A 114,872-nucleotide genomic window follows, 5' to 3' on the forward strand; every position below is an offset into this window, starting at 1 on the left:
TCGGGAGCCCGCTGCGAGACCTTGGTACGAAAGCGCCCCTCCGGGGGCCGATCCGTACCAAGGTCTCGCAGCCCGGCCCCTATGCGACCTCGACGCGGTTGACGATCCGGTCCACCAGTTCCGGCACCCACTCGACGTACTCGATCTCGGCGCCGCCCGGGTGCCGGGCGTAGAGGTAGCGGCCGGTCGGGCTGGTCGCCTCCGGTGTGGTGACCTCGCCACCGGAGGCGACCAGCTCCGCGACGACGGCGTCCAGGTCGTCGACGATCACGGTGGCCGAGGCGTGCGCGTACTGGGCCCGCTGCTCGGCCGGACCGGCGATGACCAGGAAGTCACCGATCGCGGCCAGCTCGATCGCGTCGAACCCGAACCGTAGGTCCGGCTCCGCGCCGACCAGGGTCCGCAGCAACGGCAGTGCGGCGTCCAGGTCGTCCACCCAGAGTCGGGCGTACGTCTTTCTGATGGTCATCGTCGCTGCTCCAGCCTGTCGGGGTTGCCGACCAGGACGCTAGGACAACGGCTCTGAACACGTAAAGTACGCACTTTCTGGTAAGAGGCGAGGTGCGGCGAGTGGACGAGGCGATCCCGGGCACGCCGACGGCGGCCGATGTGGCGCGGGTGGAGGCGGTGGCCCGGGAGGTGTTCGACGTGGTCGGCACCAAGTGGGCGGTGCCGGTGATCGAGGCCGTCGGCGCGGACTCGCGTCGCTTCGGCGAGTTGCACCGGCAGGTCACCGGCATCAGCCACCGGTTGCTCACCGTGACGCTGCGGCAGTTGGAACGGCACGGCCTGGTTCACCGCACGGTCCATCCCACCCTGCCCCCGCGGACCGAGTACCGACTGACCACCGCCGGGCGGGAACTGCACGGCACGATCAACGGATTCTGCCGGTGGAGCCGCCAGCACCTTGACGAGGTGCTGGCGGCGCGCCGCCGGTTCGATCGGGAGGCCGGCTGACGCTGGGTTCTCCGAATCCGCGTCGCTCGGCGAATGCGGGACAGGCGGCCACCGCCTCGCGTCCCACGCCCGCCAACGCTGACCACGGGAAGCCCGGCCCGGCGGGAGGCGGTGTTACGCCACCTCCACGAAGTCGAGTTCCGCCCAGCGGCTCAGGTAGGTGAACCGCAGCTTGTTGAAGCCCGCGTTGAGCGTCACGTCGACGCCCACCTGCCGCCAGACCTCCCAGCCCGTGTGCGGGTAGGTGACGACCTTCGGGTTCGCCCCGTTGACGGTCAGCGTGTGCTGGGCGTCGCCGTAGCCGGCGGCGTAGGCGACGTGGGCGGTGTACGCGCCGGCCCGGGGCGCGAAGACGGTCACCTCGACCCAACTGTCCGCGTAGTCGATGTACGCCACGACCTGCCCCTGCGACGTGTTCGCCGCGCCGCGCGCCGCGCAGCGGTTGAGCGTGCCGCGCTCGGCCTCGTACCGCACCCGGCTGCCCCGCACCACGGGGTAGCCGTTGGCCCAGCCCAGCGCCGCCACGTGCATGCCCCGGGCGGAGTAGTTGTTGATCCAGCCGTGGAAGACGATCTGGTCGCCGCCCGCCTCGCGCACGATGTCCGCGCCGCCCGGCCCGCGCACGGTCGAGTCCAGCGACGCGGTGGTCAGCAGCGACCGGTACGCCTTCGTGTACGGCCCGGTGAGCGAGGTCGACGTGGCGTAGCTGGTCTGGTAGCCGTCGCCGCCGTAGCCGCCGAGGGAGTAGAACAGCACGTACTGCCCGCCGACCTTGGTCAGCACGGGGGCCTCGATGACGCCGGCCTCCTCGGCGCGGTCGCTGCGCAGCAGCTCGGCCCGGCCGCCGACGAGGGTGACGCCGTCGGCGGCCACCTGGTGCAGCCAGAGGCTCGTCGGCTGGCCGATGGCGTTGCCGTCGTCCTTGTAGAGCAGGTAACGCAGGCCCGTGCTGTCGGTGAAGCTCGCCGCGTCGATGTCGCCGCCCTCGCCCGGGTTGCAGACCAGCGGTTGGGTGCCCACGGCGCTGAACGGCCCGAGCGGCGACGTGGCGAGCGCTGCGCCGATGCACTGCCGGCCGGTGGCCCGGCTGTGGGCGGTGTAGTAGAGCACGTAGCGCCCGTCGGCCCGCTGGGTGACGTCGGGGGCCCAGGTCCGGCCCCCGTCCGCCCACGCGCCGAGGGTCGGCATCGCGTCGGGCCGCCGGGTCCACGGCCCGGTCAGCGAGCTCGCCGTGGCGACCGGGACGTTCCCGTGGCCGTTGTTCGTGGAGTAGGCGTAGTAGGTGCCGCCGAACTTGACCACGTCGGGGTCCGGGAAGTCGCTCGCGATGACCAGCGACGGCGCGACGGGGGCGGCCTGGGCCACTGCCGGGCTGACGAGCAGTGGTGCGGCGACCAGCGTCGCCGCCAACCAGACGAGAACTCTTCGCATGGCGAAATCCAACCACATCTATCGATATCCTAAAAGATTCCTGCGCGCCCTCGGCGGCTGATGCCGCACTGGTTGTGCGATGCGCTGCGGCGGGGGCTGCGGGGGCTAGGCTGACCTGAGCAGAATGTCCCGCTGAGGGGGTGAGCCCGATGGCCCAGGCAGCCTTCGCGCCCGAGCCGGCGCGGCAGCAAGCCGGGCTGGCGTCGCAGCCCACCGAGCCGTCGTTCGACGTGCTGCGGTGGCACGACGAGCCGTGGACCGCCCAGCTCGCCCTCGACCTGTTGCCGGAGACCAACGGCCCCAAGGTTGAGGTCCTGAGCGGAAGCGTGATCGTGACCCCACACGCCGGATACGACCACCAGGACGCGGAGTTGGATCTCGCGTACCTGCTCAAGCAGGCGGCCCGCCGCGCCAAGCTGTGGCTCTACCTGGAGTCGAACGTCGTCTCGGGCGACGATTTGTTCATCCCGGACATCGTCATTCTCGACGTTCCGGGAGGCGGACGAACGACGATGCACATCCGCCACGCCGTACTGCTCGGTGAGATCCTCTCGCCCGGCAACCGACGTAAGGACATCATCGACCGGCCCAGGGAGTACGCCGCCGTCGGTGTGCCGTTCTTCCTCCGCGTCGACCTGCGCCACCGCGTGCCCACGATCGCGCTGTTCGAGCTGGTGGAGGGGGAGTACCGGCCGGTGGCGGCTGCTGCCGCCGGCACCCGGTTCGTGATGAGGGAGCCGTTCGAGTTCTCCATCGACCCGGCCGACCTGCTCGGCGAGGAGGCGCCGCCGGAGGAGCCCGACGCCGAGGGGTGAGGCTCCCGGCGGGCGCTTGGTGACGCTGCGGAACAATGGGCGGGTGACAATTCCCCGCGATCTCGTCCTGCTCGGGTCGACCGGCTCGGTCGGCACCCAGGCCATCGACATCGTTCGGCGCAACCCCGACCGGTTCCGGGTGGTGGCGCTCGGCGCCGGGGGCGGCAACGTCGAGCTGCTCGCCGCCCAGGCCCTCGAACTGCGCGTCGAGGCGGTCGGGGTGGCGAAGGCGTCCGCCGCGCAGGACCTCCAGCTCGCCTTCTACGCCGAGGCGAGCCGGCGCGGCTGGTCCAGCGGCGACTTCGCGCTCCCGAAGATCATCGCCGGGCCGGCCGCGATGACCGAGCTGGCGCAGTGGCCCTGCGACGTCGTGCTCAACGCGGTGGTCGGCTCGCTCGGGCTCGCGCCGACCCTGGCCGCGCTGCGCGCCGGGCGTACCCTCGCCCTGGCCAACAAGGAGTCGCTCGTGGCCGGCGGCCCCCTCGTGAAGGCGGCGGTGACGCGGCCGGGGCAGATCGTGCCCGTCGACTCCGAGCACTCGGCGCTGGCCCAGTGCCTGCGCGGCGGAACCCGGGGCGAGGTGCGGCGGCTGGTCGTCACGGCCAGCGGCGGCCCGTTCCGGGGGCGGCGGCGCGACGAGCTGACGCAGGTCACGCCGGAGCAGGCCCTCGCCCACCCGACCTGGAACATGGGCCCCGTCGTGACGATCAACTCGGCGACGATGGTCAACAAGGCGCTGGAGGTGATCGAGGCGCACGAGCTGTTCGACGTGCCGTACGCGGACATCGCCGTCATGGTCCACCCGCAGTCGGTGATCCACTCGATGGTCGAGTTCGCCGACGGGTCGACCCTCGCGCAGGCCAGCCCGCCGGACATGCGGCTGCCCATCGCGCTCGGCCTCGGCTGGCCCGACCGGGTGCCCGACGCCGCCGCCGCCGTGGACTGGACGAAGGCCCACACCTGGGAGTTCGCCCCGCTCGACGACGAGGCGTTCCCGGCGGTGGCGCTGGCCAAGGCGGCCGGTGAGGCCGGGCGCTGCCGCCCGGCGGTCTACAACGCGGCCAACGAGGAGTGCGTGGCGGCGTTCGTCGCCGGCCGGCTGCCGTTCCTCGGCATCGTCGACACCCTGCGCCGCGTGCTGGAGGACACTCCCGATTTCGCCGAACCAGGTACCGTCGAGGACGTGCTCGCCGCCGAGTCGTGGGCACGCGCGCACGCGCAGGAGATCATCGTGGCGTCGGTGGAAGGAGCTTGATGGCGTACCTGCTCGGGGTGGTGCTCTTCGCCCTGGCCATCCTCGTCTCGGTGAGCCTGCACGAGGCGGGGCACATGCTCACCGCCAAGGCCTTCGGCATGAAGGTCACCCGCTACTTCGTCGGCTTCGGCCCCACCCTCTGGTCGTTCCGGCGGGGCGAGACCGAGTACGGCGTCAAGGGCATCCCGCTCGGCGGCTTCTGCAAGATCGTCGGCATGACGCCGCAGGACGACGACGTCGAGCCCGCCGACGAGCACCGGGCCATGTGGCGCTTCCCGGTCTGGAAGCGGACGATCGTGATGTCCGCCGGCTCCATCACCCACTTCGCCCTCGCCCTCGTGGCGACCTGGATCGTGGCGATGTCCGCCGGCCTGCCGAACCCGGACTTCCCGACCACCGACGCCCAGGCCCGGCAGGAGCCCGCCGTCATCGCGCTCACCGGGTGCGTGGTGCCGGAGAACCTCGCCCGCGCCTGCGCGGCCGGCGACCCGGCCAGCCCGGCGGCGCAGGCCAACCTGCGCGACGGCGACCGGATCACCGCGCTCAACGGCACCCCGGTCAACAACTACGGCGAGCTGCTGACCGCGCTGCGCGCCACGAAGCCGGGCGAGCAGGCCACCATCTCCTACGTCCGCGACGGCCAGCCGGGGACCACGAGCACGGTGCTCGCCCAGACCCAGCGCCCGCCGCTGGACGACCCGAAGGGCCAGGTCGGCCCGGTCTCCGCGCTCGGCATCGGCCTCCAGTTCAGCACCCCCACCCGGGTCCAGTACGGCCCGGTCGGCGCGCTCGGCGGCACCGCCCGGTTCACCGGGGACATGGCCGTCAACACGTACGAGGCGATGAAGCGCATCCCGCAGAAGGTGCCCGCCCTGTGGACGGCGATCACCGGCGGCGAGCGGGACATGGACACCCCGATCAGCGTGGTCGGCGCGAGCCGGCTCGGTGGCGAGGCCGTGGAGAACAACGCCTGGTTGGTGTTCTTCATGCTCTTCATCTCGCTGAACTTCTTCATCGGCGTGTTCAACCTGCTGCCGCTGCTGCCGCTCGACGGCGGGCACATCGCCATCGCCTGGTTCGAGCGGGCCCGCTCGTGGGTCTTCGCCCGCTTCGGCAAGCCGGACCCGGGCCGCGTCGACTATCTCAAGCTCATGCCCATCACGTACGCGGTGATCCTGATCGGTGGCGCGTTCACGCTGCTGACCATCACCGCGGACGTCGTCAACCCCATCACGCTCTTCTCAAGGTGAGTGCCTGAAGTGACCGCAGTCAGTCTCGGTATGCCCGTCGCGCCGCCCCCCGCGCTCGCCCCGCGCCGGGCCAGCCGCCAGATCATGGTCGGCTCGGTGCCGGTCGGCGGGGGCGCGCCGGTGTCGGTGCAGTCGATGACCACCACCCTCACCTCCGACGTCAACGCCACCCTCCAACAGATCGCCGAGCTGACGGCCTCCGGCTGCCAGATCGTCCGGGTCGCCGTGCCCTCGCAGGACGACGTGGAGGCCCTGCCGGCCATCGCGCGCAAGTCGCAGATCCCGGTCATCGCCGACATCCACTTCCAGCCGAAGTACGTCTTCGCCGCGATCGACGCCGGCTGCGCCGCCGTGCGCGTGAACCCGGGCAACATCCGGCAGTTCGACGACAAGGTCAAGGAGATCGCGAAGGCGGCCGGCGACGCCGGGGTGCCCATCCGCATCGGCGTCAACGCCGGCTCGCTGGACAAGCGGCTGCTCGCCAAGTACGGCAGGGCCACCGCCGAGGCGCTGGTCGAGTCGGCGCTGTGGGAGTGCTCCCTGTTCGAGGAGCACGGCTTCCGCGACATCAAGATCTCTGTCAAGCACAACGACCCGGTGGTGATGATCCGGGCGTACCGGCAGCTCGCCGAGCGCTGCGACTACCCGCTGCACCTCGGCGTGACCGAGGCGGGGCCGGCGTTCCAGGGCACCATCAAGTCGGCCGTCGCCTTCGGCGCGCTGCTCGCCGAGGGCATCGGCGACACGATCCGGGTCTCGCTCTCCGCCCCGCCGGTGGAGGAGATCAAGGTCGGCAACCAGATCCTGGAGTCGCTGGGGCTGCGCGAGCGCGGCCTGGAGATCGTCTCCTGCCCGTCCTGCGGCCGGGCCCAGGTGGACGTCTACAAGCTGGCCGAGGAGGTCACCGCCGGCCTGGAGGGGCTGCCGGTGCCGCTGCGGGTGGCCGTCATGGGCTGCGTCGTCAACGGTCCGGGGGAGGCCCGCGAGGCCGACCTCGGCGTCGCCTCCGGCAACGGCAAGGGCCAGATCTTCGTCAAGGGCAAGGTCGTCAAGACCGTTCCCGAGGCGCAGATCGTGGAGACCCTGATCGAGGAGGCGCTGCGGATCGCCGACGAGATGGGCGCGGAGATCCCGGAGGACCTCCGCGACCTGCTCCCGTCGGGCCCCACGGTCACGGTCCACTGACCCACCCGGGCTGCGGTCCCGACCCGGGCCGCCCCCGCCATGTCGGCGACATGGCGGGGTCCCCGGGGCCGGGATGCCCCCGTGTCGCCGACATGCCGCCAACGGACCCACCCGGGCGGCCGTCGGCGGCGGACCGCCGGGCGGAGTCGGAGCTCAGCCCGCGCGGCCCGGGGCGATCTGGCAGGCTGGTAGCCGTGCTGACGGTGCCGGTGCGGCAACTCGGGGAGTCGGAGCGGCGCGCGGTGGAGCGGCTGCTCGACCTCGACCCGTTCGCGGGGGCGCAGGTCGCCGAGCGGATCGCCGCGCGCGGGCTGGCCTGGTGGCGGGCCGAGGGGCGGGTCCTGGGGTACGGCACGCGCCGGAACCTCGAATCGATCTGCTGGCTGGGCGGCAACCTGACTCCCGTGCTCGCCTCCGAGGCGGCCGTCGCCGCGTACGCCGACCTGCTGGCCGGCGAGGAGCGGCTCTGCTCGTCGATCGTGGGGCGGGCGGACGCGGTGCTCGGGCTCTGGGAACGGCTGGCCGGGCACTGGGGCCCGGCCCGGGACGTGCGCCCCAACCAGCCGCTGCTGGCCGCCGACTCGCCGCCGCCGGTGGTCACCGACCCCGAGGTGCGCCTGGTGCGCGGCGACGAGGTCGACCGCCTCTTCCCGGCCGCCGTGGCGATGTACACGGAGGAGGTCGGCGTCTCGCCGCTGGCCGAGGACGGCGGGCGCGGCTACCGCCGCCGGGTCGCCGACCTGGTCCGCGCCGGCCGGGCGTACGCGCGGTTCGTCGACGGCGAGGTGGTGTTCAAGGCCGAGCTGGCCGTGGTGACCCGACGCACCGCGCAGGTCCAGGGCGTCTGGGTGGCGCCGCAGTGGCGCGGCCGGGGGATCGCCACGGCGGCGATGGCGGCGGTGACCCGGGACGCGCTGCTGCGGGTCGCGCCCACGGTCAGCCTGTACGTCAACGACTTCAACCTGCCGGCCCGGCGGGTCTACGAGCGCTGCGGCTTCCGCCCCGTCGGCACCCTCGCCACCGTCCTGTTCTGAGGCGAGCACCGGCGGGCTCGGCGTAAATGCGTTGAAGGCTCCCGCCGAATCGCGCAGGGTGGGGGTACCGCCACCCATGAGTCCGGAGGATCACCGTGCGCCTTTTCCGCGACCTGTGGGCCACCTCGGCACGCCGGATGACGCTCGTCGCCGTGCTGGTCGTCCTCGGCGCCGGTGGGCAGGCCGCCGCGGCGGCGCTCGCCGGCCCGGTGCTGGTGCACCGCTCGGGGACGCTCTTCGTCGTCCTCGCCCTGGCGCTCTGCGCCGCCGTCCTCACCGACCTGGCGCTCGGGCTGTTGATGGCCGGGCTGACCGCCGACTGGTCCGCCGACGTCCGGCGGCGGCTGTGCCGGGTGGCGTTCGGGCAGAACCTGCCGACCCTGGAGACCACCCCGGTCGGCGAGCTGCTGGACCGGATCGACGGCGACGTGTACCAGGTCGCCTCCGAGGTGCGCGGCCACGGCGTACGGATCGCCCAGCTCTCGGCCACCGGGCTCTTCTCCACGCTCGTCGCCCTGGTCATCTGGTGGCCCGCCGGGGTGTGCATGATCGCCCTGACCGTGCTGCTCGGGCTCGTCCTGCGCAAGCCGACCCGGCGGATCGCCCCGGCCCGGATGGCCGAGGAGGAGGCGTGGACGGACGTCGCCGCCGTCACCGAGGAGGCCGTCCACGGCCAGGACGACGTGCGCACCACCCTGGCCCAGCCGTACGTGCTGCGGCTCTACGCCCAACGGGCCGCCGAGGTGCTGACCCGGGGCCAGCGGGTGTGGAAGATGTCGGCGGAGGTCACCACGATCGGCACGGGCGTCATCCGGGTCGGCATCGTCGGCGTGGTGCTCGGCGGGGCGTGGGCGCTGGCCGCCGGGCGGATCGACGCCGCCCGGCTGACCGCCGTGTGGCTGCTGGTGCTGGCCTTCGGGGCGACCGTCGAGCACGTCAGCCGGATGCTGCCCGAGCTCCAGGTCGCGTTCGGCGCGTGGGGTCGGGTGCAGTTGTTGCAGGACGCCCCGCAGGAGCCGACCGGCGGCCGGGAGCCGGTCGAGGGTGACCTGGTCGTCCGCGACCTCACCTTCCGCTACCCGGCCGGCAGCGCGGAGGGCGACCGCGGGCCCGCGCTGCGGGGGGTGTCGCTGACCTTCCGCCGGGGCCGGTCGTACGCCCTGGTCGGGCGGACCGGCTCGGGCAAGTCCACGCTGGCGAAGGTGCTCACCCGGGCGGTGGACCTGCCCCGGGGCGCCGTCCTGCTGGGCGGGGTCGACCTGCTGGAGCTCGACGTCGAGCGGCTGCGCCGGTGGATCGCCGTGGTGCCGCAGCGCACCGAGATCCTGGCCGGCACCCTCGCCGAGAACGTCGCCCTGTTCGACCCGGCCCTGCTTTCTGACGCCGCCCGGGCGCTGGACGAGCTGGGGCTCGCCGGGTGGGTCGCCGAGCTGCCCGACGGGCTGGACACCCGGCTCGGCGAGGGCGGGTACGTGCTGTCGGCCGGGCAGGAGCAGCTCGTGGCCTTCGCCCGCATCCTGGTCCGCGACCCGCAGGTGGTGATCCTCGACGAGGCCACCGCCCGGCTGGACCCGGTCACCGAGACGCTCGTGCAGCGGGCCACCGACCGGATGCTCGCCGGCCGGATCGGCGTCGTCATCGCGCACCGGCTCTCCTCGGTGCGTCGCTGCGACGAGGTGGTGGTGCTGGCAGACGGGGCGGTGGTCGAGGCCGGCCCGCTGCGCTCCTCGCAGCGCTTCGCCGAGCTGCTGGCCGTCAGCCACGCGTCCGCGTACGCCGAGGCGGGCACGGCCGGGCGCGGCGGCGGCGTCGCGGTGCTGACGGACCCGGCCGGGCCGACCCCGGCGGCGGACGCTCCCGCCGATCTGCTCCCCGCCGGGCCTGGGTCGCCGCCCTCGGCGGGCGGTCCCGCCGGGCCGGGCGCGGTGAGCCGTCCGGCCGGGCCCGGCACGCCGGTCGGCGTCGCGCGGGCGAAGGCCGACCCGCCGCCGCTGCCGCCGGCACCGCCCGTGCGGACCATGCGGGAGATCTTCCGCCTGACCGTCAACGACCCGAGGTACGGCCTGACGGCGATCGTCCTGTTCACGCTCGGCGGCCTGCTCGGCCTGGACGGCGCGGTGCTGCCCTGGCTCTGGGCGGACCTGGTGGACGGGGTCGGCGGGGTGTGGTGGCCGGCGCTCGGGATCGTGACCGGGCTGCTGGTGACCACGCCCGTGACCTACCTGACCAGCCGCTGGTTCCCCGTCTGGTGGGTCCGGCAGATGCTGCGGATCGGCCTGCGGCTGGTGCACGGGCAGACCGGGCCGCGCCGGGTCAGCCGGCACACCCCGGCCGAGGTGGTCGCCCAGGGCGGCGACACCGAGCGGGTGGTGATGCTCGCCGACAACCTGCTCGACCAGGGCATCGCCCTGATCGCCGTGGTGACGATGACGGTGGTCTCCGGCACCCTGGTGCCGGCCGCGTTCTTCGTCGGGACCATGGTCGTCTCCGGGCTGGCGGCGACGCTGTTCGGGCCGGGCCTGGAGCGTTCCGCGCGGGCCACGGTCGCCGCCCGGGCGGCGTTCGCCACCGCGCTGGTCTCCTCGCTGTCGGCCGCCCGCACGGTGAAGCTCGCCGGCGCCACCCGGCCGGTGCTGGCCCACCTGGCCGGCCTGGACGTCACCCGCAGCGACCGGCAGCGCCGGGAGATCGTGGCACAGGTGTGGGCCCGGTCGACCCCCTCGCTGGTCAGCGGCCTGCTGCCGATCGGCGCGTGGGCGCTCTACCTCGCCGGGGAGCTCTCCGCCGGGGCCACCCTCGTGGCGGTCTCCACCCTCGGCGCGGCCCGTTGGTTCGCGTGGACCACGGCGTCGCTGGTCTCCCAGTACCCGTCCGCCCGGGTGTGGACGCGCCGGACGGTGGAGATGGCGGGGGTGGGGACGTACTCGGCGGCGGTGCCCGGGGTCGACCTGGTCGCCGGCACCGCGCCCACGCCGGAGGTCCCGGCCCGGCACCCGCTGCGCCGGCTGGAGCTGGTCGGCTTCGGCGCGCTGCACACCGACGGCACGCTCGCCGTCCACGACGTCGACCTGACCGTCGAGCGGGGGCAGTTGGTGCTCGTCGTCGGCCCGGTCGGCTCCGGCAAGTCGTCGCTGCTGCGCGCCCTCGCCGGCATCGTGCACCACACCGGCACGCTGCGCTGGAACGACGAGCCGGTCACCGCGCCGGAGCTGTTCCTGCGCCCCCAGCAGGTCGGGTACGTCGGCCAGCTCCCCCGGGTGCTCTCCGGCACGGTCGCCGACAACGTGGCCCTCGGCCACGACGTGGACGCGGCGGCGGCGGTCTCCACCGCCCAGCTCGAACACGACCTGGCGGCGGCGGGCGGCGGGCTCGGGCTGCTCATCGGGCACAAGGGGACGCGGCTGTCGGGCGGCCAGCTCCAGCGGCTGGCGCTGGCGCGGGCGCTCGCCCCGCGCACCGAGCTGCTGGTCGCCGACGACGTCTCCTCGGCGCTGGACGTCACCACGGAGCTGGAGCTGTGGGCGGCGCTGCGCGCGCACGGGGTGACGGTGGTCGGCTCGACGTCGAAGCGGGCCGCCCTGGTCCGCGCCGACCAGGTGGTGGTGCTGGTCGGCGGCGAGGTGGCGGCCCGGGGCCCCTGGCGCGACCTGGAGGACGACTGGGGCCACCTGGCGGGCTGACCGCCGGGTTGCCCGGTGTCAGAAGGCGTGGGCGTATCGGTCGGGCCAGGCCGGCCCTCTTGGTCCCGCCGCGCGGGTCAGAAGGCGTGGGCGTATCGGTCGGGCCAGGCCGGCCCTCTTGGTCCCGCCGCGCCGGTCAGAAGGCGCGGACGTACTGGTCGGGCCAGGCCGGCTCCGCGCCGAGCTTCGCCGCCGCCCGCCGGGGCCAGTACGGGTCGCGCAGCAGCTCGCGGCCGAGCAGGACCAGGTCCGCCTCCCCGCTCGCCACGATCTGCTCGGCCTGCTCCGGCTCGACGATCAGGCCGACCGCGCCGGTCGGCACGCCGGCCTCCCGGCGGATCCGGGCGGCGAGCGGCACCTGGTAACCCGGGCCGACCGGGATCGTCGCCGAGGCGGCGGCCCCGCCGGAGGAGGTGTCCAGCAGGTCGACCCCGGCCGCCGCCAGCTCCCCGGCGAGCACCACGCTGTCCTCCACGGTCCAGCCGCCCTCGGTCCAGTCGGTGGCGGAGACCCGGGCCAGCACCGGCACCCGCTCGCCGATCGTCGCCCGGACGGCCCGGGCCACCTCCAGCGTCAGCCGCATCCGGCCGGCCCGGTCGCCGCCCCAGGCGTCGTCGCGGTGGTTGGTCAACGGCGACAGGAACTCGTGCAGCAGGTAGCCGTGCGCGGCGTGGATCTCCACGGCGGCGAACCCGGCGTCCACGGCCCGGCCGGCGGCCGTGGCGAACGCCTCCACGACGCCCGCGATCCCGGCCTCGTCCAGCGCGGTGGGCACCCGGTAGTCGGGGACGAACGGCTCCGCGCCGGGGCCGACCGGCGTCCAGCCGCCCTCGGCGTCCGGCACCCCGCCGCGCCGGTCCGCCCACGGCCGGTACGTCGACGCCTTGAACCCGGCGTGCGCGAGCTGCACGGCCGGCACCGACCCGTGGTCGGCGACGAACGCGGTGATCGGCCGCCACGCGTCCACGTGCGCCCCGGACCACAGGCCGGTGTCCTGGGGGCTGATCCGACCCTCGGGCACCACGGCGGTCGCCTCGGTGATCACCAGGCCCGCGCCGCCGACCGCGCGGGAGCCGAGGTGCACCCGGTGCCAGTCGGTCGGCAGGCCGTCCGGGCCCGCGCTGTACTGGCACATCGGGGCCATGCCGACCCGGTTGGGCAGGGTGACCCCGCGCAGCGCCAACGGCTCGAAAAGGCTGCTCATGCGATCGATCCTCTCGTTCGCCCCACTCCCACCCGGCCCCGCCCCCCGCCCTCCCGCCCCGTCCGGCGTGCCCGCCGTCCGGCGGTGATCAAGAGGATTGCGTCGGGAACGATCTCCGTCGTGACGCGAACCTCTTGATCGACGCGGTGTCGGGGGCCGGGCTGCGGCGCGGTGGCAGGGGTCTGCGCGGTGTCAGGCGCCGGCGGGGACGGGGGTCGGCTTGTCGGCGCGGGGGGTGGTGGGGGTGGGGTGGGTGACCTCGTCGGGCTCGGTCAGGTCGCGGCGGCCCGCCGAGGCGTACGCGGCCCGGTCCAGGGTGCCCTCGCGGGCGGCGACGATCGTCGGGACGACGGCCTGGCCCGCCACGTTGGTGGCGGTGCGGATCATGTCGAGGATCGGGTCGATGGCCAGCAGCAGGCCGGCGCCGGCCAGCGGCAGGCCCAGCGTGCTCAGGGTCAGGGTCAGCATCACGATCGCGCCGGTCAGGCCGGCGGTCGCGGCCGAGCCGACCACGGAGACGAACGCGATCAGCAGGTAGTCGCCGACGCCGAGGTCCACCCCGAAGACCTGCGCGACGAAGATCGCCGCGAGCGCCGGGTAGATCGCGGCGCAGCCGTCCATCTTCGTGGTGGCCCCGAACGGCACCGCGAACGCGGCGTACTCGCGGGGCACGCCGAGGCGCTCGACGGAACGCTGGGTCACCGGCATGGTGCCGACGGAGGAGCGGGATACGAAGGCCAGCTCGATCGCCGGCCACGCCCCGGCGAAGAAGCGCAGCGGGTTGAGCCGGCCGGCGGCCACCAGCAGCAGCGGGTAGACGACGAACAGCACGATCGCGCAGCCGACGTACACGGCGGTGGTGAACTTCGCGAGCGGGGCCAGCAGGTCCCAGCCGTACGAGGCGACGGCGTGGCCGATCAGGCCGAGCGTGCCGATCGGGGCGAGCCGGATGACCCACCACAGCGCCTTCTGCACGATCTCCAGCAGCGACCGGTTGAGCGCCACGAACGGCTCGGCGGCCTCGCCGACCAGCAGCGCGGCGGCCCCCACCACCACGGCGAGGAAAACGATCTGGAGCACGTTGCCCTCGACGAACGCGCCGACCGGGTTGGTGGGCACGATGCCGGTGAGGAAGTCGGTCCAGGAGCCGGTCCGCTTCGGCGCGGTGGCGGCGCCCAGGTCGAGGGTGACGCCCCGGCCCGGGTCGGTAAGCAGGCCGAGGCCGATGCCGATGCCGACCGCGACGAGCGCGGTGACGGCGAACCAGAGCAGGGTCTTCAGCGCCAGCCGGGCCGCGTTCGCCACGCCGCGCAGGCTGACCACGCTGACCACGATGGCGGTGAAGACCAGCGGCGGTACGGCCAGCTTGAGGAGCTGGACGAAGAGGCCGCCGACGGTGTCGAGGGTGCTGGCCAGCCAGCTCAGGTCGTTGGCGCGGGCGAGGAAGCCCAGCGCCACGCCGAGCACGAGGCCCAGCAGGATCTGGAGGGAGAAGGGGAACTTGCGCAGGGCGGAAGCCATGGGACGTCCAAGGTCTGGAGAGGGGCGGTCGGTCGGGCGGGCGTCAGGAGACGGGCCGCGCCGGACAGACGCCGCTGGCCTGTCGTCGCAGATCGACGTACAGGCGCACGGTGAGGTGCCAGACATTGGTCATCGCCGTTCGACGATACGCCGACCCCGTCCGGGGCGGAAGAACCGCAGGCGGTGAGGCTTCTTACAGCCGTGGTGAGGAAGGGGCCCCTCCTCTACCGGAAGCGTTAAGAAGGTGCCCCTCCTTCCGCCCGGCCGGCGGCCCGCCCACCGCGCCGGGCCGGGCCGCGCGGATATCCTGACCCCGTCGCCGTGACCCGGCGTCCCCCTGCGTCTCGCCCTTCCCACCCCCACGAAGGACTACGTCGATGACCGTGGCATATCTCGTTGCCGGTGTCCGCACCCCCATCGGCCGGTACGGCGGCGCCCTGTCCGGCGTGCGCCCCGACGACCTGGCCGCGCACGTGATCCGCGAGCTGGTCGCCCGGCACCCGGCGGTGGACTGGGCCCGCGTCGACGACGTGGTGCTGGGCTGCGCCAACCAGGCCGGCGAGGACAACCGCAACGTCGCCCGGATGGCCGCGCTGCTGGCCGGGCTGCCCGGCGAGGTGCCCGGCAGCACCGTCAACCGGCTCTGCGGCTCGGGGCTGGACGCGCTGGCCACCGCCGCCCGGCAGGTCGTCGCCGGTGAGGCGGAGCTGGTCGTCGCCGGCGGGGTGGAGAGCATGAGCCGCGCGCCGTTCGTCATGCCGAAGGCCACCTCGGCGTTCTCCCGGGCCGCCGAGGTGTACGACACCACGATCGGCTGGCGGCTGGTCAACCCGCTGATGGAGAAGGGGTGGGGCATCGACTCGATGCCCGAGACCGCCGAGAACGTGGCCGCCGAGTACGCCGTGGACCGCGCCGCGCAGGACGCCTTCGCGTACCGGTCGCAGCAGCGGGCCGCGAAGGCGCAGGCCGACGGCCGGTTCGCCGAGGAGATCGTGCCGGTGACCGTGCCGGCGGGCCGGCGCGAGACGAAGCTGGTGGAGGTCGACGAGCACCCCCGCGAGACGTCGCTGGAGAAGCTCTCGGCGCTGCCCACCCCGTTCCGTTCCGGTGGCACGGTGACCGCCGGCAACTCCTCGGGCGTCAACGACGGGGCCGTGGCCCTGCTGGTGGCCGGCGAGTCGGCCGTGGCCCGGTACGGCCTGACCCCGCTGGCGCGGATCGTCGGGGCCGCCGCGGCCGGGGTGCCGCCCCGGGTCATGGGGATCGGGCCGGTGCCGGCCACCCGCAAGCTGCTCGACCGGCTCGGCGTCGACCTGGGCGCGGTCGACGTGATCGAGCTGAACGAGGCGTTCGCGGCCCAGTCGGTGGCGGTGCTGCGCGAGCTGGGGCTGCCGGAGGACGCCGAGCACGTCAACCCCAACGGCGGGGCCATCGCGCTCGGTCACCCGCTGGGGGCCAGCGGGGCACGCCTGGCGCTGACCGCCGCGCTGGAGCTGCGTCGCCGCGACGCCCGTCGCGCGGTCGCCACGATGTGCGTCGGCGTGGGGCAGGGCATCTCGCTGATGCTGGAGTCAGTTGCCTGACCTGCGCCCGGCGGACTTCCCAGGTCTCGCCTACGGTAAGGCCAGCGGCCTAGAGTGTTCCACACCACACACCCTGCGGGCTGCCGGCCTGGGCGGGCGGCTCCACGCGCTCCGGCGGTCGGCTCGACCCGTGGCGCGTCGACGACTGGCGGGAGCGACAACATGGCGGACGGGCTTTCCAGCGGGATCGATCTGAGCCGGCCGAGCGCGGCCCGGGTCTACGACTACTTCCTCGGCGGCGCGCACAACTTCGAGATCGACCGGCAACTGGCCGAGCAGATCGCCCGTACGACGCCGAACCTGGCGGCCACGATGCGCGCGGGCCGGCAGTTCCTGCGGCGCGCCGTGCGGACGCTGCTCGACGCCGGCATCGACCAGTTCCTCGACATCGGCTCGGGAATTCCCACCGTGGGCAATGTGCACGAGGTCGCCCGGGCCGCGAACCCGAAGGCCCGGGTGGTGTACGTGGACATCGACCCGGTCGCCGTGGCCCACAGCCGGGAGCTGCTGGCCGACGACGACCTGACCGGGGTGATCCACGCCGACCTGCGCGACCCGGAGCGCATCCTCGCCGAGTCCCGGGCGACGGGCCTGCTCGACCTCGGCCGGCCGGTCGGCATCCTGCTCGCCGGGGTGGTGCACTTCGTCCCCGACGCCGACCGCCCCGCCGAGATCCTCGCCACCCTGCGGGCCGCCGCCGCGCCCGGCAGCTTCCTGGTCGTCTCGCACTCCACGTTCGAGGACCAGCCGCAGGAGATGCTGGACGCGCAGCGGCTCTCGGCGCGTACCGACACCGAGATCACGCTGCGGTCCCGGGCCGAGATCACCGGCTACTTCGGCGACTGGACGATCCTGGAGCCCGGCGTGGTGCACATGCCGCTGTGGCGGCCCGACTCGCCGTCCGACGCGGACGACCACCCCGAGCGGTTCGGCGCGTTCGGCGGCGTCGCCCGGTACGACCAGCCGGCCGGCTAGGCCGAGGTGACCGCCGTGCCGGAATTCGGCGGCGAGCCGTTGCACCCCGACGGCGCCCGGGCGTTCGCCGCCGCCTGGGCCTGGGAGGCGCACCAGCTCGGGTTCGTGCCGCTGAGCATGGCCGAGACCGAGCGGCTCCTGCTCGTGCACACCGTACGGCTGGCCCGGGCGCTGCTCGCCGAGGACTTCACCGCCCAGCCCGCCGGGGACGTCGGCCGGGCGCTGGTCGAGGCGCACCTGACCGAGCCGGGTCTGCTCGACTGGATGGTCACCGCGCTCGGGGAGCGGTTCGTGGCCGAGGTGCTCCCCGTCCGGGCGGGCCTGCCCGGCACGGCCGAGCGGGTCGCCGCCCTCCAGGGTCGGCTGGCCGCCGGCTTCGCCCGCGCGCTGCGCGCCCGGACCTTCCACCAGCAGGAGAGCATCGCCCGCAGCGCCTGGCTTGCCCGGGACGCCGCCGAGCAGGCGCTGCGGGACAGCGAGGCGCGCTTCCGCGCCGTCTTCACCGGGGCGGCCATCGGCATCGGCATCGCCGGCGTCGACGGGCGGATCACCGACGTCAACCAGTCCTTCGCCGACATGCTCGGCTACTCCATCGAGGAACTGCGCGAGATCGACGTGGCGTCGCTGACCCACCCCGACGACGCCGCCGGGATGTGGGAACTCTACCGGGAGTTGATCGAGGGCAAGCACGACTCGGCCCGGGTCGAGAAGCGCTACTACCGCAAGGACGGCAGCGTGGTCTGGACCGACCTGGCCGTCTCGCTGATCCGGTACGACGACGGCCGGCCCCGCTTCACCGTGGCGATGATCGAGGACATCACCGAGCGGTACGAGCTCCAGCAGCGGCTCACCTTCCAGGCGCTGCACGACCCGCTCACCGACCTGCCCAACCGGACGCTGTTCTTCGAGACCCTGGGCCGGGTCCTCGACGACGCCGGCCCGGACCACCGGGTCGGGGTCTGCTTCCTCGACCTGGACGGCTTCAAGGCGGTCAACGACGGCTTCGGTCACGACCTCGGCGACCGGCTGCTGGTCACGATCGCCCGCCGGCTGGCCGAGTGCGTCGCCGGGCGCGGCCACCTGGTCGCCCGGATGGGCGGCGACGAGTTCGTCATCCTCGTCGACGGCGGCGACGGCCTCGACGAGGCGGTGGGCGTCGCCGAGATGGCACTGGCGGCGGTCTCCGCCCCGGTGCGCGTCGGCGGGCACCAGCTCAGCGTGTCGGCCAGCGTCGGCATCGTGGAGTGCCCGTGCGCCGAGACCAGCGCGTCGGAGCTGATGAAGGCCGCCGACACCACCCTCTACTGGGCCAAGGCCGACGGGCGCGGCCGGTGGGCCGTCTACGACCCCGAGCGCAGCGCCCGCGACCTCGCCCGCGCGGCGCTGGCCGCCGGCCTGCCAGCCGCGCTGGAGCGGGGCGAGTTCGTGGTCCACTACCAGCCGATCGTGTCGCTGCTCGACTCGTCCATGGTGGCCGTGGAGGCGCTGGTCCGCTGGCAGCACCCCGAGCTGGGGCTGGTCGGGCCGGACCGGTTCATCGGGCTGGCCGAGGAGACCGGGCTGATCGTCCAGCTCGGCGAGTGGGTGCTGCGGCAGGCGTGCCGCGACGCCGAGGCGTGGCACCGGGAGTTCCCGGAGGGGAAGCTGATGGTGAGCGTCAACCTGGCCGCCCGGCAGGCCGACGACCCGGCCATCGTGGAGACGGTGGCGGACGCGCTGCGCTCCACGCGGCTGCCCGCCGCCCTGCTCCAGCTCGAACTGACCGAGAGCGCCGTGATGGGCAGCGCGGCCGAGCCGCTGCGGTCGCTGCAACAGCTCGCCGACCTCGGCGTACGGCTGGCGATCGACGACTTCGGCACCGGCTACTCGAACCTGGCGTACCTGCGGCGGTTGCCCATCCACTGCCTGAAGCTCGCCGGGCCGTTCGTGGAGGGCATCCGGGCCGACGACCCCGGCGCAGCCGACCGCCGCGACGAGCGGATCGTGGACGCGCTGGTCCGGCTCGCCCACGCGCTGGAGCTGTGGGTGACCGCCGAGGCGGTGGAGACACCGGCGCAGGCCGAGCGGCTGCAGGCGCTGCGCTGCGACACGGGGCAGGGCCGCTGGTTCGGCGGCCCGGTGCCGGCCGCGGGCATCACGGCCCGGCTGCGCGGCGAGGGCACGCCGTGAGCCTCACCGACTCGCAGGCGCTGGTGACGCTGGTGGCCGCGCTGGCCATCGTCGCCGGCCTGGCCGGCGTGGTGGTGCCGGGGCTGCCCGCGCTGCCGCTGTGCTGGGGCGGGGTGCTGGTCTGGGCGCTGTTCGGCGAGGCCGGGCCGGGCCGCTGGGCGGTGCTGGCCGCCGCGACGGTGGTGGTCGTCGGCGGCACGGTCGTCAAGTACCTGTGGCCGGGGCGGAACCTGAAACGGACGGGCGTGCCGACGTCGTCGCTGCTGGCCGGCGGCCTGCTCGGGCTGGTCGGGTTCTTCGTCGTGCCCGTCGTCGGGCTGGTGCTCGGCTTCGTCGGCGGGGTGTGGGCGGCCGAGCGGCTGCGGTTGGGCAGCCACCAGCTCGCCTGGCCGTCAACGGTGCAGGCGCTCAAGGCCGCCGGGCTGTCGATGCTGGTGGAGTTCCTGGCCGGCGTGGTCGTGGCGGTGCTCTGGGTCGCGGGGCTGCTGTTCGCCTGAGCGCGGCGCGGCCGGGAGCGGCCACCTGAACCGATGCCTGCCAGGCCAGGGCTGCTTCCATTGCCGCCCTGAGGACTCAGGGGCGCTTCGACCCGGGCCAGCGGGGGATCAGGAAGCCGAGCACAAGCCCGAATACCGCGAGCCCGACGCCGATGAAAGCCCAGGCAGGGGCTTCCGCCTCTCGAAGCAGGAACATCAGGATGCCGACGAGAAGGGTGGAGAGGATCACGACGTGGAGAGCGGTGGCTGGATGTAGCGGATTCTTCGACATTTTGTCAGAACCTCTCTGGGTCACGCGCGGGGTGGCGGTGCTGCATGCCGGATCGGCCTGACGCGGATCCGCGTCAGGCCGATCCGGCGCGTCAGCTACCAGCAATCACCGTCGTTGTCGCAGTCGTCCATTCCTCCGTTAATGTAGGCCATACCCACGCCTGTGACGCCTGCGGCGCCTACCGCCGCGGCGCCGAAGGCAAAGGCGGTCATGGTCGCCGGTGCGAATGCTGCCGCAAAGACCAGCCCGAAGATCAAGCCGAGGCCGGTGAGGATGTTCTTCTCGCCCTCGGCCATCTGTCCGGTCGGGTCAAGGTAGTTGACTGGGTTGTCGCCCGCGTAGGCGTAACGGTTGCCGTGTTGCGGGTTGCCGATGAAGCTGAGGTTGTCCTGCTGGGTGAAGCGGCCCTGTTGGGGGTTGTACCAGCGCTGACCGAGCTTGGTGAAGCCGGTGGTCGGGTCGTAGGTGCCGCCGGTGTAGCGGATGAGGTTGGTGGTGCCGAGGCTGGTCTCGGTGGCGGTGGTGCCGTTGCCGTAGGGGTCGTACTTGTAGGTGGCGGCCTGGGTGCCGTCGGCCTTGACGATAGCGACGGGGGTGCCGAGCCCGTCGAGCACGTACGCGTGGTCGACGTTGTTGATGCGCAGGCCGAGCGGGGTGCCGATGCCGTCGCGTTCGACGTAGACGGTGGTGACGCCGGCGGTCCAGGACTGCAACCAGGGCATGCCGTGCTGGTCCTCGTAGCCGTACTGCATGGTGGTGGTGTTGGCGCGGGTGAGTTCGACCTGGTCGGTGCCGGCGTAGGCGTACGTTCCGAGGCCGTTGGAGCTGCCGGTGTCGGCGGCGGTCATCTGCTTGATCGCGTTGTAGGTGAGGGGGTTGACGGCCGGGTTGCTGGTGCGGGTCTGGTTGCCGCGGCCGTCGTAGGTGTTGTTGGTGGTGGTGACCTGGTTGGCGCTGTTGTAGGTCAGGGTCTGGGTGGTGGTGCCGTCGACCTTGACGGTCTTGCGGTTGCCGTTGCTGTCGTAGGTGTACTCGTAGGTCTTGCCGTTGTGGTTGGTGGCCTTGGTCAGCCGGTTCGCGTCGTCGTAGGTGAACTGGCTGACGGTGCCGCTGATCTCGTCCTTCTGCCATTGGCGAAGGCCGGTGTCGTCGGCCTCGTCCATGGAGCAGGGCTGGCCGGAGGTGTACTCCGCGTGGCAGTAGGTCACGTCGAAGACGGTCACCGGGGCGGCGGAGTTGCGGGTGGCGGTGATGCGGGTGGGGCGGTCGGAGTCGTCGTAGACGGTCTTGACGCGCAGCGCGTAGGCGCTGTTGCCCTCGTTGGTGGCGAACCAGGTGTTGAGGCGGTTGCCGTTCTTGTCGTACGCGTAGTTGTAGCGGGTGCCGCCGGCGGTGTCGGTGCGCACCAGCCAGTTGCGGGTGTTGTAGTAGTGCCGGGTGGTGCCGCGACCGTCGGTGATCTCGGTGAGGTTGCCGGCGAGGTCGTGCTCGTAGAGCAGGGGCGTCGCGCCGGGGTTGGTGCGCCTGTGCAGCCGGTTGAGCTGGTCGTAGGCCCAGGTGGTGGTGCCGGTGGGGTCGGTGCGGCTGATCGGGTTGCCGGCGCGGCCGTACTCGAAGGTGACCTCGGTGGTGGTGCCGCAGCCGGTGTAGGTGATCTTCTGGACGCGGTCGTCCTTGCTGTACTGGTAGGTGGTGGTGCAGCCGTCGTCGGCGGTGGCGAGGCGGCCGAGGCTGTCGTAGGTGAAGTTCTTGACGGCCAGGCCGTTGCCGGTCGGCGGGGTGACCTTGGTGAGCTGCTTGTCGCCGTCGTGGGTGTAGGTGGTGGGGTTGTCGTCGTTGGCCGGGTCGGTGGACGACTTGAGAGTGCCGTTGTCGTTGTAGTCGACCTTCGCCTCGGCGGCGAGGGCGTCGGCGGTGGAGGTCCGGTTGCCGGCGCCGTTGTAGGTGTAGGTGGAGCTGTTGCCCTGGGTGTCGATCGACGACGAGGGCTGGAAGTTCGCCGTCGGGTTCGTCGAGGTCGCGGCGTTGGCGTACGCCGCCTGCGCGCTCGCCCCGGTCGGTGAGGCGGACTTGGTCAGCGACTCGCCGGCGTTGGCGCCGAAGGTGTTGGTGACCGTGCCACCCTCGGGGCTGACGTCGGTGGCCACGTCGCTGAACGGGGTGTAGGTCTTGGAGCGCTCGTTGCCCGCCGGGTCGGTGGTCTTGGTGACCAACTCGTCGCCGTTGAGGTCGTAGGTGGTGTGCGGCACCGACGCGACCGGCTGGGACAGGTCCTGCCGGGGGTCGGCGACCTTGGTCTGCGACGAGGTGGGGTACGCGAACCGGGTGGTCGCGCCCTGGCCGGTGGCGTTGTTGGTGACCTGGGTGAACGAGGTGACCCGGTGCTGACCGTCGTAGGTGACGGTGCTCCAGGTGTCGTCCTTGGTCCAGATCTTCACCAGGTCACCGGCGGTGTCGTACTCGAACGCCCAGCGCCGGGACGACGCCGGGGTCTGGATGGCCTTGAGCCGGTTGTTCGCGTCGTACTCGTAGGTCACCTCGCGCAGCACGTCGTAGCCGTCGCTCTGGTGGTACCTCGTCAGCCGCCCGTTGGTGAACGTCACGATTGCCCGGCGGGCGTAGGTGCCGCCCCGGTCGGAGGTGACCTGGGTCAACTGCCCGCCGCTGTACGTGTAGTCGGTGACGTTGCCGTTGCGGTCCTCGGTCTTGTCCAGCAGGCCGTCCGAGGTGAAGAACAGCTCCTTGCCGCTGTCGTGCTCGGTCAGCTTCCAGCCGCTGCCGTTGTCGGCGAGGGTCGCCTTGAACTCCTTCGGAGCGGTGTAGCCGGAGCCGGAGGCGGTGAACTTGCCGACCACCCCGTCGGCCGCCGCGTAGGTCACCGAGTCGTCGTCGGCGGGATACACCTTCACGTCCTGCCCGGAGCGGGTCCGCCAGCCCGGCCCGTGCGCCCCGTTGGCCAGGTCGCTGCCCAGCAGCAGGCTGTTGAACGCCGCCCCGAGCGTCACGTTCTCCGCGATCCCCGGCAGCGTCAGGTCCGTGCTGCGCAGCATCAGGTTGCCCGACCCGACGTTGACCTTCGCCTCCAGCCGGTCCGTCAGCGAGAACGACACCTGCGTGCCGTTGCGCACCGGCCCGGTCCCCTTCGGCACAGACGGCGCAGCCCCCGCAGCCGACACCGGCAGCGCCGCACGCTGCGGCGTGTCGAACAACCACACCTTCGACGACGACTGCGGCGACACCAACGGCGCGGACGTCGTCTCCTTCGCCGCAGCAGGCGCGGCGGACCCGGCCGGCGGAACCGCCAGCACAGAGGCGGCCAGCAGCGCGGACGCCACCCCCACAGCCGCATGACGTTGACCCATAGACACTCCTCACCAACACGTTTCCGGCGGACGTGTTTCCGCCGGAAGATTGACAGAAGGGAACTGACCCTTCGATGGTCGGGTCGGCATATGTTCGAGCGATGTCGGAATATCTGGATGCGGCGAGCGGGATTTCGGGCGGATGAAAATGGGAAAGCGGCGGCCGAACTGTTGGCTCTCAGGCCGAGTGCGCCTTGCGTGAGCGCGGTCAGATCCCGTCGAAAATGGCGCGCCGTCCCGGTGGGCGCCGAGATGGTTCAGCCGGGGATGAGAAGCCGCGAAAGTGGTTTCTCCGGAGGCTCACCGGCGATGCCATCGGCATGGCCGACGTCTCGAATTCCCGTCCATCCTGTCCCCGTATCCCATCGTCAATGAACGATTAATCGATACGTTATCCACCGAACGGTCAACCGTCAATGACCACTACGCTCGGAAGGAGCAAAAGCCGCAAAGGTGGTTAAGTTCTTAACCTTTGTTACTTCATGTGATCGCGTGAACCCTCGGGGCGAGGCTGTCGATGTCTCGGTGTCCCGGCCGTCGCGGCAGGTCATGCTGAACGGTCCCGCCAGGCGAGGCCGCAGAGCGACTGCCGTTGGCCGTGTGACGAGTTCGCGACCCGTGCGGCCAGGTCTGCGGCAGCGGGGCGGGCTCAAGATCATGCTCAAGTCCCGAAAGCGGGCCGCCGGGGCCCGCGACGGGGTCATGTCCTCCCTGGCCGAGCGCCAGCTCGCACGGCGAGCCGCGAGGCATGGCCGTTCTCCTTGCGCTGCCGGGCTGCGGTCGGAGCGGTCGGGGCGGCGGCGTGGGGCGGATCGCCGTACGTGAGAGAGAGGTGAACGCCCCACGCCGCCGCGTGCCGGGCGTTGCCGAGCGCCCGGCGGGGCCCGTCGCGATCGGGCCTGGTCACGGGCTCAAGCATGGGGTCGGGGCGCGGCGGCGGCAAGGCATTTCGGGTACGCCCCCCGCCCCCGTCCCCGCCCCGCGCCCCGGCAGCCCTTGGTCGACTCCATGTCGGCGACATGGCGCCTTCATTCGCGTCTGACCGCCCCATGCCGGCGGCATGGAGTGGATCAACCGGATGTGATGACCGGAACGCCCCTTTGGTGGCTTCCTGTCGGGGCAGGAGTGCTGGCGGCGATGGCCGGGGCCGCGCCCCGCCCAGCGGGTGTTAGGAGGGGACCCTTCCTCTACGAAATGCGTTAACAAGGTGCCCCTCCTTATCATCGGTCGATGAGTAGAGCGCCGCTGTCCCTCGAACAGCTCCGGGCTGCCGTCGTCGCCGGCAAGCTCGACACCGTGGTGCTGGCCATGGTCGACATGCAGGGGCGGTTGCAGGGCAAGCGGCTGCACGCGCCGTTCTTCCTCGACCAGGTGGTGGAGAACGGCAGCGAGGGGTGCGACTACCTGCTCGCGGTCGACGTCGACATGAACACCGTCGACGGGTACGCGATGTCGAGCTGGCAGCGCGGCTACGGCGACCTGGCCATGCTGCCCGACCTGGACACCCTGCGGCGGGTGCCGTGGCAGCCGGGGACGGCGCTGCTCCTGGCGGACCTGGCGTGGCCGAACGGGGCCGGGCCGGTGGTCGCCTCGCCCCGGCAGATCCTGCGCCGCCAGCTCGACCGGCTCGCCGCGCACGGGCTGACCGCGTACGCGGGCACCGAGCTGGAGTTCGTGCTCTACCGCGACTCGTACGAGGACGCCTGGCGGCGTGGCTACCGCGACCTGACCCCGGCGAACCAGTACAACGTGGACTACTCGCTGCTCGGCACCGCCCGGGTCGAGCCGCTGCTGCGCCGCATCCGCACCGAGATGGCCGGCGCGGGGCTGACCCCGGAGAGCGCCAAGGGCGAGTGCAACCTCGGCCAGCACGAGATCGCCTTCCGCTACGACGAGGCGCTGGCCTGCGCCGACCACCACGTGATCTACAAGCACGGGGCGAAGGAGATCGCCGCCCAGGAGGGCATGTCGATCACGTTCATGGCCAAGCCGAACGCCCGGGAGGGCAACTCCTGCCACATCCACTTCTCGCTGCGCGACGCCGACGGCCGCTCCGCGATGCTCGGTGACGGCCCGGCGCACCTCAGCGTCACCGGGCAGCGGGTGCTCGCCGGGCTGCTCGACACGATGCGGGAGTTCAGCCTCCTGTTCGCCCCGAACATCAACTCCTACAAGCGCTACCAGCCCGGCTCGTTCGCCCCGACCGCCCTGCGCTGGGGCACCGACAACCGCACCTGCGCGCTGCGGCTGGCCGGGCACGGCGAGGGGATGCGGGTGGAGAACCGGGTGCCCGGCGCGGACGTGAACCCGTACCTGGCCATCGCCGCGCTGGTGGCCGGCGCGGTGCACGGCATCGAGCGGGAGCTGGAGCTGGGGCCCGAGTGCACCGGCAGCGCGTACGACGATCCGGCCGCCGAGCGGGTGCCCGCCACCCTGCGCGACGCCCTGGGCCTGTGGGAGTCCTCCACGATCGCCCGCGCGGTCTTCGGCGACGAGGTGCACGCCCACTACGCGAACATGGCGCGCGTCGAGCTGACGGCGTTCGACGCGGCGGTCACGGACTGGGAGCTGACGCGTGGCTTCGAACGGCTCTGACCCCGGCGTGACCCGGGTGGTGAACCCCACCAGCGCCGTGGTCGTCGCCGAGGTGCCGGTCACCTCCGTCGGGGAGGTCGACGCGGCGGTCGATCGGGCGGCGCGGGCCTTCGAGACGTGGCGGGCGGTGGCCCCCGGCGACCGGGCGCGGCTGCTGCGGCGCTTCGCCGCCGTCGTGGACGCCCACGTCGAGGAGCTGGCCGAGCTGGAGGTGCGCAACTGCGGGCACACCATCGGCAACGCCCGCTGGGAGGCCGGCAACGTGCGCGACGTGCTCGACTACTACGCGGGCGCGCCGGAGCGGCTGACCGGCCGGCAGATCCCCGTGCCGGGCGGGCTGGACGTCACCTTCCACGAGCCGCTGGGCGTGGTCGGGGTGATCGTGCCGTGGAACTTCCCCATGCCGATCGCCGCGTGGGGCCTCGCCCCCGCGCTCGCCGCCGGGAACACGGTGCTGCTCAAGCCGGCCGAGCTGACCCCGCTGACCGCGCTGCGCCTGGCCGAGCTGGGCCGGGAGGCCGGTTTGCCCGACGACGTGTTCACCGTGCTACCCGGGGCCGGGCCGGTGGTGGGGGAGCGGTTCGTCACCCACCCCGCCGTGCGGAAGGTCTGCTTCACCGGCTCCGGCGAGGTCGGCGCACGGATCATGGCCGGCTGCGCCGCGCAGGTGAAGCGGGTCACCCTGGAGCTGGGCGGCAAGAGCGCCAACCTGGTCTTCGCCGACGCGGACCTGGAGAAGGCGGCGGCCACCGCGCCGTACGCGGTCTTCGACAACGCCGGCCAGGACTGCTGCGCCCGGTCCCGCGTCCTGGTCCAGCGGTCGGTCCACGACCGGTTCCTGGAGCTGCTGGAACCGGCCGTCAAGGGCTTCCGGGTCGAGGACCCGGCGCTGGAGACCGCCGAGATGGGGCCGCTGATCTCCGCCGGCCAGCGGGAGCGGGTCGCCGGGTACGTCGACGGGGCGCGGGTCGCGTTCACCGGCTCCTGCCCGGAGGGCCCCGGCTACTGGTACGCCCCGACCGTGCTGCTCGCCGGGTCCACCGCCGAGCGGCACTGGCGGGAGGAGGTCTTCGGCCCGGTGGTGTCGGTGCTGCCGTTCGACGACGAGGCCGACGCGATCCGCCTCGCCAACGACACCGAGTACGGCCTGTCCGGCTCGATCTGGACCCGGGACGTGGGGCGCGCGCTGCGGGTGTCCCGCGCGGTGGAGGCCGGCAACCTCAGCGTCAACTCGCACTCGTCGGTGCGGTACTGGACCCCGTTCGGTGGGATGAAGCGCTCCGGGCTCGGCCGCGAGCTGGGCCCCGACGCGCTGCACGCCTTCACCGACGTCAAGAACGTCTTCATCGCCACGGAGGAGTAGCGGGTGCAGGGTCGCTTGGAGGGGCGCGTCACGGTGGTCACCGGGGCGGGCAGCGGGATCGGGCTGGCCACCGCCCGGCGGTTCGCCGCCGAGGGGGCGCGGGTGGTCTGCGTCGACGTCGACGCCGAGGCCGGTGGGAGGGCCGCCGAGGAGGTCGGCGGCGAGTTCGTCGCGTGCGACGTCTCCGCCGACGCGGCCGTGCGGGAGCTGTTCGACGGGGTGGCGCGGCGGCACGGCCGGGTGGACGTGGCGTTCAACAACGCCGGCATCTCCCCGCCCGAGGACGACTCGATCCTGACCACCGGCCTGGACGCCTGGGAGCGGGTGCTGCGGGTCAACACCACGAGCGTCTACCTCTGCTGCAAGCACGTCCTGCCGCACATGCGCCGGCAGGGCAAGGGGTCGATCATCAACACCGCGTCGTTCGTGGCGCTGATGGGGGCGGCCACCTCGCAGATCGCGTACACGGCGAGCAAGGGCGGGGTGCTGGCGATGACCCGGGAGCTGGGCGTGCAGTTCGCCCGCGAGGGCATCCGGGTGAACGCGCTCTGCCCCGGGCCGATCGCCACCCCGCTGCTGAACGAGCTGTTCGCCGCCGACCCGGAGCGGGCCGCCCGCCGCCTCGTCCACGTGCCGATGGGCCGGTTCGGCCGGCCGGAGGAGATCGCCGCCGCCGTGGCGTTCCTGGCCAGCGACGACTCGTCGTTCATGACCGCCGCGCAGTTCGTGGTCGACGGCGGGATCACCGGCGCGTACGTCACCCCGCTGTGACCCGGCCCGCACCGCACCGGCGGCGACGTGGGTGATCAGCGCCCGCCGGACCGTATGCGTTACGTTGCTGGTCCGGCTGGGTACATGGCGGGGCACGGCGGCAGCGATCATGCGGCTCGCCGGGGAGACGCCGGCGTGGGAGGACGCATGAGCTCGACCCACGGAGGCGAAGGCGGGCGGGAGCCGTCCGCCCGATCCGTCGACGCGGCGTTTCCGCCGCTGCTCGCCGCCGCGTTCGCCGCCGGCGGCGAGATGGGGCAGCGGCTGAGTGGCTTCGACTGGGCGTCCAGCCCGCTCGGTCACCCGGACGGCTGGTCGCCCGCGCTCAGCCACGCCGTCGCCACGATGCTCTCGTCCCGGTCGCAGATAGCCATGTTCTGGGGCCCGGACGACCGCGCCTTCTACAACGACGCCTACCTGCCGACGATCGGGGCCAAGCACCCCCACGCCATCGGCGCGCCCGCCGCCGAGCACTGGGTGGAGACCTGGGACGTGGTCGGGCCGCTGCTGGAGGCCGTCCGCAGGACCGGCGAGCCGTACCGGGGCGAGAACCACCCGTTCGTGCTCGACCGGCACGGCTTCCTGGAGGACGTCTACTTCGACGTCTCCTACGACCCGATCCGGCAGGCCGACGGCGGCATCAACGGGGTGTTCTGCATCGTCAACGAGACCACCGGTCGGGTGCTCGCCGAGCGCCGGCTGCGCGCCCTGGCGGAGCTGGGCGGCGAGTTGGCCGAGGCGGACGACGTCGCCGGGCTGGGCCGGGCCACCGCCCGGGTGCTCGACCGGCACCGGGGGGACGTCCCGTTCAGCCTGGTCTACCTCAACGACGACGCCGGCAGGCTCACCCTCGCCGGGCACGGTGGCGGGCCCGGGACCGAGCCGTTCGGCAACGGGGGCGGGGCCGAGCCCCTCGCGGGCGCTGGCGCGCCCGGTAACGCGCCGGTCGAGCGGGGTGCCCTGCCGCCGCTCGGCGAGGCCGCCTGGGCGGTGGTGCGCCGGGTCGCCGAGGGCGGCCCCGCCGCCACGGTCGACGTGGCCGACCTCCTGCCCGATCCCCCCGACGGGGTCGCCGGGCAGGCGCTGGTGCTGCCGGTCACCGCGACCCGCGAGCCGGCGGGGGCGCTCGTGGTGGGGGTCTCCGCCCGGCTGCTGCTCACCGACGAGTACCGCACCTTCTTCGACCTGGTCGCCGCCCAGCTCAGCCGCGCCGTGGGCCGGCGGCGCGCGTACGAGCAGGAACGCGCCCGGGCCGCCGAACTGGCCGCGCTGGACCGGGCCAAGACGAACTTCTTCGCCAACGTCAGCCACGAGTTCCGCACGCCGCTGACCCTGATCCTCGGCCCGGTCGAGGAACTGCTCGCCGATCCGGCGCTGACGCCGGCGCAGATCGACCAGCTGACCATGGCGCACCGCAACGCGCTGCGCCTGCTCAAGCTGGTCAACACGGTGCTCGACTTCTCGCGGCTGGAGTCCGGGCGGCTGGCCGCCCACTACCAGCCCACCGACCTCGCCGACTACACCTCGCGGCTGGCCAGCACCTTCCGCTCGGCCACCCAGCAGGCCGGGCTGCGCCTGGTCGTGGACTGCCCACCGCTGCCCGCGCCGGTCTTCGTGGACCGCGACATGTGGGAGAAGATCGTCCTGAACCTGATCGCGAACGCGCTGAAGTTCACGTTCGACGGCGAGGTCCGGGTCCGGATCCGCGCGGTGGACGGCGCGGCCCGGCTGGAGATCGCCGACACCGGCGTGGGGATCGCGCCGGAGGAGATGCCGCACGTCTTCGAACGGTTCCACCGGGTGCCGGGGGTACGCTCCCGGACCCACGAGGGCACCGGAATCGGGCTGGCGCTGGTCCGCGAGCTGGTGGAGATGCACGGCGGCCGGGCCGAGGTCGGCAGCCGCGTCGACGAGGGCACCACCTTCACCGTGACCGTTCCGTTCGGCTCCGCCCACCTGCCCGCCGACCGGGTCGCGTCCGGCGAGTCCGCCGCGCCGGCGGAGCCGGGGCAGGCGCGGCTGTTCGCCGCCGAGACGGCGCTGTGGACCGGCGCGCCGGCCGGCCCGGTGTCGGCCGCCCCCGCCAGGGTCGCCGCCGGGCGCATACTGCTCGCCGACGACAACGCCGACCTACGCGAGCACGTCGCTCGGCTGCTCTCCCCGACCTGGGAGGTGGTCGCGGCGCCGGACGGCGCCGAGGCGCTGCGCCTGGCCCTGGAGTCCCCGTTCGACCTGGTGCTCACCGACGTGATGATGCCCCGGCTGGACGGCTTCGGCCTGGTCAGGGCGCTGCGCGCGGACGCGCGCACCCGGCACGTGCCGATCGTGCTGCTCTCCGCCCGCGCCGGCTCGGCCGAGGCGGTCGCCGGCCTCACCGCCGGCGCGGACGACTACCTCACCAAGCCGTTCTCCAGCGAGGAGCTGATCGCCCGGGTCCGGGCGAACGTGGAGCTGAGCCAGCTCCGGGGGCAGATAATCCGCCGGCTGCGCGCGCTGGCCGACGCCGCCGTGGCGGTCAACACCGCCCGCACCACCGCCGAGGTGCTCCAGGTGGCCGCCCAGCACGCGCTCGGCCTCGCCGAGGCGGCCCGCGTGGTGGTCACCGCGACGGGGGCCCGCGCCGAGGCCGACGGCGGCGGGACGACCACCGTCGAACCGTCCGTCGTCCTCCCGCTGAACGGCAGCGCGGGCGAGCAGCTCGGCGAGCTGCGCCTGTGGGGCCGCGCCGAGGGCGCCGTCGACCCGGGTCACGCCGCGCTGACCCAGCTCGCCCGGCTGATCGGGGTGCGGCTGGAGAACGCCCAGCTCTACGAGACCGAGCACCGCATCGCCACCACCCTCCAGCACAGCTTCCTGCCCCGCAAGCTGCCCAAGCTCCCCGGCGCGGTGGTCGCCAGCCGGTACCTGCCGGGCAGCGCCGACGTCGAGGTCGGCGGCGACTGGTACGACGTCATCCGGCTCGACGAGGACGAACTGGTCCTGGTCATCGGCGACGTGGTCGGCAAGGGGGTCCGGGCCGCCGCCGCGATGGGCCAGCTCCGCAACGCGCTGCGGGCGTACGTGCTGGAGGGCTACGGGCCGGGCGCCTCGCTGACCCGGCTCAACCGGCTCGTCGGCTCCACCGAACAGGCTTCCTTCGCCACGGTCGTCTGTCTCTGGTTCTCCCCCCGCACCGGTAGGCTGCGCTACGCCAGCGCCGGCCATCCGTCCCCACTGCTGATCCGAGGAGACGACGTGGCCTTCCTGCACGACCGGGCGCTCGGGCCGCCGGTCGGCGCCATCCCGGCCGCCGCCTACCGGACGGTGGAGGACCAGTTGGCCCCCGGCACCCGGTTGCTGCTCTACACGGACGGCCTGATCGAGGACCGCGATCTCGACATCGACGCGGCCCTCGACCGGCTGCGCGCGGACGCCGCCGGGCGCGGCGAGCACGTCGCCGACCTGATCGACGCCGTGGTGGAGCGGGTGGCCTCCCGGCCGCGCCGCGACGACGTGGCGGTCCTCGCGCTGGAGGCGACCGAGCCGAACCGGTTCGCGCTGCGGCTGCCGGCCGACCCGACCCGGCTCAGCGTGCTGCGCAAGCGGCTGGAGGACTTCCTCACCGCCCACCGGGTCGGCGAGACGGACCTGTTCGACCTCACCGTGGCGATCTCTGAGGCCGCCGCGAACGCCATCGAGCACCCGGTCGACCCGGCCGAGCCGACCATCGGCGTCGAGGTGACCATCGCCGACCGCACGGTGGTGGCCACCGTCCGGGACAGCGGGCGGTGGCGGGAGTCCACCGGCGCGGGCTTCCGGGGGCGGGGGCTCTCCCTGATCCGGGCCCTCGGCGACCTGACGGTCAACCACACCGAGCAGGGCACGGAGCTGACGCTGCGCCGCCGGTTGCAGGACTGAGCCGCGCGGCGGCCCACGGGCCGCCGCGCGCCCGGCGTGCGGCGGGCTTTCCGTGTTCGGGCGGCCTCGGCGCTCGGGCGGAAGAGACCGCTCAGGCGGGGGAGACCCAGCCCTGGCCGGCCAGGCCGGAGATCTCCAGCACCCGGCGGACCTGCCGGGACGGCAGCACGGTCAGTGAGCCCGGATACCGCTGGGAGAGCCGGACCACGGCGTGGATCGCCGCCGAGTCGAAGAAGGTGACCGCCCGCAGGTCGAGGGTGACCTGCCCGCCCGGCTCGCGCAGGACCGTCTGGAGCATGGTGTCGGCGGTGGCCATGTCCACTTCGCCGGAGACCACCACGCGGACGTGGTCGCCGTCCGTCTCCGTCCGGGCGGAGAAGACGGGAGGTGCGCCCTCTTGATCCACCCAGACACGATGGCACAGCCGCGGTGACGCGGCAACAACCGGTCGGCCAGGCGTGCGATGCGGGGGCGTCGCCGCCGGCCCCCTCGGGCGCGCAGGCGCCCCGCGTGGGGCCGGGGATAGGCTTGCGGGATGACCGTCCGCGCCCCGCTGACCCCCGGCACCGTCACCCCGATCCGGCCGGTGCCGGGTCACATCGTCCGACCCGAGTACGTCGGCAAGAAGGGCCCGCAGGAGTGGCGGGGCTCGCACGTGCAGACCCCGGAGACCATCGAGCGGATGCGGGTGGCCTGCCGGCTCGCCGCCCAGGCCACGCAGCTCGCGGGCGAGCACTGCAAGCCCGGGGTGACCACCGACGAGATCGACCGGGTGGTGCACGAGTTCCTCTGCGACCACGGGGCGTACCCGTCGACGCTGGGCTACAAGGGCTTCCCGAAGTCCTGCTGCACCAGCCTCAACGAGGTGATCTGCCACGGCATCCCGGACTCCACGGTGCTCCAGGACGGCGACATCGTCAACGTCGACGTCACCGCGTACATCGGTGGGGTGCACGGCGACACCGACGCGACGTTCTGCGTCGGCGAGGTCAGCGAGGAGGCCCGGCTGCTGGTCGAGCGGACCCACACGGCGATGATGCGGGGGATCAAGGCGGTCGCCCCCGGTCGGCAGATCAACGTGATCGGCCGGGTCATCGAGTCGTACGCGAAGCGGTTCGGCTACGGCGTGGTCCGCGACTTCACCGGCCACGGCATCGGGGAGTCCTTCCACAGCGGGCTCTACGTGCCGCACTACGACAGCCCCCGGCCCACCGATGTGATGGAGCCCGGGATGACGTTCACCATCGAGCCGATGATCACCCTCGGCACCCACCAGTACGACATGTGGGACGACGGCTGGACGGTCGTCACCAAGGACCGCAGGTGGACGGCCCAGTTCGAGCACACGATCCTCGTCACCGAGGACGGCCACGAGATCCTCACCCTGCCGTGACCGACACCCCGGCAGCGCTGCGCGAGAACCACCACGCGGACGTCACCGGCGGTTGGCTGCGGCCGGCCGTCTTCGGCGCGATGGACGGCCTGGTCACCAACATCGCCCTGATCGCGGGCGTCGGCGGCGGCGGGGTGTCGCCGCGCAGCGTCGTGCTCACCGGCGTCGCCGGCCTGGTCGCCGGGGCGATCTCGATGGGGCTCGGCGAGTACACCAGCGTCCGGTCGGCCAACGAGCAGGTGGCCGCCGAGGTGGCCAAGGAGCGCCGGGAGCTGGAGCGGCACCCGGAGGCGGAGGCCCGCGAGCTGGCCGACGCGTGGGTCGCCCGGGGCCTGCCGCGCGACCTCGCCACGCAGGTCGCCGACGCGGTCCGGCGCAACCCGGACGAGGCGCTGCGGGTGCACGTCCGCGAGGAGCTGGGCGTCGACCCGGACGACCAGCCGAGCCCGTGGACGGCGGCGATCTCGTCGTTCCTGTTCTTCTCCGTCGGCGCGCTGATCCCCCTGCTGACGTACCTGTTCGGCGCGACGAGCCTGTGGCTGGCCCTGGCCGTCGGCGGGCTCGGGCTCTTCGCGGCCGGGGCGATCGTGGCGCGGTTCACCCAGCGGCCCTGGTGGTCCGGGGGCCTGCGCCAGCTCGTCCTCGGTGCGGCGGCAGCCGCCGCCACGTACCTGATCGGCGCCCTCGTCGGCGTGCAGGGCGGCCTGTAGGAACGCCCGGCCCGAGCGCCGTCAGTCCAGGCGGCGCTCGACCGCCAGCCGGGACCGGGTGAACAGGCCCACGCCGAGCATCGCGACCAGCGGCACCACCACCAGCACGCCCAGCGTCGACCAGGGCGCCACCATCGGGTACGGCTCCACGATCGGCCAGGTCGTGGCGTACCGGCGGTTCGTCGCCGCCAGGACCACCAGCGCGGTGCCCAGCCCGACCACGATGCCCAGCGCCGAGCCGAGCACGGCGATCACCCCGGCCCGGCACAGCGAGAGCAGCCGGCGCATCCGGGGGCTGGCGCCGACGGCGCCGAGGGTGGACAGGTCCGCCCGCCCCTCGGCGGCGGCGAGGCCGGTGGCGACGGCCGCCGCGCCGACGGTGATCAGGCCGGAGCCGAGGGCCAGCAGCACCAGGACGGGGGAGCGGCCGCCCCGGCCGGGCCCCCGCTCGACCTCCACGACGAACGGGCCGAGCCGCCGCAGCTCGGCGTCGAGCCGCTCCTGCTGGGCGACGGTCGGGGTCGCGGCGGTGGACAGCACGTAACCGGTCTGCTCCCCGGCGATCCCGACGCGGGCGGCGGCGGCGCGGGACAGCACCAGCCGCTCCCCGACGCCGCCGCGCAGCACGTGGCCGGGGACGGTGGCGGTCCTCGTCACCTCCTCGTCCGACATCATCGGGTTCCGGGTCGCCACGAGGGTGACCTGCCCGTCGAGGACGTACCGGGGATCGGTCACCACCACGCCGCCGCCGCGCAGCACCCGCCGGGCGGCGGCCACCTCCTCGGGCGCGGCGCCGGTGAGCGCGGCCACCGCGTCGCCGTCGTCGACCACGGCCCGCAGGGCGGTGCCGGAGGACTGCCACTCGCGGCCCAGCCCGGCGCAGCGCGGGTCGGCGCGGGCGCGCAGCCGGGTGGCCTCGTCGTGGGACGGCATCACCTTGTACGGGCAGGCCCGTCCGGGCGGCAGCTCGGCCCGGACCTCGCACCACTCCTCGGACCCGGCGGGCGGGGCGCAGACCGGGACGTCCACCCGCGCGGCGGTGCTCCCGGGCAGCGTGGCGGCTGCCGCTTCCGCGACCCGGGCCACCGGCGGCAGCTGCGCCGTGGAGCCGGCGACGACCATGACGTTGCCGTGCGGCAGGGCTGGCTGGTAGGCGGCGCGCTCCCGGGCGTCGTCGCTGGCCAGGTATCCGCCGAGGGCCACGCTGCCGGCCACCGCAGCCATCACCGCGGAGATCGCCGGGGCGGTGGAGGAGCGGTTGCGGCTGGCGTCGCGCAGCGCGATCCGGGGGGCCAGCGGCAGCCACCGGCCGGCCCGGGCGAGCGCGCCGACCAGCGCCGGCGCGACCAGGACCAGCCCGATCTCGCCGAGGACCAGGCCGGCGAGGACCGCCGTCTGCTCGCCCCCCGCCGCGCCGAGGACGGCCACCACCGCCCCGCAGGCGGCCACCGCCACCCCGGCGACCGGCCAACGCCGCCGGAGCGGGGGCGGGGTGCGCCGCCCCGCCAGCCCGGCCACCACGTCCTGTCGAGCGGCGGCCCAGGCCGGCGCCAGGGCCGCGAGCACCCCGGCCAGCATCGCCACCGCGGCGATCGCCGCCAGCGCGGCCGGGAACACGCGGTACGCCCCGAAGCGCGCCCCGAGGACGTACTCCTCCAGCAGGGGGCGGGCGGCGAACGCGGCGGCGACGCCCAGCGCCAGCCCGGCGACGGCCCCCGCGCCGCCCAGCACCACCCCGTCGGCCAGCACGACGCGGCGCAGGTGCGCGTCGTCGCCGCCGGCCGCCGCGACCAGGGCGAGGTCCCGGCGTCGGCGGCGCACCCCCACCGCGAACGCCGGCCCGACCAGGAGCACCACCTCGAGCAGCCCGAGGCCGCCGACCAGCACGGCGTTGCCGGCGTCCGCAGCGCTGACCGGGGCGTCCAGGGCGTCCTCCTCGACGCCGGGGCGGGGCGCCGGGGTGCGGGCGACCACCACGATCCCGTGCGCGTTGAGCCGCTCCGTCAGCCCCGGGTCGACCCCGTCCGGCAGGTCGACGAGCCAGCTCGCGTCCCGCGTCTCGGCGGGCGGGCGGCCCACCGGGGAGAGGGCCACCGCGGGGCGCAGGCTGTCGGCGAACTCCACCACCCCGACCACCCTCGGGTCGGCCGACCCGTCGGCCATGGGCACCCGGTCGCCGAGCCGCAGGTGCAGCAGGCGCAGCGCCGCGCGGTTCAGCGCGACCTCGGCGGGCCCGGACGGCGGCCGGCCGGCGAGCAGCCGCCCCTGCCCCCGCAGCACCGGGTCGGCGAGGTCGAGCACCCGCCCGTCGATCGTCTCGCGCCGGTTGCCGGCGCGGGCCTCGAACTCCACCCACCAGCGCACCTGGCCGAGCCGGGCCCCGGCCGGCAGCAGCGCGGTCAGTTCCCCGGCGGTGACCGGGCGGTTTCGCGGCACGACGCCGTCCCGGGAATGGACGCTGTCGCCCCAGGCGTCCTGCGCCAGCGGGCCCTCGGCCTGCCAGCGCAGCTCCGCGTCGGCGGTGCCCAGCCGCCGCTCCATCTGCTCGGCCCGGGTCAGGTCCGCCATGTCGTAGCTGACCGCGACGAACGTCAACCCGAGCACCGGCAGGGCGATCATGGCGAGCACCAGCGCGGTGCGTCCCCGGGCGCGCCGCGCCTCCCGCCGGGCGATGCGCAGCGCGGCCCGCCAGGAGCGCAGCGCGGCGACCAGCCGGCCGGGGCTCACCGCCCGCTGCCGGCCAGGAGCTGCTCGACGCCGCCCAGCGGCGCCGTCGAGTCCACCATGACGCCGTCGCGCAGGAACACCACCCGGTCCGCCCAGGCGGCGTGCCGCGACTCGTGGGTGACCAGGACCGCGGCGGCGCCCGCGTCGACCCGGCGGCGCAGCAGGCGCAGCACCGCCTCGCCGGTCTGCGAGTCCAGCGCGCCGGTCGGCTCGTCGGCGAGGACCAGCCGGCGCTGCCCGACCAGCGCCCGCGCGATGGCCACCCGCTGCTGCTGCCCGCCGGACATCTGGTCCGGGAAGCGCTCGCCCAGCTCGGCGAGGCCCACCTCCACCAGCGCCGCCTGCGCGGCCCGCCGGGCGTGGCGCACGCCGAGGCCGTCTAGTTCGAGCGGGAGCGCGACGTTCTCGGCGGCGGTGAGGCTGCCCAGCAGGTTGAGGTTCTGGAAGACGTAGCCGATCCGGCGGCGGCGCAGCCGGGCCAGCGCGCGGCGGTCCAGCGCGCCGAGCGGCTGCCCCTCGACGCGGACCTCGCCGGCGGTCGGGGCGTCCAGCCCGCCGGCCAGGGCGAGCAGGGTGGACTTGCCGGAGCCGGAGGGCCCCATCACCGCGACCAGCTCGCCGGGGCCGACAGTGAGGGTGACCCCGCGCAGGGCGTGCACGGCCGCCTCGCCCTGGCCGTGGGTGCGGTGGACGTCGCGCAGGTCGAGCACGGCGTCCCCGGGGTGGGTCTGCTCGGCCGCGCCGCCCGCTCCGGTCACCGTCGCGCCTCCTCGCCGTCCCACCGCGCCTCCGTCGGCTGCGCCGCCGCCCGGCCGCCCGGCTCCGGGGCGGGCCGGTACCGGACCAGGCTCGTCTCGCAGTGGTCCAGCCAGCGGATCTCCGCCTCCGCCTGGAACACCATCGCGTCGAGCACCAGCCGCCAGGGCAGGTCCTCGGGCCGGTCGCTGGCGTACTTCAACCGGGTCAACTCCTGCAACGTCCGCATGGTGGCGGTCCGCTGGTTCTGCACCACGGCACGCACGTCCACCCCGGGGGTGGTCAGGGCCAGGGCCAGCTTGATGGCCAGCTCGTCGCGGGGGCGGTCGGTGCGGCTGATCGGGGTGGCGAACCACAGTGCCAGGTCCGCCCGCCCGGCATCGGTGATCGTGTACGGCCGCTGCCCGGCCTCGCTCTCCGGCAGCGACCGGACCAGGCCGTCCCGCTCCAGCCGGGCCAGGGTGGTGTAGACCTGTCCGATGTTCAGCGGCCACGTCGAGCCGGTCGACTCCTCGAACGCCGCTCGGAGCTGGTAGCCGTACATCTGGCCGCGTTCGAGCAGCGCGAGCAGGCCGTGGCGGATGGACATGGCTCCGGAGTATGCATACCTGGTATACGTTCCGCAACCGGAGCGGAGCTGCGGGCGGGCGGCCGACCCGCTCAGCCCGGGCGGCCGGGGAAGGCGACGGTGATCGGGTTCACCCCGGCGGTGCGCCGCCAGCGGGTCGCCCGTACCGCGCAGTCCGTCAGCGCCGCGAGGGCCCGGTCGCGGTCCGCGCCGGTGGTGCGCGCCAGCGCCACCCGCCAGAAGGCCGCCGTGCGCTCCTCCACCTCGACCGCCAGCCGCAGGGCGCTCGCGGCGTCGGTGACCGGGAAGGGCAGCGCGTACCCGGCCTTGTCGGCGGGGACCGGGTCGCCGGCCGCGCTGAGCTGGAGCACCAGCGCGTCGCGCCGGGCCCGGTGGGCGGCCTCGGCGTCGCGGGCGGCGCTGCGGGCGGCGTCGGCGAGCCGCACCCCGATCCGCCCGTACGCGAAGACCGCGGCGTACTCGGCGGCCAGCGCGTCGGCCAGCGCCCCGGCCGGCCCGGGGGAGGGTGCCCGTCGGTGCCTCACTTCAGTGCCTCCACGTGCGTCGCGCGGGCGGCGGCGATCGAGCCGACCAGGGCCGCCCGCTCGGCCGGCGCCTCGGCGCAGAGCTTCGCGGCCGAGCGGCGTGCGCCCTGCTCGGCCTCGCGCAGCCCGGCCAGCGTCGAGGCCCGGCCCGCCCCGGTGGCGTCGGGCGACGGCGCGGCCGTGGGCGTCGCGCGCCCGAGCAGCCGGGCCAGCTCGGCGGCGTGCGCCTCGTGGGCCTCGGCGATCGGGGTGAGCAGCCCGGCCAGGCCCGGGTCGGCGGCCAGCGCGGCGCGGTGCCGGGCGGCCAGCTCGCGGGCCTCGGCCGCCAGCGGCTCCAGCGGGTCGGGGGCCGGGTCCGGGTCGTCGCCGCGGTCGAAAGGATCACAGCCGGTCAGCGGCGCGGCGACGCCGCCGAGCGCCAGCAGGACGCCCGCGCGCAGCAGGTTTCGCCGGGAATATCCGAATTCCCGGCCGTGCGGTGTCGTTCTGCCCCTCGCCACCGGACAAGTCAACACCATCGGAGCGGATACGTGGGCGACCGGCGTCGGTGCGCCGCTCGGCCCGTCGCCCCGCCGTCGCGTTACGCTCTGCGCAGCCACCGGCGCGTCCGCTCCGGTGGCGTGCCGGCATGGCGTCCGACCGGGCGCCGTCGATCAGGGAGGGTGCGCCAGATGACGCAGCGTGGCCGTGCCACCAGGTCGGCGGGGCCGACGGGGAGACCCCGCCGCGCCGACGGCCCCCGGGGCGCCGAGCGCGTCGGCGCACCCCGGGGCGACCTCGCGGCCCGGCGGGCCCGGTTGCGCGCCGTGATCGAGCCGGTGGTCGCCGCCGCCGGGTACGACCTGGAGGACGTCGCCGTCTCCCGGGCCGGCCGCCGGCACGTGGTGCGGGTGATCGTCGACGCCGACGGCGGGATCGGCCTGGACGCCGTCGCCGAGGTCTCCCGTGCCGTCTCCGCCGCGCTGGACGCGGCCGAGGAGTCCAGCGGCGACATCCTGGCCGGCGAGTACCAGTTGGAGGTCAGCTCCCCCGGGGTGGACCGCCCGCTCACCCTGCCCCGCCACTGGCGGCGCAACGTGGGCCGGCTGGTGAAGGTGACCGCCCGGGGCGACGGGCAGGCCGGGCAGCCCGCCGGCGACCGGCAGGTCACCGGCCGGGTGGTCGAGGCCGACGACGAGCGTGTGGTCCTGGAGGCCGAGTCCGGCCGCGCCGAGTTCCGCCACGCCGAGCTCGGGCCCGGCCGGGTGCAGGTCGAGTTCCACCGCCTCGACGAGATCGCCGACGACGAGTTCGGCGACACCGAAGACACTGACGACATCGACGACGAAGATGATGTGGAGGACGAGGAGAGGTGAACATCGACCTCGCGGCGCTGCGCGCACTGGAGCGCGAGCGGGAGATCCCGTTCGACACGATCCTCGCGGCGATCGAGACCGCGCTGTTGACCGCCTACCGGCACACCGACGGGGCCGAAACGCACGCCCGCGTCGAGATCGACCGCAAGTCCGGCGCGGCCCTGGTCTACGCCCAGGAGCTGGACGCCGACGGCACGGTGGTGCGGGAGTGGGACGACACCCCGCACGACTTCGGCCGGATCGCGGCCATGACCGCCAAGCAGGTGATCCTCCAGCGGCTGCGGGAGGCCACCGACGAGGTGCACTTCGGCGAGTACGTCGGGCGCGACGGCGACCTGGTCACCGGCGTGGTGCAGGCGCACGAGGCGCGGGACGTCAAGGGGATCCTCAGCGTCGACCTCGGCAAGCTGGAGGGCGTGCTGCCGCAGTCCGAGCAGGTCCCCGGCGAGCAGTTCAAGCACGGCGAGCGCATCCGCTGCGTCGTGGTGCACGTCGCCAAGGGGATGCGCGGCCCGCAGATCACCCTGTCGCGCTCCCACCCGGCGCTGGTGAAGAAGCTCTTCGCCCTGGAGGTGCCGGAGATCGCCGACGGCACGGTCGAGATCGGCGCGATCGCCCGTGAGGCGGGTCACCGCACCAAGATCGCGGTACGCTCGACCACGCCGGGCGTGAACGCCAAGGGCGCCTGCATCGGCCCGATGGGCCAGCGGGTCCGCGCGGTGATGAGCGAGCTGCACGGCGAGAAGATCGACATCATCGACTGGTCGGACGACCCGGCCACCTTCGTCGGCAACGCGCTCTCCCCGGCCAAGGCGCTGCGGGTCGAGGTGGTCGACCTGGCCACCCGGACCGCCCGGGTGACGGTGCCGGACTTCCAGCTCTCCCTCGCGATCGGCCGGGAGGGGCAGAACGCCCGGCTCGCCGCCCGACTGACCGGCTGGCGGATCGACATCCGCTCGGACGCCGAGCAGGCCGGGGCGACCGGGCGGGGTGCCGCTGATCGCGTCCGGGAACCGGGCGGAGCGATCTCGGGCAGCTAGGGGTAGACTTCTTCCAGTGGTACGACGCGCGCTGCCGGAACGCACCTGTGTGGAACGCACTTGTGTGGGTTGCCGGCGACGTGCGCCGGCCAGCGAATTGCTGCGGATGGTCGCGGTCGGCGACGGGGCTGGTTACAGGCTCCGGCCCGATCCGGCCCGCAGGCTGCCGGGTCGGGGGGCGAACATGCACCCGGATCCGGCCTGCTTCGCGCTAGCGGTGCGCCGCCGCGCCTTCGGGCGCGCGCTGCGCCTCACCGGGGTCGTCGACCACGGTGCGCTGGCCGAGCACGTCGATGCGCCAACCACTACGTCCGGTCATCCCGACCGGGCGAGGGTCGCTAGCAAGGTAGGACGACCGACATGAGCACACGATGAAGTCCCTGAAATGACCAGGCTTCAAGTGCAGGAGTGAGGTCGCTGCGGGTGCTGCCCGCACGACCTCGGAGTGAGGAGTGCAGTGGCAGGCAAGGCCCGCGTACACGAGCTTGCGAAGGAGCTCGGGGTCGAAAGCAAGACAGTTCTCGCCAAGTTGAAGGAAATGGGCGAGTTCGTGAAGTCCGCGTCCAGCACCGTCGAGGCGCCCGTCGCCCGGCGGCTGCGTAACGCGTTCGTCGCCTCCGCCGGTTCCCCGGCGCAGGCCGCCCCCCAGGCGGCCGCACCGAGTCCGGCCCCGACCCCGACGCCGACCCCGACCCCGGGTGCCCCCCGGGTCGCGGCGAAGCCGATGCCGCCCCGGCGGCCCGGCCCGCCGACCCCCGGCCCGAGGCCCAAGGCCCCGGTCCCCGGTCCGCCGCAGCCGGCGGTCCCGGTCGCCAAGCCGGCGAGCGCGCACGACATCGAGGTGGCCGCCGCCGAGGCGCGCGCCGCCGCGCTGAAGGCCGAGCAGGAGGCCGCGGTCAAGGCCGCCCAGGCCGCCCGCCAGCAGCAGCGCGACAACGTCCGCCGGGAGCCCCCGGCCGAGGGCGGCCCCCGCCCCGGCCCGCGTCCCGGTCCGGGCGCGATGCCGCCCCGCCCGGGTTCCCCGGCCGCCGGTCGCCCCGGCGGGCCCACCCCGGGCCCCGGCGCCCGTCCGGGCGCCCGTCCCCCGGCGCGCGGCGCCGGTAACAACCCGTTCGGCATCTCCGGTGGCCAGCAGCGGCCCCCGGCCGCCGGTGGCGGCGGTCCCCGCCCCAGCCCGGCGTCGATGCCGCCCCGGCCGAGCCCGGCCTCCATGCCGCCCCGGCCCAGCCCGGCCTCCATGCCGAGCCAGCGCCCGACCACCGGCCGTCCCGGCCCGGGTGGCGCGGGTCGCCCCGGCGGCGGCGCGGGTCGCCCCGGTGGTGGCGGCGGCGGTGGCTTCCGCGGCGGCCCCGGTGGCGGTGGCGGCGGCGGTGGCTTCCGCGGCGGTCCTGGTGGCGGTGGCGGCGGTTACCGTGGCGGTCCCGGTGGCGGTGGCGGTGCTCCCGGCGCCGGCGGCGGCTTCCGGCCGGGTGGCCCGGCCGGTGGCGGCGGTCGTCCCGGTGGCGGCGGTCGTGGCCGTGGCGGCGGCGCCGCGGGTGCCTTCGGGCGTCCGGGTGGCAAGCCGACCCGGGGCCGCAAGTCCAAGAAGCAGCGCAGACAGGAGTTCGACAACCTGTCGGCCCCGACCATGAGCTCGGGTGCCCCCCGGGGTCAGGGTCAGGTCGTCCGGCTCTCCCGTGGCGCCTCGCTGTCGGACTTCGCCGACAAGATCAACGCCAACCCGGGTTCGCTGGTCCAGGAGATGTTCAACCTGGGCGAGATGGTCACGGCGACCCAGTCCTGCTCCGACGAGACCCTGCTGCTCCTGGGTGAGCACCTCGGCTTCGACGTGCAGATCGTCAGCCCGGAGGACGAGGACCGCGAGCTGCTCGCGCAGTTCAACATCGACCTCGACGCCGAGGTCGCGGAGGACCGCCTGGTCAGCCGCGCGCCGGTGGTGACCGTCATGGGTCACGTCGACCACGGTAAGACCAAGCTGCTCGACGCGATCCGCAAGGCGAACGTCGTGGCCGGCGAGGCGGGTGGCATCACCCAGCACATCGGCGCGTACCAGGTCCACGTCCCGCACGAGGGCGAGGACCGGGCGGTGACCTTCATCGACACCCCGGGTCACGAGGCGTTCACCGCCATGCGTGCCCGTGGTGCCCAGGTCACCGACATCGTGGTGCTGGTGGTGGCGGCCGACGACGGCGTGATGCCGCAGACCATCGAGGCGCTGAACCACGCCAAGGCGGCGGACGTGCCGATCGTGGTCGCGGTCAACAAGGTCGACAAGCCGGAGGCCAACCCGGACAAGGTGCGCCAGCAGCTCACCGAGTACGGGCTGGTCGCCGAGGAGTACGGCGGCGACACGATGTTCGTCAACGTGGCCGCGAAGCCCGGCATCGGCATCGACGACCTCCTCGAGGCCGTCCTGCTGACCGCCGACGCCTCGCTGGAGCTGACCGCTCCGATCGACGGGCCGGCGCAGGGTGTGGCCATCGAGGCGCACCTGGACAAGGGCCGCGGCGCGGTGGCGACGGTGCTGGTGCAGAAGGGCACCCTGCGGGCGGGCGACTCCATCGTCGCCGGCGGGGCGCACGGCCGGGTCCGGGCGATGCTCGACGAGAACGGCAACCAGGTCGCCGAGGCGGGTCCGGCCCGTCCGGTGCTGGTGCTCGGTCTCACCGCGGTCCCCGGGGCGGGCGACACCTTCCTCGCCGCGGCCGACGACCGCACGGTGCGCCAGATCGCCGAGCAGCGGCAGGCACGGCGGCGGGCGGCGTCCTTCGCCAACTCGCGCGGCCGGGCCACCCTCGAGACGCTCATGGAGCAGCTCAAGGAGGGCGAGAAGACCTCGCTCAACCTGGTGCTCAAGGGCGACGTCTCCGGTTCCGTGGAGGCCCTCGAGGACGCCCTGTTCAACCTCGACATCCCCGAGGAGGTCCAGCTCAGGATCATTCACCGGGGCGTCGGTGCGATCACCGAGAGCGACGTCATGCTCGCGAGCGCCTCGTCCGAGGCGGTCACGATCATCGGCTTCAACGTGCGGGCCGCGAACAAGGTCCGCGAGATCGCCGACCGCGAGGGCGTGGAGATCCGGTACTACACCGTGATCTACCAGGCCATCGAGGAGATCGACGCCGCGCTCAAGGGCCTGCTCAAGCCGGAGTACGAGGAGGTCGAGCTGGGCAGCGCGGAGATCCGCGACGTCTTCCGCTCGTCCAAGGTCGGCAACATCTCCGGCTGCATCGTCCGGTCCGGCATCATCCGCCGCAACGCCAAGGCGCGGCTGCTGCGGGACGGCTCGGTCGTGGCGGACAACCTCACGATCAGCTCCCTCAAGCGGTTCAAGGACGACGCGACGGAGGTCCGCGAGGGCTTCGAGTGCGGCCTGACGCTGGGCGGTTACAACAACGTCCAGGTCGGCGACGTGATCGAGACCTTCGAAATGCGGGAGAAGCCGCGCGCCTGACGGTTCCGAAGCACTGATCAAGGGGTTTACGCCCGTAACGGCGTAAACCCCTTGATCATGCCGGGGGCGGTGCGGGTATCGTCCGGGGCGATGTTCACCGGAACCGCGGTCTTCGACCTGCTGCTGCCGGGCGACTCCCGGTCGCTCAAGGCCAAGAGATCATATGTACGGCCGATCGTGGCGGCGCTGCGCCGCTTCGAGGTCTCGGCCGCCGAGGTGGGAGCGCTCGACCTGCACGGTCGGGCGCAGATAGCCGTGGCCGTGGTGGCCGCGGAGGGCGCGCACGTGCGCGAGGTGCTCGACTCCTGCGAGCGCCTGGTCGCGGGCCGTCCCGAGGTGGAGCTGCTCTCGGTCCGCCGCCGCCTGCACGGCGACGACGACTGACCGCGACGCGGTGAGCCCGGCGGTCGACCCGACCGCGAAGGTACTGTCAGAGTTGTTGGCCGGTCGGGGCCGGCGGCGCCCCGCGCCGCCCGGCCCGACCGGGAGCGGGACGCCGTGGAGGTGGGCGAGATGTCGGATCCGGCCAAGGTACGCCGGCACGCGGAGCGCATTCGCGAACTGGTCGCGTCGGTGGTGCGGAGCCAGATCAAGGACCCCCGGCTCGGTATGATCACCATCACCGACGCCCGGATCACCGCCGATCTGCGCGACGCCACCGTCTTCTACACCGTCCTCGGCGACGCGGCGGCGCAGTCCAGCACGGCGGCGGCCCTGGAGAGCGCCAAGGGGATGCTGCGCAGCACGGTGGGCAAGGCCCTCGGGCTGCGTCACTCGCCCTCGCTGACCTTCGTCCTCGACGACGTGCAGGACCAGGTCAAGCAGATCGACGACCTGCTCGCGGCGGCCCGCCACGCCGACGCCGAGGTGCAGCGCCTCGCCGCCCAGGCCAAGTACGCGGGCGACGCCCAGCCGTACCGGCTGGAGTCCGACGAGGCCGACGAGGACACCGACGGGGTCGACACCCCGGCCGGCGAGGCGGCCCCGCGCGACGCGGACCGGTCGTGACGCCACCGGGGCCCGGGGCCGCCGACGCCGGCCCCGGCGAGGCCGACTGGGCCGCCGCCGTGGCGGCGGTGCGCGACCTGCCGGCCGACGCCCCGGTCCAGCTCATCTGCCACGTCAACCCCGACGGGGACGCGCTCGGCAGCATGCTCGGCTTCGGGCTGGGGCTGCGTCGGCTCGGGGCGCGCCGGCTCCGGGCGACCTTCCCCGGCCCCCATGAGCTGCCCGAGCCGCTGCGCGGCCTGCCCGGGCTCGACCTGCTGGTGCCCGAGGAGGACGCGTACGCCGCGCCGGCCCTGGTCGTCTGCTTCGACGCGGCGAGCGAGTCGCGGCTCGGCGCCCTGGTCGACCGGCTGACCACGGCCGGCACCGCCCTCGTGCTCGACCACCACGCCTCCAACACCCGGTTCGGCGGCATCAACCTGGTCGACCCCCGGGCCGCCGCGACCTCGGTGGTGGCCGAGGAGCTGCTGGCCCGGCTCGGGGTGACCCTGGACGCCGAGATCGCCGAGTGCCTCTACGTCGCCCTCACCACGGACACCGGCTCGTTCCGGTTCGAGGCGACCACCCCGGCCGTGCACGAGCTGGCGGCCCGGCTGCTGGCCACCGGCATCCGCCCCGGCGACATCTCCCGGCGGGTCTTCGACACCCGGCCCTTCGGCGCGGTGCGGCTCTTCGGCGAGGTGCTCTGCCGCGCCCGGCTCGACCCGGGGGCGGCCGGGGGGCACGGCCTGGTCTGGACGTACGCCACGCTCGACGACCTGGCCCGGCACGACCAGCGGCCGTACGTGTTGGAGGCGCTGATCGACTCCGTGCGGTGCACCGCCGAGGCGGACGTGAGCTGCGTGGTCAAGCAGGTCGGGGCCGCCGAGTGGGCGGTCTCGATGCGCAGCAAGGGCGCGGTGGACGTCAGCCGCGTCGCGGTGACCCTCGGCGGCGGCGGCCATCGGTTCGCGGCCGGCTTCACCGGGCGGGGCACGGCCGACGAGGTGATCGCGGCCATCCGGGCCGAGCTGGACAAGGCCCTGATCGAGGCGTAGACAGCCAGGACTCCGGTGGGTGTCGGTCTTCCCGCGCTGCGTGACGGCGGGGAGAATCGGTGGATGGATCACCCCCGCGAGCTCACCGTCCCCGAGCCCCGGGTCTGGGACCGCCCCGTGGTCTCCGTACCGGTGCTGGTCTGTCTCTCCCTCGTCGGCGGGCAGTTGCCCTCCTTCTCCACCCAGGCCAACCTCTACACCCTCGGCACCGGCGGCGCGCTGATCTGGCTCGGCCTGGGCAACCGGGTGCCGCGCCGGCCCGCACCCCGCCGGCTGGGCGCGGGCGCCCTGTGGTGGGTGCTCCCGGCGGCCGTGTTCGGCGTGTTCGAGGGGGCCACCTTCGTCCTGCACGCGGGCGACGACTTCCCGACCCTCTCCCGGCTGGCCGACCCCCTCCTGGAGGACGAGCTGGTCCGCTCGGCGGCCTGGTTCGCCTGGCTCGCCGCGTTCTGGGGGCTGGTGCGGCGATGATGCGCGCGCTCGCCATCGGCGGCTTCGTCGCCGCCCTAGTGCTCCTCGCCGCCGTCGAGTGGGCGGCCCGCCGCCCGGGCTCCCGGATTCCGTCCCTGGCCGACGTCTGCGCCTACGTGATGCGCTACGAGGTGGGCCCCGTGCCCGTGGGCCGGATCGGGCTGTTCGGCTTCTGGTGGTGGCTCGGCTGGCACTTCCTGGCCCGCTGACCGGCCCGGTTCGCCGCCTCCCGCCGCCCCTACCGGCGTCTCCCGCTGCCCTCCGTGCCTTCCTGCCGCCCCCGCCGCCTCTCTCGCCGCCTCCCGCGGCCCTCTGTCGCCTGCTCCGTCGCCTCCGCCGCGCCCGATCGCGTCCATATCGCGGGAACTGTGGGCAGCATGTGGACCTGAACGATAGCTTGGGAATCGATCGGCGCCGTGCCTTCGGCGCTGGTCGCGGGCGGTCGGCGCCACACCCGGCGCCGTCTCCCCCCAGGGTCGACCGACCCGGGCTCACGCCCCAGACCGGCCGCTCCGGTGACCCCGGACCGCCCGTCGGGCGCCCATCACGACCGGCCGTCGGGCCGCCGCGTCCGCCTGGTCCGCACCCTGGAAGGAATCACCCCATGCCGAGCAAGCCCAAGCCCGAGACCACCGACGAGGCCCGTGAGCAGGCCCGCCGCGCACTCCAGACGTCGATGGACACCCGTCAGTGACCCATGCCGGCCGGCGGTGATGTCGCCGACGCCCCACGTCGCCGACATCACCGCCCGTCCGCGCCGCCCCGCTTCCGTGGCCCCCGCCCCGCTTCCGTGGCCGGCCCGCCGCCCCCGAGCGTGTCGCCGCAGTTGCTCGCCCGAGATCTTGGTGAGGAATGGCCCCCATGGCCGTTTCCTGCCAAGATCTCTTCGCGTTTCGGGTAGTGGGACATCCATCCCGGCATTCGGTAGGGCGGGAGGGGTGGGGGCGGGGCCGGGCGAGTAAGGGATGGGGCTGGTTGTGTTCCTTACTCTGGGCGTGCCAGGATCGGCGGGATGAGTCAAGCCGTCGCCGCCTCCTCCGCCGTCGCCTCGCCGCGTCGCATCGCCTCGCTGGCCCTGCCGGCCCTCGTGGTGCTCGCCGCCGAGCCGCTCTACGTGCTCGTCGACACGGCCGTGGTCGGTCACCTGGGGCGGATGCCGCTGGCCGCGCTGGCCATCGGCGGCACGGTGCTCACGCTGATCACCTGGCTGGGCACCGTGCTGGCGTACGGGATCACGGGTCGGGCAGCCCGCCGCTTCGGCGCGGGCGACCGGGCCGCCGCGGTGGCCGAGGGGGTGCAGGCGTCCTGGCTCGCGCTCGGGGTCGGGGTGCTGGTGGCGCTGGCGATGCAGCCCGGCGCCGGGCCGCTGGCCGACGTGCTCGCCGGCCCGGGGGAGGTCGCCGACGCCGCCGCCCGGTGGCTGCGGGTCGCCGCGCTCGGCGCCCCCGGCCTGCTGCTCGCCGCCGCCGGCAACGGCTGGCTGCGCGGCGTGCAGGACACCCGCCGCCCGCTGTGGTTCGTGCTCGGGCCCAACCTGCTCTCCGCGCTGCTCTGCCCGCTGCTGGTCTACCCCGTCGGGTGGGGGCTGACCGGCTCGGCGGCGGCGAACGTCGTCGCCCAGACCATCTCCGGCGTCCTGTTCGCCGTCGCCCTGGTCGGTGAGCGGGTGCCGCTGCGCCCCCGCCCCCGGGTGATCCGCCGGCACCTGGCGCTCAGCCGCGACCTGCTGATCCGGGGCGTCGCCTTCCAGGCCAGCTTCCTGTCCGCCACCGCAGTGGCGGCCCGCTTCGGGGTGGCGGCGGTCGGGGCGCACCAGATCGCCGTACAACTGTGGTTCTTCACCGTGCTGGTGCTCGACGCCATCGCCATCGCCGCGCAGGCGCTGGTCGGGGCGGCCCTCGGTGCCGGCGACGCCGCCGGTGCGCGCGCCCTGGCCCGCCGGCTGGCGCTGGTCGGCGGGGTCTGCGGCGTGGCGTTCGCGGTGCTCATCGCCGCCGGGGCCGGCGTCCTGCCCGCGCTGTTCAGCTCCGACCCGCACGTCCACGACCAGGCCATGGCCGCCTGGCCGTGGTTGGTGGCGTTGCAGCCGATCGGCGGCGTCGTGTTCGCCCTCGACGGGGTGCTGATCGGCGCGGGAGACGTCCGCTACCTGCGCAACCTCGCCATCGCCGCCGCGTTCGGCGGGTTCCTGCCGGGGATCTGGCTGGCGTACGGGTTCGACCTGGGGCTCGGCGGGATCTGGGCCGGGCTCACCCTGTTCGTGCTGATCCGGCTGGGTGCCCTGCTGCTGCGGCTGCGCTCGGGCGCGTGGGCGGTCGTCGGCGCCGCCGTGTAAGGAGGGGCACCCTGTTGACGCCTACGGTAGAGAAGGGTCCCCTTCTTGCGCCGTCGGCGGGGCGGGTCAGCAGGAGCCGGGGACGCGGGCGGTCTGCTCCGGGTCGAAGACCTCCGTCAGGGGCAGCCCACGGGCCGGTCCTCGGGCTCCGCCCAGGAACGGCTCGACGTCGAGGAAACCGCTTCTCCGGAGCAGGTCGCACCGCGCGTTCCAGTGGACGGCCGTGGCGGAGTCCAGCCAGAGTCCCCGCGCGGAGGGCGGGACGTCGTCGGGGTGGGGCAGGTGCCAGACCAGGGTGTCCCGGACGACCACCAGGTCGGCCTCGGGTGGGGCCTCGCCGGCCAGGCGCTCGAAGGCGTACACCCAGGAGAACCGGGTGGTCACCGCCAGCACGCGGTTTCCCTCGTGGTCCTCGGTGGCCTCGTAACTGACCTTGCCCGACACCCTGATCTCCTTCTTGGCGCGGAAGCTCCGGTCCATCCGGGTGGCGAAGTGCCGGAAGTCCGCTTCCCGGAAGTACGGCGAGAGGTGGCTGCCGGCGTCCTTCGCGAGCACGGCGAGGAAGGAGGAGGGCCTGCCGTGCAGCATGGTGGCGCTGAGGCGGCTCTCCACCAGTGCCCGCCGGGTCGTGTCGAGGGCCGTGCGCACCTGCGCCTCGCTGAACGGGCCGGTGGCGTGGGCCGGGGGCAGGTGGATGCCGCCCTCCCCGGCGGCGAACGTGGCGGCGGGAGTGCCGGCGAAGGAGTCCCGGGGTGTGCCGGGGCTCGGCGACGCCGTCGGGGAGGTGGCGGTGCGGATGCCGTCGACGGCGGTGCCGACGACGACCACCGTCGCGCCGAGCAGGGCCACGGCCCCCAGCGCGACGACACCGACGAGCAGCTTTCCGCGATGCCGTCGCCAGGCCAGTCGCCGCTGCTCCGACCGGTCCAGTTCCTGCTCCGTGCCGACCTGGCGCATCCACTCCGGCAGCCGGACCGGTTCCTCGACCTGGGCGACGACGTACGGATGAGGCCCGGACGCCGCGCCTTCCTCCTTGCCGGGGGTCGGACCGGAAGCGGGGGGCGGGGCGACTGGTCGCTTGTCGGTCATCGCGCGGTCCTGATCTGCGGGGCGGGGGAGGGGCGCATGATCCTCGCACCCCGCGCCCCGCTCACGCAGCCCCGTTCTCGTGGTGGCCGCGCCGCGCTCACAGGGATGGCCGCCGCGCCGGGCTCACAGCGGGTCGCCGGCCTGCATCTTCGCGAACAGGTAGAGGGCACCCGCCACGAGGACCGTCGCCACCGCCGCGACGACGACGAACGACACGATCGCCGAGACGACGGGGTGCCGCTCGCTGAACCGGCTGCGGTCCCGCCGGCGCCACAGCGCCCGGCGGGCCGCCCGCAGGACCGGCACCGCTTCCACCAGGTCCATCAGTCGCCCGGCGGGCGTGCGCCGGACCGGCTCGGGGTTGCGCATCCACTCGGGCAGGTCGACCCGGGGACGGTGCTCGTGGGAGGGAGGGGTGCTCAGGGAGAACCTCCGGACTGAGGGGCGGCGTGGGTGGGACGCGCAGCATTGTGCCGTGCGGTGGCGATCGGCGCGGCCCCGTCTGGCAGGCTTGGCCGTCGTGAGCGCAGACGGTCTGATCGTGGTCGACAAGCCCGGCGGCATGACGTCGCACGACGTGGTGGCGCGCATCCGCCGACTGGCGCGGACGCGCCGGGTCGGGCACGGGGGCACCCTCGACCCGATGGCCACCGGCGTGCTGGTGATCGGGGTGGGGCGGGCCACGCGCCTGCTGACGTACGTGATCGGGGCGGGCAAGAGCTACGCGGCCACCGTCCGGCTCGGCCAGGCCACCGTCACCGACGACGCCGAGGGCGACGTGATCTCCGCCACCCCGGCGGGGGCGGTCACCGACGAGGCGATCCGGTCGGCGTTCGCCGCGCTGACCGGCGAGATCGACCAGGTGCCGAGCGCGGTGAGCGCCATCAAGATCAACGGCGAGCGGGCGTACAAGCGGGTGCGCGAGGGGGAGAGCGTCGAGCTGCCCGCCCGCCGGGTCACCGTGAGCCGCCTCGACGTGCTCGCGATCCGCCGGGGCGCCCCGGTGGCCCCGGACGCGGTGGACGTGGACGTCGACGTGACCTGCTCGTCCGGGACGTACATCCGGGCGCTGGCCCGGGACGCGGGCCTGGCGCTCGGCGTCGGCGGTCACCTCACCGCGCTGCGCCGCACCGCCGTCGGGGGCTTCACCCTCGCCGAGGCGGCCACGCTGGAGAAGCTGGAGGAGCGCGCGCCGGAGGTGGTGAACCTGCCGCTGGACGCCGCCGCCGACCGGTTCTTCCCGCGCCGCGAGGCCAGCGCCGACGAGGCGAAGGTGCTGTCCCACGGCGGCCCGCTCGATCCGGTCGGCATCGCCGGGCCGTACGCCGTCTTCGGCCCCGGCGGCGGTCTGATCGCTATCGTCAGCGAGCGGGAGGGCCGGGCCCGCGCGGAGATCGTGCTCGCCCCGGCCTGACGGCGGCGGGCGCGACCCGTCGGCCACGGCCGGCGGCGGCAGGCGCGGCGGGGGCCGGACCGGCAGGGGTCACCGGCGGAGTGGCAGAGGCAGGACCGGCGGACCGGACCGGCCGGGGCGGCGGCGGTACGGCCGGGGGAGCCGGCGCGGAGGCAGGGGAGGAGTGTCATGCAGCGGTGGCGGGGGTACGACGCGGCGCCCGGTGGCTGGGGCCGCTCGGTCGTCACCATCGGCGTCTTCGACGGCCTGCACAAGGGCCACCAGGCGACCATCGGGCACGCGGTGGCGCGGGCCCGCCAACTGGGCGTGCAGTCGGTGGTGGTGACCTTCGACCCGCACCCGGCCGAGGTGGTCCGTCCCGGGTCGCACCCGGCGGTGCTCACCGAGCCGGCCCGCAAGGCGGAGCTGATCGAGGCGCTCGGCGTCGACGTGCTCTGCGTGGTGCCGTTCACCCCGGAGTTCTCCCGGCTGCCGGCCGAGGCGTTCGTGCACGACATCCTGGTCGAGCACCTGCACGCCGCCCTCGTCGTGGTGGGGGAGAACTTCCGGTTCGGGCACCGGGCGGCCGGGGACGTGGCGCTGCTGGAGCGGCTCGGCCGGACGTTCGGCTTCTCCGTCGAGGGCGCGCCGCTGGTCGCCGAGGAGAGCACGGTCTTCTCCTCCACGTACATCCGGGCCTGCGTGGACGCCGGGGACGTCACGGCCGCCGCCGCCGCGCTGGGCCGCCCGCACCGGGTCGAGGGGGTGGTGGTCCGGGGCGACCAGCGGGGGCGGGAGCTGGGCTTCCCCACCGCCAACCTGCTCTGCCACCGGCACGTGGCGGTGCCCGCCGACGGGGTGTACGCGGCCTGGCTGGTGCGCCGGGGGCACCGGGAGCGGCTCGCCGCGGCGGTCTCGGTCGGCACCAACCCGACCTTCTCCGGCCGGGAGCGGCGGGTCGAGGCGTACGCGCTGGACTTCTCCGGCGACCTGTACGGCGAGCGGGTCGCCCTGGACTTCGTGGCCCACCTGCGTGGCCAGATCAAGTACGACTCGATCGAGCCGCTGCTCGCCCAGATGCGGCAGGACGTGGAGCGCACCCGCCGCGCGCTGGCCTGAGCGCGCCCGCTACGCGCTGACCTGAGCGCACCGCCGCGCGCCGGCCGGACCGTTCCGGATCGGACCACGCCGGAACGGGCCGGTCCGCCGAGCGGTTTCCGCGAGGGCTGGTAGGCTGGCGGGGACGTCGGCTGACCGACGTGGGGCCTCGCGTGCCTGCACGACGCCGCGGGTGCGAGGAGCCGGTCCGTTCCCGGTCCACCTGACCGATCCGACGGGCATCACCGAAACGACCCACGAACAGGGAGAACATGGCGCTCGACCAGGAAGCCAGGGCCAAGATCCGCGCGGAGTACGCGACCGCCGAGGGCGACACCGGTTCGCCGGAGGTGCAGGTCGCGGTCCTCACCAAGCGGATCGCCGAGCTCACCGAGCACCTGAAGGTGCACAAGCACGACCACCACAGCCGCCGTGGGCTGCTGCTGCTGGTCGGCCGTCGCCGTCGGCTGCTCAACTACGTCCAGAAGAAGGACATCAACCGCTACCGGTCGCTCATCGAGCGGCTCGGCCTGCGCCGGTGACGTGACGGGGGAGCGATCCGTACGGGTCGCTCCCCCGATCGGCGTCCACCACCCGAAACAACAGGGGCCGCGCGACCACCCGAGCGGGAGCCGGCTCAGCGTACGGTCTCCGGTAGTGGCCCCCGGGAACCCCGGCAGCTCGCCGGCACCCCGGGCGCTTCGATCGAAGACCGGCCGTCTGAGCAGCTCCCCGCGTCGTGGGCCCCCCGACGCTAAGGAGCACCACCGCACCATGACCGAGCAGAACCTCGGCACCGAGTCCCGCACCGCCGTGATCGACAACGGGTCGTTCGGCACCCGGGAGATCACCTTCTCCACCGGCCGGCTGGCCCGTCAGGCCGCCGGCTCCGTCGTCGCCCAGCTCGGCGAGACGGTCGTCCTCTCCGCCACCACCGCCGGCAAGCACCCGAAGGAGCAGTTCGACTTCTTCCCGCTGACCGTCGACGTCGAGGAGCGGATGTACGCCGCGGGCCGCATCCCCGGCTCGTTCTTCCGCCGCGAGGGTCGCCCCAGCGAGGACGCGATCCTCACCTGCCGGCTGATCGACCGGCCGCTGCGCCCGTCGTTCGTCAAGGGCCTGCGCAACGAGGTCCAGGTCGTCGAGACCATCCTCGCGCTCGACCCGCAGCACCCGTACGACGTGGTGGCGATCAACGCCGCCTCGATGTCGACGAAGCTCTCCGGCTTGCCGTTCTCCGGCCCGATCGGGGCGACCCGGATGGCCCACGTCGACGGCCAGTGGGTGGCCTTCCCGACCCACGAGGAGCTGGCCCGCGCCACCTTCGACATGGTCGTGGCCGGCCGCGCCCTCGCCGACGGCGACGTCGCGATCATGATGGTCGAGGCCGAGGCCACCGAGCACACCGTGGCCCTGGTCGCGGGCGGCGCCCCCGCCCCGACCGAGGAGGTCGTCGCCAGCGGCCTGGAGGCCGCCAAGCCGGCCATCCGCGAGCTGTGCCGGGCGCAGAGCGAGCTGGCCGAGGTCGCCGCGAAGCCGGTCGCCGAGTTCCCGGTCTTCCTGGACTACCAGGACGACGCGTACGACGCGGTGGCCGACGTGGCCCGCGCCGAGGTCACCGAGGCCCTGAAGATCGCCGGCAAGGCCGACCGCGAGGAGGCCCTGGACCGGATCAAGGCCAAGGTCGCCGAGGAGCTGGGCGGGCGCTTCGAGGGCCGGGAGAAGGAGCTCTCCGCCGCCTTCCGGTCGCTGACCAAGTCCGAGGTCCGCAACCGGGTGCTGCGCGAGCAGGTCCGCATCGACGGCCGGGGCCCGCGCGACATCCGCGCGCTGAGCGCCGAGGTCGGCGTCCTGCCCCGGGTGCACGGCTCGGCGCTGTTCGAGCGCGGCGAGACCCAGATCCTGGGCGTCACCACGCTGAACATGCTGCGCATGGAGCAGTCGCTGGACACCCTCTCCCCGGAGAAGTCCAAGCGCTACATGCACAACTACAACTTCCCGCCGTACTCCACCGGTGAGACCGGCCGGGTCGGCTCGCCGAAGCGGCGCGAGATCGGCCACGGCGCGCTGGCCGAGCGGGCGCTGATCCCGGTGCTGCCGTCGCGCGAGGAGTTCCCGTACGCCATCCGGCAGGTCTCCGAGGCGCTCGGCTCCAACGGCTCCACCTCGATGGGCTCGGTCTGCGCCTCGACGCTGGGCCTGCTGTCGGCCGGTGTGCCGCTGAAGGCGCCGGTGGCCGGCATCGCCATGGGCCTCATCTCCGACGAGGTCGAGGGCAAGACCCGGTACGTGACGCTGACCGACATCCTCGGCGCCGAGGACGCGTTCGGCGACATGGACTTCAAGGTCGCCGGCACGCGGGACTTCGTCACCGCGCTCCAGCTCGACACCAAGCTCGACGGCATCCCGTCGGACGTGCTGGCCGCCGCGCTCCAGCAGGCGCACGAGGCCCGGCAGACCATCCTCGACGTGATGCAGTCGGCGATCGAGGCCCCGGCCACGATGTCGGACTACGCCCCGCGCGTCACCACGGTGAAGATCCCCGTCGACAAGATCGGCATGGTGATCGGCCCGAAGGGCCAGACCATCAACGCCATCCAGGACGAGACCGGCGCCGAGATCTCCATCGAGGACGACGGCACGATCTACGTCGGCGCGACCAACGGGCCGTCGGCCCAGGCCGCCGTCGAGCGGATCAACGCGATCGCCAACCCGACGCTGCCGAAGATGGGCGACAAGTTCCTCGGCACGGTGGTCAAGACCGCCGCGTTCGGCGCGTTCGTGTCGCTGCTGCCGGGTCGCGACGGCCTGCTGCACATCTCCAAGGTGGGCGACGGCAAGCGGGTCGAGAAGGTCGAGGACTTCCTCAACGTCGGCGACAAGGTCGAGGTCGAGATCGCGGACATCGACGCCCGCGGCAAGATCTACCTGGACAAGGTCCGTCCGGAGGGCGCCGAGGCGCCGGCCGCGACGGGCGAGGTCGCCGGCGACGAGCGTCCGGCCGGCCGGGGCGGCGACCGGGGTCCGCGCGACCGCGGTGACCGCGAGCGCGGCGACCGGGGCGGCCGTGGCCCGGGCGGCGGCGAGCGCGGCCAGGGCGGCGGCGAGGGTGGCGAGGGCGGCGAGCGCCCGCGCCGCCGGACCCGGCACAGCTGACCCGTACCCCCCCCGCACCACCCACCCCTCGTCGAACTGGAAGCAGGTCTCCGTGAGTCGGGCCCAGCGCGCGTCCTCTCCTGCGACTCGACGGGGGGTGGCCCCGCCCGGGGCCGTCCGGCACGCCACCGGGTCCAACCCGGGGCGGGCCGGCGGGCCGACCCGGGCGGTCACCCGCACGCTGAGCGACGACCCGCTGGGCGGCACGGTACGCCGTACCGTGCTGCCCAGCGGGCTGCGCGTGCTCACCGAGGCGATCCCGGCGATGCGCAGCGTCTCGTTCGGCGTCTGGGTCTCCGTCGGCTCCCGCGACGAGACCGGCCCGCAGGCCGGCGCCGCGCACTTCCTGGAGCACCTGCTCTTCAAGGGCACCCACAAGCGCACCGCGCTGGAGATCTCCGCCGAGATCGAGGCGGTGGGCGGCGAGACCAACGCCTTCACCACGAAGGAATACACCTGCTACTACGCCCGCGTGCTGGACGAGGACCTGCCGCTGGCGATCGACGTCATGTGCGACGCCGTCGCCGACTCGCTGCTGGAGCCGGCCGACGTGGAGACCGAGCGCGGCGTCATCCTCGAAGAGATCGCCATGCACGACGACGAGCCCGGCGACGAGGTGCACGACCTCTTCGCCCGCGCCGTCTACGGCGACCACCCCCTCGGCCGGCTGATCTCCGGCACGGAGGAGACGGTCACCCCGATGACCCGGCGGCAGATCCAGAGCTTCTACCGCCGCCACTACGCCCCGCCGCGCATCGTGATCGCCGCCGCCGGCAACCTCGACCACGCCGCGGTGGTCAAGCTGGTCCGCCAGGCCCTCGCGGGCACCCCGCTGGACGTCGACCCGGCCGCGCCGGCTCCGCCCCGGGCGGCCACCCCGGCGGTACGCCTCCGGCCGGCCACCACCCTGGTCGAGCCGAAGGAGACCGAGCAGGCGCACGTCATCCTCGGCTGCCCCGGCATCGACCGCACCGACGAGCGGCGCTTCGCCCTCGGGGTGCTCAACAACGTCCTCGGCGGCGGGATGTCCAGCCGGCTGTTCCAGGAGATCCGCGAGCGGCGGGGCCTGGCCTACTCGGTCTACTCCTACGCCAGCCAGTACGCCGACAGCGGCCTCTTCGCCGTCTACGCCGGCTGCGCACCGGGCAAGCTGGACGAGGTGCTGGACCTGACCCGGGCCGAGCTGTCCCGGGTGGCCGCCGACGGGCTGACCGAGACCGAGGTGGCCCGGGGCAAGGGGATGAGCAAGGGCTCGTTCGTGCTCGGCCTGGAGGACACCGGCTCCCGGATGAGCCGGCTGGCCAAGGGGGAGCTGCTCTACGGCGACCTGATGCCGGTCGACGAGCTGCTGGCCCGCGTCGACGCGGTGACCGTGGACGACGTGAACACCCTCGCCGCCGAGCTGCTGGCCCAGCCGACGTCCCTGGCGGTCGTCGGCCCGTTCGGCGAGGGCGACTTCTCCGGCTGACCATCGCGCGTCCCCGGGGCTCCGCGCCGGCCGGCCGGCCCGACTGGGATAGGTTGTGGCCCGTGACTGACGAGCGGGAGAAGAACGCCGGGCGGCCGATCCGGGTCGGTGTGCTGGGCGCGCGGGGCCGGATGGGCGCCGAGGTGTGCAAGGCGGTCGGCGCGGCCCCCGACCTGGAGCTGGTGGCGACGGTCGACCAGGGCGACGACCTCTCCGCCGTCGCCGACGCCGGGGCCGAGGTGGTCGTCGACTTCACCACCCCCGACGCCGTCATGGAGAACCTGCGCCGGTGCGTCGAGGCGGGGATCAGCGTCGTCGTCGGCACCACCGGCTTCACCGAGGAGCGGGTCGAGCGGGTGCGCGGCTGGCTGGCGGAGAAGCCGCAGGTCGGTGTGGTGATCGCCCCGAACTTCGGCATCGGCGCGGTGCTGATGATGCAGTTCGCGGAGCGGGCGGCCCGGCACTTCGAGTCCGTCGAGATCGTCGAGCAGCACCACCCGCGCAAGCTGGACGCCCCCAGCGGCACCGCCACCCACACCGCCCGGCGGATCGCGGCGGCCCGCGCCGACGCCGGCCTCGGCCCGGTGCCCGACGCCACCGCCGACGAGGTGCCGGGCGCGCGGGGGGCCGACATCGACGGGGTACGCGTGCACGCCGTCCGCGCCACCGGCCTCGTCGCCCACCAGGAGGTGCTCTTCGGCACCACCGGCGAGACGCTGACGATCCGGCACGACTCGTACGACCGGGTGTCGTTCATGCCCGGCGTCCTGCTCGCGGTCCGCGCGGTGCGCACCCGCCCCGGCCTGACCGTCGGCCTGGACCCGCTGCTCGACTGATCCGGGGCCCGGCGCCGGGCGGCCCCGCGGAAAGCGGTCGCCCGGTCGGCCGCCCGGCCCTAGGCTCGCGGTGATGATCGACTCGAACCTCCGCGACCGGGCCGGGCGGCGTGTCACCCTGCGCCCCGTCGACGACGACAACTGGCGGGCCGTCGCCGACGTGGTGCCCCGCGACGACCAGCGCGCCTGGGTCTACCCGATGGCGGCCCGCTACCTGCTGCTCAGCGCACGCGGCGACGTCTGGACCTCGCTGGCCGTGTACGCCGACGAGGCCGTGGTCGGCCACGTCATGTGGGGAGTCGACGACGACGGCTCCCGCTGGATCGGCGGGATGGTCGTCGACGCCGCCGAGCAGGGCCGGGGCGTGGGCGCGGCCACGGTGACCACCCTCGCCACCTGGTTGGCCGCCCAGCCCGGCTGCACCGCCGTCCGCCTGTCGTACCACCCGGCCAACACCGCCGCCGCGGCCCTCTACTCCCGGCTCGGCTTCACCCCGACGGGCGAGACGGACGACGGCGAGCTGGTGACCGAGCTTCCCGTCGAAGGGCGGCGGGACGGCGGAGCCGCGCTCAGGGGAGCGCGACGTGCAGGCGGAGCTGGTTGACCAGCATGTCGTCCACGTCGAGGGCGCGGGCCGCGCCGTCGGCCTCCCAGCCGGCGGCGGTGAGGAACTTCCGGGTCGCGGCGTCGCCGTCGAACGCCCACGCGACCGCGCGGGCGAACCCGTCCTCCCGCCACAGGTCGACGCTCGCCGCGAGGAGCCGGCTGCCGTGCCCGCGCCGGCCCCAGCGGGGCTCGACCAGCAGGTCCGTCACGGCCACCACGTCGGGCCCGAGCGCCTCGGCCGGCTCGTTCGGGGCGAGCGCCTCGGCGTCGACCGGCCCGGAGGCGGCGAACCCCACCAGATACGATTGCTCGGCCTGCTCGACGGCGACCAGCACCCGGTGCGCGCCCGAGGGCGGCTCCTGCACCGCAGCGCTCCACCCCCGGGCGAGATACTCCTCGTCCAGGTTGTCGAGCACGTGCCGGGGCAGGATCCGGCGATAGGCGACCCGCCAGGTCGCGAGCTGGATTCGTGCGATCTCGCCGGCGTCTTCCGGACGCGCCGGGCGGACGTACCCGAGAGCCATGGGACCGAAGCCTACGCAGGGTGGGGGGAGCGACGGTGGCGCAGGGTGCCAGAAGGACGATCGGACAGGTCGTCGCCGTCGTCGGGCTCGCCGTCGCGGTCACCGCGTTCCTGTCGGTGGCGGCCGTGCGACACGGCTTCTTCGACCTGAAGGTCTACTACGGCGCGCTGAACTTCTGGGTGCACGACGGCGGGGAGATCTACGACTTCCTCAAGCCCGGCACCCAGTACGGCTTCACCTACCCGCCGTTCGCCGCCCTGGTGATGCTGCCCATGGCGGCGCTGCCGTGGCCGGCGGCGATCGTGGTGAGCGTGACCGCGTCCGTGGCGGTGAGCGTGGTGCTGCTCTGGTGGCTGGTCGACCCGATCGCCCGCCGCGCCGGCTGGACCCGGTGGTTCGCCCTCGCCGTGGCGGTCTGCCTGGCCGCCGCCTTCGAGCCGATGCGCGAGACGGTCAACTTCGGCCAGGTCAACATGCTGCTGCTCTTCCTGGTCGCGGTGGACCTGCTGCGGCTGCTGCCGGCGGGGAACCGGTGGGCCGGCGTGGGCATCGGCCTGGCCACGGCGATCAAGCTGACCCCGGGCATCTTCGTGGTCTACCTGCTGGTCACCGGCCGCTGGCGGGCGGCGCTGACCGCCGTCGGCACCGCAGCCGGGACGACGCTGGTCGCCGCCGCCCTCTTCCCCGACGCGTCCCGCGAGTTCTGGACCTCGGCGTTGTGGAACACCGGCCGGGTCGGCGAGCTGGCCTTCGTCTCCAACCAGTCGCTGCGCGGCGTGGTGGCGCGGCTGAACCCCGAGCACCCCAGCACCCTGGCCTGGGCGGCACTGGTGCTGGCGACCCTCGCGGCGTGGGCGTGGCGGTCCCGGGCCGCCGCGGCGGCCGGCGACGAGGCGACCGGCCTGGCCCTGACCGGCGCGGTGATGTGCCTGGTCAGCCCCGTCACCTGGGTGCACCACCTGGTCTGGCTGCTGCCGGGGCTGATCCTGCTGGTCGACAACGGCATGGCGGCCCCCGCCCGCAGCGGCCGGCGCCGCCTGCTGCTGGCCGCCGCGATCGTCGGGTACGGCCTGCTGACCAGCCGGATCGTCTGGGCCTGGGAGAAGGACTTCACCGGCGTCGACGGCTTTCTCGGCAGCAACACCTACGTCTGGATCAGCCTGGCCCTGCTGCTGTTCCTGCCCGTGCGGTGGTGGGCGGCTCAGCCGTCGAGCCGCCCCGCGTAGCGCAGCTCGGCCAGGCCGAGCGGGGGAGCGCCGCCGGCCAGCGGCACCCGGTAGGTGGTCTGCTCGCCGTCCGGGGACAGCCCGGCCCGCTCGTAGAAGCGCCGGGCCCGCCGGTTGTCCTGGAGCACCCACAGCCGGTACGCCGTCCAGCCCCGCCCGGCCAGCCGCTCCCGCGCCGCCGCCAGCAGCCGCCCGCTCGTGCCGTCCCCCCAGTGCGCCTTCTCCACGTACATGGCGAGCACCTCGCCGAGAGAGTCGTCCAGGTCGCCCCGGTCCTGGTTGTTCCGGTACGGCCCGAAGGTGGTGAACCCGACGACCGCTCCGCCCCGCTCGGCGAGCAGGGTGGTGAACGGGTGCTCCGGGTCGGCCGTGCCGGTGTCCCGGCGGCGCTGCGCCCAGGCCGCCACGTTGAGCCGGGTCAGCACCTCCTCCGGCATGATCCCCGCGTAGCCGTCCTGCCAGCCGTGCACGTGCACCCGGGCGACCGCCTCGGCGTCGTCGGGTTCCTCGGGGCGGATGATCAGCATGGGTCCGTTCTATGCCCCGCCGGGCGCGTCGTCCAGCGAGCCGCACCGGTGTCGTACCGCTGGTTTAGGGTGCCGGACGATGGCCGCACCGGAATCGCTCTCGCTCGCCCAGGCCCGCCGGGTGGCCCTGGCCGCCCAGGGCTTCACCGACCCCGCGCCTGTGGGCGTGCCCACCCGCCGGCACCTGCGTCGCGCCCTCGACCGGGTCGGGCTGATCCAGATGGACTCGGTGAACGTGCTTCAACGCGCCCACTACCTGCCGCTCTACAGCCGGCTCGGGCCGTACCCGACGACCCTGCTCGACGGCGCGGCCTACCGCCGCCCGAGGGAGCTGTTCGAGTACTGGGGGCACGAGGCGTCCCTGGTCCCGGTCGGGCTGCACCCGGCGCTGCGCTGGCGGATGGCCCGGGCGCGCGACGACGCCTGGGGCGGGATGCGTCGCATCGCCGCCGAGCAGCCGGGCCTGGTCGCCTGGGTCCGCGACGAGGTGGCCGCCCGGGGGCCGCTGACGGCCGCCGAGATCGAGCACGACGCACCCCGGGAGACCGGCAACTGGGGGTGGAACTGGTCGGCCGTGAAGAAGGCCCTGGAGTTCCTGTTCTGGGCCGGCGAGGTGGCCGCCGCCGACCGCACCACCTCCTTCGCCCGCCGCTACGACCTGCCCGAGCGGGTGCTGCCGGCGGCCGTGCTGGGCGCGCCCACCCCGACCGAGGCCGAGGCGCACCGGGCGCTGGTGTCGGTCGCCGCCCGCTCGCTCGGGGTGGCCGCCGAGCCCGAGCTGCGCGACTACTTCCGGCTTCCGGCGGCCGGCGCGCGGCGGGCCATCGCCGAGCTGACCGAGGCGGGCGAGCTCACCCCGGTGACCGTGCGGGGCTGGCGGCACCCGGCCTGGCTGCACGCCGCCGCCCGGCTGCCCCGCCGGGTGCGGGCCAACACGCTGGTCAGCCCGTTCGACCCGCTGGTCTGGGAGCGGGGCCGCGCCGAGCGGCTGTTCGAGCTGGCCTACCGCATCGAGATCTACGTCCCGGCCCCGCAGCGGGTGTACGGCTACTACGTGCTGCCGTTCCTGCAGGGCGAGCGGTTCACCGCCCGGGTCGACCTGAAGGCCGACCGGAAGGCGGGCGTGCTGCTGGTCCCGGCCGCCTGGCTGGAGCCGGGGGCCGAGCCGGGGGAGACGGCGCTCGCCCTGGCCGCCGAGCTGTACCGGCTGGCCGGCTGGCTCGGGCTGGACGCGGTCGCCCCGCCCGCCGCCGGCAACCTCGCCGGCCCGCTGTCCGGGGCGCTGCGCGGCGTGGCGGGTGTACCGTGAGCGGCGTGACGAGCGTTGACGGCCCGCCCGGTACGCAGCAGCACCAGCACCCGCACCAGCCGGACCCGGGGCAGCCGGACCGGCAGCACCAGCACCCGGGGCAGCCGGCTCCGCAGGGGCCGGCGGCGGCGGGCGAGTGGCCGCCGGGGGCGTACCCGATGGCGGAGCCGGACCGGCTCACCCGCTTCGTCATGCGGGTCCACGCCCGCTCGCCGCGCTGGGCGGTGCCCCTGGCCGCGCTCGGCTGCGTCGGCCTCGGTGTGGCGTACGCGCTGCTCAGCGACCCGACCCGGGCCGCGCCCGACGCCGCGCCGAGCTGCCTGCTGAAGCTCACCACCGGGCTGGACTGTCCGGGTTGCGGCGGCACCCGCGCCCTGTGGTACGTGCTGCACGGTGACCTGCCGGCCGCCGCCCGGCACCACTTCCTCTTCGTCTTCGTGCTGCCCCTCCTGGCGTACCTCTTCGTCGCCTGGGCCGGGAAGCAGGCGTTCGGGTGGCGGCTGCCGATGCCGGAGATCAGCTCGAAGATGATCGGCGGTTTCCTGGCCCTCTGGGCGGTCTTCTCGGTCGTCCGCAACCTGCCCTGGGCCCCCTTCACCTCCCTCTACGTCTGACCCCGCCCTCTGGCCCGTCGACCCTCGGCCCGCCATCCGGCCACCCGGCCGGTCCCGTCAGGGACGGCCCGACGGCGCTGTCCCTGGGCCCTTTGGAGCTGAGTCGTTCGCGCTATCGGTGGTGGGCCGTGGTGCTTCCCGTGACGTGCTGTGATGCCCTCGCCGGTGGGTGGCCGTCGTGCTCGCCGCGCGCGCCGTCGCGCCGCGCAGGTCGTCGGTCGTCGCTCGCGGGCCGTCGGTCGTCGGTCGTCGCTCGGGGAGTCGCGGGTCGTCGGTCGCCGCTCGGGAGTCGACGCTTGCGGGCCGCCCGTCGCGGGCCGCCCGTCGCGGGTCGCTGGTCGCCTTTCATAAGTTGCGGGTTGCGGGTCGTGGCGGGGCGGGAACTGACGCGATGGTGGAAACGACTCAGCTCCAAAGGGGCCAGCGGCAGCACTGCCAGCCGCGCCCGGCAACGGCGTCCTCGACGGCGGTGTTCCGGTGGGCCGGGCGGGTGACCGACGTTGCACCGGGCGAGCCTGGCTTGGGCGCGGCCGCGGGGGACCACTACAGTCCAAGGAATGCCGGAGATGGTGCAGCCCCAGGTCAAGCTGATCGCGTGGACCCAGTTCCAGGCCCCGGACGACGTGCCGTGGTCGACCGACGCCGACGGGGGCCAGGCGCTCGCCGAGTTCGCCGGCCGGGCCTGCTACCAGAGCTGGAAGAAGCCGAACCCGGCCACCGCCACGAACGCCGGGTACCTGGCGCACATCCTGGAGGTCGGGCACCTGTCGGTGCTGGAGCACGGCTCGGTGAGCTTCTACCTCACCGGCATCTCCCGCTCCCTCACCCACGAGCTGATCCGGCACCGGCACTTCTCCTACTCCCAGCTCTCCCAGCGCTACGTCCCCGAGCGGGACGCGGCCATGGTCGAGCCCCGGGTGATCGCCGACGACCCGGAGCTGCACAAGCGGTTCGTCGAGGCCACCGAGGCGAGCGTGCGGGCGTACACGGAGCTGCTGGAGGGTCTCGAAGAGCGCTTCGCCGACGAGCCCAACCCCACGCTGCGCCGCAAGCAGGCCCGGCAGGCGGCCCGCGCGGTGCTGCCCAACGCCACCGAGACCCGCATCGTGGTCACCGGCAACTACCGGGCCTGGCGGCACTTCATCGCGATGCGCGCCACGGAGCAGGCCGACGTGGAGATCCGCGAGCTGGCGATCGAGTGCCTGCGCCAGTTGCAGGGGGTCGCCCCCAGCGTCTTCTCCGACTTCGTCGTCTCCACCCTGCCGGACGGCACGGAGGTTGCGGCCACCCCGCACGACGAGTGAGTACGAACCCTTCCCCGCCGGCCCCCCGGTGGTCGTCCGCTAGGTTGTGAACATGACGCACGACCACCCTGTTGCCGCCGACCGGGCGGTTTCCCGTCCTTTCGGCCGACTGCTCACGGCCATGGTGACCCCGTTCGCCGCCGACGGCTCCCTCGACCTCGACGGGGCCGTACGGCTCGCGAACCACCTCGTCGACGAGCAGGGCAACGACGCGCTCGTGCTCAACGGCACCACCGGCGAGTCGCCCACCACCACCGACGCGGAGAAGGAGCGCCTGATCCGGGCCGTGGTGGAGGCGGTCGGCGACCGGGCCAAGGTGGTCGCCGGGGTCGGCACCAACGACACCCGGCACACCATCGAGTTGGCCGAGGCGGCCGAGAAGGCCGGCGCGCACGGCCTGCTCGTGGTGACGCCGTACTACAACAAGCCGCCGCAGAGCGGGCTGATCCGGCACTTCACCGCCGTGGCGGACGCCACCGGGCTGCCGGTCATGCTCTACGACATCCCGCACCGCTCGGGGGTGCCGATCGCCACCGAGACCATGGTGCGGCTCGCCGAGCACAGCCGGATCGTCGCGGTCAAGGATGCCAAGGGTGACCTCACCGCCTCCTCGTGGGTGACCAGCCGCACCGAGCTGGCCTACTACAGCGGCGAGGACTCGCTCACCCTGTCCGCGCTGGCGGTCGGCTGCGTCGGCCTGGTCGGCACCTCGACCCACTTCACCGGCGCGCTGGTGGCGCGGATGATCGAGGCGTACGAGGCGGGCGACCCCGGCACCGCGCTCGCCCTGCACCGGCGGCTGCTGCCCCTGTTCACCGGCATCTTCCGCACCCAGGGCACCATCCTGGTGAAGGCGGGCCTGGCGGCCAAGGGCCTGCCGGCCGGCCCGGTGCGGTCCCCGCTGGTGGACGCCACCGACGACGAGATCGCCCAGCTCCGCGCGGACTGCGCGGCGGCGGGCCTGGAGCTCCCCGAATGATCGAACGACACGACGGACGCCGGGTTACGGCGTCGCGGAATGAGGTGGACGCGTGACCGAGGCGCACTTCGAGGGGGAACTGCCCCCGCCGCTGCCGGAGGGCGGCCTGCGGATCATCCCGCTCGGCGGGCTCGGCGCCATCGGTCGGAACATGACCGTCTTCGAGTACGACGGCAAGCTGCTGATCGTCGACTGCGGGGTGCTCTTCCCCGACGTCGAGCAGCCCGGCGTGGACCTGATCCTGCCCGACTTCGGGCCGATCCTGGACCGGCTGGCCGACGTGCAGGCGATCGTGCTCACCCACGGCCACGAGGACCACATCGGCGCGGTGCCGTACCTGCTCGCCCACAAGCCGGACATCCCGCTGGTCGGCTCGCAGTTCACCCTCGCCCTGGTCGAGGCGAAGCTGGCCGAGCGGCGCATCCAGCCGTACACGCTGACCGTGCGGGAGGGCGGCCGGGAGCGGCTCGGCCCCTTCGAGTGCGAGTTCTTCGCGGTCAACCACTCGATTCCGGACGCCCTGGCGGTGGCCATCCGCACCCCCGCCGGCCTGGTGCTGCACACCGGCGACTTCAAGATGGACCAGCTCCCGCTGGACGGCCGGATCACCGACCTGGCCGGCTTCGCCCGGCTCGGCGCCGAGGGCGTCGACCTGCTGCTGTCGGACTCCACGAACGCCGAGATCCCCGGCTTCGTCACCCCCGAGCGGGAGATCGGGCCGGTGCTCGACTCGATCTTCGCGAAGGCGACGGGGCGGATCATCGTCGCGTCGTTCGCCTCGCACGTGCACCGGGTGCAGCAGGTCTTCGACTCGGCCGTCGAGCACGGCCGCAAGGTGGCGCTGATCGGCCGTTCGATGGTCCGCAACATGGGCATCGCCCGGGACCTCGGCCTGCTCAACATCCCGGCCGGACTGGTGGTCGGCATCGAGGAGGCCACCAACCTGCCGCCCGAGCAGATCGTGCTGATGTCCACCGGCTCGCAGGGCGAGCCGATGAGCGCCCTGGGCCGGATGGCCAGCGGCGACCACCGACACATCACCATCGCCCCCGGCGACACGGTGGTGCTGGCCTCCTCCCTGGTGCCCGGCAACGAGACCTCGGTCTACCGGGTGATCAACCGGCTGGCCCGGGCCGGCGCGGTGGTCGTGCACAAGGACGTGGCGAAGGTGCACGTCTCCGGCCACGCCCCCGCCGGTGAGCTGCTCTACCTGCTCAACGTGACCCGCCCGAGCAACCTGATGCCGGTGCACGGCGAGTGGCGGCACCTGCGGGCGCACGCCCGGCTCGGCATCGAGTCCGGCGTCGCCCCCGACCGGGTGGTGCTCTGCGAGGACGGCGACGTCGTCGACCTGGTCGAGGGCCGCGCCAGCCTGGTCGGCCACGTCAAGAGCCGGTACGTCTACGTCGACGGCCTGGCCGTGGGCGACGTCAGCGAGTCCCTGCTCACCGAGCGGCGGATCCTCGGCGACGGCGGCTTCATCGCCACCACCGTGGTGGTGGACTCCGTCACCGGCAAGGTGGTCGGCGGGCCGACCCTGTCGGCGAAGGGCTTCTCGGAGGACCCGGAGGCGTTCAACCCGGTGATCCCGCTGGTCACCGAGGCGCTGAACCGGGCCGCCGCCGACGGCATCACCGACCCGCACCAGCTCCAGCAGATCGTCCGGCGGACGGTCGGCCGCTGGGTCAACGACGCGTACCGCCGCCGTCCGATGATCGTCCCCACGGTCGTCGAGGTCTGACCCGCGCCGCCGCGACGCCCGCCCGCACCCCTGTGCCGGCGGGCGTCGCCGCGTATCCGGCGGGTCTCTCCGGGCCGACGTGCCGCCCGGTGCCGTCGCCCGGCGACCTTCTCGCGGGTCGGGCCGCCCGCTCAGGCCAGCAGCGCGTTCAGCTCGTCGTAGCCGATCCCGTCGGCCAGCGAGTCGTACGACCCGGAGCGCAGCGCCTCCGTGGCGGCGCGGCGGACCAGCCCGTAGGCGGCCCTGACCAGCGCCGAGCCGAGGCTGACCCGGGCCACCCCCAGCTCGGCCAGGGCGGCCACGCCGGGCGCGCCCGGCCCGGCGAGCACGTTGACGGGGCCGTCGATCCCGGCGACCAGCGCGCCGATGGTCTCGGCGTCGACGACGCCCGGCACGAAGACGCCGTCCGCGCCCGCCGCCCGGTAGGCCGCCGCCCGGCGCAGCGACTCCGCCAGCCGGTCCGCCGGGTCACCGACCGCCAGCAGGAACACGTCGGTGCGGACGTTGACGAAGAGCCGCACGCCCGCCTCGTCCGCCGCCTGCCGGGCCGCCCGGATGCGGGCGCACTGCTCGTCCACCGGGCGCAACGCCGTCGCCCCGGCCGGCGTGCCGTCCTCGATGTTGACGCCCACCGCGCCGGCGGTCAGCACGGCGGCCACGGTGCGGGCGACCCCGGCCGGGTCGGCGGCGTACCCGCCCTCGATGTCCGCGGTGACCGGGACGGTGACGGCGGCGGCGACGCGGGCGACCACCGCCAGGGCGCGGTCCCGGTCCACCTCCTCGCCGTCCGGCGAGCCCAGGCTCCACGAGACCCCGGCGCTGGTGGTGGCGACCGCCGCCGCGCCGCAGTCGGCCACGATCCGGGCGCTGGCGGCGTCCCAGGCGTTGGGCAGCACGAGCGGGGAGCCGGGGCGGTGCAGGGAGTGCAGGAGTTGGGCGGCGTGCTGTTGGTGCGTCGTCGTCATGGGCCCCATTCCACCAGGGCGGGAGGAGATCGTCCGGCGGGTTTCGGACCTCGTTCGTGGGCCGCGGCCCCACCCGGTCAGGGCAGCGCGGCGACCGCCTCCGCGTACGCGACGCCGGTGGCGACCGCCGCGGTGACCAGCACGTCGAGTTGCGCCGGGGCCACCCCATGGGCCAGGTCGGTGGTGACGTCGCCGGCCAGCACCAGCTCCCCGCCGTCGTCGTGCGCGTACGCCTTGGGCAGCAGCCGGTCGTGGTTCCAGGCGTTGCAGAACGCGTACGCCTCGGCGCGCCGTTCCGCCGGCAGGCGCCGGGTGGCCAGCACCCGTACGTGCAGGATCTCGCCCCGCTGCCCGGCCTGCCGGAACTCGATCACCGCCGGATCCCACCGCCCGACAACGGCCCCGCCGGCCCGCACCATCCAGGTGTCCCCGCGCCGGTCCAGGGCGGCCGTGACCAGGGCGATGGTCAGCGCCCCCGGCTCGTCCCCGGCCGACCCGCCCGCTCCACCGCCATCCCCGCCGTCCCCGCCGTCCCCGCCGTCGCCGGCCGACTCCTCACCGTCCGGCTCCTCAGCGGGCAGCGGGGCCGGGGCGCTGATCGGCCGTTCGGCCAGCCGGGCGGCGATCCGCCCGGACTGGTGCCCCGTGCCGTTGCGGGCGTCGAAGCTGCCCGCGAGCCCGGTAGCCAGCTCGGCTAGCAGCCCGCCGAGCCCGGCCACGTCGACGCCCTCGCCCGGCCGGCCGGCGGGGCCCGGTCCGGGCATCCGCCGGTCGCCCCGCCCGGCCTCGGTGGCGAGGGCGCACAGCAGCGCCCCGGCCGCGGCGAACTCCATCGTCGCCATGTCGTCGGCCGGGTGGCTCAGCCGGGGCACCTGCTCGGCGAGGATGTCCAGCCCCCGGTCCAGGTGCCCGCCCAGCGCGCAGAACCGCAGGTGCGCGGCCAGGTACGGGAACGCGGCCCGCTCCCGCCGGTGCCGCCGGTACGCCTCGACGTGCGCCCGCGCGGCCCGCTCCGGGTCGCTGGCGCGCAGCAGCGGCACCAGCGCCCCGGCCAGCGCCCGCTCGGGCTGGTCCGTGCAGTACGCCGCCGCCCCGGCCTCCCGCCCTGCCGCGTCGGCCCGCACCGGCGGCTCGGCGAGGAACGGGCGCAGCTCGGCCAGCGCCGCCGCCCAGTCGCCCCAGCCGGCCAGCAGCTCGGCGCGGCGCGACGGCGCGCATTCCGGGCAGCCGGCGGCCGGGTCGGCGGGGGCGGTGCGCCAGCGGTCGTACCAGCGGCGGGCGGCCGGCTCGTCGCCGAGGTGGTCGGCGAGCCGGCAGCGCAGCTCGGCCACCAGGTCGCTCGGCCCGTCGCCGGCGTCGCCCGGCCAGTCGCCCGCCTCGCCCGGCCCCTCGCCCGCGTCGCCCGGCACGTCTCTCACATCACCCGGCGCGTCTCCCGGTCCGTCGCGGCGGGCCAGTTCGTCCAGCGCCGCGCGGGCCTGGTCCAGCCCGACGCGGGGGGTGGCGAACACCGCCTCCACCGCGAGGCGCTGGTAGCGGCGCAGCTCGGCGGCCCGCTCCCCGGTCGGCCCGGGCACGGCGTCGAGGAGTTCCCGGCAGCGGCGGACCGGTTCGACCAGCCGCCACCGCTCGCCCCGCCGCAGGTACGCCTCCACCAGCGCGAACCGGGCGGTCAGCCCGGCCCCGGGATCGCCGGCCGCGTCGGCGTCGGCGACGATCCGCTCCAACTCGGCGACGGTCGAGACGGAGTCGGGTCGGTCACCCTCTCCGAGCGGGCCGTCCCATGCTCGCGGCTGCCCGGTCACGGCCGCGTCCCGCCCGGAAGCTGGCCGACGGCGGCGGCGAGCTGGCAACCGGTGGAGATGCCACAGTCGAGCAACTGGTCGAGCTGGTGCGGGGTCACCCCGCGCTCCAGGTCGGCGATCACCTCGCCGCAGACCAGGGCCCGCCCGTCGTCGTCGACGTGCACGAACGCCTTCGGCCAGTACCGGTCGTGGTTCCACGAGTTGCAGAACGCGTGCAGCATCGGCACCCGCTCGATGGGGAAGGTCGGCGCGGCGACGGTGCGCACCTGGAGGATCTCGCCGGCCGCGCCCGCGCGCAGGAACCACACGAGACTGTCCTCCCAGCGGCCGAGCAGCCGGCCCCGCTCGTCGACCGAGACGGCGTACCCCCGGCTGCCGAGCACGGCGGCGATCAGCTCGCCGGTCAACGGGCGCAGCGCCCCGGGATACCCGGCCAGGGGGCCGTGGCCGTCCTCGATCTCCGGCGACGCCATGGGCATCCCTTCTGAGGCGAATAACACAACAGGTGGCGTCGTCCGTGCTGCGACGCGCGGACACGACCCGGAAAAGCGGCGATCCACCGGGTTCCGCCGTTACGGTGACTCTATGGCGGGCCGTACCTCTCAGGCGAGCCGGCGACGCGGCGCGTCGCCGCGCGGCACCACGAACAGTCGTGGCCGTCAGCCGGCGAAGAAGACCACCAAGGCCACGAAGGCCGTGCCCCGGCGGCGCACCGCCGCCCGGCCGAGCCGCAGCGCCTCCGTGGGCCGGGCGATCGGCGCGGTGTGGATCGGGTTGGCCAGCGGCGTCGGCTGGACGGTGCGGGCCGCCGGTCGGCAGGCCGCCTCGGCCCGCGACCTCGACCCGGAGCACCGCCGCGACGGCGCCGGCCTGCTGCTGCTCGGCCTGGCGCTGCTCAGCGCGGTGGCGATCTGGTTCGCCGGCGCGGGCCCGGTGGGGGCCCGGCTCGCCGACACCGTCCGGCTCTTCCTCGGGGCCATCTCGATCGTCGTTCCGGTGCTGCTCGGCATCGGCGCGTGGCGGTTGATGCGCACGCCCGGCGACCCGGAGCACCGGGGGCGGGGCCTGGTGGGCTGGGGGTCCATGCTGGTCGCCACGGCCGCGATGCTGCACATCGGACAGGACCCGGTGGACTCGGTCCAGCGTGACTACGCCGGGGGCCTGGTCGGTGCGGGCGTCGGCAACGTGCTGGAGACCGCCGTCACCGCCTGGGTGGCCGTGCCGCTGCTGCTCCTGCTGCTGGTCTTCGGCCTGCTGGTGGTCACCGCCACCCCGATCAACAAGATCCCGGAGCGCCTCGGGCTGCTCGCCGGTGCCGTGACCGGCACGCCGCCGGAGGCGGAGGACGAGGTGGTGGAGGTGGTCGAGAAGAAGCCGGCCCGCCGTCGCCCCGCCAAGCGCGCCCCCGCGCCGCCGCCGCTGCCGGAGCCGGACGACTTCGCCGAGGAGGCGTACGAGGTCGACCTCCAGGAGACCGTCGTCCTGCCCCGCAAGCCCCCGGCGAAGGTGCCCGCCACCCGCAAGCCGGTCGACCCGCCGGAGCACTCGCCCGCGCCCACCCGCGCCGAGCAGCTCGCGCTCACCGGGCTGGCCGGCGACTACACGCTGCCGCCGGCCAACCTGCTCAGCGGCGGGGCCGCGCCGAAGACCCGCAGCAAGGCCAACGACGAGGTGATCGCCGCGCTGACCGGCGTGTTCGACCAGTTCGGCGTCGACGCGGAGGTCACCGGCTTCACCCGGGGCCCCACGGTCACCCGCTACGAGGTCGAGCTGGGCCCGGGCGTCAAGGTCGAGCGGATCACCCAGCTCTCCCGCAACATCGCGTACGCGGTGAAGTCCCCCGACGTGCGCATCCTCAGCCCGATCCCGGGCAAGAGCGCGGTAGGCGTGGAGATCCCGAACACCGACCCCGAGAACGTGGCCCTGGGCGACGTGCTGCGCTCCCGGGCGGCCACCAGCGACCACCACCCGATGCTGGTCGGCCTCGGCAAGGACATCGAGGGCGGCTTCGTGGTCGCCAACCTCGCGAAGATGCCGCACATTCTCGTGGCGGGGGCCACCGGGGCGGGGAAGTCCTCCTGCCTCAACACCCTGCTGGTCTCGATCCTCACCCGCGCCACCCCGGACGAGGTGCGCCTGCTGCTGATCGACCCGAAGCGCGTCGAGATGACCAGCTACGAGGGCATCCCGCACCTGGTCACCCCGATCGTGACCAACGCGAAGAAGGCGGCCGACTCGCTGGAGTGGGTCGTCCGCGAGATGGACATGCGCTACGACGACCTCGCCGCCAACGGGGTCCGGCACATCGACGACTTCAACCGCAAGGTGCGCAACGGGGAGATCACGGCCCCGCCGGGCAGTGAGCGGGAGATGCGGCCGTACCCGTACCTGCTGGTGATCGTGGACGAGCTGGCCGACCTGATGATGGTCGCGCCGCGCGACGTGGAGGACTCGGTCGTCCGGATCACCCAGCTCGCCCGGGCCGCCGGCATCCACCTGGTGCTGGCCACCCAGCGTCCCTCGGTCGACGTGGTCACCGGTTTGATCAAGGCGAACGTGCCGTCCCGGCTGGCGTTCGCCACCTCGTCGCTGGCCGACTCGCGGGTCATCCTCGACCAGCCGGGGGCGGAGAAACTGCTCGGCCGGGGCGACGGCCTGTTCCTGCCGATGGGCGCGTCGAAGCCGGTCCGCATCCAGGGGGCCTGGGTCACCGAGGGCGAGATCGCCGACGTGGTGAAGTTCTGCAAGGAGCAGCGCGAGCCGGAGTTCCGCCCGGACGTGCTCACCCCGGCGCAGGACGGCAAGAAGAAAATCGACGAGGACATCGGCGACGACCTGGACCTGCTGGTGCAGGCGATCGAGCTGGTGGTCACCTCGCAGTTCGGCTCGACGTCGATGCTCCAGCGCAAGCTGCGGGTCGGCTTCGCCAAGGCGGGGCGGCTGATGGACCTCATGGAGACCCGGGGCGTGGTCGGCCCGTCGGAGGGCTCCAAGGCCCGCGACGTGCTGGTCAAGCCGGACGAGCTGGAGGAGGTCCTGGCCGGCCTGCGCGGCGACGGCGACTGACGGCCTCCCGTACGACCCAGCGCCTGCACGACGAAGGCCCGCCGGAGCTCCGGCGGGCCTTCGTCGTGGTCGGGGGTCAGGCGTTGAGGATGATGGCGGCGAGCACGATGCCGAGGATCGTGCCGGCAACGCTCGCGGCGGCGGCGTACCAGCCGAGCGGCTTGTCGCCCAGGACCGCGCCGACGATGCCGAGGATGACGCCGATCACGCCGAAGATCACGGGTGCCAGGAACACCGCGACGACGGCGAAGACGAAGCCGAGGATCGTGCAGATCCGGGCGGCGTTGCTGCGCGGGCGGGCGGTGCTGTGCATGTCGGCCATGACGTCCTCCATGTTGAGAGCCTCGTGGTGCGGTCGGCCGATCTCTACCCACTGTGGTCGCCCGCCACGCCTCGTAGCGCCCCCGGGCGGTGCGGGGCCCGTTGTAAGGAGGGGCCCCTTGTTAACGCTTTCTGTATAGGAAGGGTCCCCTGCTAACACGCCAACCGGCCGGGCCCCGTGGGTCGGGGTCCGGCCGGTAGGCGGGGTGGTGCGGGTGGGTCTTAGCTGTTCCAGTGCTGGGCGACGAGGTCGGCGGCCTGCTGCTCCCACTGGGCGTAGTGGTCGGGGTACGCCGACACCTGCACCGTCTGGGCGGCCTCGGTCAGGGGCATGTCCTGCCAGCCGTCGACCTGCTTGAGGCCCTTCAGGAACGCCATGGTCGCGTACTCGGGGTCGGTGATCTGCTCCACGCTGCCCCAGCCCGACGACGGGCGCTGCTGGAACAGGCCCTGCGAGTCGTGGTCGTTGCGGTCACCCAGGTGACCCAGGTTCTCCAGCTTCGACTCCTGCAACGCGGTGCCGATCGAGATGACGGCGGCGCGCTCGTCCATGCCGGCCTTCTTCGTGGCGGCGATGATCGCCTTCACGTTCGCCGTCTGCTCGTCGTCAAGGTCGATGCGCGACTGCTCACCCTGCACACCGTGCGGAATCAGCTTGCCCATGTCGACGGCGGGCTTGTCGGCCTGCATCACGGACGCGACGGGCTTGGCATGGGCCGTCGTCGGGGCGGCCTCGGCGGTGGCCGGGCCGGCGAACACACCACCGGCGAAGGCCAGACCAGCGATACCCAGCACGCTCTTACGCAGCATCGTGTTCATGACAAAGCTCCATTCGGGGGTTCGACACCCACCCAGGGGATCAGTCAGGCGGGTGTGAGCACCACGCACGGCGCCCGAGAAAGTCAGAAGGGGGAAGATCTCGACCCGGCCGGCTCGCGGCCCGGGGACCATGTGTAACGACCGGCCACCCACCGTCATTCCCAAGCGGCAACCCGGGGCGGGGGCGTCGGCGCAGGTCAGAGGCACTGCGCTACTCGGTCGTACGCCATGTGTAACGACCCCGGGCCCGCGACGATTCCGGCCCCACGATGCCGCCGGTCACACCCCGCCGGGGCGGGGGACGGGAGTGAATCCGTCACTCCGGCCATCAGGCGCTAAACGGTCAGATCGGCATCAAACGCGAGTATGCCGGTCTCGGAAATGCTTGATCGGCTCCGTGTCGGCGACATGGCGGTGTCTACGTCCCGCCAATGCACCCATGTCGCCGACATGGAGTCGCTGGCCGGCGGGAGCGCCGCCATGGAGTCGCCTCCCGCCGGCCGCGCCCTCGCCTCCCGGCGTCCCGGCAACCTGATATCGGGCATCGCGACACTGACATCCCAATATCGGGCATCCCGACACCGACATCGGGCATCCCGGCATCCGGGCCTCGACCGGGTGTCCGCGTCAGTGGAAGACCTTTAGGCCGACGACCCCCGCGACGATCAGCAGCAGGCAGGTGATCCGGGGCAGGGTCGCCGGCTCGTGCAGCGCCACCATGCCGACCAGGGCGGTGCCCACCGCGCCGATGCCGACCCAGACCACGTACCCGGTGCCGACCGGGATCTGCCGCAGCGCGTACCCGAGGCCGGCCATGCTCAGCACCAGAGCGACGGCGAAGACGGCCGTGGGCAGGGGGCGGCGGAAGCCGGCGCTGCGGTCGAGGGCGATCGCCCACACCGTTTCGAGGAATCCGGAGAGCACGAGGACGATCCAGGCCATGCGACGTCACCTCTGAGGGCTGCCGGCCCCATCGGGGCCGGGACGAGTGGAAACGGCTCGCGGGCGTCTTGGCCTGACCGGGTACGCCCACCCTCGTCCGGGGCGACCCGCAACCACCGGGCCGCCAGCGTCGAACCTAACACCCGCGTGACCAGGGCAGAGGTGAGACGGGCCACGTCGGGTTGACCTGAAGTTGGCTTCAACTCGCAGTATGGCCGTCATGACTCTGCTCGTGTCGGACCCGGAGGTTGCCGCCGCGCTCGACGCCCCCACCACCGTGGCGGCCATGCGCGACGCCCTGCTCGCCGCCCACGCCGGTCGGCTCGTCGCCCCGCCCCGGGCGTCGGCCGCGCTGGGCGGCGGCCGGATGGTCCTCACCGCCGGGCACCTCATCGGCGAGTGGTACGGCTACCGCTCCTACGACACGTTCGGCCATCCGCAGGCCGAGCAGATCGTCGTGCTGCACGACGGGCGCACCGGCGCGGTGCGGGCGGTGGCGGTCGGCGAGGAGCTGGGCTCCCGGCGCACCGGGGGCCTCGGCGGGGTGGCCGTCGACGCGCTGGCCCGCCCCGACGCGGCGACCCTCGGGGTGGTCGGCTCCGGCGGGCAGGCGTGGACCCAGGTGTGGGCCGCCGCCGCGGTCCGCCCGTTGCGCGAGGTGACCGTGCACAGCCGCTCGGCGGCCCGCCGGGAGGCGTTCGCCGCCCGGGTCCGCGCCGAGCTGGGCGTGCCGGCGCGGGCCGTGGAGACCGCCCGCGCCGCCGTGGCCGGCCGCGACGTCGTGGTGCTCGCCACCACCAGCCCCACGCCGGTGCTGGACGCCGCCGATCTCGCCCCGGGCGCCCACGTCAACACCGTCGGCTTCAAGCAGCGCGGCCGGGCCGAGTTCGGCACCGACCTGCTCGACGCCGCCGACGTCCTGGTCACCGACTCGCCGGCCCAGGCGGGCGCGTACGAGCCGCCGATGCTCGCCGCCCTCCCGCCGTACGCCGGGCGGCTGCTCGACCTGGGCGCGGTGCTGGCGGGGGCGGCCCCGGGGCGGACCGGCGCGGGCCAGGTGACGGTCTTCTGCTCCACCGGCCTGGCCGGCACCGAGGTCTTCCTGCTCGACCGCCTGGTCTCCGTCGGCGCGGCCCTCCGCTGACCGGCGACCGCGCCCCGGCCCGCCGCTGCCGCTGACCGGCGACCGTGCCCGGGCGCGGTACGGCGACCGCCGTTGCCGGCCGGCCCCCGCGCGCCCGGTACCCTCGGATGGTGTCTGCCACCTCCCCTTCCCACTCCGACGCCGGTCGTCGCGTCGCCCTGCTGACCCTGGGCTGCGCCCGTAACGAGGTCGACTCGGAGGAGCTGGCCGCCCGGCTGCACGCCGACGGCTGGCAGGTCACCACCGACGGCGAGGGCGCGGACGTGGTGGTCGTCAACACCTGCGGCTTCGTGGAGAAGGCGAAGCAGGACTCGATCCAGACCCTGCTGGCCGCCGCCGACACCGGCGCGAAGGTGGTCGCCGCCGGGTGCATGGCCGAGCGGTACGGCCGGGAGCTGGCCGACAGCCTGCCCGAGGCGCAGGCGGTGCTCAGCTTCGACGACTACCCGGACATCGCGGCCCGGCTGGACGCCGTCGTCGCCGGTGAGGCGATCGGCGCGCACACCCCGCGCGACCGGCGCGAGCTGCTGCCGCTGACCCCGGTCGCCCGGCGTGCCAACGCCGTGTCGCTGCCGGGCCACGGCAGCGCCCGGGCCGCCGTGGAGACCGACGAGCACACCCCGGCCCACCTGCGTCAGGTGCTGCGGCGTCGGCTCGACACCGGCCCGGTGGCGTCGCTGAAGCTGGCCAGCGGCTGCGACCGGCGCTGCGCGTTCTGCGCCATCCCGGCCTTCCGGGGGGCCTTCGTCTCGCGCACCCCCGACGAGCTGCTGGCCGAGGCGGAGTGGCTGGCCGGGACCGGGGTCCGCGAGCTGGTGCTGGTCAGCGAGAACTCGACGTCGTACGGCAAGGACCTGGGCGACCCCCGGGCGCTGGAGAAGCTGCTGCCGCAGCTCGCCGCCGTGCCGGGCATCGTCCGGGTCCGGGCCAGCTACCTCCAGCCCGCCGAGACCCGCCCGGGGCTGGTCGAGGCGATCGCCACCACGCCGGGCGTCGCGCCCTACTTCGACCTGTCGTTCCAGCACTCCAGCGAGCCGGTGCTGCGCCGGATGCGCCGCTTCGGCTCCACCGACCGGTTCCTGGAGCTGCTGGCCTCGGCCCGCGCCCTGGCCCCGGAGGCGGGTGCGCGGAGCAACTTCATCGTCGGCTTCCCCGGCGAGACCCGCGCCGACGTCGACGAGCTGGTCCGGTTCCTCACCGAGGCCCGGCTCGACGCGATCGGCGTCTTCGACTACAGCGACGAGGACGGCACCGAGGCCGCCGGCCTGCCCGGCAAGGTCTCCGCCGCCACGATCAAGCGCCGGTACGACCGGCTCGCCGCGCTCGCCGACGAGCTGTGCTCGCAGCGGGCCGAGGAGCGGCTCGGCTCCACGGTCGAGGTGCTGGTCGACTCGGTCGACGACGGCGTGGTCGAGGGTCGGGCGGCGCATCAGGCCCCCGAGGTCGACGGCTCCACCACCCTGGTCGCCCCGGCCGACGGCGGGGTGGACCTGGCCGCGCTGCGCCCGGGTGACCTGGTGCGCGCCACGGTCACCGCCACCGAAGGGGTCGACCTGGTCGCGGTCCCGGATGAGATGATCTCGGCGGCGCCCGGCGCGACACGGTGACGGCGGGCCCTGAGGGAGCGGGGGAGCGACGTGGTGCGGTGCCAGGAACGCCCCGGCGGCCCGACCGGGCCGGCCCGGTGACTCCGGCGGCGGAGCCGTCCCCGGCTCCGGTGGTGGCCCCGGTGCCGGTGCTCAACGCGGCCAACGCGCTGACCCTGCTGCGCCTGGTGCTGGTGCCGGTCTTCGCGGCGACTGTCGTCGTGTCGGCGATGAGCCACGCGGGGTGGCGGATCGCGGCCTGCCTGGTCTTCGTGCTCGCCTCGGTCACCGACCTGGTGGACGGCTGGATCGCCCGCCGGTTCGGCCTGGTCACCCCGGTCGGCAAGGTGGCCGACCCGATCGCCGACAAGGCGCTCACCGGCGCGGCCCTGCTGATGCTCTCCTGGTACGACCTGCTGCCCTGGTGGGTGACCGTGGTGATCCTGGCCCGCGAGCTGGGCATCACGGCGCTGCGGTTCTGGGTGATCCGGCACGGCGTCATCGCGGCCAGCCGCGGCGGCAAGATCAAGACCGCGCTCCAGATCCTCGCGATCACCTGGTACCTGTGGCCGATGCCCGCCGCCCTCGCCGACGTCGGCCCCTGGATCATGGCGGCGGCGGTGGTCGTGACGGTGGTCACCGGCTTCGACTACGTCGCCCAGGCCCTGCGCCTGCGCCGCCCCCGCTCCTGAGCGCGCCCCGGCGCGGCGGGTCTCGGCGAGCGTCCCACCGTCGGCGGCGGGTCGGGAGGACGCCTGCGGGGCGGATGGCGTAGGGCGGGCCCGGGAGGGAAAGAGACGTGGACATGGGAACGGATGCGAACGGGGAGCGGCCGGTCGGCAGCCCGGCGGCCGGCGTGGTGCACAGCCTGGCCGAGCGGCACGAGACGCTGGCCACCGTGGAGTCGCTCACCGGTGGGCTGCTCGCCGCCTCGATCGTGGAGATCGCCGGGGTGAGCGGCGTCTACCAGGGCGGGCTGGTCGTCTACGCCACCGAGCTGAAGTCCCGGCTGGCCGGCGTACCGGGGGACCTGCTGGCCGAGCGCGGCCCGGTCGATCCCGACGTGGCCCGCGCCCTGGCCGAGGGCGGGCGGCGGCGCTGCGGCGCGGACTGGGGTCTGGCCACCACCGGCGTGGCCGGCCCGGAGCCGCAGGACGGCAAGCCGGTGGGCCTGGTCTACGTCGCGGTGGCCGGCCCGGACGGCTCCGAGGTCCGCGAGCTCGACCTCGACGGCGGGCGGGACCACGTCCGCTCCACCGCCGTGATCGAGGCCCTGCGGCTGCTCGCCGAGCGCATCCACGCGGCGGACGCCGCCGAGGAGTCCGGCGGCCGGGCCGGCGCGGGCGAGGCCGAGGCGGCCGGGTCGGGCCGTCGCTGAGGCCGTCCCGGCCAGATGGACGGGCGGGGTGGGATGTCACGGGGGCCCGCAGCGGGTACCGTTGCGGGAAAGCTCCGGCGCGCGACGTCGGCGCCGGTTCGGTCCGCCGCGCCGGCGCGACGGGCGCCGGGCAGGTGAGACCCGTCAAGGGAGGTGCGATGGTCCTGCTACGCCGGGTGATCGGTGACGCGTTGCGCGCGCGCCGGCAGGGGCAGCACCGCACCCTGCGCGAGGTCTCCTCCGCGGCCAACGTCAGCCTGGGCTACCTCTCCGAGATAGAGCGCGGCCAGAAGGAGCCCTCCAGCGAGCTGCTGGCCGCGATCTGCGACGCCCTCGGCGCCCGCCTCTCCGAGCTGCTCCGCGAGGTCAGCGACACCGTGGCGCTCGCCGAGCAGATGCCCGGCGTGCTCGTGCCCGTGGCCGACGAGCCGGCCCGCCCGGCCGAGTCGGCGCCGGTCGCCCGCGCGGCGGTGCCCAGGCCCGCCGGCCGGGGCGTCCGCCAGGTCACCTCGGGCAGCCCGGTGGGGGTCTCCGTGCACCAGGACTCGCCGCTGAAGGCGACCCTGCGCTCCACCCGGGTCCGCCCCGCCGAGCGCGACCGCGACGTCGTCTGCGCCGCCTGACCCCACCGTTTCCGCGCCGCCTGACCCCACCGCTTCCGCGCCGGCCACCCCCGTCCCGCGACGGCGTGGCCGGTCTTTACCCCGCCGCGTACTGTTGATCAGGCGGCGGCGTGACGCCGGGCCGTACGGTCGCCGGGGTGGCACCCGGCTGGGACGATGGGTCCACTGCCGCACGACCGCCGGCCGGCCGCCCGGCCTGGCCGGGGCGGCGCGACTGCTACTGAGGGGATACCGCGGAGATGGCGAACCCGTTCGTCAAGGGCTGGAAATACCTGATGGCGCTCTTCGGTGCCCGGATCGACGAGCACGCCGACCCCAAGGTGCAGATCCAGCAGGCCATCGAGGAGGCGCAGCGCCAGCACCAGGCGCTCGTCCAGCAGGCGGCGGCGGTGATCGGCAACCAGCGCCAGCTCGAGATGAAGCTGTCCCGGCAGATGTCCGAGGTCGAGCGGCTCCAGGGCAACGCCCGGCAGGCCCTCGTCCTCGCCGACCAGGCCCGCGCCCGCGGCGACGAGGCCGAGGCCGGCAAGTACGAGCAGTCCGCCCAGGTGATCGCCACCCAGCTCGTCTCCGGCGAGCAGGCCATGGAGGACCTGAAGACCCTGCACGACCAGGCGCTCGGGGCCGCCGCCCAGGCCCGCCGGGCGGTCGAGAACAACTCGATGATCCTCCAGCAGCGGCTCGCCGAGCGCACCAAGCTGCTCAGCCAGCTCGAGCAGGCCAAGATGCAGGAGAGCGTGGCCCGCTCGCTGGAGTCGATGTCCTCGCTCACCGCGTCCGGCAGCACCCCCTCGCTGGACGAGGTGCGGGACCGGATCGAGCAGCGCTACGCCACCGCGATGGGCCGCGCCGAGCTGGCCGGCAACTCCGTCGAGGGGCGGATGCTGGAGATCCAGAAGTCGTCGCTGGACTCGGCCGGCTCGTCCCGGCTGGAGCAGATCCGGGCCAGCATGGCCGGCGAGCAGCTCGCCGGCAGGCAGGAGCGCCCGGCGGTGGGCCAGGAGCAGCAGGCGCCGGCCGCCGACCCGGCCGCCGCGGCCCGGCTCGACCAGCTCCGGGCCAGCATGGGCCGCGAGCGCGGCACCGGAGACACCACCGCCGCCGGCTGACGGCGCGGGGCGAGGCGAGGAGGCACGGGTGGCAGACGAGCGAGCACGGTACTTCCGCCAACTGCGCAAGCTGCGGCGCTCCGCCCGCCGGTGGAGCGTCCTGGGCGGCGGGCTGACCGGGGCGGCGGCCGTGCTGATCCCGTACGCCGGGCTCGGGCTCCCCGACGCCGGGTGGGCCGGTGCCGCCGGCGGCGCGGTGGTCCTGGCCGCCTGGCGCTGGATCGACCTGCGGGCCCTCGCGGCGCGCCCCGCGCCCCCGGCCCTCGACCCCGCCGAGGCCGCCGCCCGCTCCCGGGCGCGGCTGGTCGCCGCCGTCGAGCGGCTCCCCGCCGGGCAGGGGGTGGTGGCCGAGGTGCGCCGCGCCCGGTCCCGGCTGGCCCTGCGCGGCACCAGCGTGGCGCAGCCGTGGGCCCGGCTCGACCGGGCCGCGCTGACGCTCGCCGGGATGGCCGGCAGGCTGACGGGGCTCGCCGAGCCGGCGGTGCTGGAGGCCGCCGCCGCCGACCGGTCCCTGCGCGAGCTGGCCGGGCGGGTGGCCAGCGTCGAGCGGGCGCTGCGGCTCGCCCCCGCCGACGCCCGCGGCCCCCTCGCGGAGGCCCACCGCGAGCTCTCCGCCCAGCTCGAGAGCGGGGTGGCCGCGTACGAGCGACTCGTGGTGGCCGCCGCCGGGTACCTGGCGGAGGACGCCCGGGGCGAGACCGGCGCGTTCGGCCGCCCCGGCGGTGAGCAGGCCGCCGCGTCCCGGCTCGCCGAGGCGACCGACCTGCTGCACGGCGTGGCGTCGGCCCTGGCCGAGCTGCGCGCCGTGGGCGAGCCGCCGCGAGGAGTGGGCGAGCCGCTGCACGCCCCCACCCGCTGACCGCTACTCCGGGGTGGTCACGGCCACCGGCGGGGTGAACGGCGAGCTGCCCACCACGTTGCCGGCCCGCACCCGGTACCAGTGCGTCACGCCCCGGGCCAGGCCGGTGTTGACGAAGCCCCGCCCGCGCGCCGTGAAGGTGGCGACCTCCCGCTCGAACGCCGGGTCGGCCGCCCGCTGCACCACGAACCCGGCCCCCGGGCCGCCGGGCGGCCCCGCCGTCCAGGTCAGCGTCACCGTCGCCGTGTCCGGCCCGCTCGCGGTCGCGGTCGCGGCCAGCGCCGCCGGCACGGCGGGCCGGGGCGGGGTGGTGACGGCGGCCACCGTCGACCACGGCGACGCCGCCCCGAGGTACGTGGTGCGCACCCGGTAGTAGTACGTCGTCTCCGGGGCCACCGCCGGGTCCACGTGCTGCCCGTCCACCCCGACCGCCACGGTCGCCGGGCCGCTGGTGAACGTCGGGTTGGTCGCCCGCTGCACGTCCACGCCCGTGGCGAAGGAGCGGTTCGCCCAGCGCAGCGCCACCCGCAGCGGGGCGGCCGGCGGGACCGCCGCGGCGAGCCCGGCGGGCGCGGCGAGCCGCACCGACGCCGGCACCCCGTTCGACCAGGCCGAGCAGCTCACCTCGTTCTCCGCCCGGATCCGGTAGTGGTAGGTCACCCCGGGGGTGACCGTCGCGTCGGTGTACCGGGTGGCGGCGGCGGCCACCGTGATCGCGGTGACCCCCTCGGTGAACGCGGCGTCGGTGGCCCGCTGGAGCAGGTGGCTGCTCGCCGGCGGGCGACTGCCGTTGCCGGTCCAGGCCAGCGCGATGGCCGGCAGGACGGTCGCCGAGCCGGCCACCGGCGTGGCGGTCAGCCCGGTCGGGGCCTTCGGGGCGACCCGCAGCACCAGCGGGCGGCTCGCCCCCTGGTCCCGGTGGCCGGCGAGCTGGCTGTGCCAGCGGTACTCCCACCCCATGTTGACGAGCTGGTTGACCACCGACGCCGGCCGCCCGTCCACCGGGCTGACCGCCGTCGAGCCGATCCGCGCGCCCGCCGGGCGGGTCGGGTCGAGCAGCCGGACGCTGTCGCCGACCTTGAACGGCAGGGCGGGCGCGACCGGGCGCAGCGCCACGATCACGTCCTCCCGGGGGTTGACCCGGAACGTCTCCTTCCAGCCCAGCTCGTTCGGCTCCGGCGGGCGGACGGTGCCGTCCCAGCCCACCCGGTTGACGAGCTGCACGTCGGCGCCGGCGACGTGCAGCGGGTGGGTCTGCGCGGCGTTCCCGCTGATCCGCCAGAGCTGGGTGCCGTCGGCGGGCGCGCCGACCGGCACGGCCGGGTCGGCGATCACCAGGGTCTCGGTGGCCGGGTCGGCGGGACCGAGCGGCAGGGTGGCCGGGCCCAGCGGCCCGGTGTGCGGGTGGGCCACCCCGAGGCGGGCGGCCAGCCGGCCGTGCGCCGGCTCGAAGACCTGCTGCACGGCCTTCACGGTCAGCGGCAGGGTCACCGGGCCGGCGGCCCCGGGCGGGGTGAAGCTGACGGAGAGGGCGTGCGCGGACACCACGGTCTGCCGGGCGGTCCGGGTGCCGAACGCGGCGTCGTACGCGGGCTGGGGCACGATCGGCGGGCGCTGGCTGGCCGCGTACGCGCCGGGCAGCGCAGCGGCCAGGCGCGCCACGTCGTACGGCTCGGCGGGCTCGCCGGCCACCCGGAACTGGAGCAGGGTCCGGGTGTTCGGGCCGTACCCGGGGCGGGTGCTGGGCAGGCCGCCCACGGCGGTGCGGTCCGGGGCGTCGGTGTGGTGGTCGTAGCGGGGGTCGAAGCGGGGCAGCGGGGCCGGGCAGTCGTTGTAGAGGATCACGACGCCGCCGGGCGGGACGGCGGAGAAGTCCACCACCACGTCGGCCCGCTCACCGGGGGCGAGCAGCAGGGTGTGCCCGTCGACGTTGAGCACCGTCGGGTCCTGGCGGTCGTACCGGTAGCCGACCGGGCGGTTGGGCAGCACCACCGGGGCGGGCAGCAGCCCGCACTCGTTGCCCACCTGCACGAACTCCGGCCCGGCGGCGGCCGGGTCCGGCACCCCGCCGTCGCGCCCGTCCCGGGGCCAGTGCGGCGGCCGGTCGGGGGAGCGAACGGCCTCCACCGTGGGCACCTCGCCCGCGTCGGCGTCGCGCAGCTCCCCGTCCGGCCCCCACATCGGGCCGTCGGAGCGGGCGCGGTAGAGCTGGAGGTTCAGGCCCCGGTCGCCGCACGCGTTGAGGATGCGGAAGCGGTACGCCCTCGGCGCCACGACCAGGTACGGGTAGGCGACGCCGTTGACCAGCGGGGTGTCCCCGAACGCCTCGGGCACCGCCGACGGGTGCGGCACGCCCGGGGCCAGCGGCGGCTCGTCCGGCGCGGCGACCGGGTCGTGGTGGGGGTTCGGCACCGGCCCGCCCGGCCGGCCCTCCGTTCCGGCCTCGTCCGGCGGCGGGGTGTGGGCCCACGGGCCGTAGTCCCAGCGGCCGGTCGGGTTCGTCCCGGCCTCCCGGTACGGGTTCTGCCGGGGCTGGTAGACGTGCGGGTGCCACAGGCTGCCCCGGGCCCCCCAGCGGTCCCGGTCCCACGTCGGGTCCTGGGCGGCGAGCTGGGAGTCGTCGGGCACGAAGGTCCGGTCGGTCACGACCAGGGGGATCTGCGCGGCGGGAAGCACCCCGTCGGCGACGAGGCGTTCCTCGGCCGGGTCGGTGAGCAGGTAGAGCGCGACCTGGCCGGAGTGGACGGTGAGCCGGGACAGGCCGAGGGTGTTGTCGTGCAGCCACATCAGCCGGCCGCTCTGCTCGTTCGGGAAGTACAGGGTCGTCGCCCCCGGCCCCGGGGCCGGCATGTCCGGCACGTGGGTCAGCCCCACCCCGGTCGGGTACGGGGTGATCTCGCCGGCCGGGGTCACCCACTGCCACGGGTTCCCGGCGCTGATCCAGGCGGTCTGCCCGCCGTACAGGTGCGGAACCGCCCGGTTCTGCGGGTACGGGGCCGGCCCCTCCAGCGGCCCGGCCCCGGCCCCGTCGACGGTCGGGTCCACGGGCAGGAACAGGTCGCCGGCCGGGCCGGTGGGAAGCTGGTTGATGAACTTGACCCGCACCGGCCGGCCGCGCCGGGCCACGATCACCGGCCCCAGCAGGTACGGCCGGTCGGGCGGGACGACCGTGTTGTGCCCGGAGGCGTCGGTGCCGAGGTTGAGCTGCCGGTAGCCGCGCAGCCGGGTGGGGGGCAGGTCCCGGTGCAGGCGTTGGGCGTACTGCTGGAGGCCGATCTCGTAGTAGTCGCAGCCCGGCCAGGTGGCGGTGTCGGGGACCGCCACCGGCAGGTACGCGCCCAGGTCGGTGCGGCCCGCCTCGCCCGGCCAGGGCAGGGCGTCGACGAACTTGCGCAGGCCGGTGCCGGGGACGACCCCGCCGCGTCCGTCCGGCACGGGCAGCGGGCTGGCGGCGAAGTTGGGCACCGGGCCGAAGCAGCGCGGCGCGGCGGCCGGGTCGAGACCGGCCGGGTCGGTGCCGGCCTCCTCGGCGACGCGGGCCCCCGGCACGGTCGGCCCCGGCCGCCCGTTGCGCGGGGGCCGGTCGGTCCAGGTGGAGCGCAGTCTGCGGAACAGCGCCATGGGCTCTCCCCGGGTTCGGGCGCGCCGGCCGGCACCCGGATCGGGGCGACCGGACGGCCGGCTGACGTTCGGTGAGCGGTCAACCGCAGCATGCGACGCCGGGCCGGGGTTGGGAATTACCCAATCGTCCCTTTTCCTGGCACGTTCCGGGCCGGTCCGGTGGCCCGTCGCCGCAGGTCAGCGCGGCGACTGCCCCGACGGGTCGGGCTGGCAGGCCGGGCACCAGTAGGTGACCCGCTCGCCCAGCTCCTCCTTGCGGATCGCCGTGCCGCAGCGGCGGCACGGCTGGGCCCGTCGCCCGTACACGTAGCTGGTCTGCCCCCGGTGCAGCGACCCGGTGGTGCTCTGCGTCCACCGCCCCCGGTTGGCCGCCAGCAGCCGCTGCGCGAGCGCCACCGTGCCGGCCAGATTGGGAACCGCGCCGACCGGCGTCCACGGCGAGACGCCGCGTAGGAACAGCACCTCGCACTTGTAGAGGTTGCCCACCCCGGCCAGGTTGCGCTGGTCGAGCAGCGCCTCACTGATGGTCGCCTCCGGGCGGGCGGCGAGCCGGCGGACCGCCTCGGCCGCGTCCCAGTCCGCGCCGAGCGGGTCCGGCCCCAGGTGGCCGACCAGGGCGTCCTCCTCGGCGGTCGGCACCAGGGCCAGCTCGTGCAGGTGGTAGCCGACGGCTACCGCGTCGGGGGCGCGCAGCACCGCCCGGATCAGGTGCGCGGGCCGGGCCGCCCAGCGTTCCCCCGGCGCGTACGCCCGCCAGGCCCCGTCCATGCGCAGGTGGGAGTGGAGCGTCCAGCCGGTGACCCCGCCGGGGCCCACGGGCTCCGGGGCGGCGAGCCGCAGCAGCAGGTGCTTGCCCCGGCTGGCGGACTCGCGCACCGCCCAGCCGGTCAGGTCGATGGTGGCGAGCCGGGGCACCCGGAACTCGGAGCCGGTGAGCCGGGCCCCGCCCAGCGCGCGCTCCAGCACGCGGGCGGTGTTCCAGACGGTGTCGCCTTCGGGCACCCCACCATCCTCCCTCCCGACGCTGGATACACATTCATGGTCATCTGTATCGTGAGTCCCCTCGGCCCCGCGTGATCCAGGGGTTCTCAGGAGGATGACATGGAGCGTCGCCGAAGCAGTATCCGTCCGACCGCGCTCGCCGGTGGGCTTCTCGCCCTCGCCCTCGCCGTGTCGCCGCCCGCCGCCCCCGTGCCGCCCGCCCCCATGCCGGTGTCGGCCGCTGTGCCGGTCCCAGCGGCGGACGCCCCCGCAGGCGTGGAGCGGTGGGCCGCCGATCTCTCCGCCGTCGGCGCGGACGACGTGAACGTCCGCTTCGCCGGCGGTCGGCTCCGGCTCGCCGACCGCACGCCCCGCCCCGCCACCCGGGGGGCGCGGGACCGGCGCGCCGCTCCCGCCGAGGGCGCGTACCTGAGCCGGGCGCGCGACCTGGCCCGGCCCGCCACCCGGGTCCGCGCCGAGGTCGCCGCCGACGTCGGCCGGGGCGGCGCGGTCGAGGTCCAGGTGCGCGGGTGGGGGAGCGCCGGCTGGACCGAGTGGCGACCGGCCGACCCGGCCGCCGTCTTCGACCGGCCGGTCGACCGGGTCCAGGCCCGCGTGCTGCTCACCGCCCGCACCCCCGCCGCCACCCCGTCGGTACGCGCCGTGCGGCTCGCCGCCGACCGGGACGCCGCCGATCGAGGGGCCGCCGACCGGGACGCCGCCGATCGCGGGGCCCCCGACCGGGACGCCGCCGATCGCGGGGCCCCCGCCGTCGCCGCCGCCACGCCGGGGCTGACCTACCGGGTCTACGCCACCAGGATCGGCCTCGTCGGCGCGCGGACCGCCAACGGGCGGACGATCCAGTCCCGCGACCACTTCGTGGCGCTGCCGTCCTTCCGCTCCCTCGCCCCGCTCAACAGCGGCGATTACACCGTCCGGGTCTGCACCACCGGCGGCAGCCGATGCGAGTACGCGCCGGTCTGGGACGTCGGCCCGTGGAACACCCGCGACGACTACTGGAACCCCGGCGACGTCCGCGAGAACTGGAAGGACCTGCCGCAGGGCCGCCCCGAGGCGCAGGCGGCGTACCAGTCCGGCTACAACGGCGGGCGGGACCAGTACGGCCGGACCGTGGGCAGCCCGGCCGGCATCGACCTGGCCGACGGCACCTTCTGGGACGGCCTACAGCTCACCGACAACGCCTGGGTCGACGTCGCCTACCTGTGGACCGGCACCGGGGCCCGCGGGGTGGTCGGCAGCGGCCCCCTCACCCTCCGCGCCGGCCCCGGCACCAGCTACGCCGCCCGAGGTCTCGCCGCCACCTACGCCAGGGTCCCGATCCAGTGCCACGTCACCGGTCAGACGGTCACGGGCACCTTCCGCACCACCAACCGCTGGCACCGCCTGACCGACGGCCAGTACGTCAGCGACGCCTACATCTCCACCCTCCAGGGCACCCCCACCCCCTGCTGACCCACCCCACCATCCGCATCGTTGATCAAGAGGTTTCGGTCGGCCGCGAGGGTTGTCCGTGACCGAAACTTCTTGATCGCCGGGGAGCGGTGGGGTGGGTGGGATCGCCGGGGTCGGCGGGGGTGGGGTGGGTCAGGGGCGCTCCTCCGGGCGGGGCGGGCGGACGATGTCCTGGTAGCGGGGGTGGCTGGCGCCGTAGATGGCGAAGTTGAGCCGCGCGTGGGACAGGCTCAGGTCGCCGTTCGGGCCGCCCCGCACCACGTCCGCGTCGGCGTCACCCTGGCCGTCGTCGGTCCAGAAGCAGACCGGGCATGTCCCGCCCCCGGTCAGGGAGGCGCAGCAGGGACAGGCCGGCGGAACCCATTGATCACCCACCGGAAGAGCATTCCACAACGGACCACCCGATCAGTCCGGCGGTAGCCCGATTTTCGGCATCCGTCGAACCGGCCCCCGGCGGCACCGGCGCGCGCCGTTCCGCCGCCGTCGGCCCCGCGCGGACGGTTCAGGACGGGTCGCGACCGGCCCCGTCGCGAACGGCTCAGGACGGGCCACCACCGGCCCCGTCGGCGGACGGTCAGGACGGCGCGGTGACGGCCACCGGGTCGCCCGGGCCGACCGCCAGCACGTCGGCCGCCCGACCGCCGTTCACGGCCGCCGCGACCAGGCCGGCGGAGTCCACGTACACCACCAGCTCCCCGGCGGCGGCGTCGCCGAAGGTACGACCGTGCGCGGCCGGCCGCCCGGCCACCAGGAGCCGGGCCGGCAGCCCGGCCAGCAGGTCGCCCGGCGCGGCGAGCTGCACGTTGCCGAAGTGGTCCACGGTCAGCACCTCGGCGGTGAAGCCGTCGGGGGCGGGCCGGACCACCGGCTCGGGGAGCCGCACCAGGGTGGCCGGGTCGACAGCCGGGCCGGCGTCGGCCAGCGGGGCGCCGAGCGCCAGCCGGGCCGCCACCGGGGCGAAGACGTCCCGCCCGTGGAAGGTGCGCGACACCTCGGGCGCCAGCCACCGGGGGTTGGTCAGCTCGACGGCCGCCGTGACCCCGCCGAGCGCCTCGGCGGCGTCGGGCAGCAGCCCGTTGTCCGGCCCGACCAGCAGCCCGCCCGGGGTGGCCAGGGCGATCCCGCGCCGGACGGTGCCCACCCCCGGGTCGACCACCGCGACGTGCACCCCCACCGGCAGGTACGGCACCGTCTGGGCGAGCACGGCCGCGCCCCGCCGCACGTCGGCCGGGGGCACCAGGTGGGTCACGTCGATCACCCGGGCGGCGGGGGCGAGCCGCGCGATCACCCCGTGGCAGGCGGCCACGAACCCGTCGGCCAGGCCGTAGTCGGTGGTCAGCGAGATCCACGCGGGCCCGTCGCCGCCGGCCCGCTCCGGGGCCGGGGTCAGGCGGCGTTCGAGGGTCAGCTCGTCGTGCAGCGGGATGCTCTCCTCGCCCGTGACGGGGATCTGCGGCTTGCGCAGCCGGGCCCGGTCCACCGCGCCGGCGTCCACGTCCACCAGGCGTAGCCCTCGGCGCTGGTAGAAGCGCAGTGCCCGCAGGTTGTCGTTGGTCGTGACGAGCCACACCCGGTGCGCGCCCCGGGCCCGCGCGGTCTCCACCGCCGCGTCCAGCAGCGCACCGCCCGCCCCGCCGCCCGGGGCGGCGGCGACCAGGCTCACCACCTCCAAACCGTCGCCGTTGAGCCGGTAGTCCAGCGCGCCGAGGATCGCGCCCGCGTCGTCCACCGCGACCAGTGTCGGCAGCGTACGCAGGTCGTAGCGGGTGTCGTGGACGACCACGTACGGCCCGCCCCACTCCCGCTCGCGCAGCGCCTCCACCGCCGCCCGGTCGCCCGGCTCCGCCCGCCGTACGCTGACCACACCCGTCCCCCTTCCGACGCCACGCCGGACGCGCGGCTGCCGGCTCGACGCTAACCCGCGCGGGCGGGCTCGTCGCCGGCCCCACCCGCCCGCCGTGCGCGGGCCCCGGAGTCGGGCGCGAACACGCGAGATCGGAATCCGCGTCCGTCACTTCGCTGCGGCAGCGCAGATCCCGGTACGTCGCCGCGTCGTTCTCTCCGCCGCGCAGGGAAAGGGCTCGATTCGACCGTGGCGAGGGACGATCATTGCGGTCGTTCCCTCGTGGGCCGTGGCCCGTGACCGTCGATCGCCATTGGAGGACTGGTGCTGGCTCCGCTGCGCCATGGCGCGTTTCGATGCCTGGCCGCTGGCCGGATGGTCAACATGCTGGGCAACGGCGTCGCTCCCATCGCGCTCGCCTTCGCCGTGCTCGACCTGACCGCTTCGGTGGGCGACCTGGGTCTGGTGGTCGGCGCGAGGTCGCTGATGACCGTGCTGTTCGTGCTCTTCGGCGGGGTGGTGGCCGACCGGATTCCGCGCGGGCTGGTGCTGGTCGGCTCCAACGCCTTGGGCGCGCTGACCCAGGCGGCGGTGGCCGTCGTCGTGCTCACCGACATGGCAACGATTCCGCTGCTGTTGGCGCTTGGCGCGGCCAACGGCGTCGTCAGCGCCCTGTCTCAGCCGGCCTCGGCCGCCGCCACGCCGCAGACCGTGCCGCCGGAGCTGGTCCAGCAGGCCAACGCGCTCGTCCGGCTCGGCATCAACACGGGCATGATCGGTGGTGCCGCGCTCGGCGGTGTCCTCGTTGCCGCCGTGGGGCCCGGCTGGGGGCTCGCCGTCGACGCGCTCACCTTCGCCTTGGCGGCCGCGGCCTTCGCCTGCGTCCGGGTCGCTGCCCTGCCGGCCAAGGGCGCCCGCACGGGCATCCTCGCCGACCTCCGGGTGGGCTGGACCGAGTTCACCGCGCGCACCTGGGTCTGGGCGGTGGTACTCGGCTTCATGCTCCTCAACGCGGCCCTTTCGGGCGGCGTGAACGTGCTCGGCCCGGCCGTCGCCGACGAGACGATCGGCCGCAGCGCCTGGGGGGTGGTGCTCGCCTCGCAGACCGCCGGAATGGTGGTGGGCGGTCTGATCGCCCTGCGGACCCGGGTGCGCCGGCTGCTGCTGCTCGGGGTGGTGTGCATGTTCGCCGAGTCGCTGCTGCTCGTCGGGCTGGCCCTGGCACCGGCCATCGTCGTGCTGGTGCCGGCCGCGTTGGCGGTCGGCATCGCCGTGGAGCAGTTCGCCGTGGCGTGGGACACGTCGATCGCACAGCACATCCCGGCCGACCGGCTGGCCCGCGTCTACTCGTACGACATGCTGGGGTCCTGGGTCGCCATCCCGCTCGGCCAGGTGGCGGTCGGGCCGCTCGCCGCGGTGGTCGGCACCCGCGACACGTTGCTGATCCTCGCCGCGTTGGTGGTGCTCGCAGTCCTGGGCATGCTGGCCAGCCGGGACGTCCGGCGGCTGCCGGCGGCACCCGGGCCCGTCGCCCCCGGGGCGCGGGCCGATCCGGCCGGGGAGGAGGCGGGTGACAGCCCCGCCGACCGGGCCTCGATCGCCTGATGTGACAGCTCACCGTACGCGGGGGCGGTGTCGCCCACCCGGGGCGGGGCCGGTCTCCTGGTTGCCCCGGTCCTTGCCCCCTCAGAGCCGCTAAGACGCAGCCCGCGCGTAGCCGCCTTCCTTCCCGCTGCCGGCGTTCGGATCGTCGCCCCCGGTCGGGGTCGGCTCCGTCAGGCGGTCGGCCCGGGCGTGCAGGTAGCGCCGCTCCGGCAGGCTGGTGGTGCGACCCGCCGCGAGCAGGTAGTGCTCCCGCGCGGCGGCCGTGTCCCCGGCGAGTTCGAGCAGGTGGGCGCGGGTGGCCGCGAGTCGGTGATGACGGGCCATCCGGTCGTCGGCCGCCAGCGCCGACAGCATGGCCAGGCCGGCCTCCGGCCCGTCGGTCATGGCCACCGCCACGGCGTGGTTGAGCGTGGCCACCGGGTTCGGCGCGATCCGGCACAGCACCCGGTAGAGGAACCGGATCTGCGGCCAGTCGGTCTCCGCCACCCGGGGCGCCCGCACGTGCAGGGACGCGATCGCCGCCTGCAACTGGTAGGGCCCGAGCGGCGAGCGCAGCATCGCCTCGGTGACCAGCCGGACGCCCTCCTCGACCAGGTCGCCGTCCCACCGGGTCCGGTCCTGCTCGGCCAGCGGGACCAGGCCGCCCTCGGCGTCGGTGCGGGCCGCCCGGCGGGCGTCGGTCAGCAGCATCAGCGCGAGCAGGCCCGCGACCTCGCCGTCGCCGGGCAACGCGCGGTGCAGGGCCCGGGTCAGCCGGATGGCCTCGGTGACCAGGTCGGTTCGTTGCAGGTCGGGGCCGGAGCTGGCGGCGTACCCCTCGTTGAAGATCAGATAGAGGACGTGCAGGACGGCGTCCAGCCGCTGCGCGTACGCCGGCCCCTCGGGCACGTCGAACGTGCTGCCGGCGGCCCGGATGCGTTGCTTGGCCCGGCCGATCCGCGCCCCCATGGTGGCCTCGGGCACCAGGAAGGCGCTGGCGACCTCGGCCGTGGTCAGGCCCCCGACGGCGCGCAGCGTGAGGGCGACCTGCGAGGCCGGGGTCAGCGCGGGATGGCAGCACAGGAACAGCAGCGTCAGGGTGTCGTCGTGGTCGCGGGGAGCCGGCTCGTCCGCGCCGGGGGAGACCGTCGCGCCCGGGAGGTCCCGGCTCGCGCAGGCCGCCTCCCGGTCCCGCCGGGCGCGCTCGCTGCGGATCTGGTCGACGAGCCGGCGGGACGCGACCGTGACCAGCCAGCCGCGCGCGTGCTCCGGCACCCCGTCGACCGGCCACTGGACCGTCGCGGCCAGCATGGCCTCCTGGAGCGCGTCCTCGCAGGCGTCGAAGTCGCGGTACCGGCGCACGAGCACGCCGAGGACCTGTGGCGCCAGCTCGCGCAGCACGCCGGCGAGGCCCTCGGAGCGCACGTCACACCGCTGCGGCGGCCGACGTCACCTGAGAGAAGACGACCGGCCGGACCTCGACGCCGACGCCCTCCAGCCCGGCATCGGGGATCATCGCGGCCAGCTCCAGGGCCCGGTCCCGGCTCGCGCACTCGACCAGGTAGTACCCGCCGAGGTACTCCTTGGCCTCGATGTACGGCCCGTCGCTCACCGCCGGCACGCCGCCACGCACCCGGACGACCGCGCTCTCGGCGGGTTCGGCGAGCGCGGCGGTGCCGAGCAGCTCGCCGGACGCCTGGACGGTTTCCATGAACCCCTCGTGGCCCCTGTGCACCTCGTTGCGCTCCTCCTCGGTCAGGGACTCCCAGATCTGCGGGTTCATGTGCATGATGAGCAGGAACTTCATGTCTTCTCCTCGACGGCCGGCGTCCCCTCGACGCCGCTTCCCCGGTGGTCGTCGACGCCCCACCGATCCTGACATCACCGGTCGGGCCGTGGGCGCGCGACGTTCCGGACTTGGGAAGGCCGCAAGCTGCTGTCCGTTCGGCAGCCGGGCCAGCTACCACCCCGGGTATCCCGAGCCCACCGGTCAGGCTGCCGTGAGTCTGCGCAGGACGTACTGGTTGAGGCTCATTCCATCCTCGGCGGCCTGCATGGCCAGTTCGCGGTGCAGGCTCTCGCCCACGCGGAGGTTGAACTTGCCCGAGTAACTACGTTCGGCGAACGGCTGCGGTGCCTGCTCGCCCTGCTCCACCATGTCCGCGATCACCTCGCGCAACAGAACCTCAAGCCCTTGCAGGGCCTCGACCTGGGAGGGAGCCAGCCATGAAAGAGACGGAAACTCGGCGCAGGTCGCGACGAACTCGTCGTCCTCTGCCGACCACGTGACGCGGTAGGTGTAGTGGGTGACATCGGGATGAACGTTGTCCTGGATCACATGGCCTCCTTCTTGTCGATCGCCTTGAGCACTTGCCGCACCTGGTAGGCATTGGCCTTGCCTTTGCCGTCCTGGATGTTCACGCGCGGGTCGCCTGCTCACGGCATCTTGAACACCGCGTGGGACGTGCCGGCCTGCTGCGGCTTCCCGAAGTGGTGCTCGCACACCTTGTAGAGATCGTTGTAGGCGACGTTTTGCGGGTTGGCTCGCATCGCTTCGACGATCCTGTGTATCGACGGCACATGGCGATGGTACTGCTGGCGGTACCATGCTGCCAATGCTTCCCCAGGGACGGGCGGTCAGCCGCGCAGGCGCAGCCCGCGCGGGGTGGCCCGGAAGCCGGCGGCGGTCAGCGCGTCCCGCAGCGGCGACGAGCCCACCGCCTCCCCGTCGGCCCGCTCCACCGACAGCGCGCCGAGCGCCCCCGAGTGGACCGCGTCGGCGAGCGCCTTCCCGGCCGCCGCCAGGGCGTCGGGGTCGTCGGTGAAGGAGAGGATCGTCCGGCCGCCCCGTTCGACGTAGAGCGCCAGGTCGCCGCCGATCAGCACGACCAGGGCGCCCGCCTTGCGGCCGGCCCGGTGCCCGCTGGCCGGGGCGGTCCCGTCGCCGGAGTCGACCGCCCGCTCCGGCCAGGGCAGCGCCGCGCCGTACGGGTTGGCCGGGTCGGTGGCGGCCAGCACCAGCGGCGAACCGGCCCGGCTCCGACCGCCCTCGGCGGGGTCGGCCAGGGCGCGGAGGCGGTCCACCGCACCGGGCACCGCGAACTGGGCCGCGCCCAGCCCCTCCACGAAGTAGCCCCGCCGGGCCGCCCCGCGCTCCTCCAGCGCGGACAGCACCGGATAGACCGCCGCGAAGCCGCCGGTGACCTGCTCGGCGACGACCGCGCCCCGGGTGACGACGCCGTGCCGCTCCAGCAGCGCGTCGGCCAGTGCGGCGGCGCGCCGGGTGGGGTCCAGGTCCCGCTCCGGCAGGCGGGACCAGCGGCCCGCCACGGTGGGCGGGCCGCCGCGGCTGGGCAGCGCGACCCGGCCGGGGCGGCGGTACCGGGTGCGCGGCGCGGTCGGCCGGGACCGGTGGGCCCCGCCCCCGCCGAGCGCCGCCCGCAGCGGCGCGAGGGTGTCGTTGGTGAGGTGGCCGGCCCAGACCAGGTCCCAGATCGCGGCGGTCAGCGCGGCGTCGTCCGTGGAGCCCACCCGGTCGGACAGCGACCGGAAGAACAACGCCTGGCCGTCGGCGAGCGCATCCAGCACGGCGTCGTGCAGCGGGGTGCGGGCCAGCGCCTCGTCGGGCGGGGGGAGCAGCAGCGGCGCGGCGTCGGCGTACGCGAGGGTGACCCAGCCGTCCCCGCCGGAGATCGCCCCGGAGCCGGCCCACAGCACCTCGCCGCTGGCGCAGAGCTCGTCGAGCTGGGCGGGGGAGTAGTCGGCCACCCGGCCGGGCAGGACGAGGCGCTCCAGCGCGGACGCCGGCACCGCCGCGCCCTGCACCTGCTCCACGGCGGCGGCCAGGGCCTCCACGCCCCGCGCCGAGGAGCCGACCTGCTGCCAGCGGGGCAGGAACGCGGCGAGCGCCCTCGGCGGCACCGGCTCGATCTCCCGGCGCAGCGCGGCCAGGGACCGGCGGCGCAGCAGCCGCAGCACCTCGGCGTCGCACCACTGGGTGCCGACCGTGTCGGGGGCGAACTCGCCGCTGACCACCCGCCCGGTGGTGGCGAGCCGGCGCAGCTCCTGCTCCACGACGGCCACCCCGAGCCCGAAGCGGGCGGCGCAGGTCGCGGCGGCGAACGGGCCGTGGGTGCGGGCGTACCGGGCGACCAGGTCGCCGAGCGGGTCGGCCACCGGCGTCAGGTGCGCCTCGGCCACCCCCACCGGCAGGGCCACGCCGAGCGCGTCGCGCAGCCGGGCGGCGTCCTCCACGACGACCCAGCGCTCCTGCCCGGCGACGCGGACCCGCAGCACCCGGCGGGCCGCCTCCAGCCCGGTGAGCCAGTCGACGCCGACGCCCCGCTCGGCCAGCTCCGCCTCGGAGAGGTCGCCGAGCATCCGCAGCAGCTCCACGACGTCTTCCGCGTCGCGGGGGCGGCGCCGCTCCGTGCGCCAGCGCAGCTGCCGCTCGGTCTCGGCGAGCACCGCCGGGTCGAGCAGCTCGCGCAGGTCGACCCGGCCGAGCAGCTCGCCGAGCAGCGCCGAGTCCAGCGCCAGCGCGGCGGCCCGCCGCTCCGCGAGGGGGGCGTCGCCCTCGTAGAGGAACGCGCCCACGTACCCGAACAGCAGCGACCGGGCGAACGGTGACGGCCGGGCCGTCTCGACCTCGACCAGGCGGATCTTCCGGGCGGTCAGGTCGCGCATCAGCTCGGCCAGCGCCGGCTGGTCGAAGACGTCCTGGAGGCACTCCCGGGCGGCTTCCAGGGTGACCGGGAAGTCGGGGTACTCGCGCGCCACGTCGAGGAGCTGCGCGGCGCGCTGGCGCTGCTGCCACAGCGGCTGCCGGCGGCGCGGGTCGCGGCGGGGCAGCAGCAGCGACCGGGCCGCGCACTCCCGGAACCGGGACGCGAAGAGCGCGGACGTGCCGACCGACTCCTGCACGAGCTGGGCGATCTCGTCGGGGTCGAAGACCACCACGTCGGCGCCGGGCGGCTCCTCGGCGGTGTCGGGCAGCCGCACCACGATCCCGTCGTCGGACGGCATGACCTGCGCGTCCACGCCGTACCGCTCGGCCAGCCGGCGGCCGATGGCCAGCGCCCAGGGGCCGTTGACGCGGGCGCCGAGCACCGAGTGCACGGCCAGCCGCCAGTCGCCCAGCTCGTCGCGGAACCGCTCGACCAGCACCGTGCGGTCGTCCGGCAGCGAGCGGGTGGCGGCCTGCTGCTGGCGCAGGTACGCCATCAGGTTCCCGGCCGCCCAGTCGTCCAGCCCACCGGCGCGCAGCGCTGCCACCGCAGCCTCGTCGTCGTGCCGCAGCAGGGCCCGCACCCGCGCCCCGATGGCCCGGCCCAACTCCACCGGGCGGCCGAGCTGGTCGCCCTTCCAGAACGGCATCCGGGCGGCCTGGCCGGGGGCCGGGGAGACCAGCACCCGGTCGGGGGTGATCTCCTCGATCCGCCAGGACGACGAGCCGAGCAGGAAGACGTCGCCGACCCGGGACTCGTAGACCATCTCCTCGTCCAGCTCGCCGACGCGGGCGGCCCGCTCCGCGCCGGCGAGGAAGACCCCGAACAGCCCCCGGTCGGGGATGGTGCCGCCGCTGGTGACGGCGAGCCGCTGCGCGCCGGGCCGGCCGGTGAGCACGTCGGCGGCGCGGTCCCAGACCAGCCGGGGTCGCAGCTCGGCGAACGCGGTCGACGGGTACCGGCCGGAGAGCATGTCGAGCACGGCGTGCAGCGCGGAGTCGGGCAGCTCGGCGAAGGGGGCGGCCCGGCGGACCACGGCGGCCAGGTCGCCGACCCGCCACGGCTCCAGGGCCACCATGGCGACGACCTGCTGGGCCAGCACGTCGAGGGGGTTGCGCGGGTGGTGCAGCTCCTCGATCGCGCCGGTGGCCATCCGCTCGGCGACGACGGTGCAGGAGAGGAGGTCGCCCCGGTGCTTGGGGAAGACCACCCCCCGGGAGACCGCGCCGACGTGGTGCCCGGCCCGGCCGACGCGTTGCAGGCCGGCGGCCACGCTGGGCGGGGCCTCGATCTGCACCACCAGGTCGACCGCGCCCATGTCGATGCCCAGCTCCAGGCTGGAGGTCGCCACCACGGCGGGGAGCTGGCCGGACTTCAGGGCCTCCTCGATGTTCTTCCGCTCCTCGCGGGAGACGCTGCCGTGGTGGGCGCGGGCGATCACCGGGGCCGCGCCGGCCGCCGCGCCGGACTGGGCCATCACCTCGGCCGGGGGCCGGGCGTCGGCCGGCGGCGCGGCGGGCTGCCCGGTCAGCTCCTCGGCGGCCAGCTCGTTGAGGCGGGCGCAGAGCCGTTCGGCGCTGCGGCGGGAGTTGGTGAAGACGATCGTCGAGCGGTGCGCCCGGACGAGGGAGAAGACCCGCTCCTCCACGGCGGGCCAGATGGAGGCCCGGCGCGGGCCGGGGCCGCCCAGGTCGTCGGCCGGCTCCTGCTCGTCGAGGCGGGTCATGTCCTCCACCGGGACCTGGACGCTGACCTCGATGGTCTTGGCGCTGGGCGGCTGCACCACGTCGACCGGGCGGGCCCCGCCGAGGAACCGGGCGCAGGAGTCGATCGGCCGCACGGTGGCCGACAGGCCGATGCGCTGGGCGGGGGCGGGCAGCAGCTCGTCGAGGCGTTCCAGGGTGAGCGCCAGGTGGGCGCCGCGCTTCGTCCCGGCCACGGCGTGCACCTCGTCCACGATCACCGTCTGCACGCCGCGCAGCGAGTCCCGCGCGGCGGAGGTGAGCAGCAGGAACAGCGACTCGGGGGTGGTGATGAGGATGTCCGGCGGGGTGCGGGCGAAGGCCCGCCGCTCGTCGGCGGGGGTGTCGCCGGTGCGCATCCCGACGGTGATCTCCGGCGGGGCGACGCCGAGCCGGTCGGCGGCCTGCCGGATGCCGGCCAGGGGGGCGCGCAGGTTGCGTTCGACGTCGACGGCCAGGGCCTTGAGCGGGCTGACGTAGAGCACCCGGCAGCGCTGCCGGGGCTCGGCCGGCGGCGGCGCCTGGGCCAGCCGGTCCAGCGACCAGAGGAACGCGGCCAGCGTCTTGCCGGAGCCGGTCGGGGCGACGACCAGCGCGTTGCGCCCCGCCGACACGGACCGCCAGGCACCGACCTGGGCGGCGGTGGGCGCGGCGAAGGCCGCACCGAACCACTCCCGGGTCGCCGGGCCGAAGCCGGCCAGCACCCGCGCCGCCTCCGCCGCGCCGAAGCCGGCCGTCACCCTCGCCATCCCCCCATCCTGCCTCGGGGGTCGGACATCCACGGCGACCGGCGGCGATGGGTGCCGTGGATTCGCCCCGGATGCAGGAGTGCGAAGGAGGAATTACCCTTATGAGCGTTAAGTCTTACTTAACTGCTTGCTCGTGAAGCACAACCTAAAGTAACTTCACCTGCAACGCGAGTGGTGAGGGGGTCGGATGGCCGTCGAGGAGCGAGGCGTCGGGCCCGGCACCGACGTGCTCATCCGCAAGGTCGACGGTCACCTCGCCGCGCTCCGCGCCGGACTGCACGGCCCCGAGCTGGAGCTGGCCGAGCGGCTCGCCGGCTGCCTGCGGGAGCTGGTCCGGCAGACCGCCCAGTCCAGCGCGGCCGACCGGGGGCAGGTCCGCGCCGCCGTGCACTTCTTCGTGCTGCGCCGGGAGAGTCGGGGTCGGCTGCTCTCGATGCGTTCCCTGACCGCCGCCCAGCGCGTGGTCAACCGGGTGGTGCTCCAGCTCGACCGCCCCGACCTGCTGGTGGAGCCCCGCCCGGGGCTGCTCGGGGGCGACCGCGCCGACCTGCTGGTGTAGCCGCCGGCCGGGAACGACCCGGCCAATTCCGGAAAAACCCCCCATAGCCCCGCGAACTGGCGTCTGATCGCACCTAGGCGGCGCGCACTGCCGCCACCTCCACCGGGAGCGCGGGTGCTCGTACTGCTGATCCTCCACCTCGTGGCGGCGCTCGTCGCGCCGCTGCTGGTCCGGTGGTGGGGTCCGCGCGCCTGCTACCCGCTGGCACTCGCGCCGGCCGCCGCCTTCGGCTGGGCGGTGGCCCGCGCGCCCGCCGTGCGCGACGGCGGCGCGCTGGTCGAGACGTACCCCTGGGTGCCGCAGCTCCGGCTGGAGCTGGCCTTCCGGCTGACCACCCTCTCCTGGCTGCTGACCCTGCTCGTCGGCGGGGTCGGCGCGCTGGTGCTGGTCTACTGCGCCCGGTACTTCGCGGCCGGCGCGGTCGGGCTGGCCCAGTTCGCGGCCGTGCTGGTCGCCTTCGCCGGCGCGATGCTCGGCCTGGTGCTCGCCGACGACCTGCTGCTGCTCTACGTCTTCTGGGAGCTGACCACGATCTTCTCCTACCTGCTCATCGGCCACAGCGCGCAGCGGCGCGCCAGCCGGTGGGCGGCGACGCAGGCGCTCACCGTGACCACCCTGGGCGGGCTCGCCATGCTGGTCGGCTTCCTGATGCTCGGCCGGCACGCCGGGGGGTACCGCTGGTCGGTGATCGCCGCCGACCTGCCGCACGGCGGCTACCTGGTCACCGCAGTGCTGCTGGTGCTGGCCGGGGCGCTGGCCAAGTCGGCCATCCTGCCGTTCAGCTCCTGGCTGCCGCAGGCGATGGCCGCGCCGACGCCGGTCAGCGCTTACCTGCACGCGGCGGCGATGGTCAAGGCCGGCGTCTACCTGCTCGGGCTGCTCGCCCCGGCGCTGGCCACGGTCGGCCCGTGGCGGCCCGTGGTGGTCACCGCCGGGCTGCTCACCCTGCTGGCCGGGGGCTGGGCGGCGCTGCGGCAGGTCGACCTGAAGCTGCTGCTCGCGTACGGCACGATGAGCCAGCTCGGCCTGCTGGCCGTGGTGCTCGGCGCGGGCACCGCACAGGCCGCGCTCGCCGGCACGGTGATGCTGCTGGCGCACGCGCTGTTCAAGGCGGCGCTCTTCCTCGTCGTCGGCGCGATCGACCACTCCACCGGCACCCGCGACCTGCGGCTGCTGTCCGGGCTCGGGCGGCGGGCCCCGCTGCTGACCGCCGTCGCGGTGCTGGCCGCCGCCTCGATGGCCGGGCTGCCCCCGCTGGTCGGCTTCGTCGCCAAGGAGGCCGTCCTCGCCGCGTTCACCGACCACCCGCTCGTGCTGGCCGGGCTGGTCGCCGGCACCGCGCTCACCGTCGCCTACAGTGCCCGGTTCGTCTGGGGCGCGTTCGTCCGGCGTCCGCACGTCGAGCCGACCGAGCCGGCGCCGATCCCCGCCGCCATGCTGGGGCCGCCGGCCCTGCTGGCCGCCGCCGGGCTGGCCCTCGGCCTGCTCGCCGGCCCGCTGGGCGGGCTGCTGCGCCCGTACGCCGAGCTGTTCGGCCCGGTCCACGAGAAGCTCGCGCTCTGGCACGGGCCGACCGCCGCGCTCGGCCTGTCCGCCCTGGCGATCGGCGGCGGCGCGGCGCTGTTCGCGCTGCGCGGCCCGCTCGCCCCCGTGCTCGCCCGGGTGCGCGCGCCCGTGAGCGGAGCCCGGGGGTACGAGGGGCTGACCCGCGCCCTCGACCGCCTCGCCATCGAGGTCACCAGCGTCACCCAGCGCGGCTCCCTGCCCCAGTACCTCGGCACGATCCTGGTCGTCCTCGTCGTCGTGCCCGGCGGGGCGATGCTGACCGCCGGCCCGTGGCGGCGGCCGGTCGCGCTCTGGGACACCCCGTTGCAGCTCATGGTGGGCCTGATCACGGCGGCTGCCGCGCTGCTGGCCGTGGGCGCCCGCCGCCGCCTCACCGCGATGCTGCTGGTCGGGGTCACCGGCTACGGCACCGCGATGATCTTCGTCCTGCACGGCGCGCCCGACCTGGCGCTGACCCAGTTCCTGGTGGAGACGGCGACCATCGCGGTCTTCGTGCTCGTGCTGCGGCGGCTGCCCGAGCGGTTCTCCGTCCGCCCGCTGCGCCGCGCCCGGTGGGTGCGCCGGTCGACCGGGGTGGCGGTCGGGGTGGTGCTCGCCGGGCTCGGCCTGGTCGCGGCCGGGGCCCGGACCGCGCCGCCGGTCTCGCTGGACTTCCCGGCCCTGGCCGTCGCCCAGGGGTACGGCCGCAACGTGGTCAACGTGACCCTGGTGGACATCCGGGCCTGGGACACCATGGGGGAGCTCTCCGTGCTGGTGGCGACCGCGACCGGGGTGGCCAGCCTCGTCTTCCAGCGCTCCCGCACCGGCCCCCGCCCGCGCCGCCCCCGCCGGCCCGAGCGCCCGCCCCGCCGCCCGGAGCGCCCGGTGTGGCTGCGCGGCGGCCCCACCCTGCACGAGCGCCGCCGCTCGATCGTCTTCGAGGTGATCACCCGGCTGCTCTTCCACACCGTCGTGCTCTTCTCCATCTTCCTGCTCTTCGCCGGCCACAACGCACCCGGCGGCGGCTTCTCCGGCGGCTTGGTCGCCAGCCTCGCCCTGGCCGTGCGCTACCTGGCCGGCGGCCGGTACGAGCTGGCCGAGGCGGCCCCGGTCGGCGCCGGCACGATCCTCGGCGCGGGCCTGGCCGTGTCGGTCGGCACCGGCGCGACGGCCCTGCTCGCCGGCCGGTCGGTGCTGGAGAGCGCCACGCTCGACCTGCGGCTGCCCGGGATCGGCGACGTCCACCTGGTCACGTCGCTCTTCTTCGACATCGGCGTCTACCTGATCGTGGTCGGCCTGATGCTCGACATCCTGCGCAGCCTCGGCGCGGAGATCGACCGGCACATCGAGGCGACGGGCAGGGGCCAGCGCGGGCTGATCACCGACCGGGGGAGCCGGCAGTGAGGGGGACCGGGCTCACCCTGGTGCTGGTGGTCGTCGTCGGCGTGCTCGCCGGCAGCGGCGTCACCCTGCTGCTGGAGCGCAGCCTGACCCGGATCCTGCTCGGCGTGATCCTGCTCGGCAACGGGGTCAACGTGCTGATCCTGCTGGGCGGGCGGTCCGGCGGCGCGCCGGTGGTCGGCGCCGGTCCCGTGGAGCGGATGAGCGACCCGCTGCCGCAGGCGATGATCCTCACCGCCATCGTGATCACCTTCGGGCTCACCGCGTTCCTGCTCGCGGTCGCGTACCGGAGCTGGTACCTGACGGGCGACGACGAGGTGGAGGACGACCTGGAGGACCGCCAGGTCGCCGCGCTGGCCGCGCGCAACGAGCTGGCCGCGCCCGACCACGGCGGCGAGGGGCCCGACGACGATCCCGAGCAGGTGGATCCGGAGCCCCTCCCGCGCCGCCCGGGACCGACGCCGTGAGCGGGTACGCGGCACTCGTCCCGCTGCCGGTGGTCGTGCCGTTGCTGGGGGCCGCGCTCACCCTGCTGCTGGTCGACCGGCCGGGGCCGCAGCGCACCGTCAGCGTGGTGGGGCTGAGCGCCAGCCTGGTGGTCGCCGTCGTGCTGCTCGTCGAGGCGTACCGGAACGGGCCGGTGGTGATGCGGGTCGGCGGATGGCCCCCGACGGCGGGGATCGTGCTGGTCGCCGACCAGCTCGCCGCGCTGATGCTGGTGGTCTCCTCGGCGGTGACGCTGTGCGTGCTCTTCTACTCCATCGGCCAGGGCCGGGGGGAGACGGGCGAGTCCGCGCCGCTGGCCATCTACCACCCCACCTACCTGGTGCTCACCGCCGGGATCACCAACGCCTTCCTGGCCGGCGACCTGTTCAACCTCTTCGTCGGCTTCGAGATCCTGCTGGCCGCGAGCTTCGTGCTGATCACCCTCGGCGGCACCGAGGTCCGGATCCGCACCGGGGCGATGTACGTGGTGGTCAGCATCCTGTCCTCGATGATCTTCCTGGCCGGGACGGGTCTCGTGTACGCCGCCACGGGCACCCTGAACATGGCCCAGCTCGCCCAGCGGCTCGACGCGCTGCCCGACGGCGTACGGCTCAGCCTCCAGCTCGTCCTGCTGCTGGCGTTCGGGATCAAGGCCGCGGTGTTCCCGCTGTCGGCCTGGCTGCCGGACAGCTACCCCACGGCCCCCGCGCCGGTCACCGCGGTCTTCGCCGGCCTGCTCACCAAGGTCGGCGTGTACGCGATCATCCGCACCGAGACCCTGCTCTTCCCCGGCGGCGACGTCGATGGCCTGCTCATGGTGGTGGCCGGGCTGACCATGGCGGTCGGCATCCTCGGCGCGGTCGCCCAGTCGGACCTGAAGCGGATCTTCTCCTTCACGCTGGTCAGCCACATCGGCTACATGATCTTCGGCGTGGCGCTGAGCAGCGTCGCCGGGCTGGCCGGGGCGATCTTCTACGTGGTGCACCACATCACCATCCAGACCACCCTGTTCCTCGTCGCCGGGCTGGTCGAGGCGCGCGCCGGCAGCACCGACCTGCGCCGCCTCGGCGGTCTGGCCCGGGCCGCCCCGCTGCTCGGGCTGCTCTTCTTCGTCCCGGCGATGAACCTCGCCGGCATCCCGCCGTTCTCCGGGTTCCTCGGCAAGCTCGGCCTGCTCCAGGCCGGGGTGGCGGCCGGCGGGCCGCTGCCCTGGGCGCTGGTCGTCGCCGGCACCGCCACCAGCCTGCTCACCCTCTACGCCGCGTCCCGGGTGTGGAACATCGCGTTCTGGCGGGAGCCCCCGGCGGCCGTCGAGCAGCCGGCGGTCCGGCTGCCGAAGCTCATGGTCGCGGCCACCGCCGCCCTGGTCGGGCTGGGCCTGGTGCTCACCCTCGTCGCCGGCCCGCTCTTCGGGGTCACCACCGACGCGGCCACCGACCTGCGCGCCCGCACCCCGTACCTGCGCGCCGTCCTCCCCGGTGGCGCCCCGTGACCGGGGAGCCGCCCGCCCGGACCGGCCCCGGCGGCCCCGCCGCCGGGGCGGACGCCGCCCCGCCCCCGGCCCGTGCCCGGACGCGCCCCTGGCGCGACCGCCTCGTGGCGCTGGCCTGGATGGCGCTCATCTGGTGCCTGCTCTGGGGCCGGTTCACCTGGGGCAACCTGGTCGCCGGGCTGCTGGTCGCCGCGGCCGTGCTGGTCTTCTTCCCGCTGCCGCCGGTGACCTTCGGCGGCCGGCTGCGCCCCCGGGCGCTGCTGGTGCTGCTGGGCCGGTTCCTCACCGAGCTGGTCGTCGCGAGCGCGCATGTGGCCTGGCTCGCCGTGCGGTTCGGCCACCGGCCCCGGGACGCGATCATCGCCGTACGGCTGCGCGTGCGCACCGACCTGAACCTGGCGCTCACGGCCGAGCTGATCTCCCTCGTGCCCGGCACCCTGATCATCGAGGTCGACCGGGACCGGGGCGTGCTCTACGTGCACGTGCTCGACGCCCGAGGGCCGGAGGACCTGGCCGCCAGCCGCCGCCGGGTCCTCGTCACCGAGGCCCGCCTGGTCCGGGCGATCGGCTCCCCGGCCGAACTCCGCCTCCTCGACACCCCCGCCCCGGCCGACCCCGGCCGTCCGGGTGGTTTCGCCGATGCCGTCCGTCCCGTCGACAGGGGGCCCGAGAAGTGATCGTCGTCCTCGCCACCGCGCTGACCGTGCTCCTCTCGGTCACCGCGCTGCTCGCGCTCGTCCGGATGTACCGGGGGCCCTCGCTGCTGGACCGCGTCGTCGCGGCCGACGTCCTGCTCAACACCATGCTCGGGGCGGTCGGGGCGGAGGCGGCGGTCAACCGGCACGCGACCACCCTGCCCGTGCTCGTGGTGCTCTCCCTGCTCGGCTTCGTCGGCGCGGTGTCGCTGGCCCGCTTCGCGGCCCGGGAGGAACCGTGAGCGCGAGGAGTGAGCCGGTTCTGCGAGCCCCGCAGTCGCGAGCGAAGGGTGGCACCGTGAGCGCGAGGAGTGAGCCGGTGTTGCGAGCCCCGCAGTCGCGAAGGAAAGGCGGCATCGTGAGCGCGAGGAGTGAGCCGGTGTTGCGAGCCCCGCAGTCGCGAGCGAAGGGCGGCACCCCATGACCTGGGGGGCGGTCGCCGACTGGGCGGGCGCGGCCTGCCTCGTGCTCGGCGGCCTGCTGAGCCTCGTCGCCGGCATCGGCGTGCTGCGTTTCCCCACCGTACTCGACCGGATGCACGCAGCCACCAAGCCGCAGGTGCTCGGCGTGCTGCTGCTGCTCGCCGGGGTGGCGCTGCGGCTGCGCACCCCGTCCGACATCGGCATGATCGTGCTGGTGGCGATCTTCCAGCTCGCCACCGCCCCGGTGGCGGCCCAGATGATCGGCCGCGCCGCGTACCGTTCGGGCCGGGTCGAGCGCCCCCTGGCCGACGCCGACCAGCGGTGAGCCGCGACCGGCCGCCGGATGGTGCGCGCGACCGGCGGTCGGATTCGCGGCTCCTTTCCCTGCTCGCTCAGCGGACGCACAGCCGGGCCCGATAAAATGGACCGCATGATCGACTCTTCTGCCCAGGAGGGCAGCAGTAGCCAGCCGGGTCCTGCCCGGCGTTCTTCCTCCCCGACGACCACGGGAGCCCTGAGCGACCCGTGTTGATCGTCGTAGGACTCGTTCTCATCATCCTTCTCACCGCCGCCACGGGCTACTTCGTCGCCCAGGAGTTCGGCTACGTCGCCGTGGACCGGGGGCGGCTCAAGCAGCTCGCCGACGACGGCGACCAGGCCGCCGCCCGGGCCCTGGAGGTGACCGGCCGGCTCTCGTTCATGCTCTCCGGCGCGCAGCTCGGCATCACGGTGACCGCACTGCTCGTCGGTTACGTCGCCGAGCCGTTCCTGGGCGCGGGGCTGGCCGAGCTGCTCGGCGTGAGCGGGGTCTCCACCGGGGTCGCCCTGCCGCTCTCCGTCGCGCTGGCCCTGGTCATCGCGACCGTCGTGCAGATGGTCCTCGGCGAGCTGGCCCCGAAGAACCTGGCCATCGCCCGCGCCGAGCCGCTGGCCCGTGGGCTGGCCCGGTCGACCCTGCTCTACCTGAAGGTCGCCGGGCCGGTGATCACCCTGTTCGACAAGGCCGCCGTGCGCCTGCTGCGCCGGGTCGGCATCGAGCCGATCGAGGAGCTGCCCAGCGGCGCCACCCCGCAGGACCTGGAACAGATCATCGCCGAGTCCCGCGAGGAGGGGCACCTCGACGCCGAGATGTCCGACCTGCTCGACCGGGGGCTCGACTTCCGGGAGCTGACGGCCGGGGAGGCCATGGTGCCCCGGGTCGACGTGCACACCGTCCGCGCGCACGAGCCGCTGAGCCGGGTGGTCGAGCTGCTCGACACGGGGCACTCCCGGTTCCCCGTACGGGGCACCGAGGGCGTCGACGACCTGGTCGGCGTCGTCGGCATCTCCGACGTGCTGGCGGTGCCCCCGGCCGAGCGCGCGACCACCCCGGTCAGCGCGGTGGCCGGACCCCCGCTGCTGGTGCCGGAGACGCTGCCGCTGCCGACGGTGCTGGACCGGCTCCGGGTCGGCCACCGGCAGCTCGCCTGCGTGGTCGACGAGTACGGCGGCTTCGCCGGCGTGATCACGCTGGAGGACATCGCCGAGGAGCTGGTCGGCCCGATCCGCGACGAGGACGACCCGCCGGAGCGGGCGCCCGCCCGGCAGGACGACGGCTCCTGGGTGGTGCCGGCGCGCTGGCGCATCGACGAGGTCGCCGACAGCACCGGCATCGCCCTGCCCGAGGGCCCCGAGTACGACACCCTCTCCGGGCTGGTCATGCGGGAGCTGGGCCGGGTCCCCGAGGTGGGGGACCGGCTGGAGATCGGCCTGGCGGCCGACGGGGAGACCGACGCGGAGTCGCGCGCCCTGGTCGAGGTGCTCGCGGTGGACCGGCACGTCGCCGACTCGGTCCGGCTCCGGCTCGCCGGGGCGACCGCCGGCACCCCGGCCCGTAGGCGGACGGGGGGGACGGCATGAGTCCCGGCGTCGCCCTCTTCGTCTCCGTGGTGCTGCTGGCGCTGAACGCGTTCTTCGTGGCCGCCGAGTTCGCCCTGGTGGCCAGCAAGCGGTACCGGCTGGAACAGGCCGTCGCCACCGGCGGTGGCCGGGGCGCCCGCGCCGCCCTCGACGGCGTCCGCGAGCTGTCCCTGATGCTGGCCGGCGCGCAGCTCGGCATCACCCTGTGCACCCTGGGCCTGGGCGCGCTCGCCGAACCGGCGATCGAGGGCCTGCTCAGCCCGCTGCTGCACGCCGTCGGCCTGCCGGACGCGGCCAGCCACGTCGTGGCGCTGGTCTTCGCCCTGGCCCTGGTCACCTTCCTGCACCTGGTGGTCGGCGAGATGGCCCCGAAGTCGTGGGCGATCACCGACGCCGAGCGCTCGGCGACGCTGCTGGCGCTGCCGTTCCGGGCCTTCGCCCGGGTGGCCCGGCCGGTGCTGTCGCTGCTCAACGCCCTGGCCAACGCGATGCTGCGGCTGGTCCGGGTGAACCCCCAGGACCAACTGGCCCAGGTGCACGGCCCGGACGAGCTGCGCATCCTGCTGGAGCAGTCCCGCGAGCACGGGCTGCTCGGCGCGGAGCAGCACCAGATGCTCACCAGCATGTTGGAGTTGCAGGGCACCACGGTCGCCCAGGTGATGGAGCCCTTCGACCGGATCGTCACGGTCGGCCGGGACGACCCGGCGGACCGGGTCGAGCAGGTCTCCCGGGACAGCGGCCGGTCCCGGCTGGCCGTGCTGGACTCCGGCGGCGAGGTGTGCGGCCTGGTGCACGTCCGCGAGGCCGTGCGCGCCACCACCGCCGGCCGGTCGACCACGGCCGGCGAGCTGATGACCGACGCGTTCACCCTGCCGGCGGAGGCGTCGGTGACGGAGGCCGTGGCCGCGATGAAGGGCCGGCAGGCCCAGCTCGCCCTCGTCAGCAACGGCGGCGGCCCGACCCGTCCGATCGGCTTCGTCGCGCTGGAGGACCTGCTGGAGGAGGTCATCGGCGAGTTCGACGACGAGACCGACCCGGTGCCCCGGGGCCGCCGGATGCGCTGACCGTCGCTCGTCCCCGGCCGCCGGCCCGCGACGCCCCCTCCGGGCGTCGTCGGCCGGCGGCCGTCGTCGTGGGGCCGTCGCGCCGGTCCGGCCGGGCGGGACTGTCCGGCCGGCGGGTGGGAAAGCCGTGCCACCACCGAGGGGTATGGAGGGAGCGCCGTGCGGCTGACCGGGGTGTCGCCGGAGTCCGGCTGGACGGGGCTGTCGGTGCGGACCACGCTGCCCAACCCGAGCACCCGTCCGGGTCTGCGGCTGCCCGGCCGCGTCACGCTGCGCGCAGGGCGCGACGACGTACCAATTCGGCACGTCCGGCTGGGGTTGGTCAGCCAGGTCGAGCCCGAGGACCCGGGCGTGCCCCGCCGGCTCGTCCAGTTCCACGACGTGCCGGTCGCGGGGGCGTTCGTGGTGCCGGCGGGCCGGCGGCGGGCGGTGGACTTCGCGCTGCCGCTGCCCTGGGAGACCCCGGTGACGATGCTCGGCGGGGTGCCGCTGCTGAGCCTGCGGACGGGCCTGCGCACCGAGGTGGCGGTGGACGTGGACCTCGACCAGGGCTCGATGGTGCCGGTCTTCGTCCACCCGCTCCCCACCCAGCAGCACGTCCTCGCCGCGCTGGACACGCTCGGCTTCAGCCCGCGCCACGCGGGGTTGGTGTGGGGGCGACTGCCCGGGGTGGAGCAGGCCCTCCCGCTGCACCAGCGGCTCGGCTGGTGGGTCGCGCCGCTGTACGCGGGCCCGATCACCGAGCTGGAGGTGATCTTCGTGGCGAACGCGGCCGGCCTGGAGGTGATCCTCTGGGCCGACCGCCGGCTCTCCCTGGCCGGGGTCACCCACCAGAGCATCAGCCGGTTCCGGGTGTGGCACGCGGGAGCGGACCGGGCCGACTGGGTGGCCGTGGTGGACGGCTGGCTGCGGCACGCGATCAACCGGCACGCCGCCGCGGCGGCGCACAGCGACTGGTCGGCCCAGGTCACCGAGTCGGCGCACGTCAGCCGGCCGCCGGACGAGCCCGTCCGCCCCGGGTACGGCCTGGGCGGCACCGCGGGCGGCTCCGGCATCGGCGGCGGGGGCGGAGGCGGCGACGGCACCTGAGCCGCCTCCGTCTCCGCCCCCGCCCTACCTCCGCCGCCGCCTCCCCCCGTGGTGAGGAGGGCGCCCTTCTCTACCTCAGGCGTTGAGAAGGGGCCCTTCCTTACAGCGAGGCGGTGGCGAGCTTGACGCTGAATCCGAGGAACAGCGCGCCCACCCCGGTGCTCGCCCCGGCCGCCATCCGGCGGCGCTGCCGGAACTGCGCCGCCAGGAACGTCCCCGCGAAGATCAGCGCGGTCAGGTACAGCACGCTGGTCACCTGGGCGATCAGCCCGAGCAGCAGGAACGACAGCGCCGGCCAGGCGTACCCGGGGTCGACGAACTGGATGAAGAACGAGATGAAGAAGAGGATCGCCTTCGGGTTGAGCAGGCTGACCACGAGCGCCCGCCGGAACGGGCTGCGCAGCTCCGCCGGCTCCGCGGCGTCGATCAGCCGCGGCGCGGTCGGGTCGTTGCGGTCGCGCCAGCGCCGCCACGCGCCGCGCAGCATCGTCAACCCCACCCAGCCCAGGTACGCCGCACCCGCGTACTTCACGACGAGGAAGAGCGGCGGGTACGCCTTCAGCAGCGACGCCACCCCGGCGGCGGAGAGGATCATCAGCACCGCGTCGCCGAGGAAGACCCCGCCGGCGGCCCGGTAGCCGGCCCGCACCCCGCGCTTGGCGGCGGTGGAGAGCACGAAGAGCGAGTTCGGGCCGGGGAGGAGGACGATCGCCACGGTCCCCAGCACATATGTCCAGATGTCGGTGATGCCCAGCACGCCCGCCATCATCGCGCCGGCGCCGCCGCCGGACGAAGCCGTTCCCGGAGCCTGGCCTGTGCCGTCGGCCACTCGTCGATGGTCATCGAGTACTGGACGGTGTCCCGCCAGGAGCCGTCGGGGCGGAGGCGGTGCTTGCGCAGCACCCCCTCCCGGCCCGCGCCGAGCCGCTCGATGGCCCGCTGCGAGCGCTCGTTGCGGATGTCGGTGTGCCAGACCACCCGCGCCGCGCCCAGCTCCTCGAAGGCGTGGGTGAGCAGCAGCAGCTTGGCCTCGGTGTTGATCCCGCTCCGCCACCACGGCCGGCCCAGGTAGGTGTAGCCGATCGCCACCGCCCGCAGCGCCGGGTCGACCTCGTAGAAGGAGGTCGTGCCGACCACCGCGCCGGTGACGGCGCAGCGCTGCGCCCACGGCACCCGCTGGCCCCGGTGGTGTGCGGTCAGCGCCGTCTGGACCAGCTCGGCCGTCCCGGCGGGCTCGGTCGGCTGCCGGCTGATGGAGTCCCGCCACACCTCCGGGTCGGCCAGGGCGGCGTGCAACCCGTCGGTGTGCGCGAGGTCCAGCGGTTCGAGGACGACGTGCTCGCCGCGCAGCACCACCGGCTCCAGCCAGGGCGACCGGGGCGGGCGCAGGTACGCCGGCAGCGGCGCGGTCACCCCGGGGGCCGGCTCGGGCAGCCCGGCGGTCAGCGTCAGCGGCACCACCCCGGCCCAGTGCGGCAGGTCCAGGTCGGTCGGCTCGTCGCCGACCCCGCCGCTGCGGGCGCGGACGGACACCTCGCGCAGCGGCAGCGCCAGGACCGCCGTCTCGGCCAGCTCCCGGCGGTTCGGCGGCCGGGCGTCCGCGCTGCGCCCGGCGGCCACCTTCTCCACCAGGGCGGTCAGCGCGGCGGACTTCTCGCCCGGGTCGGTGACCAGGTGCGCGGTGCCGTGCGCCACCACCGACCGGTAGTTGGCGCTGTGGTGGAACTGGGAGCGGGCGTAGATCAGGCCGTCGAGCAGGGTCACCGCGACGCAGACCGGCAGGCCGTCGCCCCGGGCGGCGAGCAGCGGCCGGCTGCCGGTGGAGCCGTGCAGGTAGAGCGTGTCGCCGACCCGCACGTGCAGGGTGGGCAGCACCCGGGGCTCGCCGTCCACGACGAACCCGAGCGCGCAGTGGTAGGCCTCGTCGATCACCGCGTGGGCGGCGGTGGGGTCGTGGCTCATCCGGTCGCGGAGGCGGGTGGCGGTGGTCCGGGGAGTGGAAGGGTACATGCGACGGTCCACCTTTGTTCTAGTACAATGTTGCGTTTGTGGCGATACAATATCCGATCATCGGCGCGACGGCCGCCGAGATTTCGGCCAGCATCGAATCGGGCATCCGTTCCGGGGCGCTCCCACCCGGTGCCGCCCTGCCCCCGGTGCGGGGCCTCGCCGCCGAGCTGGGGGTCAGCCCGGCCACGGCCGCCCACGCGTACCAGGAGCTGCGCCGGCGCGGCCTGCTCGCCACCGCCGGGCGGCACGGCACCCGGGTCCGCCCCCGCCCGCCGGTGGCCGCCCGCCGGGCGCTGATCCCGGCCCCCGCCCCCGGCGTGCGCGACCTGTCCCTCGGCGAGCCCGACGTCCGGCTGCTCCCGTCGTACGGCCCGCACCTGGCCGCGCTCGCGGCCGAGTTCGCCACCCCCCTCGGGTACGCCTCGGCCGGCGTCCTGCCCGAGCTGGTCGCCGCCGCCCGCGAGCGGCTCGCCGCCGACGGGGTGCCCGCCGACGAGGTCACCCTGACCGGCGGGGCGCTCGACGGCATCGAGCGCCTGCTCGCCGGCAACCTGCGCCCCGGTGACGCGGTGGCCGTGGAGGACCCGGGCTGGGCCAACCTGCTCGACCTGATCGCCGCGCTCGGGCTGCGCCCCATCGGGGTGCCCGTGGACGACGAGGGGCCGGTCGAGGCCGGGGTGCGCGCCGCCCTGGCCGCCGGGGCGCGGGCCCTCGTGGTGACCAGCCGGGCGCAGAACCCGACCGGGGCGGCCGTCTCCGCGGACCGGGCCGCCGCGCTGCGCGCCCTCCTCGCCGGCCGCGAGGACCTGCTGCTCATCGAGGACGACCACGCCGCCGAGCTGGCCCGTGTACCGCTGCATCCGCTCGCCGGGGTGACCGGCGCGTGGGCCTTCGTCCGGTCGGTGAGCAAACCGTACGGGCCCGATCTGCGGCTCGCCGTGCTGGCCGGCGACGAGACCACCGTGGCCCGGATCGCCGGCCGGGCCCGGGTCGGCGCCGGCTGGGTCTCCACCGTGCTGCAACGCCTCGTGCTCGCGCTCTGGCGCGATCCGGCCGTCGCCGCCCTGGTCGACCGGGCCGCCGCCGGATACGACGGCCGCCGGGACGGGCTGCTCGCCGCGCTGGCGGCGCGGGGCCTGACCGCGCGTGGCCGCACCGGCATCAACGTCTGGTTGCCGGTGCCGGACGAGACTGTCGCCCTCACCGCGCTGCGCGACGCCGGCTGGGGGGTCGCCCCCGGCGCGCCGTTCCGGATCGCCGCCGACCCCGCCCTGCGGATCACGGTCAGCTCCCTCGACGCCGCCGATCTCCCCGGGTTGGCCGACGCGTTGGCCGCCGCCGCCCGCCCCCTGCCCCGCTTCACCGCCTGACCCCACTCACCCGTATCCCCGTCGCGCCTGCCGCCTGTGTCGCGCCCGAGGGGGTAGAACATTCGCCATGGCCGAGACCGAGACCGCCCCCGGGGCCCAGCGGTTCATCCCGCCGCGGGCCGACACCATCGACGAACTGCGTGCCGCCGCCGGCGGCTGCCGGGGCTGCGAGCTGTACCGCGACGCCACCCAGACCGTCTTCGGTCGCGGCGGCGAGAGCGCGCGGGTGGTGCTGGTCGGCGAGCAGCCCGGCGACATGGAGGACCAGAAGGGGCTGCCGTTCGTCGGGCCGGCCGGCCGGCTGCTGCGCCGGGCGGTCGACGACGCCGGGCTCGACCCCGCCCAGCTCTACCTCACCAACGCCGTCAAGCACTTCCGTTTCGAGCTGCGCGGCCGGCGGCGCATCCACCAGACGCCGGACCGGGTGCACGTCACCGCGTGCCGCCCCTGGCTGGTGGCGGAGTTCGCCCGGCTGCGCCCCGAGGTCGTGGTGGTGCTGGGCGCGACCGCCGCGAAGGCGCTGCTCGGCCCGTCGTTCCGGGTGACCCGGCAGCGGGGCGCGCTGATGCCGTGGCCGGCGTCGGCCGAGCGGCCGGAGGACTTCGCGCGGGTTCCGGTCGACTCCGCCGGCAAGGTGGCCGACGCCCCGGCGGCCCGGCTCCTGGCCACCATCCACCCGTCGGCCGTGCTCCGCGCCGACGACCAGGACGCCGCGTACGCCGGCCTGGTCGCCGACCTCACGATCGCCGCCGGGGCCCTGTCCGCCTGACCCGGGCTCCGGTCTCGGCCGTCAGCAGGCCCGAGAGCCGGCGCGGGGCGCGTTGCGCAAGGATGTGAGGGCTCGCCACCCCTTACCGAGGAGCCCCATGGCCACCGACGTCACCGCGCCCGCCCCGCCCCGGCCCGACGTAGCCGCGATCCAGCGCCGGACGGTCCGCCTGCTCTTCCTGACCCAGATCATCGGCGGGATCGGCGTCACCATCGGCATCTCGGTCGGCGCGCTGCTCGCCGCCCGGATCGCCGGCACGGCCGTCGCCGGCCTGGCGCAGAGCGCCGGGGTGGTGGGCGGCGCGCTGCTCGCGATCCCGGTGACCCGGATCATGGCGGGGTACGGCCGCCGGCCGGGGCTGGTCACCGCGTACGTGGTCGGGGCCGCCGGGGGCGTGCTGGTGGTGCTCGCCGCGGCGATCCGCCAGCCGCCGCTGCTCTTCGTCGGGATGCTGCTCTTCGGCGGTGGTACGGCCGCCAACCTCCAGGCCCGCTACACGGCCGTCGACCTCGCCGAACCGGCCCGCCGGGGCCGCCAGCTCTCCCTGGTCGTCTGGGCCACCACGATCGGGGCGGTGGCCGCGCCGAACTTCGCCACGCTCGCCGACCTGACCACCCGGGGCTGGGGGCTGCCGCCGCTGGCCGGGCCGTTCGCGTTCAGCGCCGTGGCGTTCGCGCTCGCCGCCGCCGTACTGCTGGGGTGGCTGCGGCCCGACCCGCTGCTCACCGCGCGTCGGCTCGCGGCGGCCGACGCCGGGGCGGCCGACCCCGCGACGACCGGCCGGCAGGGCGGGGGGATGCTGGCCGCCTGGCGGGTGGTCCGCGCACGACCGGCGGCCCGGCTGGGCATCGCCGCCGTCGCGGGCGGCCACCTGGCGATGGTGGCGGTGATGTCGATGACCCCGGTACGCCTCGGCGAGTACCACTCCGACGCCGCCGTGCTCGGGGTGGTCGGGGTCGTGCTCAGCCTGCACATCGCCGGCATGTACGCGCTCTCCCCGGTGGTGGGCTGGCTCACCGACCGGCTCGGGCGCCGCCCCGTGATCCTCGGCGCGCTCGGGCTGCTGCTGGCCGCCTGCGCGGTGGCCGGCGGCTCCGGGCACCACACCTCCGGGCTCACCGTCGGCCTGGTCCTGCTCGGGCTCGGCTGGTCGGGGACGATGGTGGCCGGTTCCACCCTGCTGTCCGAGTCGGTGCCCACCGCCGTGCGGCCCGGCGTGCAGGGGCTCTCCGACCTGACGATGGGGCTGGCCGGGGCGGGGGCCGCCGCGCTGAGCGGGTTCGTCGTGGAGGCCGCCGGGTATCCGACGCTCACCCTGCTCGCGGCGATCGCGATCGTGCCGCTGGTGGCGCTAGCGTTGCGTCCGGTGCCGCGCCGGGCACCGGACGAGGAGGACTGAACGTGCGGCTGACCGACTTCTGGGCCCGCCTGGAGGAGGCGTTCGGGCGGGGCTACGCGACCAGCATCGCCTCGGACCAGGTGCTGTCCCAACTCGGCGGGCGGACCATCGAGCAGGCGCTGAGATCAGGTGAGCAGACCCACGTCGTGTGGCGGGCGGTGGTCGCCGCCTACCCCGACCGGGTGCCCGCGCGGCTACGCTGAGCAGCAGTTTCGCCACTTCCGCGTGTCGCTTGTCGAGTCGTACACCTG

General features: G+C 74.8%; 97 protein-coding genes, 2 pseudogenes and 1 riboswitch. Of the genes and pseudogenes, 65 read left to right on the plus strand and 34 right to left on the minus strand.

What is annotated here, in order from left to right:
* Nucleotides 1-79: 79 nt before the first annotated feature.
* Complete coding sequence (locus LPU43_RS15340; protein ID WP_229401116.1) at nt 80-469, minus strand: VOC family protein; 390 nt, start codon at nt 467-469, stop codon at nt 80-82.
* Nucleotides 470-570: 101 nt separating this feature from the next.
* Here LPU43_RS15340 and LPU43_RS15345 point away from each other — a divergent pair, with 101 nt between their 5' ends.
* On the plus strand, nt 571-957 hold the full coding sequence (locus LPU43_RS15345) for a winged helix-turn-helix transcriptional regulator (RefSeq protein ID WP_229401117.1): 387 nt from the start codon (nt 571-573) through the stop codon (nt 955-957).
* Nucleotides 958-1,071: 114 nt separating this feature from the next.
* On the opposite strand, the gene LPU43_RS15350 is transcribed toward LPU43_RS15345, so the two are convergent.
* Nucleotides 1,072-2,388, minus strand: coding sequence for a family 43 glycosylhydrolase (locus LPU43_RS15350; RefSeq protein ID WP_229401118.1), 1,317 nt, complete (start codon nt 2,386-2,388; stop codon nt 1,072-1,074).
* 149 nt (nt 2,389-2,537) lie between these two features.
* On the opposite strand from LPU43_RS15350, the gene LPU43_RS15355 reads away from it, so the two are divergent.
* From LPU43_RS15355 to LPU43_RS15380, 6 genes are all read left to right on the plus strand, one after another.
* Nucleotides 2,538-3,203 (plus strand): Uma2 family endonuclease, encoded by a 666-nt coding sequence (locus LPU43_RS15355; RefSeq protein ID WP_229401119.1) that lies wholly within the window; start codon nt 2,538-2,540, stop codon nt 3,201-3,203.
* 43 nt (nt 3,204-3,246) lie between these two features.
* Nucleotides 3,247-4,458, plus strand: a complete 1,212-nt coding sequence (gene dxr / locus LPU43_RS15360) for a 1-deoxy-D-xylulose-5-phosphate reductoisomerase (RefSeq protein ID WP_229401120.1) — start codon at nt 3,247-3,249, stop codon at nt 4,456-4,458.
* Nucleotides 4,458-5,708, plus strand: coding sequence for a M50 family metallopeptidase (locus LPU43_RS15365; protein ID WP_229401121.1), 1,251 nt, complete (start codon nt 4,458-4,460; stop codon nt 5,706-5,708). The genes dxr and LPU43_RS15365 overlap by 1 nt, the downstream gene beginning before the upstream one ends.
* A 9-nt stretch (nt 5,709-5,717) precedes the next feature.
* Entirely contained in the window at nt 5,718-6,893 is a 1,176-nt protein-coding gene (gene ispG, locus LPU43_RS15370) for a flavodoxin-dependent (E)-4-hydroxy-3-methylbut-2-enyl-diphosphate synthase (protein WP_229401122.1), read from the plus strand.
* A 194-nt stretch (nt 6,894-7,087) separates the two neighbouring features.
* Complete coding sequence (locus tag LPU43_RS15375; protein WP_229401123.1) at nt 7,088-7,927, plus strand: GNAT family N-acetyltransferase; 840 nt, start codon at nt 7,088-7,090, stop codon at nt 7,925-7,927.
* Nucleotides 7,928-8,022: 95 nt separating this feature from the next.
* Nucleotides 8,023-11,607, plus strand: a complete 3,585-nt coding sequence (locus LPU43_RS15380; protein ID WP_229401124.1) for an ATP-binding cassette domain-containing protein — start codon at nt 8,023-8,025, stop codon at nt 11,605-11,607.
* Nucleotides 11,608-11,743: 136 nt separating this feature from the next.
* Here LPU43_RS15380 and LPU43_RS15385 read toward each other — a convergent pair whose 3' ends face one another.
* Nucleotides 11,744-12,811, minus strand: a complete 1,068-nt coding sequence (locus tag LPU43_RS15385; RefSeq protein WP_229401125.1) for an NADH:flavin oxidoreductase/NADH oxidase — start codon at nt 12,809-12,811, stop codon at nt 11,744-11,746.
* Nucleotides 12,812-13,003: 192 nt separating this feature from the next.
* Complete coding sequence (locus LPU43_RS15390) at nt 13,004-14,320, minus strand: dicarboxylate/amino acid:cation symporter (RefSeq protein ID WP_229401386.1); 1,317 nt, start codon at nt 14,318-14,320, stop codon at nt 13,004-13,006.
* Between the two features lie 389 nt (nt 14,321-14,709).
* Here LPU43_RS15390 and pcaF point away from each other — a divergent pair, with 389 nt between their 5' ends.
* The 4 genes from pcaF to LPU43_RS15410 all read left to right on the plus strand — a co-directional run bounded on the left by pcaF (nt 14,710) and on the right by LPU43_RS15410 (nt 19,556).
* Complete coding sequence (pcaF, locus tag LPU43_RS15395; RefSeq protein WP_229401126.1) at nt 14,710-15,915, plus strand: 3-oxoadipyl-CoA thiolase; 1,206 nt, start codon at nt 14,710-14,712, stop codon at nt 15,913-15,915.
* 162 nt (nt 15,916-16,077) lie between these two features.
* Nucleotides 16,078-16,890, plus strand: a complete 813-nt coding sequence (locus LPU43_RS15400) for an SAM-dependent methyltransferase (RefSeq protein ID WP_229401127.1) — start codon at nt 16,078-16,080, stop codon at nt 16,888-16,890.
* Between the two features lie 6 nt (nt 16,891-16,896).
* Complete coding sequence (locus LPU43_RS15405) at nt 16,897-19,059, plus strand: putative bifunctional diguanylate cyclase/phosphodiesterase (protein WP_373321720.1); 2,163 nt, start codon at nt 16,897-16,899, stop codon at nt 19,057-19,059.
* Nucleotides 19,056-19,556, plus strand: coding sequence for a DUF456 domain-containing protein (locus LPU43_RS15410; RefSeq protein ID WP_229401129.1), 501 nt, complete (start codon nt 19,056-19,058; stop codon nt 19,554-19,556). Before LPU43_RS15405 ends, LPU43_RS15410 begins: the two co-directional genes overlap by 4 nt.
* Nucleotides 19,557-19,632: 76 nt before the next feature.
* On the opposite strand, the gene LPU43_RS15415 is transcribed toward LPU43_RS15410, so the two are convergent.
* Both LPU43_RS15415 and LPU43_RS15420 read right to left on the minus strand, forming a co-directional pair.
* Nucleotides 19,633-19,827: a hypothetical protein gene (locus tag LPU43_RS15415; protein ID WP_229401130.1), complete on the minus strand. Its 195-nt coding sequence runs from the start codon at nt 19,825-19,827 to the stop codon at nt 19,633-19,635.
* A 95-nt stretch (nt 19,828-19,922) separates the two neighbouring features.
* On the minus strand, nt 19,923-22,955 hold the full coding sequence (locus LPU43_RS15420; protein WP_305074300.1) for an RHS repeat-associated core domain-containing protein: 3,033 nt from the start codon (nt 22,953-22,955) through the stop codon (nt 19,923-19,925).
* A gap of 70 nt (nt 22,956-23,025) precedes the next feature.
* Between LPU43_RS15420 and LPU43_RS15430 the strand changes: the two genes are divergently transcribed.
* The 5 genes from LPU43_RS15430 (at nt 23,026) to LPU43_RS15450 (ending at nt 31,815) form a co-directional block, all read left to right on the plus strand.
* A complete protein-coding gene (locus LPU43_RS15430) occupies nt 23,026-23,178 on the plus strand; it encodes a hypothetical protein (protein WP_229401131.1) in 153 nt (50 codons plus the stop codon).
* A gap of 1,241 nt (nt 23,179-24,419) precedes the next feature.
* Nucleotides 24,420-25,784, plus strand: coding sequence for a glutamine synthetase family protein (locus LPU43_RS15435; protein WP_229401132.1), 1,365 nt, complete (start codon nt 24,420-24,422; stop codon nt 25,782-25,784).
* Nucleotides 25,785-25,791: 7 nt separating this feature from the next.
* Nucleotides 25,792-27,147 carry an aldehyde dehydrogenase family protein gene (locus tag LPU43_RS15440; protein WP_229401388.1) on the plus strand — a complete coding sequence of 452 codons (1,356 nt, stop codon included), beginning with the start codon at nt 25,792-25,794 and terminating at the stop codon, nt 27,145-27,147.
* Between the two features lie 3 nt (nt 27,148-27,150).
* Nucleotides 27,151-27,918: a 3-oxoacyl-ACP reductase gene (locus tag LPU43_RS15445; RefSeq protein ID WP_229401133.1), complete on the plus strand. Its 768-nt coding sequence runs from the start codon at nt 27,151-27,153 to the stop codon at nt 27,916-27,918.
* Nucleotides 27,919-28,065: 147 nt separating this feature from the next.
* Nucleotides 28,066-31,815 (plus strand): SpoIIE family protein phosphatase, encoded by a 3,750-nt coding sequence (locus LPU43_RS15450; RefSeq protein WP_229401134.1) that lies wholly within the window; start codon nt 28,066-28,068, stop codon nt 31,813-31,815.
* A 91-nt stretch (nt 31,816-31,906) separates the two neighbouring features.
* On the opposite strand, the gene LPU43_RS15455 is transcribed toward LPU43_RS15450, so the two are convergent.
* Nucleotides 31,907-32,221, minus strand: coding sequence for an STAS domain-containing protein (locus LPU43_RS15455; RefSeq protein ID WP_229401135.1), 315 nt, complete (start codon nt 32,219-32,221; stop codon nt 31,907-31,909).
* Nucleotides 32,222-32,350: 129 nt separating this feature from the next.
* Between LPU43_RS15455 and map the strand changes: the two genes are divergently transcribed.
* On the plus strand, nt 32,351-33,208 hold the full coding sequence (gene map, locus LPU43_RS15460; protein WP_229401136.1) for a type I methionyl aminopeptidase: 858 nt from the start codon (nt 32,351-32,353) through the stop codon (nt 33,206-33,208).
* Nucleotides 33,205-33,918 (plus strand): VIT1/CCC1 transporter family protein, encoded by a 714-nt coding sequence (locus LPU43_RS15465; RefSeq protein WP_229401137.1) that lies wholly within the window; start codon nt 33,205-33,207, stop codon nt 33,916-33,918. Before map ends, LPU43_RS15465 begins: the two co-directional genes overlap by 4 nt.
* A gap of 21 nt (nt 33,919-33,939) precedes the next feature.
* On the opposite strand, the gene LPU43_RS15470 is transcribed toward LPU43_RS15465, so the two are convergent.
* The 5 genes from LPU43_RS15470 to LPU43_RS15490 all read right to left on the minus strand — a co-directional run bounded on the left by LPU43_RS15470 (nt 33,940) and on the right by LPU43_RS15490 (nt 38,957).
* Nucleotides 33,940-36,645, minus strand: a complete 2,706-nt coding sequence (locus LPU43_RS15470) for an FtsX-like permease family protein (protein WP_229401138.1) — start codon at nt 36,643-36,645, stop codon at nt 33,940-33,942.
* Entirely contained in the window at nt 36,642-37,403 is a 762-nt protein-coding gene (locus tag LPU43_RS15475; RefSeq protein WP_229401139.1) for an ABC transporter ATP-binding protein, read from the minus strand. The genes LPU43_RS15470 and LPU43_RS15475 overlap by 4 nt, the downstream gene beginning before the upstream one ends.
* Nucleotides 37,400-37,990 (minus strand): PadR family transcriptional regulator, encoded by a 591-nt coding sequence (locus tag LPU43_RS15480; protein ID WP_229401140.1) that lies wholly within the window; start codon nt 37,988-37,990, stop codon nt 37,400-37,402. Before LPU43_RS15480 ends, LPU43_RS15475 begins: the two co-directional genes overlap by 4 nt.
* A 71-nt stretch (nt 37,991-38,061) precedes the next feature.
* Nucleotides 38,062-38,514 (minus strand): ferritin-like domain-containing protein, encoded by a 453-nt coding sequence (locus LPU43_RS15485; RefSeq protein WP_229401141.1) that lies wholly within the window; start codon nt 38,512-38,514, stop codon nt 38,062-38,064.
* Nucleotides 38,511-38,957 carry a hypothetical protein gene (locus LPU43_RS15490; RefSeq protein WP_229401389.1) on the minus strand — a complete coding sequence of 149 codons (447 nt, stop codon included), beginning with the start codon at nt 38,955-38,957 and terminating at the stop codon, nt 38,511-38,513. Before LPU43_RS15490 ends, LPU43_RS15485 begins: the two co-directional genes overlap by 4 nt.
* A 228-nt stretch (nt 38,958-39,185) precedes the next feature.
* Here LPU43_RS15490 and rimP point away from each other — a divergent pair, with 228 nt between their 5' ends.
* The 10 genes from rimP to LPU43_RS15540 all read left to right on the plus strand — a co-directional run bounded on the left by rimP (nt 39,186) and on the right by LPU43_RS15540 (nt 49,214).
* Entirely contained in the window at nt 39,186-39,869 is a 684-nt protein-coding gene (gene rimP, locus LPU43_RS15495) for a ribosome maturation factor RimP (protein WP_229401142.1), read from the plus strand.
* On the plus strand, nt 39,866-40,909 hold the full coding sequence (gene nusA / locus LPU43_RS15500; protein WP_229401143.1) for a transcription termination factor NusA: 1,044 nt from the start codon (nt 39,866-39,868) through the stop codon (nt 40,907-40,909). Before rimP ends, nusA begins: the two co-directional genes overlap by 4 nt.
* A gap of 16 nt (nt 40,910-40,925) precedes the next feature.
* Entirely contained in the window at nt 40,926-41,273 is a 348-nt protein-coding gene (locus LPU43_RS15505; protein WP_229401144.1) for a YlxR family protein, read from the plus strand.
* Nucleotides 41,274-41,366: 93 nt separating this feature from the next.
* On the plus strand, nt 41,367-44,363 hold the full coding sequence (gene infB / locus LPU43_RS15510) for a translation initiation factor IF-2 (protein WP_229401145.1): 2,997 nt from the start codon (nt 41,367-41,369) through the stop codon (nt 44,361-44,363).
* A gap of 90 nt (nt 44,364-44,453) precedes the next feature.
* On the plus strand, nt 44,454-44,747 hold the full coding sequence (locus LPU43_RS15515) for a DUF503 domain-containing protein (RefSeq protein ID WP_229401146.1): 294 nt from the start codon (nt 44,454-44,456) through the stop codon (nt 44,745-44,747).
* 129 nt (nt 44,748-44,876) lie between these two features.
* Nucleotides 44,877-45,371, plus strand: a complete 495-nt coding sequence (rbfA, locus tag LPU43_RS15520; protein ID WP_229401147.1) for a 30S ribosome-binding factor RbfA — start codon at nt 44,877-44,879, stop codon at nt 45,369-45,371.
* Nucleotides 45,368-46,408, plus strand: a complete 1,041-nt coding sequence (locus LPU43_RS15525) for a DHH family phosphoesterase (RefSeq protein ID WP_229401148.1) — start codon at nt 45,368-45,370, stop codon at nt 46,406-46,408. Before rbfA ends, LPU43_RS15525 begins: the two co-directional genes overlap by 4 nt.
* Nucleotides 46,409-46,471: 63 nt before the next feature.
* The gene (locus tag LPU43_RS15530) at nt 46,472-46,879 is read left to right on the plus strand and encodes a hypothetical protein (RefSeq protein ID WP_229401149.1); all 408 of its coding nucleotides are present in this window, start codon (nt 46,472-46,474) and stop codon (nt 46,877-46,879) included.
* Nucleotides 46,879-47,088, plus strand: coding sequence for a DUF6186 family protein (locus LPU43_RS15535; RefSeq protein WP_229401390.1), 210 nt, complete (start codon nt 46,879-46,881; stop codon nt 47,086-47,088). The genes LPU43_RS15530 and LPU43_RS15535 overlap by 1 nt, the downstream gene beginning before the upstream one ends.
* A gap of 803 nt (nt 47,089-47,891) precedes the next feature.
* Nucleotides 47,892-49,214 (plus strand): MATE family efflux transporter, encoded by a 1,323-nt coding sequence (locus LPU43_RS15540; RefSeq protein WP_229401150.1) that lies wholly within the window; start codon nt 47,892-47,894, stop codon nt 49,212-49,214.
* A 66-nt stretch (nt 49,215-49,280) separates the two neighbouring features.
* On the opposite strand, the gene LPU43_RS15545 is transcribed toward LPU43_RS15540, so the two are convergent.
* Nucleotides 49,281-50,303: a hypothetical protein gene (locus LPU43_RS15545; protein WP_229401151.1), complete on the minus strand. Its 1,023-nt coding sequence runs from the start codon at nt 50,301-50,303 to the stop codon at nt 49,281-49,283.
* A gap of 123 nt (nt 50,304-50,426) precedes the next feature.
* Nucleotides 50,427-50,672 (minus strand): hypothetical protein, encoded by a 246-nt coding sequence (locus LPU43_RS15550; protein ID WP_229401152.1) that lies wholly within the window; start codon nt 50,670-50,672, stop codon nt 50,427-50,429.
* A gap of 151 nt (nt 50,673-50,823) precedes the next feature.
* Between LPU43_RS15550 and truB the strand changes: the two genes are divergently transcribed.
* The 7 genes from truB (at nt 50,824) to LPU43_RS15585 (ending at nt 58,858) form a co-directional block, all read left to right on the plus strand.
* Nucleotides 50,824-51,717, plus strand: coding sequence for a tRNA pseudouridine(55) synthase TruB (gene truB / locus LPU43_RS15555; RefSeq protein ID WP_229401153.1), 894 nt, complete (start codon nt 50,824-50,826; stop codon nt 51,715-51,717).
* Between the two features lie 168 nt (nt 51,718-51,885).
* Nucleotides 51,886-52,815 (plus strand): bifunctional riboflavin kinase/FAD synthetase, encoded by a 930-nt coding sequence (locus tag LPU43_RS15560; protein ID WP_229401154.1) that lies wholly within the window; start codon nt 51,886-51,888, stop codon nt 52,813-52,815.
* Nucleotides 52,816-53,066: 251 nt separating this feature from the next.
* Complete coding sequence (rpsO, locus tag LPU43_RS15565) at nt 53,067-53,336, plus strand: 30S ribosomal protein S15 (RefSeq protein ID WP_120677142.1); 270 nt, start codon at nt 53,067-53,069, stop codon at nt 53,334-53,336.
* 232 nt (nt 53,337-53,568) lie between these two features.
* On the plus strand, nt 53,569-55,950 hold the full coding sequence (locus LPU43_RS15570; RefSeq protein WP_229401155.1) for a polyribonucleotide nucleotidyltransferase: 2,382 nt from the start codon (nt 53,569-53,571) through the stop codon (nt 55,948-55,950).
* 52 nt (nt 55,951-56,002) lie between these two features.
* On the plus strand, nt 56,003-57,418 hold the full coding sequence (locus LPU43_RS15575; RefSeq protein ID WP_229401156.1) for a M16 family metallopeptidase: 1,416 nt from the start codon (nt 56,003-56,005) through the stop codon (nt 57,416-57,418).
* 62 nt (nt 57,419-57,480) lie between these two features.
* Nucleotides 57,481-58,254, plus strand: coding sequence for a 4-hydroxy-tetrahydrodipicolinate reductase (dapB, locus tag LPU43_RS15580; protein ID WP_229401157.1), 774 nt, complete (start codon nt 57,481-57,483; stop codon nt 58,252-58,254).
* Nucleotides 58,255-58,327: 73 nt separating this feature from the next.
* Nucleotides 58,328-58,858 (plus strand): GNAT family N-acetyltransferase, encoded by a 531-nt coding sequence (locus LPU43_RS15585; protein ID WP_229401158.1) that lies wholly within the window; start codon nt 58,328-58,330, stop codon nt 58,856-58,858.
* On the opposite strand, the gene LPU43_RS15590 is transcribed toward LPU43_RS15585, so the two are convergent.
* Complete coding sequence (locus tag LPU43_RS15590) at nt 58,824-59,384, minus strand: GNAT family N-acetyltransferase (protein ID WP_229401159.1); 561 nt, start codon at nt 59,382-59,384, stop codon at nt 58,824-58,826. The two genes, LPU43_RS15585 and LPU43_RS15590, sit on opposite strands and share 35 nt — an antisense overlap.
* Nucleotides 59,385-59,419: 35 nt before the next feature.
* On the opposite strand from LPU43_RS15590, the gene LPU43_RS15595 reads away from it, so the two are divergent.
* Complete coding sequence (locus tag LPU43_RS15595; protein ID WP_306416144.1) at nt 59,420-60,610, plus strand: glycosyltransferase family 87 protein; 1,191 nt, start codon at nt 59,420-59,422, stop codon at nt 60,608-60,610.
* Here LPU43_RS15595 and LPU43_RS15600 read toward each other — a convergent pair.
* A complete protein-coding gene (locus LPU43_RS15600; RefSeq protein WP_229401160.1) occupies nt 60,586-61,137 on the minus strand; it encodes a GNAT family N-acetyltransferase in 552 nt (183 codons plus the stop codon). The two genes, LPU43_RS15595 and LPU43_RS15600, sit on opposite strands and share 25 nt — an antisense overlap.
* A gap of 79 nt (nt 61,138-61,216) precedes the next feature.
* Between LPU43_RS15600 and LPU43_RS15605 the strand changes: the two genes are divergently transcribed.
* From LPU43_RS15605 to LPU43_RS15625, 5 genes and pseudogenes are all read left to right on the plus strand, one after another.
* Nucleotides 61,217-62,446: a winged helix-turn-helix domain-containing protein gene (locus LPU43_RS15605; RefSeq protein ID WP_229401161.1), complete on the plus strand. Its 1,230-nt coding sequence runs from the start codon at nt 61,217-61,219 to the stop codon at nt 62,444-62,446.
* A pseudogene (locus tag LPU43_RS15610) lies at nt 62,443-63,060 on the plus strand (DUF2752 domain-containing protein). Before LPU43_RS15605 ends, LPU43_RS15610 begins: the two are co-directional and overlap by 4 nt.
* A 566-nt stretch (nt 63,061-63,626) precedes the next feature.
* Nucleotides 63,627-64,364, plus strand: coding sequence for an FAD-dependent thymidylate synthase (gene thyX / locus LPU43_RS15615; protein WP_229401391.1), 738 nt, complete (start codon nt 63,627-63,629; stop codon nt 64,362-64,364).
* A 52-nt stretch (nt 64,365-64,416) separates the two neighbouring features.
* Nucleotides 64,417-65,343, plus strand: a complete 927-nt coding sequence (dapA, locus tag LPU43_RS15620) for a 4-hydroxy-tetrahydrodipicolinate synthase (RefSeq protein WP_229401163.1) — start codon at nt 64,417-64,419, stop codon at nt 65,341-65,343.
* A 52-nt stretch (nt 65,344-65,395) separates the two neighbouring features.
* Nucleotides 65,396-67,084 carry a ribonuclease J gene (locus LPU43_RS15625; RefSeq protein WP_229401164.1) on the plus strand — a complete coding sequence of 563 codons (1,689 nt, stop codon included), beginning with the start codon at nt 65,396-65,398 and terminating at the stop codon, nt 67,082-67,084.
* Between the two features lie 131 nt (nt 67,085-67,215).
* Here LPU43_RS15625 and LPU43_RS15630 read toward each other — a convergent pair whose 3' ends face one another.
* The 3 genes from LPU43_RS15630 to LPU43_RS15640 all read right to left on the minus strand — a co-directional run bounded on the left by LPU43_RS15630 (nt 67,216) and on the right by LPU43_RS15640 (nt 70,327).
* Nucleotides 67,216-68,049 carry an isocitrate lyase/PEP mutase family protein gene (locus LPU43_RS15630; RefSeq protein ID WP_229401165.1) on the minus strand — a complete coding sequence of 278 codons (834 nt, stop codon included), beginning with the start codon at nt 68,047-68,049 and terminating at the stop codon, nt 67,216-67,218.
* Nucleotides 68,050-68,126: 77 nt separating this feature from the next.
* A complete protein-coding gene (locus tag LPU43_RS15635) occupies nt 68,127-69,854 on the minus strand; it encodes a type III secretion system chaperone family protein (RefSeq protein ID WP_229401166.1) in 1,728 nt (575 codons plus the stop codon).
* Nucleotides 69,851-70,327 carry a type III secretion system chaperone family protein gene (locus LPU43_RS15640; RefSeq protein ID WP_229401167.1) on the minus strand — a complete coding sequence of 159 codons (477 nt, stop codon included), beginning with the start codon at nt 70,325-70,327 and terminating at the stop codon, nt 69,851-69,853. Before LPU43_RS15640 ends, LPU43_RS15635 begins: the two co-directional genes overlap by 4 nt.
* A 112-nt stretch (nt 70,328-70,439) precedes the next feature.
* Between LPU43_RS15640 and LPU43_RS15645 the strand changes: the two genes are divergently transcribed.
* Nucleotides 70,440-72,920, plus strand: coding sequence for a DNA translocase FtsK (locus LPU43_RS15645; RefSeq protein ID WP_229401168.1), 2,481 nt, complete (start codon nt 70,440-70,442; stop codon nt 72,918-72,920).
* A 76-nt stretch (nt 72,921-72,996) separates the two neighbouring features.
* Here the strand turns inward: LPU43_RS15645 and LPU43_RS15650 are convergent, their stop codons facing one another.
* From LPU43_RS15650 to LPU43_RS15660, 3 genes are all read right to left on the minus strand, one after another.
* Nucleotides 72,997-73,242 (minus strand): hypothetical protein, encoded by a 246-nt coding sequence (locus LPU43_RS15650; protein WP_229401392.1) that lies wholly within the window; start codon nt 73,240-73,242, stop codon nt 72,997-72,999.
* A 221-nt stretch (nt 73,243-73,463) separates the two neighbouring features.
* Nucleotides 73,464-74,060, minus strand: coding sequence for a hypothetical protein (locus LPU43_RS15655; protein WP_229401169.1), 597 nt, complete (start codon nt 74,058-74,060; stop codon nt 73,464-73,466).
* A 627-nt stretch (nt 74,061-74,687) separates the two neighbouring features.
* Nucleotides 74,688-75,002 (minus strand): DMT family transporter, encoded by a 315-nt coding sequence (locus tag LPU43_RS15660; RefSeq protein WP_229401170.1) that lies wholly within the window; start codon nt 75,000-75,002, stop codon nt 74,688-74,690.
* A gap of 57 nt (nt 75,003-75,059) precedes the next feature.
* A riboswitch (guanidine-III (ykkC-III) riboswitch) is annotated at nt 75,060-75,130 on the minus strand.
* 92 nt (nt 75,131-75,222) lie between these two features.
* Here LPU43_RS15660 and LPU43_RS15665 point away from each other — a divergent pair.
* From LPU43_RS15665 to pspM, 7 genes are all read left to right on the plus strand, one after another.
* A complete protein-coding gene (locus LPU43_RS15665; RefSeq protein WP_229401171.1) occupies nt 75,223-76,146 on the plus strand; it encodes an ornithine cyclodeaminase family protein in 924 nt (307 codons plus the stop codon).
* Between the two features lie 107 nt (nt 76,147-76,253).
* On the plus strand, nt 76,254-77,753 hold the full coding sequence (rimO, locus tag LPU43_RS15670; RefSeq protein ID WP_229401172.1) for a 30S ribosomal protein S12 methylthiotransferase RimO: 1,500 nt from the start codon (nt 76,254-76,256) through the stop codon (nt 77,751-77,753).
* A 77-nt stretch (nt 77,754-77,830) separates the two neighbouring features.
* Nucleotides 77,831-78,424, plus strand: a complete 594-nt coding sequence (gene pgsA / locus LPU43_RS15675; protein WP_229401393.1) for a CDP-diacylglycerol--glycerol-3-phosphate 3-phosphatidyltransferase — start codon at nt 77,831-77,833, stop codon at nt 78,422-78,424.
* 113 nt (nt 78,425-78,537) lie between these two features.
* Complete coding sequence (locus tag LPU43_RS15680; RefSeq protein ID WP_229401173.1) at nt 78,538-79,110, plus strand: CinA family protein; 573 nt, start codon at nt 78,538-78,540, stop codon at nt 79,108-79,110.
* Nucleotides 79,111-79,268: 158 nt separating this feature from the next.
* Nucleotides 79,269-79,733 (plus strand): helix-turn-helix domain-containing protein, encoded by a 465-nt coding sequence (locus LPU43_RS15685; protein WP_229401174.1) that lies wholly within the window; start codon nt 79,269-79,271, stop codon nt 79,731-79,733.
* A 239-nt stretch (nt 79,734-79,972) separates the two neighbouring features.
* A complete protein-coding gene (locus LPU43_RS15690) occupies nt 79,973-80,842 on the plus strand; it encodes a PspA/IM30 family protein (RefSeq protein ID WP_229401175.1) in 870 nt (289 codons plus the stop codon).
* A gap of 28 nt (nt 80,843-80,870) precedes the next feature.
* Nucleotides 80,871-81,701: a phage shock envelope stress response protein PspM gene (pspM, locus tag LPU43_RS15695; RefSeq protein WP_229401176.1), complete on the plus strand. Its 831-nt coding sequence runs from the start codon at nt 80,871-80,873 to the stop codon at nt 81,699-81,701.
* A gap of 3 nt (nt 81,702-81,704) precedes the next feature.
* Here the strand turns inward: pspM and LPU43_RS15700 are convergent, their stop codons facing one another.
* Nucleotides 81,705-85,322 carry a cupredoxin domain-containing protein gene (locus LPU43_RS15700; protein WP_229401177.1) on the minus strand — a complete coding sequence of 1,206 codons (3,618 nt, stop codon included), beginning with the start codon at nt 85,320-85,322 and terminating at the stop codon, nt 81,705-81,707.
* Between the two features lie 177 nt (nt 85,323-85,499).
* Nucleotides 85,500-86,324 (minus strand): zinc finger domain-containing protein, encoded by an 825-nt coding sequence (locus tag LPU43_RS15705; protein ID WP_229401178.1) that lies wholly within the window; start codon nt 86,322-86,324, stop codon nt 85,500-85,502.
* Between the two features lie 99 nt (nt 86,325-86,423).
* Here LPU43_RS15705 and LPU43_RS15710 point away from each other — a divergent pair, with 99 nt between their 5' ends.
* On the plus strand, nt 86,424-87,776 hold the full coding sequence (locus tag LPU43_RS15710; RefSeq protein ID WP_229401179.1) for a DUF8814 domain-containing protein: 1,353 nt from the start codon (nt 86,424-86,426) through the stop codon (nt 87,774-87,776).
* A 132-nt stretch (nt 87,777-87,908) separates the two neighbouring features.
* On the opposite strand, the gene LPU43_RS15715 is transcribed toward LPU43_RS15710, so the two are convergent.
* The 3 genes and pseudogenes from LPU43_RS15715 to LPU43_RS28555 all read right to left on the minus strand — a co-directional run.
* Nucleotides 87,909-88,151 (minus strand): CPCC family cysteine-rich protein, encoded by a 243-nt coding sequence (locus tag LPU43_RS15715; protein WP_229401180.1) that lies wholly within the window; start codon nt 88,149-88,151, stop codon nt 87,909-87,911.
* Nucleotides 88,152-88,350: 199 nt separating this feature from the next.
* Nucleotides 88,351-89,166, minus strand: coding sequence for an S-adenosyl-L-methionine hydrolase (locus LPU43_RS15720; protein WP_229401394.1), 816 nt, complete (start codon nt 89,164-89,166; stop codon nt 88,351-88,353).
* 132 nt (nt 89,167-89,298) lie between these two features.
* Nucleotides 89,299-89,640, minus strand: a pseudogene (locus LPU43_RS28555) (GNAT family N-acetyltransferase); the annotation flags it as partial.
* Nucleotides 89,641-89,943: 303 nt separating this feature from the next.
* Between LPU43_RS28555 and LPU43_RS15730 the strand changes: the two are divergent.
* Nucleotides 89,944-91,224 (plus strand): MFS transporter, encoded by a 1,281-nt coding sequence (locus tag LPU43_RS15730; RefSeq protein ID WP_255686047.1) that lies wholly within the window; start codon nt 89,944-89,946, stop codon nt 91,222-91,224.
* A 90-nt stretch (nt 91,225-91,314) separates the two neighbouring features.
* On the opposite strand, the gene LPU43_RS15735 is transcribed toward LPU43_RS15730, so the two are convergent.
* The 5 genes from LPU43_RS15735 to LPU43_RS15755 all read right to left on the minus strand — a co-directional run bounded on the left by LPU43_RS15735 (nt 91,315) and on the right by LPU43_RS15755 (nt 98,421).
* Nucleotides 91,315-92,628 carry an RNA polymerase sigma factor gene (locus LPU43_RS15735; protein ID WP_229401182.1) on the minus strand — a complete coding sequence of 438 codons (1,314 nt, stop codon included), beginning with the start codon at nt 92,626-92,628 and terminating at the stop codon, nt 91,315-91,317.
* A 1-nt stretch (nt 92,629) separates the two neighbouring features.
* Entirely contained in the window at nt 92,630-93,010 is a 381-nt protein-coding gene (locus LPU43_RS15740) for a YciI family protein (protein WP_229401183.1), read from the minus strand.
* A gap of 183 nt (nt 93,011-93,193) precedes the next feature.
* Nucleotides 93,194-93,541, minus strand: a complete 348-nt coding sequence (locus LPU43_RS15745; protein WP_229401184.1) for a type II toxin-antitoxin system HicB family antitoxin — start codon at nt 93,539-93,541, stop codon at nt 93,194-93,196.
* Between the two features lie 98 nt (nt 93,542-93,639).
* Complete coding sequence (locus LPU43_RS15750) at nt 93,640-93,783, minus strand: hypothetical protein (protein ID WP_229401185.1); 144 nt, start codon at nt 93,781-93,783, stop codon at nt 93,640-93,642.
* A 57-nt stretch (nt 93,784-93,840) separates the two neighbouring features.
* Nucleotides 93,841-98,421 (minus strand): ATP-dependent helicase, encoded by a 4,581-nt coding sequence (locus LPU43_RS15755; protein WP_229401186.1) that lies wholly within the window; start codon nt 98,419-98,421, stop codon nt 93,841-93,843.
* A gap of 187 nt (nt 98,422-98,608) precedes the next feature.
* Between LPU43_RS15755 and LPU43_RS15760 the strand changes: the two genes are divergently transcribed.
* The 10 genes from LPU43_RS15760 (at nt 98,609) to LPU43_RS15805 (ending at nt 109,073) form a co-directional block, all read left to right on the plus strand.
* Entirely contained in the window at nt 98,609-98,980 is a 372-nt protein-coding gene (locus LPU43_RS15760; RefSeq protein WP_229401187.1) for a hypothetical protein, read from the plus strand.
* 114 nt (nt 98,981-99,094) lie between these two features.
* Complete coding sequence (locus tag LPU43_RS15765; RefSeq protein ID WP_229401188.1) at nt 99,095-101,929, plus strand: Na+/H+ antiporter subunit A; 2,835 nt, start codon at nt 99,095-99,097, stop codon at nt 101,927-101,929.
* Nucleotides 101,926-102,393, plus strand: coding sequence for a Na(+)/H(+) antiporter subunit C (locus tag LPU43_RS15770; protein WP_229401189.1), 468 nt, complete (start codon nt 101,926-101,928; stop codon nt 102,391-102,393). The genes LPU43_RS15765 and LPU43_RS15770 overlap by 4 nt, the downstream gene beginning before the upstream one ends.
* Nucleotides 102,390-103,904, plus strand: a complete 1,515-nt coding sequence (locus tag LPU43_RS15775) for a Na+/H+ antiporter subunit D (protein WP_229401190.1) — start codon at nt 102,390-102,392, stop codon at nt 103,902-103,904. Before LPU43_RS15770 ends, LPU43_RS15775 begins: the two co-directional genes overlap by 4 nt.
* Nucleotides 103,901-104,581, plus strand: a complete 681-nt coding sequence (locus LPU43_RS15780; protein ID WP_255686074.1) for a Na+/H+ antiporter subunit E — start codon at nt 103,901-103,903, stop codon at nt 104,579-104,581. The genes LPU43_RS15775 and LPU43_RS15780 overlap by 4 nt, the downstream gene beginning before the upstream one ends.
* Nucleotides 104,578-104,841, plus strand: coding sequence for an MrpF/PhaF family protein (locus tag LPU43_RS15785; protein WP_229401191.1), 264 nt, complete (start codon nt 104,578-104,580; stop codon nt 104,839-104,841). Before LPU43_RS15780 ends, LPU43_RS15785 begins: the two co-directional genes overlap by 4 nt.
* A 178-nt stretch (nt 104,842-105,019) precedes the next feature.
* Nucleotides 105,020-105,346 (plus strand): monovalent cation/H(+) antiporter subunit G, encoded by a 327-nt coding sequence (gene mnhG, locus LPU43_RS15790; protein WP_229401192.1) that lies wholly within the window; start codon nt 105,020-105,022, stop codon nt 105,344-105,346.
* A 200-nt stretch (nt 105,347-105,546) separates the two neighbouring features.
* Complete coding sequence (locus LPU43_RS15795) at nt 105,547-106,920, plus strand: hemolysin family protein (RefSeq protein WP_229401193.1); 1,374 nt, start codon at nt 105,547-105,549, stop codon at nt 106,918-106,920.
* Nucleotides 106,917-107,984: a hemolysin family protein gene (locus tag LPU43_RS15800; RefSeq protein WP_229401194.1), complete on the plus strand. Its 1,068-nt coding sequence runs from the start codon at nt 106,917-106,919 to the stop codon at nt 107,982-107,984. The genes LPU43_RS15795 and LPU43_RS15800 overlap by 4 nt, the downstream gene beginning before the upstream one ends.
* Nucleotides 107,985-108,143: 159 nt before the next feature.
* Entirely contained in the window at nt 108,144-109,073 is a 930-nt protein-coding gene (locus tag LPU43_RS15805) for a sporulation protein (RefSeq protein WP_229401195.1), read from the plus strand.
* A gap of 100 nt (nt 109,074-109,173) precedes the next feature.
* Here the strand turns inward: LPU43_RS15805 and leuE are convergent, their stop codons facing one another.
* Together leuE and LPU43_RS15815 are read right to left on the minus strand one after the other, a co-directional pair.
* Entirely contained in the window at nt 109,174-109,842 is a 669-nt protein-coding gene (gene leuE, locus LPU43_RS15810) for a leucine efflux protein LeuE (protein ID WP_229401396.1), read from the minus strand.
* A complete protein-coding gene (locus tag LPU43_RS15815; RefSeq protein ID WP_229401196.1) occupies nt 109,839-111,083 on the minus strand; it encodes a bifunctional pyridoxamine 5'-phosphate oxidase family protein/GNAT family N-acetyltransferase in 1,245 nt (414 codons plus the stop codon). Before LPU43_RS15815 ends, leuE begins: the two co-directional genes overlap by 4 nt.
* Nucleotides 111,084-111,121: 38 nt before the next feature.
* Here LPU43_RS15815 and LPU43_RS15820 point away from each other — a divergent pair, with 38 nt between their 5' ends.
* The 4 genes from LPU43_RS15820 to LPU43_RS15835 all read left to right on the plus strand — a co-directional run bounded on the left by LPU43_RS15820 (nt 111,122) and on the right by LPU43_RS15835 (nt 114,824).
* On the plus strand, nt 111,122-112,453 hold the full coding sequence (locus LPU43_RS15820; protein ID WP_229401197.1) for an aminotransferase class I/II-fold pyridoxal phosphate-dependent enzyme: 1,332 nt from the start codon (nt 111,122-111,124) through the stop codon (nt 112,451-112,453).
* 67 nt (nt 112,454-112,520) lie between these two features.
* Nucleotides 112,521-113,222, plus strand: coding sequence for a UdgX family uracil-DNA binding protein (locus tag LPU43_RS15825; protein ID WP_229401198.1), 702 nt, complete (start codon nt 112,521-112,523; stop codon nt 113,220-113,222).
* A gap of 97 nt (nt 113,223-113,319) precedes the next feature.
* Nucleotides 113,320-114,621 carry an MFS transporter gene (locus tag LPU43_RS15830; protein WP_229401199.1) on the plus strand — a complete coding sequence of 434 codons (1,302 nt, stop codon included), beginning with the start codon at nt 113,320-113,322 and terminating at the stop codon, nt 114,619-114,621.
* Between the two features lie 2 nt (nt 114,622-114,623).
* Complete coding sequence (locus LPU43_RS15835) at nt 114,624-114,824, plus strand: DUF3046 domain-containing protein (RefSeq protein ID WP_229401200.1); 201 nt, start codon at nt 114,624-114,626, stop codon at nt 114,822-114,824.
* Nucleotides 114,825-114,872: the final 48 nt, after the last annotated feature.

The sequence above is a fragment of the Micromonospora okii genome, assembly GCF_020884795.1.
Taxonomy (GTDB): Bacteria; Actinomycetota; Actinomycetes; order Mycobacteriales; family Micromonosporaceae; genus Micromonospora; species Micromonospora okii.

Excerpts from the sequence above, each read along its gene's own strand:
- LPU43_RS15340 (WP_229401116.1), bottom strand. The coding sequence starts at position 469 with ATGACCATCAGAAAGACGTACGCCCGACTCTGGGTGGACGACCTGGAC.
- LPU43_RS15350 (WP_229401118.1), bottom strand. The coding sequence starts at position 2,388 with ATGCGAAGAGTTCTCGTCTGGTTGGCGGCGACGCTGGTCGCCGCACCA.
- LPU43_RS15355 (WP_229401119.1), top strand. The coding sequence starts at position 2,538 with ATGGCCCAGGCAGCCTTCGCGCCCGAGCCGGCGCGGCAGCAAGCCGGG.
- LPU43_RS15365 (WP_229401121.1), top strand. The coding sequence starts at position 4,458 with ATGGCGTACCTGCTCGGGGTGGTGCTCTTCGCCCTGGCCATCCTCGTC.
- LPU43_RS15385 (WP_229401125.1), bottom strand. The coding sequence starts at position 12,811 with ATGAGCAGCCTTTTCGAGCCGTTGGCGCTGCGCGGGGTCACCCTGCCC.
- pcaF (WP_229401126.1), top strand. The coding sequence starts at position 14,710 with ATGACCGTGGCATATCTCGTTGCCGGTGTCCGCACCCCCATCGGCCGG.
- LPU43_RS15400 (WP_229401127.1), top strand. The coding sequence starts at position 16,078 with ATGGCGGACGGGCTTTCCAGCGGGATCGATCTGAGCCGGCCGAGCGCG.
- LPU43_RS15415 (WP_229401130.1), bottom strand. The coding sequence starts at position 19,827 with ATGTCGAAGAATCCGCTACATCCAGCCACCGCTCTCCACGTCGTGATC.
- LPU43_RS15435 (WP_229401132.1), top strand. The coding sequence starts at position 24,420 with ATGAGTAGAGCGCCGCTGTCCCTCGAACAGCTCCGGGCTGCCGTCGTC.
- LPU43_RS15450 (WP_229401134.1), top strand. The coding sequence starts at position 28,066 with ATGAGCTCGACCCACGGAGGCGAAGGCGGGCGGGAGCCGTCCGCCCGA.
- map (WP_229401136.1), top strand. The coding sequence starts at position 32,351 with ATGACCGTCCGCGCCCCGCTGACCCCCGGCACCGTCACCCCGATCCGG.
- LPU43_RS15480 (WP_229401140.1), bottom strand. The coding sequence starts at position 37,990 with ATGTCCATCCGCCACGGCCTGCTCGCGCTGCTCGAACGCGGCCAGATG.
- rimP (WP_229401142.1), top strand. The coding sequence starts at position 39,186 with ATGACGCAGCGTGGCCGTGCCACCAGGTCGGCGGGGCCGACGGGGAGA.
- LPU43_RS15515 (WP_229401146.1), top strand. The coding sequence starts at position 44,454 with ATGTTCACCGGAACCGCGGTCTTCGACCTGCTGCTGCCGGGCGACTCC.
- rbfA (WP_229401147.1), top strand. The coding sequence starts at position 44,877 with ATGTCGGATCCGGCCAAGGTACGCCGGCACGCGGAGCGCATTCGCGAA.
- LPU43_RS15530 (WP_229401149.1), top strand. The coding sequence starts at position 46,472 with ATGGATCACCCCCGCGAGCTCACCGTCCCCGAGCCCCGGGTCTGGGAC.
- LPU43_RS15535 (WP_229401390.1), top strand. The coding sequence starts at position 46,879 with ATGCGCGCGCTCGCCATCGGCGGCTTCGTCGCCGCCCTAGTGCTCCTC.
- LPU43_RS15540 (WP_229401150.1), top strand. The coding sequence starts at position 47,892 with ATGAGTCAAGCCGTCGCCGCCTCCTCCGCCGTCGCCTCGCCGCGTCGC.
- LPU43_RS15545 (WP_229401151.1), bottom strand. The coding sequence starts at position 50,303 with ATGACCGACAAGCGACCAGTCGCCCCGCCCCCCGCTTCCGGTCCGACC.
- LPU43_RS15550 (WP_229401152.1), bottom strand. The coding sequence starts at position 50,672 with ATGCGCAACCCCGAGCCGGTCCGGCGCACGCCCGCCGGGCGACTGATG.
- LPU43_RS15560 (WP_229401154.1), top strand. The coding sequence starts at position 51,886 with ATGCAGCGGTGGCGGGGGTACGACGCGGCGCCCGGTGGCTGGGGCCGC.
- rpsO (WP_120677142.1), top strand. The coding sequence starts at position 53,067 with ATGGCGCTCGACCAGGAAGCCAGGGCCAAGATCCGCGCGGAGTACGCG.
- LPU43_RS15570 (WP_229401155.1), top strand. The coding sequence starts at position 53,569 with ATGACCGAGCAGAACCTCGGCACCGAGTCCCGCACCGCCGTGATCGAC.
- LPU43_RS15585 (WP_229401158.1), top strand. The coding sequence starts at position 58,328 with ATGATCGACTCGAACCTCCGCGACCGGGCCGGGCGGCGTGTCACCCTG.
- LPU43_RS15590 (WP_229401159.1), bottom strand. The coding sequence starts at position 59,384 with ATGGCTCTCGGGTACGTCCGCCCGGCGCGTCCGGAAGACGCCGGCGAG.
- LPU43_RS15600 (WP_229401160.1), bottom strand. The coding sequence starts at position 61,137 with ATGCTGATCATCCGCCCCGAGGAACCCGACGACGCCGAGGCGGTCGCC.
- LPU43_RS15605 (WP_229401161.1), top strand. The coding sequence starts at position 61,217 with ATGGCCGCACCGGAATCGCTCTCGCTCGCCCAGGCCCGCCGGGTGGCC.
- thyX (WP_229401391.1), top strand. The coding sequence starts at position 63,627 with ATGGTGCAGCCCCAGGTCAAGCTGATCGCGTGGACCCAGTTCCAGGCC.
- dapA (WP_229401163.1), top strand. The coding sequence starts at position 64,417 with ATGACGCACGACCACCCTGTTGCCGCCGACCGGGCGGTTTCCCGTCCT.
- LPU43_RS15630 (WP_229401165.1), bottom strand. The coding sequence starts at position 68,049 with ATGACGACGACGCACCAACAGCACGCCGCCCAACTCCTGCACTCCCTG.
- LPU43_RS15640 (WP_229401167.1), bottom strand. The coding sequence starts at position 70,327 with ATGGCGTCGCCGGAGATCGAGGACGGCCACGGCCCCCTGGCCGGGTAT.
- LPU43_RS15645 (WP_229401168.1), top strand. The coding sequence starts at position 70,440 with ATGGCGGGCCGTACCTCTCAGGCGAGCCGGCGACGCGGCGCGTCGCCG.
- LPU43_RS15650 (WP_229401392.1), bottom strand. The coding sequence starts at position 73,242 with ATGGCCGACATGCACAGCACCGCCCGCCCGCGCAGCAACGCCGCCCGG.
- LPU43_RS15655 (WP_229401169.1), bottom strand. The coding sequence starts at position 74,060 with ATGAACACGATGCTGCGTAAGAGCGTGCTGGGTATCGCTGGTCTGGCC.
- LPU43_RS15660 (WP_229401170.1), bottom strand. The coding sequence starts at position 75,002 with ATGGCCTGGATCGTCCTCGTGCTCTCCGGATTCCTCGAAACGGTGTGG.
- LPU43_RS15665 (WP_229401171.1), top strand. The coding sequence starts at position 75,223 with ATGACTCTGCTCGTGTCGGACCCGGAGGTTGCCGCCGCGCTCGACGCC.
- rimO (WP_229401172.1), top strand. The coding sequence starts at position 76,254 with ATGGTGTCTGCCACCTCCCCTTCCCACTCCGACGCCGGTCGTCGCGTC.
- LPU43_RS15680 (WP_229401173.1), top strand. The coding sequence starts at position 78,538 with ATGGGAACGGATGCGAACGGGGAGCGGCCGGTCGGCAGCCCGGCGGCC.
- LPU43_RS15685 (WP_229401174.1), top strand. The coding sequence starts at position 79,269 with ATGGTCCTGCTACGCCGGGTGATCGGTGACGCGTTGCGCGCGCGCCGG.
- LPU43_RS15690 (WP_229401175.1), top strand. The coding sequence starts at position 79,973 with ATGGCGAACCCGTTCGTCAAGGGCTGGAAATACCTGATGGCGCTCTTC.
- LPU43_RS15700 (WP_229401177.1), bottom strand. The coding sequence starts at position 85,322 with ATGGCGCTGTTCCGCAGACTGCGCTCCACCTGGACCGACCGGCCCCCG.
- LPU43_RS15710 (WP_229401179.1), top strand. The coding sequence starts at position 86,424 with ATGGAGCGTCGCCGAAGCAGTATCCGTCCGACCGCGCTCGCCGGTGGG.
- LPU43_RS15740 (WP_229401183.1), bottom strand. The coding sequence starts at position 93,010 with ATGAAGTTCCTGCTCATCATGCACATGAACCCGCAGATCTGGGAGTCC.
- LPU43_RS15755 (WP_229401186.1), bottom strand. The coding sequence starts at position 98,421 with ATGGCGAGGGTGACGGCCGGCTTCGGCGCGGCGGAGGCGGCGCGGGTG.
- LPU43_RS15760 (WP_229401187.1), top strand. The coding sequence starts at position 98,609 with ATGGCCGTCGAGGAGCGAGGCGTCGGGCCCGGCACCGACGTGCTCATC.
- mnhG (WP_229401192.1), top strand. The coding sequence starts at position 105,020 with ATGACCTGGGGGGCGGTCGCCGACTGGGCGGGCGCGGCCTGCCTCGTG.
- LPU43_RS15800 (WP_229401194.1), top strand. The coding sequence starts at position 106,917 with ATGAGTCCCGGCGTCGCCCTCTTCGTCTCCGTGGTGCTGCTGGCGCTG.
- leuE (WP_229401396.1), bottom strand. The coding sequence starts at position 109,842 with ATGATGGCGGGCGTGCTGGGCATCACCGACATCTGGACATATGTGCTG.
- LPU43_RS15815 (WP_229401196.1), bottom strand. The coding sequence starts at position 111,083 with ATGTACCCTTCCACTCCCCGGACCACCGCCACCCGCCTCCGCGACCGG.
- LPU43_RS15825 (WP_229401198.1), top strand. The coding sequence starts at position 112,521 with ATGGCCGAGACCGAGACCGCCCCCGGGGCCCAGCGGTTCATCCCGCCG.
- LPU43_RS15830 (WP_229401199.1), top strand. The coding sequence starts at position 113,320 with ATGGCCACCGACGTCACCGCGCCCGCCCCGCCCCGGCCCGACGTAGCC.